A 115343-nucleotide genomic window follows, 5' to 3' on the forward strand; every position below is an offset into this window, starting at 1 on the left:
ACTACCGTGGCCAGCGCCACCTTGCCGGTCTTCGCCAGGGTTTCGCGCAGCAAGGCGTATACCTTGCCGCCACGGCGGTCGGGGGTAAGGTAATACGGCGTGTCGAAGTGCTGCAGCGGGATCTCGCCAGCCTCCACGAAGGAGAAGATATCGATCGTCTGGGTCGCCTCGGGCCGGGCCTTGCGGATTTCCTCCTCGCTGATCACCACATAGCGGCCCTTCTCGAACTCGACGCCCTTGACGATGTTGTCCTTGTCGATTTCCTTGCCAGTGACCTTGTTCACCCGCTTGTAGCCGACCGGCTCCATGCTGCGCTTGTCGAGCCAGTCGAAATCGACCCGCTCGGTGCGCACCGCGGTATTGAGGGCCACGGGGATATGCACGAGACCGAAACTGATGGCGCCTTTCCAGATTGCCCTAGCCATTGAAGGTGCTCCCAGGGTTGCCTGCCAATACCTGAATCGACTGCAACCGGCGGCGAAGGTTTAGCCGCCCCGCCCTACGGCAGCGGGTTGCCGCCGGTCACGCCGAACACCTCGCCGGTGATGTAGCTGGACTCCTGGCTGGCCAGCAACACATACACCGGCGCACACTCGGCGGGTTGCCCCGGTCGCTTCATCGGCGTTTGTGCGCCGAACTCGGGGATTTTCTCCGGCGGTTGGCCGCCACTGGGCTGCAACACGGTCCAGATGGGCCCCGGGGCCACGGCATTGACCCTGATGCCGCGCTCGATCACCTGCTTGGCCAAGGCCTTGGTGAAGGCGACGATCGCGGCCTTGGTGGTGGCATAGTCGAGCAAGGTGGCCGAAGGCTGGTAGGACTGGATCGAGGCGGTGTTGATGATGGTCGCCCCCGCCGGCATCAGCGGCACGGCCGCCTGGCACAGCCAGAACAGCGCGTAGACGTTGGTTTTCAGGGTGTGGTCGAACTGCTCGTGGCTGATCTGGCTGATGTCCTTGCGCGCTTCCTGCTTGCCGGCGACGTTGACCAGGATGTCCAGCCCGCCAAGTTGCTCATGGGCCTGGTCGACCAGCTCCTTGCAGAACTGCTCATCCTTCAGGTCACCGGCAATTGCCACCACCTTGCGGCCTTCGGCTTCAATCAGCTTGATGACTTCGCGGGCATCGGGTTGCTCGATGGGCATGTAGTTGAGGGCAATGTCGGCACCCTCACGGGCAAAGGCGATGGCCACTGCACGGCCGATGCCCGAATCCGCACCGGTGATCAGCGCCTTGCGCCCTGCCAGGCGGCCAAAACCCTTGTAGGTGGTTTCGCCGTGGTCTGGCTCGGGCTGCATGTTGGCATCCAGCCCCGGTGCTGGTTGGCCTTGGGCCGGGAATGGTGGATGCGGGTACTGGGTCAGCGGGTTCTGCATGCTGAACTGGTCGTGGGGTTTGTTAGGCATGGGGGCCTCTCCTCTGGTGTACCGGTGTTGGCCCATTCGCGGGCTTGCCCGCGAAGGCCGTCCTACCGTTTTCGAGGAGAGCCTTCATCGATGGTTTTTTTCGACTGGCCCAAACACCGACCAGCGGTCACACCGGGCTAAACAGCACCCGCCTGAAGGCCTCGGCAGCCAGGTGCACCTGTACCGCCCAGTCCTGCGCCGCATCACTGCCGGCATCATCGGAAATGTACTTCAGGCACACGAACGGGATGCCTTCGCTGCGTGCGATCAGCGCCAGCACGTAGGCTTCCATGTCGACCACGTCATAGGGTGCATCGCCATGGTTGATCTCGAAGCTGTCGCCACTGCCGCAGGTTTCCAGGGCCAGGCCGGGGATTTGCGCCCCATGCTCCAGCACCACCGGGATGTCCGACAAAGGTGTCTGGTAACGGGCGAAGCCCAGTGGGGTCACATCCATGTCGCGCTGCACGAAGCGGGTGCAGCACACCACCTCGCCCTTGCCATGGCGCTGGCTGCCGGCCGAGCCGAGGTTGACGATCAGCCTGGGCCGGCGCGCGGCAATGGCCTTGGTCAGGGCGATGGCGGCATTGACCTTGCCGATGCCGGTGAACACGGTATTGACGTCAGCGAATACATCGCCGGCCTCGGCTTCGAGGGCGAAGACAAACAACGTGTCGTCCAGGGAAATGTCGGGGAATTGCTTGATCAGCATCATGGCGCAGGTGGTTCCGGGTGGCTGCGAAAGGCGCGGCCATTTTCGGTCAACCCCGGCTAATTGCAAGCCCCGGCGGCCACCACGGCTCGTAATGCCTGCGCCCTGCCCAAGCCTGCAGCGCTGGCCTGGGCCAGGCATTGCAGCTGCTGGTCGGCATGGGTGCCATCGCGCAGCAGGCGTTGTGCATGCAGGAAGGCGCGTTCGGCGTCTACAGTGTCGATCGGCAACTGTTCCTGCAACTGGGCCAACCAACCTGCGGACGTGACCGGCTGCTGCTCATGCAGGCCAATGAACTCGCCCTGGCGCCCATGGCGCATGGCGCGCCAGTAGTTTTCCTGGGTGATCCAGCGCTGCTCGCGGCTGCAGGCGGACGAGTCGTGCCGGTACACGATGCTGTGCTCGACCAGGTGACGAAATAGCGCGGCGATGCACAGCGCGTCCTCCAGCCGCGGGCAGCCATCGCAGATGCGCAGTTCGACCGTCGGGAAGCGCCGTGAAGGCCGGATCGCCCACCAGAAGTCGCCATCCGCGGCCAGCGACCCTGTGCGTTGCAGCAATGCACGGTAGCGCTCGTAGGCTGCCCAGTCCGGCAAAGGCTCGGGCAAACCCATGTGCGGCCACTCCCCGCAAATTACCCGCCGGTAGCTCATGTAGCCGGTGCACTGGCCTGCCCACAGCGGGGATGACGTGCTCAGCACCAGCAACAGAGGCAGCCAGCCCAGTACACGGTTGATCAATTGGATGCGGTCGCAACCTGGCGGTACGCCCACGTGAACATGCAGGCCGTTGAGCAGGCTACGCCGCGCCACATGCCGGTAGTCAGCGAACAGTTGCTGGTAATGCGCAGGGGTAGCAGGTTTCTGACGCAGCCAGGCGGCATTGGGGTGGCTTGCCGCGCCGTACAGGCCCATGCCCTCTTCGGCCAGCGCTGTGTTCAGCCGCTGGCGGCTGTGCTGGAAGAACTCGCGTGCCTCGAACAGGTTGGCGAACACCGGCGAGGCCACCTCGATCTGGCTGCGGAACATTTCCTGGGCAAAATGCTGGCCCAGCGCCTTGCGACAACGCCCGAGCACAGCTGGCAAAGGTGTGGCTGGCACCTGCCCCGTGTCCAGGTTCACCAGCAGGTATTCTTCCTCGATGCCGAACGTGCAGGGTCGGGCCATGCTGCCTCAGCTGTTGCGGGTGACTGTGAGCACCACCGCGGCGATGCGCTCGACCTGCTCGTAACCGGGTTCGTTCAGTTGCTCGCCAAACACGTCCGGGTCGATTTCCCGATATACCCAGGACCATTCCGGGCCCGCCAGGCGCAGGCGAATGGCTTCGAGCAAGGCATCACGGCCTTCGACTATCGCCACGCCGGTATACAACAGTAGCGAGCCCCCTGAGCCGAGCCGCTCGCAAGCTTGCTCGACGATACGCAGCGAAAGCTGCGCGCCGAGCGAACCTCCGCCATGCCGATAGGTACGTTGGCAGGCATCCAGCATGTACGGCGGGTTGGCAACGATAAGGTCGAACAGCCCGGTAATGCCGTCGAGCAGGTCACTGGGTTCCACGGAAACATTGCTCAAGCCCGCCAATGCCGCGTTGATCGCGGTGTAACGCAGCGCGAGCGGGTTGATATCCACGGCGCTGACATGGGCATGGGGCGCCGCGCGGGCGATCAGCAAGGCGCCGACACCCGTGCCGCACCCGATATCCACGGCATGCTCGACACGCTTGGGGGTGCGTTGCAGGTGATCGTGAATCACTTGGGCGAAACGGTAACTGTCGGGGCCGAGAAACACTGCGTCGGTTTCCTCGGTGGGGTAAGCAGAGTGCAGCAGCAGCAGGTCGTCGATCGTGGACCAGCGCACGGTGCTGATCAGCAGTTCTCCGTGCTGCTTGAGCACCTGAGCCCGCCGCATCTGGTCCAGCTCATCGGCAGAAACCAATGACGAACGGAACGGACGGTTCCAGCCGAACACATCGCGCACTGTCCTGGCTTGCCCGGCTTGCGGGCGCGCATTCACGCGAGCATGGGTTGCCGGGGTGACGCAGGTGAAGCGGTAGCCGTCGGCGCGCAGGCGCCTGCCCAATTGCAGCATTGCCTGGTCAGCCTGGATTTGTTGTGGATCGAGCAGCATCAGCGGGTTACCTCCTGATTCAGGCCGGTAGCACGCAAGTAGCGCCGGGTGGCCAGCAACCCTTCCGGTGTCGCATGACGGTTACCGGACATCGTGTCGATCAACGTCTGGATATCGGCGTCCGGGGCAGGAGTCGCGAGCGTATCATCCGATTCCACCTGCACCTCCCAGCTGCCAGGCAGCACGCGACGCCCGCGGGCTTGCAAGCCTGCAGCGATCCAGTCGTGCCATAGCTGTTTTTCATACGCCGTGAACACGCCATACATCGGTGCCGAGGGGCCATCGATGAGTCCCCACCAGCGGCTGTTGGCGGGTGCTTCACCACGGCGGATCCAGCCCTGTGCCTGCAAGGCTTGCAGAAACGCGGGCATGGCACCGGGCTCGGCCAGCCATTGGTTGACGGTGCGTTTTTGCAAGCGGCAATGGTCGGAATGCATGAATTGGCCAAAATTGCGCTTGCGCTCCAGTGCCGACAGCAGCTCGGATTCAAGATCGAAGCTGCTGATCAGGCTGGGTGTATCAAGCCCCAGGTCATTCAAGCGGTACCCGCTGCGCACCCGCTGGTAGAACTGGCCAGCGTCGTCGACCGGGCAGAGTTGGCGTAGCACTGGTTGGACAGATGCGCATGCCCGCTGGCTGCGTTGTCGATGGTCACATGAAGCTGGAAATAATGGCCATCGATGCCCACTTCCGCCAGTTCGTAAGTGGTAATCAGCAAATGCAACGGTGGTTGTTCATAGCCCAGGTTGTAGCCGATCAGCTCGGGAAGAAAATCATCGCCATGGCGCCCCAACGCCAACTGCAAGGCACCTTGCAGGTAACGCTGGTCGTCCAGTTCAGTCAGGCCCAGGCAACCCAGCCGGCTCAACAGCCGTTGGTAGATCAGCACATGGTTGCAGCGCGGATCACCGCCACCCAGTTCTTCCAGGTAGGTGCGAATCAGGCCGTGATAGCGCGGATCGCCCCAGTGGCGCAAGGTGCTGTGCAGCCATGCCCCGTCCACTGCCTTGGTGGGCGCCACTTGTTGCAGGAACCACAACGCCTGGGCGCGGTTGGCAAAGTAGCGCCGAGGTGCGCCTTGGCGGCGTTGTTCGAGGTAACTGGCATAGGCTTCGGCCACCTGGCTTGCATGGCCAGCGCTCCAGGCTTCCAGCTGAGCAGGATCGGCAGGCAGGTCATCCGGCAAACGCTGCGCGCGTGCCAATTGTTCGCTCAGCCAGGCTGTACTCGTGGTGTCGTGGCTCACGAGCAGCTTGTGGTAACGCTCCTTCAGGCTTGGCCCATTTGCCGAAGCCGGTATCACCGCGCCGGTCTTGCGGGTCATTACCGTCATGCCGTAGTCCTTGTCCGCGTTTTATTGGCTGGGTTTCTGCCCGGGCATCGGTTCAGGGGCCGGCGCCGGCTGGGTAGCGGGTTTGTCGCCGGGTTGCTGCATCTGCAGTGAAGGTTTGCTTTGGTCGGCATCCTTTGCCGGGTGGTCGTCATCCCGGTCGAAACAGCCACCCAGCAAGCCAAGCGTGCCCACCAGCGCTATCAGAGGGATCAATCGCATGGGGTTCTCCTCATGTGCAGAATCGCAGTGCCCGATCACCCGGGCACTGCGCAGGCTCACTTACGAACGGCCGCCCTTGCGGTCCGATTCGCTGGTACGGCCACCACCGGATTGCTGGCCGCCCTTGCGCCCAGCTTCGGAGGCTTTTTCGCGGTCATTGGCAAAGTTGCCCGGGTTCTTGTTGCCACCCTGGCTGCCTTGCTGGTTGCCGGTGCGGCTGTTCTCTTTGTTGGCCATGGTCTTAAACCTCGTATGACTTGGGAATGCACGGCATTACCCGCCGTACACCTGTTGGGAGTTCGGTCATTTCGGCGGATTCGGTTTAATGCGAAGCGTTCGGACCAGCGGCATTAAATAAGCGGCATCAGCATATTTGGCGCGCCTGTCAGTCGCGCGATGTGCTATCCAGGCGTGCCTGTCGCTTTCCCAGCAAACCTCCGGTCATCGCCCAGCCCAAAGCCATCAGCGTACCGATCAACATCGCCAGTTGCGGGTACTCGCCCATCACATCCAGCCCCCGCTTGACCCAGCCACTGAGCGCGTCACCGCCGCGGTAGACCACGGTGTCGATGAAGTTCTTGGCCTTGTACTTGTCCTCGGCGGGCAGCACGGTGAACAGCATCTCCCGCCCCGGCCGCACCAGCGCGTACTCACCGGCCCGGCGCACCACCATCACCACCACGAACACGGCGAACACCGGGGCCAGTGCCAGCCACAGGAAGCCCGCAGCCATCACCAGCGGCACCGCCACCAGCAGCACACCCACCCCCAGCCGGCGGGCCAGGCGACCGGTGAGGAACACCTGGGTGAGGATGGCCAGGGCCTGTACCACGCTGTCGATCAGCCCGAACACCTGGGTTTGCCGGGTACGGTCGGTGAAGGTTTCGCTGACGATGCGTGCCTGCTCGAAATACAGGAAGGTGCTGACACTGGCGAGCAACACCACGAACAGGGCAATGCCCAGCAGGTAGGGCGAGCGCAGTACGGCAGTGGCACCGGCAAACGGGTTGCCGCCCAGTGGCCGGGAATCCGCCCGCTCGGCTTGCGCCGGTAGAGGGTTGAGCTTTCGCCAGCGTTGCAAGTACAACGTAGCGCCAATGCTGCCCAAAAGAAGCGCTGCGGCCAACACCAGCAAGCCGGCATGGCCCAGCGGCGCTACCAGCAGCGTGCCCAGGATGGGGCCGCTGAGCCCACCCAAGCTGGCCCCGGCCGCCAGCAGGCCGAACAGGCGCTTGCCTTGTGCGGTGGAAAACAGGTCGGCGAGCACGCTCCAGGCCAGCGATATGCTCAGCAGGTTGAACACCGACAGCCAGATGTAAAAGGCCCGCGCCGCCCATGAAGCTTCCGGATTGCGGGCAAACAGCACGGCGAACAGCAGCAGGTTGCTGGCGAAAAAGCCGTAGGTCCAGGGCAGGATGTGTCGGCGCTGCACCTTGGAGGCCAGCCAGCCAAACAGCGGCAGGCACGCCAGGGTGGCGATGAAAGTGCCGGTGAACAGCCATTGCAGGTTGTCCACGCCACCGGCGACGCCCATGGTTTCGCGTACCGGGCGCAGCATGAAATAGCCAGTGAACAACAGGTAGAACAGCAGCAAACCGGCGATCACCGCTGGCCCTTCGCCGGGCTGGATGTTCAGCCCCTGGTCCAGGCGCCGCCGCCAGGCTGCCATGGTGTCAGGCAAACTGCTTGATCAGCGCCTGTTGCTGCGCCTGGGTCAGCAACGGCCCGTGCCCGGCCTTGAGCTGGTCGAGTTGGCGCTCGGGTCGGCTGGTCGCGGGGATGACCGTGGTCACCGCCGGGTGACTGATGGCGAACTTGAGAAACAGCTGCGCCCAGCTGCCGACACCCGCCTCTGCGGCCCAGCCGGGCAAGGCCTGGTCCTTCACCCGGGCGAACAGGCGGCCATCGTCGAACGCCCGGTTGACCAGCACGGCGACGCCCTTGTCCTGGCACAGCGGCAGCAGTTCGCGGGCGGCGTCGGGGGCATTGACCGAGTAGTTGATCTGGATGAAATCCAGCGGCTCGCTGCGCACGATGCGGGCTACCTCGTCCTGGCCACTGTTCAGGTAATGGGTGATGCCGACATAGCGGGTCTTGCCCTGCTGCTTCAATTCGCGGGCATAAGGCAGCTGGGTCTGCCAGTCGCGCAGGTTGTGGATCTGCAGCAAGTCGACCTTGTCGGTGCGCAGGCTCGCGAGGCTGCCGGCCCATTGCGCTTCGGCGTCTGCCCGGCTGTCGGCGGCGATCTTGGTGGCAATGAAGCATTGCCGGTGCCAGCCGCCCTCTTCCAGCAGCTGGCCGAGAATGCTGTCGGCGCCGCCGTAGTTGGGCGAGGTGTCGATAACCCGGCCACCGCCTTCGAAGAAGGCCTGCAGTACAACTTTCAGCTGCTGGTACTGGGCAGAACCGGCTTGCACTTCGAAACTGCCGGAGGTACCAGCACCGATCACCGGCAGCGCTTCACCGGTGCTCGGCACTTGGCGGGTCAGCAAACCCGCCGGGGCAGCGGCGTGCAACCAGGGGCTGGCGGCCAGCAAGCCCAAGGTGGCACCCGCACGTAGGACATCACGACGTGCGTACATGGAAAAGCTCCCGTCATGAAGCGGAAACTTTCAAGGCTAGCCGCTGCCCCCGGCTGCGTCCGGTGTTTCTGTATCTGGATGTTTAGCGATCAGGCTTGCAGCAACAGGCTCAGGTCGACACCCGTCTCGCACATCGGCGGACACCAGTAGTATCCACCGGTCAGTGGCCGGCTGAAGCGGTACAGGCCGTCGATGATGCCGTCCTCCAGACCGCTCATGCGCCGCAGCTGCACCTCGAACGCATCGAAGCTGTGGCCCAGGGCCACGAAGGCCAGGCCAGCGCCCCGTTGGTCTGCCCAGGCCACCGAACGACGGACCATGAACGCTTCTGGTTCGAAGCTTTCCTGGGCCGTGCGCTTGACGTGGGCGGACTCGGGGGCGTCGTCGAGCTCTTCGTTGTCGCTAAGGCGCCGGCCGATGATGTTGTCCTGGTCAGCCTGGGGCAGCGACTTGAAGTACTCCAGGTCGTGCTTCCACAGCTGGAACGCGGCAAAGCTGGAGCCATCAGCGCCAATTGCCGCCTGCACGGCCTCTTCGTCCACCGGGTTTTCGGTGCCGTCCTCATAGCCGGTCAGGTCATGGCCGCCACGGTGCAGGAAGCCATCGACGCTGTCGGCCAGGCGCAGGGCCGGAGCCAATGCCAGCTCAAGGGCCTGGGCCCGCAGCAGCAGGTCACCGCGCTCGTCGCCACGCAGCCACAGCCACAGTGCGTGTTGGGTGCTGGGGTTCTCCACGGCAGCATCCAGCTGGGGGAAGGCGCGCAAGCCAGGTACGTCACGGCCCAGGGCCTTGGCCAGCGGGGCGCCGACACCCAGGATCAACTGTTCGCCATCGACCTGCGGCAGCAAGGCATCCAGGGCGGCAGGCAGGGCCTCGGGCGACTGCAGGGAGAAGAACAGGTGACGGGCGTGGGCCGGCACCGGGGTGGCAAGCAGACCTTGCTGGAACGGCATGACAGGATAATCCTCGGTAAAAACGGGAATGCTACTGCGCCTGCAGGCCTGCTGCAACGCGGCATACAGCCTCGCTGGGCGCTGCGCTCGGTAACAAACGGTTACCAAGGGCTGGCGTTTTGCGATTAGCTATCAATCAGGGCCGACCTACACTCCACCGGATCCTTCGCCCGAGAGACCGCCCATGACCGCCTCACCTTTGCTCACCGCTTTTCTGCCGCTGGCCCTGGGCATCATCATGCTCGGTCTCGGGTTATCGCTGACCCTGGCCGACTTTGCCCGCATAGTGAAGTACCCCAAGCCGGTGGTGGTAGGCCTGGTTTGCCAGATCCTGCTGCTGCCGCTGGTGTGCTTCCTGATCGCCAACGGGTTTGGCCTGGAGTCGGCGCTGGCGGTGGGGCTGATGTTGCTGGCCGCCTCGCCGGGCGGCACCACGGCCAACCTGTTCAGCCACCTGGCCCATGGCGATGTGGCATTGAATATCACCCTGACGGCAGTCAACTCGCTGATCGCGATCCTGACCATGCCACTGCTGGTGAACCTGTCGCTGAGCTGGTTCATGGCATCGGACCAGGCCATACCGCTGCAGTTTGCCAAGGTGATGCAGGTGTTTGCCATCGTCCTGCTGCCGGTGGCGCTGGGCATGCTGGTTCGCCGCTTTGCACCCGCCTTCGCCGCGCGCATGGAGAAGCCGATGAAGCTGGTGGCTGCGTTGTTCCTGGCGTTCACCATCGTCCTGGCGCTGGCCAAGGACTGGCAGACCGTGGTTGCCTACGCGCCGGTGGTGGGCCTGGCCGCGCTGCTGTTCAACCTGCTGAGCCTGAGCGTGGGCTACTGGGTACCGCGCCTGCTGAACATTCCCAAGCGCCAGGCGATTGCGATCGGCATGGAGATCGGCATCCATAACGGCACCTTGGCGATTGCCCTGGCATTGAGCCCTTCGCTGCTGAACAACGCCACCATGGCAGTGCCGGCGGCGCTTTACAGCCTGATCATGTTCTTCACCGCGGCGGCGTTTGGCTGGTGGGTGAGCCGCGGGCATGTGGCGGCGCAGCCCAAGGGTGAAACAGTGAACTGAGGCAAGTTCCCTGTGGGAGCGGGCGCCAGTCCCTGTCACAACTGGCTGCGCTTGTGCCGCAACTGCTGCTTCAACACCTTCAACGGCGGTGCATAGAAGAACCCGAACGACACACTCCCCGTTCTCCCCTTCACCGCATGATGCAACCGGTGTGCGCGGTGCAGGCGCTTGAGGTAGCGGTTGACCGGCCGTGGCTTGCGTGGCCAATGCCGATGAAAGAACCCGTCGTGGGCCACGACATACAGCACGCCGTACCCCGCCACGCCGCCACCCACCCACTGCAAGGGCGCAAAACCACCCTTGCCCAGGGCCACCAGCAGCGTGGCGATCAGCCCCAGGGCCACCAGGTACAGGTCATTGGTTTCGAGCATGCCCAGTTGCGGCTCATGGTGCGAGCGGTGCAGCCACCAGCCCCAGCCATGCATGATGTACTTGTGAGCCAGCGTGCCAACGCCCTCCATGGCCACCAGGGTGCCGAACAGTACGGCGAGATTGAACAGCATGGAACGGTCCGGGGGATGGCAAGGGAAGGCGCAAGGGTACCGATTGGCCGCGTTTTTTTCCATGCAGGCGTGACCGGTTGACGAAAGGTGTAAGCTCGGTGCGCTGCCATTGCAGCCGCAGGTGCTGGTGGCAGACCAGGACGTACAACTTGAAAAGGACTGATTGATGCGCATCCGCCCTACCCTTGAGCGCGATATTCAATGGCTCCCGGACGTCGAGCGCTCGGCGGCCCAGGCTTTTGCCGCCCGGCCGGCGCTGGCATGGCTGGCGCAAGGGGATGTGATGGATTGCGAGGCACATCGGGAATTCGTCGACGCAGGCGGTAGCTGGGTGGTCGAGGACCTGGATGGACGGATTCTGGGGTTTGCCTGTGCCCGGCTCGAGGATCAGGCGCTGCATCTTCATGAAATTTCGGTGCGCCGGGAGGCCCAGGGGCAAGGTGTCGGGCGCAAGCTGTTGCAGCAGGTGGTCGATGCGGCGCGCCATACGGGGGCGCGGGAGCTGACCTTGACCACCTTTGCCGATGTGCCATGGAATGCGCCGTTCTATGCGCAGTTGGGGTTCGAGGTGATCGGTGAGGGGCTGCTGGATGCACGCTTGCAGCAGATTCTGGCCGATGAGCTTGCCCATGGGCTTGAGGGCCGCTGTGCGATGCGCCTTGGCGTGGATAACTAGACCCCGGGGCTGCTTTGCAGCCCATCGCCGGCAAGCCAGCTCCCACAGGTACAGCGACAGCCTAGAGATCAACGCTGTTCCCGTGGGAGCTGGCTTGCCGGCGATGAGGCCGGTACAGGCAACCAAGGGCGTTTATTCATCTACGCCCACCACTGCACGTTCTGCCAGGCAATACCCGTCCCGCCCCCGGCGCTTGGCCTGGTACAGCGCCGCATCCGCTGCCGCCATCAGGCGCTCGGCCGTACACCCCTCCCGCGCCAGGTCACCCACGGCAATCCCCGCACTGCACGACACCCGGCCCAGTGGGCTACCTGCATGCTCCAGCATCTGACGCCGCAACAGCTGTTGCACTTCCTGCACCAGCAGCTCCGCCCCGCGAACATCGGTATCAGGCAGCAGCAGTGTGAACTCCTCGCCCCCATAGCGCACAGCCAGGTCGGCCGGCCGCTTCAGTGCCTGCTGCAGCACCTCGGCAAAGCGCCGCAGGCACTGGTCGCCCGCTGGGTGCCCGTAACGGTCGTTGTAGGCCTTGAAGTAATCCAGGTCGAGCATCACCAGCGCCAGCGAGTAGCCCTGGCGTCGTGCCCGACGCAGCTCCGGCTCGAACACTGCGTCCAGCCGCCTGCGGTTACCCAGGCCGGTCAGGCTGTCGGTCAGTGCCAGGGCCTTGAGGGTCTGGTGTGCCTGGTGCAGCGCCCGCTCGATGACAATACGCTCGCGTAACTGGCGCAACACCACACCACCAAACGCTGCCAGCCCCACCAGCAACAGCAGCAACACTGCCACCGACTTGATCGCATCGTGCCGCCAGGGCGCGACGATCGATTCCCGCGACAAGCCGGCCTCCACCACCAACGGGTAGCTGGCCAGCGCCCGATAGCCATACAGCCGTGGCGTACCGTCCACCACGGCGACCGCCTCAGCCACCCCTTCGCTTGCATGCGGCAGGTGCTTGCGGAAGATCTCGCTGCTGCTAAGGCTGCGGCCAATCACCTGTTCGACGAACGGCCGCCGTACCAGGATAGTGCCGTCGCGCTTGGCCAGTACCAGCGCACCGCGTTCGTCGATCTTGAAGTCGCCGTAGTAGCGTACGAACCAGTCCACCTTGATGGTGCCCAGCAACACCCCGGCGAAGCTGCCATCGGCGTATTGCAGGCGCCGTGAAATGGGGATGATCAGGTCGCCAGTAGAACGGCTGCGCACCACCGAGCCAATGTGAACCCCGCGGTCGGTATGCTCGCGGTGGTAGATGAAGTAGTCGCGGTCGGCATTGTTGGCATTGGGCGGGACTACCGCCTGGTCGGTAACGATCCAGCCACCATCCGGGCCATACACGAACAACCCGTGCAACTGCGGCATGATGCTTTTCTGCTGGACCAGCAAGGTATGCAGGCGCGGCCGGTCGATGTGCTCGAAGCCGTCGCCTTCCAGGCGCTCGGCCAGCGCCGCGGTAATTGCGTCGACCTGGCGGATGGCATCTTCGGCATGCTGCGCCGTGGCCCGGGCCAGGTTGGAGACCATGTTCTCGGCATTGGTGAAGGCGTGCCGGTAGTCGCGCCAGATGCGCCAACCTTCCACCACGACAAAGGCGAGCATCACCACCAGCATGAACGCGAGTACCAGGCGGAACAGCGCCACGGCCCGGCCCTCGCCGGTTATCGCGAAGAGCCCGTCCTCATCCTGCTTCCTGGCTGCGCACATTGAAATCCCTAGCCTTACCGCGTTCGCCGCGTTTCACTATAGTTCAGCACCATCTGGGCGCAGCCGGCCAGGAAAAAGATTAAACCTTTGCTCCCCATTCACCCTCAACCGTACGCGACACTGAGGTCGCGCCACGGTTTAAGGAGTGAAGCATGAGCAGTCTCTTCATCAAGCGTGTCGGTTTTTCCATGGTATTAGGCTTGGCATCGGTGCAGGCAATGGCGGCGAGTTCCGATGACTTCGTCGAAGCGGCTACCGAGGCCGGTATTGCCGAAGTGGTCACCGGCAAGCTGGCCCTGGAAAAAACTCAGAATGCCGAAATCAAGACCTTTGCCCAGCAGATGGTCAGCGACCACACGAAGGCCAATCAGAAACTCGGCGACATCGCTCGCAAGCTCGACATCTCCGTACCCGATGAGGCGGCAATAACCGACAAGGTCAAGAAAATGATCCTGGAATGGCGAGAGGAGTCGTTTGACAAGTCTTACGTCAACAACCAGGTCGACGCTCACGAAAGGGCGGTGGAGTTGTTCAAGAAGGAAGCTGCATCGTCCGACAAGGCTGAATTGAAGGCCTTTGCCAGCGAAACCCTGCCCAAGCTCGAACAGCATCTGGAGCATGCCAAGGCGCTTCAGGCCAAACACGGCAAGTGAGGCCCGCCATGAGTAACGATGCATTGAAAGCCGAAGTGCTGACTCGCCTGTTGCACGCTCACCCCCAAGGGTTGGGCAAGGAAGTGCTGGACAACTACCGGGGCGAGAAAGCCGTGGCCGGCATGCTCAAGACGCTGCAGGAGGCCGGTTTGATCCAGGATGGCAGCGTGGCGGTGAGCAGCGACCACCAGATCAGCGTGAACTACCCCATCAAGCTATCGGCGGCAGGTGTGGAGGCAGCCAGACAAGCCGAAGGCTGAGCGCGCCCTCCCGCCCAACCTTGTCGCACAGGGAACAAGGTTCGAAAGCGTGTCACATTCCCTGTGGGAGCGGGCGTGCCCGCGAAGGGCCCAACGCGTTGTAGGCACCGGCTCCGCCGGTGTTCGCGGCGGTTCGACGCCTCGAAACGCCCGCTCCCACAGGGCCTTTTCGCAGTTACTGCGCCGCGTTGGCGGCAGACAACTGCGACTGACACTGGTGCAGCGCTTCGTCTCGTGCCTTGAGTTGCTCTTCAAGCTGCCGCAACTGGCGAGCCTGTTCCGTGCACAAGTCGCGCCTGGCCTCCAGGTTCTGTGCCTGCACATCCAGCTGCCGACGCATTTCCTCGCTTGCACCCTGCGCCTGGGCCAGGATCGTGCGCAAGCCCTGGATCTGCGCATCGCGCTGCTCCAGCAATTCGTCCTGCGCCCTGCAGGCGCTGGCGGCCTGGCGATGCTCACCCAGCAAGCGCTCGTTGTCGCGGTGCAGGCGGGTCAACTCGTCCTGCTTGACGATCATGCCTTGCTGCAGTTGTCGCACCTCCACCTGCAACTGTTGCAGCTGCGCTTCGTGGCGGCGCTGCTCCTGTTCACGCTGTTCGCGGCTGGCGTTGCGATAGTGTTCCAGCGCATCGCGTGCATGACGGTGCTTGTCTTCCAGTGATTTTACCTGCTCCTCCTTGTCGGCCAGGCGCACCTGCAGCTCGCCCAGCGACTGGTTAAGGCTGGCACTGCGCAGCTGTTCGGCCTGCAGGGTGCTTTGGGTGGAAAGCAGTTTTTCCGATTCGGCGGCCAGTGCGGCTACATCGATCTGATGCTGTTGGTGCGCCGCAGCCAGTGCCTGCTGGGCAATGGCCAGTTGTGCCTCCAGCTGTTCGCGCTGTCGAGTGAAGGCGCTTTCGGCCTGCTCGATCTTCAGGTCGGCCTCGTCCTGCAGCTGGGTTGCCAGTTGCCCGACCATTCGGCTCAGCACGTCACTCAGCGCAATGCCGCCCTCGGAAGCCACGGGTTGCTGGCCGTTCAACTCTTTCAGGTAGCGGTGAATCGTGGTCTTGGAGCCGGTGTTGCCCAGCTCGATACGTATCGCATCGATGCTGGGGTTCTCGCCCCGGGCAATCAGCGCCTGACGTGCCTGCTGCACTACAACCTTGTTTATACCGCCCCGGGCCATGCTTGCTCCTACGATTTTGTACCGTGTTATGTACCATGTAATTACATACCGATTATGGAGACAAGCCATTGCCCGTGCAAACATTTCCTATGGTGGAATAATCACGGCTTATCGCATGTGAATGGTTCTTGGGAGCTGTGCGCGGGGATAAAACAGTACGCCAGACAGCAAAGCGCCCCGCTCGGCTTCAAGCCGGCGGGGCGCTGCAGAATGCTGAAGCAGGGAGCGTCAGCTGTAGTGTTCAACCCTGGCAGGTGTTCTACGCATGAGCACCTTGCCGTTGCGTACCGACACCAGCGCATGCCCCTGGCTGCGCACCATTTCGTAATCGTCCGGCGCAGACAGCAGCAACAGGTTGGCCGGTCGCCCCACTTCGATGCCGTAACGCTCGCCCAGGTTCAGGGTGCGGGCGCTGTTGTCGGTGATCAGGTCCAGGCAACGCTGCAGGTCTTCGTAGCCAAGCATGTGGCAGATGTGCAGGCCGGCCTCGAGAATACGCAGGATGTTGCCATTGCCCAGCGGGTACCAAGGGTCGACGATGGAATCCTGGCCAAAGCACACGTTCATCCCGGCCCGGTCGAGTTCGGCCACGCGGGTGACGCCGCGGCGTTTCGGGTAGTTGTCGAAACGCCCTTGCAGGTGAATGCTCTCGGTCGGGCAAGATACAAAATTGATACCCGACTGCTTGAGCAGGCGGAACAGCTTGTAGCAGTAGGCATTGTCGTACGAGCCCATGGCCACGGTATGGCTGGCTGTCACCCGGGCGCCCATGTCGCGTACCCGCGCCTCTTCGGCCAGCACTTCGAGAAAGCGCGACTGCGGGTCGTCGGTCTCGTCGCAATGCACATCCACCAGGCAGCCGGTACGTTCGGCCAGGTCCATCAGGAACTTGACCGACGACACGCCCTGGTCGCGGGTGTTCTCGAAGTGTGGAATGCCGCCGACCACGTCGGCACCGATGGCCACCGCTTCGGTCATCAGCGCCCGGCCGTTGGCGTACGACTCGATACCCTCCTGGGGGAAGGCGACGATCTGCAGGTCGAGCAGGTGGCGCACTTCGTCACGCACTTCGACCATGGCCTTTAGCGCAGTCAGGGTGGGGTCGGTGACATCGACATGGGTACGCACATGGTGGATGCCATGATCCACCAGCATGCCGATGGTCTTCTTCGCGCGGTTCTTGATGTCGTCGTGGGTGGTGATTGCCTTGCGCTCGGCCCAGCGCTCGATGCCTTCGAACAGGGTCCCGCTCATGTTCCACTGCGGTTCGCCGGCGGTCAGCGTGGCGTCCAGGTGGATGTGCGGTTCGATAAAGGGCGCCACCACCAGGTTCTGCCCGGCATCCAGGTCATCGGCAGCGCGCGCCGCCACCCCTTCGGCCTGGGGCACGATGGCGGCGATGCGTTCGCCGCTGATTTCGATGCGGAACAGGCCAGGCTTGCCGCGCAGGCGTGCGTTGATGATGTTCATGATGCTTCTCCCTGGGCTTTGCGGGTGGCCCTACCAGCATAGTGGCTCAAGCCTTGTGGTATTTGCTACTGGCCCTATCGCCGGCAAGCCAGCTCCCACAGGTACTGCACAGACTTCAGGGCTGTGGTTTACCTGTGGGAGCTGGCTTGCCGGCGATAGGGCCGGCGCAGGCAGCAAATCAGGCTCCGTCCAACCCCATCTGCCAGAAGTCCGCCTCCAGGCTGGACGCCTGGCCGAAGATCTCCACCAGCTCGGTAAACCGTTGCTCGGTCATGCTCCGCGCTGCCAGCTCGTCCAGATGCTTGCGCGCCGCTGTGGCGACACCCTGGTAGCCCTCGCCGGCATACTCGGCGATCCACTCGCGGTACGGGTGATTGCTCAGATCGCCAATCCGCTCGGACAACGCCCGGCCAATCTCGGCATAACCGATCACGCAAGGCGCCAGCGCCACATGCAACTCCAGCAGGTCACCCGCGGCACCGCAGTCCAGCACATAGCGGGTATAGGCAACCGTGGCCTGGTGTTCGGGCGCGGCCTCGATATCAGCCTGGGTCAGGCCCCAGCGCGCGCACAGGCGCAAGTGCAGCTCGGTTTCATCCAGAATCGCCGCCAGCCCGGCCTGCGCGGCGCGGATGTCGGCCGGTCGACGGCTCTTGTAGGCAGCCAGTGCCCAGGCGCGGGCGAACTGGATGAGGAACAGGTAATCCTGTACCAGGTAGGTGCGGAAGGCGGCTTCGCTCAACGTACCCTCGCCCATCTGGCGCACGAATTCGTGGTCGACGTAGCTGCTCCACTGCGGCGTGGCGGCAGCCTTGAGGCGGTCGAAGATATCCATGCTCATTTGTCCTCCGGGTAGACAGCATCGAAGAAGGCCAGCTCCAGCGCCACGGTGCGCTGGTAGAAGTCACCCGCCAGCACGGCGTCCTGCGGGCCGACGCGGTCGAGTTCGGCTTGCAGGAAGGCAACGAAGTCCTGGAATGCCGGGTTGTCGTGCAGGGTGATCCATTCAGCGTGGACGAAGTTGTCCGGCATCGGCTTTGGCGCCTTCAACGCCCAGTCCAGGTACAGGCCTTCGGCGACATTGAGCACCGCCAGCGCGGCCGCATAGGACCGGGTGGCCGCCGCTTCGCGCATGATCGCCTTGAAGCCTGCGGTCGGGACGGTGTCGGCTGGTTCGCTGCGTTGTGCGGGGCTTACCCCCAAGGCCTCGAAGGCGCGCAGGAAGTACGTGTTCTCGTCACTGGAGATCATCCCGGCAAAGCGCCCGAAGCGCAGGCGCGCCTCGAAGGTGTCGGCGGTGGCGATGGCCGCGCCCAGCAGGGTCAGGAAGCTGTCGAGGAAGCGGTGGTCCTGCACCAGGTAGTCGACCATGATCGGGTCCGGCAGGCTGCCGTCGCACAATTGGGTGACGAAGCGGTGGCCAACGGCCGCCGACCAGGTCGGCTCGCTGCGGCGGCGCAGGGACTGGCTGAAGCGTTCGGTCATGTTGCTGTCCTTGATGGGGGGTGACAGCGAGACCGCGGTGGTTGGCATGGACGGGCCTCGCAGTGAGGCCGGCAAAAAGGCAGGTTTCAAAGTCCCATCCCTTCGCCGGCATGATCCGGATCAGGTTCGAAGGGTCACCGCGCTGCAGCATCCAGCGGTTTCTCAGCCCGTTGCCGGGCTCCCCTTGGTGGCGCTCAGGTATACCCCAGGGCGCCGCAGCTGTCACCACCCAATCTGTGGGCAATGGGTGACCCACTAGTGGGGGCCCTCACCCATTTTTGACGCCATGGCATTTAGCGCGCATCAGGCGCCACAAGGATTTATTTAGAAACATATTCCTCGTATTTGGGTTGGCACACCCGTTGCTCCAGCCCCGGAAACGGGCAAAAAGCCATGATGTCGCAAACGAGGCGCAAGGCAATGAAAACACCTGCCGTGATCCACCCTGCCAGGCATGCATTCCAGCTGTCCACCGTCGCTACGCTGATGCTCGGCCTTGGGCTGGTCACGGCAACAGCGGCGCCCATGGACGACAACAGCATGCCCCCGCCGACCGACCCGTCGGCCTACACTGATCAGCCGGCTGACCCGACCCAGGCGTTGCTGGACCTGTACAGCATGCCAGAGGCGAATCGGGGCTCACTCGAACTGACCGATGGCGTGTACGGTGACCGCAACACGGTAAGCGCAAACAACGTGCTACCGCCGGCCCTGCAAACCGGGAAAAAGTACCCCACCAACGGCAAGCCAAGCCCGCTGTTCGGCGCGTTGCCGTTTACCCAGCAATTACTGCTGTTCGAGGAATTCGGCACGGAAAGGCTCGACCCCACGTTGCCGCCGCCCACTCTGACCTTCCCGGTGCCGACCCTGGGCGCGGCACCGGCGCAGGACCCCAACGTGGTGGCCCGCAGCGGCCCCAGCGGTACAGCCCTGGAAGCCTTCCTCAAACAGCCGGGCCTGTACCCCTTCCCGACCCAGTATTCCAACGTGCTCGACCGCAACCCATGGAAGGCGCAGATCGAGATGTTCCTCAACCGCCAACCGGTCGGTTCGCCTGCGGAAGGCCGGCCACCAGGAAAAGGCTGGTCGCACCAGCGCTGGAACGAGTTCTACCCGCAGGCGGGGTTCAAGACCGCCCAGGCCGGTGCGCGCATCAACCTCGGCCTGCGTGACCGCAAGCAACTGCACAACTATGCAGTTGGCGAGTTCGCCCCGGGCGGCCTGTACTACCAGACTTCCGATATCCCGAACACACTGGGCACCACCAAGGGCATCGACACCCGCTTCCACCCGAAGATGCCACTACAGAACCACAAGTCGCTATGGACCTTCGACGGCACCTTCCCGCCCAAGCTGCTGATGGTGCGCTATGGCCAACCGATCCTGATGCGCCATTACAACGCGCTGCCGATCGACCCCTCGGCCAACGCCGGGTTTGGCCTGCACACCCTTTCGACCCATGAGCACAACGGCCACTCCCCGGCCGAGAGCGATGGCTATGCAAACGCCTACTTCTTCCCGGGGCAGTACTACGATTACCGCTGGCCGCTGCAACTGGCAGGCTATGACACCATCAACACCCGTGCCGAAGACCCACGCGCTGCGTTCCCTTGCTCGGCGGGCGAAACCTTGTTCGTCAACGATGCCAACCCCGGCCTGAAAACCTGCCAGAACGGCAGCATCAAGATTCGTGGTGACTGGCGCGAAACCATGAGCACCCACTGGTTCCACGACCACATGATGGATTTCACGGCGCAGAACGTCTACAAGGGCAACGCCGTGATGATGAACTACTACAGCGCCCTGGACCGCGGCAACGAGGCCCTGCAGGATGGCGTCAACCTGCGTTTCCCCAGTGGCTCGGGCATGCCGTGGGGTAACCGCGACTACGACGTCAACCTGGTGATCGCCGACAAGGCCTGGGATGCCAACGGCCAGCTGTGGTTCAACCCGTTCAACACCGATGGCTTCCTCGGCGACCAGATCCTGGTCAACTGGCAGTACCGGCCAACGCTCAAGGTACGCGCGCGCAGCTACCGCTTCCGTATCCTCAACGGCTCGGTGTCGCGCTACTTCAAGTTCGCAGTGGTCCGGGAAATTGCCGGTAACAGCGGCGAGTTCAAAGGCCCCACCGGCTCCAACCTGTCGTATGCGCGGGTACCGTTCCACATGATCGCCAACGACGGCAACATCATGGAACACACCGTGCCGTTCGACGGCACCCTGGACCTCAACGGTGACGGCAACCTGCAGGACAACAACGGCATCCTGCCGCTGCAAGGCATCGCCGAGCGCTACGACATCATCATCAACTTCGCCAAACACGGCATCAAGGTCGGCGACAAGCTGTACCTGGTCAACCTGGAGGAACATCAGAGCGGCAAGGGCCCGGAGGGTGCCATTGCCCTGGCCGATGTGCTGTCGGAAAAATACAAGGCGGTGATCAAGCAGACCAGCAACGGGCCTGAGTGGGACAACGGCGACCCGGCAATCGGCAAGTTCATGCAGTTCGTGGTTCAGCCCTACAGCGGCCAGGACCTGAGCATGGACCCGGTTGCCTATGAACCGGCCAAACCGGGCAAGGCCGAAGGCCTGAAAATGCTGCCGCTGCCGATAGACCGTAATTCGGCCACCGACCAGGCCAAGCTCAAGGATGCCCGCCATCGCGAGTTCATCTTCGGCCGCTCGGACGGTACCGACACCCAACCCTGGACCATCAAGACCGATGGCGGCTTTGGCTACTCCATGGACCCACGTCGCATCAACGCGGCGCCACAGTTGGCCCAGCAGTCTACCGACGGCGGTTTCAGCGGCGACGGCACATTGGAAGTGTGGAAGATCATCAACGGCGGCAATGGCTGGAGCCACCCGGTGCATGTGCACTTCGAGGAAGGCGTGATCCTCAGTCGCGACGGCAAGGCCCCGCCGGAATGGGAAAAATGGGCGCGCAAGGACGTGTATCGCATCGGGCCGGATATCGATTCGTCGGAAGAAGTGGAGGTAGCCCTGCGCTTCCGCGAGTTTGCCGGTACCTACATGGAACATTGCCACAACACCCAGCATGAAGACTCGTCGATGCTGCTGCGCTGGGACCTGGAGCACCCAGGCCAGTTCCAGGTGATGCCGACCCCACTACCGGGTTGGGATGGCGTGGAGTACGTGGCTTCGGTTGGGCTGCCGACCTTCCGCACCGAAGACCATGATAACGACGACCCGACCAACAAACCGCCGGTTGCGGCCAACGACAGCGCGGCTACCACGGCCGGCAAGCAGATCACCTTGAACGTGCTGGCCAACGACACCGACCCGGAAAACAACCTGCCGTTGACCGTAGTCGGCCTCAGCCAGCCGGACTCCGGCCAGGGCACTACCAGTACCGACGGCAGCACGGTCACCTACGTCCCACCGGCCACGGTAACCACAGCGTTCACCGCCAGCTTCAACTACACGGCTCGTGACGCCAAGGGCGCCGAATCGGTGGCCCCGGCCACGGTCAGCATTGCGGTGAGCCCGGCAGCGGCGGTCGACCAGATCCAGGTCACCAGTGCCACGGTGCAGGTGCGCAGCGGCAACCGCTTTACCTGGGATATTTCGGGCACCACCACGGTGGCCACCGGCAACAGCATCACCGTGACTGCGGCAACCACCAGTGGCCCGCTACTGCTGGGTACGGCCACGCTGAGTACCACTACCAGCGGCGCCCGTTGGCGCTTGTCGACCACAACCACCGGCAGCGGCCCGGCCACACCGGCGACCGTGACCGTGAAATCGGCGCTGGGGCAGAGCGTGACGGCGCCGGTCAGCATCAGGTAACCGAAAAGCGGGGGCCGCTGTGCGGCCCATCGCTGGCAAGCCAGCTCCCACCTCGACCGCGTCGGCTCCAAGCCTTGTGCAGTACCTGTGGGAGCTGGCTTGCCGGCGATAGGGCTGCAGGGCAGCCCCAATACCGTTATCAACGAGGACCGCATCATGTCCGGTTCATGGCGTTTCCTGCTGGTGCTCTCGCTGTTCGCAGCCAGTATCCCGTTCTGGCCGTTGCAACCACAGCAACCCGTGGCCGAGGAAGCTGAAACTCCCTGGGGCGCCGATTACTTCCCCAACATCCCGCTGCTCACCCAGGACGGTGAGAAGGTGCATTTCTTCGACGACCTGATCAAGGACAAGGTGGTCGCCATCAACTTCATCTTCACCGGCTGCTCCGACTCCTGCCCGGTGGAAACCGCGCGCCTGCGCCAGGTGCAGAAAATCCTTGGTGACCGGGTCGGCACGGACATCTTCCTTTACTCCATCAGCATCGACCCCTACAACGACACCCCCGCCACCCTCAAGCGTTACGCCGAAAAGTTTGGTATCGGCCCCGGCTGGACGCTGCTCACCGGCGAGCCGGCCGATATCGAACAATTGCGCCGCAGCCTGGGTCTGTACATCGATGGCCTGGAAAACGGCCGCTCCAAGGACCACAACCTGAGCCTGATCATCGGCAACCAGGCCACCGGCCGCTGGATGAAGGCCTCGCCCTTCGAAAACCCGTACATTCTCGCCGACCGCCTGGGCAACAGCCTGCACAACTGGAAACAGGCCAGTGCCATGGCCAATGACTACGCCCAGGCTCCCGAGGTGCGCGCACCCAGCAGTGGCGAGCAACTCTTCCGTACCCGCTGCTCGTCCTGCCACACCCTGGGCAATGCCGAGCCAGGACAACCCGGCATCGGCCCCGACCTGCTCGGCGTGACCCGCCAGCGTGATGCCAACTGGCTGACCCGCTGGCTGAAGGAGCCCGACCAGATGCTGGCCCAGAAAGACCCCCTGGCCATGCTGCTGTACGAACAATATAACCGCGTGGCCATGCCCAACATGCGCCTGGGCGATACCGAAGTCAGCGCGCTGATGAGTTACATGGAGGAAGAAACTGCGCGCCTGCAGACGCCGCTGGCCGATAAGGGAAATCCTTAAAGGCAATTGGCCACCAGTCATTAGGCTGTCATCTTACTGTCGTATTTTTCGACCATCACCCAGGGTCGGGAACTATCAGCAGTGATTCGCCGTTCGCTTTCATCCGCCAGCCTTCTGCGGCTGCTGATCCTGATGCTCTGTGCAGCCACCCTGGCCTTTGTCTGGGGACTGCATGTTTCGCAGAAGGTTGCCGCCCGCCAGGACGCGCTGTCGGCCAAGGCCGCCGAGCACCTGAACCTGGCCAGTATCGTTGGCGAAAGCCTGCGCCAGTTGGTGGATCGCGCCCAGGCCGTGGGCCGGGTCGCCCAGGACGACATGAAGATGCTGAGCCAGGGCAGCGTCAGCCTGGCGCGCATGCTTGCCGAAGACCCGGTATTCAAGCGCATGAGCCTGTACGACCGGCAAGGCCGGCTGTTGTCGGCCAGCCATGCCGACGAGGCCGCCGAGCTACCCGAAGACTGGCTGCGCCAGCTGCAGCGGCACGTTGCCCGCTACGGTTTCAAACCGTTCCTGCCCAGCGTGCAGCCCCCCGGGCAAGCGACCACCGTGCCCAACCGGCACCTGCCCTTCCTGCTACCGCTGACCAACCTGCCGGGTCGCGAAATCGACAATATCCTGGTGGTGCAGCTGGACATCGGCTACCTGGCGGTGCTGCTGCAGCACATCGACCTGGGCGGCAGCGGGCTGGTGCGCCTGCTGCAGGATGACGGCCTGGAGCGGGTGCGCATCGATAGCAGCGGCGTGGTGGCCGGTGACGCACTGCTGCCCGGGCTGCCGGACAGCGGCAGTGAAGCAGGCATGCTGACCCAGTACGCGGCCGGCGCCCCCTACCAGAGCCTGTACCGGCGCCTGCCCGAGCGGGGTTTCAGCGTGGTGGTCAGCCAGCGTCAGGACGAAATCCTCGCGCCTTCGACGCTGGCCTATTCCCGGCAGTTCTGGTTGAACCTGAGCATGACCCTGATGATCCTCGCCAGCCTGCTGTGGACCTTGCGCCTGTTGCGCAAGCGCCAGGAGGCCTTCAGCGCGCTGGAACAGGCGCAGCAGGTCAACCAGCAGTTGATCGACCGCCTCGAGGACGAACATCGGCGCAGCAGCCATGCCGCGGCCACCGACCACCTCAGCGGCCTGCACAACCGCCGCCAGTTCGTCGAGGTGGCCGGCCAGGTGCTGACCCGGCAACGCGGCAAGCGCCGGCTGATGGCGATCCTGTTCATCGACATGGACCGCTTCAAGTCGATCAACGACTCGCTCGGGCACAAGATCGGCGACCTACTGCTGCAGGCCGTTGCCGGGCGTATCCAGCGCCTGCTGGAGCCCGGCGACGAGGCTTCGCGCTTTGGTGGCGACGAGTTCGTGGTGCTGCTGGCCGGCGAGCGCAGCGAGGAGCAGATCAATGCCTGGGTCCGCGTACTGGTGCAGAAGCTGTCGGCCACCTATGCGCTGGACGGCCAGGAGGTCAACACCAGCCCCAGCGTGGGCGTGAGTATCTGCCCGCGCGACGGCCAGGACATCGACAGCCTGATCCGCAGTGCCGATGCCGCGATGTACTCGGCCAAGCAGGCCGGGCGCGCGCAGTACCGTTTCTTCGACCCGTCGCTGAACCTGGCCGACATCCACGCCTTCACCCTCGAACAGGCCTTCGGCAGCGCCCTGGCCGAGCGCCAGTTCGTGCTGCACTACCAGCCACAGATCCGCCTCGACACCCAGCAGGTGCTGGGCTACGAAGCGCTGGTGCGCTGGGACCACCCCGAGTTCGGCCTGCTGTACCCGGACCGGTTCATTGACCTTGCCGAGCGCAGCGGCTTCATTGTCGAGCTGGGCTGGGAGGTGTTGCGCCTGGCCTGCGAGGCCCTGTCGGGTTGGGACGCCCAAGGCCGGAAGACGCGGCTGGCGGTCAATGTATCTGCGCTGCAGCTACGCCAGGCAGACTTCGCTGCACGGCTACTGAGCGAACTGCAGCAGTACGCCATCGCCCCGCAGCGGCTGGAGCTGGAAATCACCGAAACCACCATCCTCGACCCCGAAGGCACGGCGGTGGCGCACCTGCACACCCTTCGCGACGCCGGCCTGGGCATCAGCCTGGACGATTTCGGCCGCGGCTACGCCGGTTTTGCCCACCTGCATTCGCTGCCGCTGAGCAAGCTGAAGATCGACCGCTCGCTGATTGCGCCGCTGTCCAACAGCCACGACGACAGCCCGATCGTGTCGTCCACCATCATCCTTGCCAAACGCCTGGGCCTGGAAGTGGTGGCCGAAGGCGTGGAAACCCGCGAACAAGTGGTGTGCCTGAAGCTTGCCGGCTGCGATATCGCCCAGGGCTACCACTTCAGCCGGCCGCTGTCACCGGCGCAGCTGCGTGACTACCCGCTCTTCAACGGTGTCGAGGACAAGGCCTGCGTGTAATGGAGGCCCTGGCGAATCCGCCAGGATGAATCGATCATACCTGACGCGCCACGTCTGTAGGAGCGGCCTTGTGTCGCGATCGGGCCGCAAAGCGGCCCCAGCAGTATTCGCGTAAACACTAAAATCAGAGGGGCCGCTTCACGGCCCGATCGCGACACAAGGCCGCTCCTACAGGGACCGAGCATGTATTAGGAACCCATTTCGGTTTATCGTGTGCCCATCATCCACTTGCACCCGCACCATGACCGACATCGAGCGCTACCTCCGCGCCGCCACCCGTGACAACACCCGGCGCAGCTACCAGGCCGCCATCGAGCATTTCGAAACCCACTGGGGCGGTTTTCTCCCGGCCACGGCCGAGAGCATCGCCCGCTACCTGGCCGACCACGCCGACCAACATGCCGTCAGCACCCTGCGCCAGCGCCTGGCGGCGCTCAGCCAATGGCACGTCGCCCAAGGTTTCCCCGACCCGACCAAGGCGCCGCTGGTGCGCCAGGTGCTGCGCGGCATCCGCACCTTGCACCCGACACCGCCCAGGCAGGCGGCGCCGCTGTTGCTGCAGCACCTGCAAAGCGCAGTGCAATGCTTCGAAGAAGAAGCCCGTCAGGCCCGCGAACAGCATGACCTGGCCTCCCTGCGCCGGGCGCGTCGCGACGCTGCGCTGCTATTGCTGGGCTTCTGGCGCGGTTTTCGGGGTGATGAACTGGCTCGCCTGCGCGTGGAGCACATCCAGGCCGAGGCCGGCGTCGGCATCACCCTGTTCCTGCCACGCAGCAAGGGCGACCGCGAAGCCCTGGGCGTACAGCATCGCACCCCGGCCCACAAGGCCTTGTGCCCGGTCACGGCCTACCTGCAATGGCTGGAAGTCGCCGGCATCGCCCATGGGCCGGTGTTCCGCAAGCTCGACCGCTGGGGCAACCTCGGCGACACCGCGCTCAACAGCAACAGCCTGGTCGGCCTGCTGCGGCGCATGCTGGAGCGCGCCGGGGTACCGGCGGCGCTGTATACCGGCCACTCGCTGCGCCGTGGCTTTGCCACCTGGGCCACGGCCAACGGTTGGGAGTTGAAGGCGCTGATGAGCTATGTGGGCTGGAAAGACGCAAAGTCGGCGTTGCGATACATCGACGCAGCGCAGCGCTTTGGCGAACTGGCCGTGCTACCGGCCAGCCAGGCGCAAAAGCTTATTCCTTGAAGGTGTGACGGGCGATGCCGCCAATTTCCGGGTTGATGGCATACAGGTCACCAGCGTCGGGGTAATGGTGCAAGTCTTCAGCACTCATGCCCAAGCGCGCGGTGCTGATGAACAAGGTATTCATCCCCTCCCCACCGAAGCAGCAACTGGTGGGGCACGGCACTGGCATCAGCACCTGGTCGGTGAGGTGGCCATGGCGGTCATAGCGTAACAGGCAACTGCCATGGTACTGGCACACCCACAGGCCGCCGTCACGGTCCAGCGCAAGGCCGTCCGGCCGCCCCAGTTCGGCAGGGGTTTCGGCAAACAGAGTGACCGCGCCAAGCCGGCCTTCGGCCAGGTAACTGGCGCGGTAGATCGAGCGCGCCGCCGAGTCCACGAAGTACACCGTATGGCCGTCCCGCGACCAGGCCAGGCCGGTGGGCAACGCCATGTCGTCGTGGATCACCTGATCATTCAACTGCCCGTCAAAGCGGAACAGTGCCCCGGTGTTGCCGCTCAGGGCATCGTCCATCAGCCCGGTCACGAATCGGCCCTGCGGGTCGCAGGCGCCGTCGTTGAAACGGTAGGTCGACCGCGGGTGAACCGACACCGAATGCCGGCGCACCTTGCGCAGCGACACGTCGAAGATGGCCACGCTGGCGTCTTCGGTGAAAATCAGGTTGCCCTGGTCGGTCAGCGCCAGCGCACCAATGCGTGCCGCGGATTCGTACAGGCACTCGGCCTGGCCATCAGGCGTCAGGCGGTTGATTCGCCCGCCGGAGATATCGACAAAGTACAACGCGCCGCTGCCTTCATCCCAGACCAGGCTTTCGCCCAGGTCGGCGCGGGTGCTGGCGACGTTGACTGGCACGTAGCGGCATGCCTTGAGGCGGTTGCGCAACTCGCCCACCTCCGCCAGCGTCATGGAACAGGCCAGTCCCAGGCCCTGTGCGGCATCGGTAAAGACCGCAACGTTATCGTGGAAAGGCTCTGTGACGGGCATTTGCTGGCTACCTTCGATTCTCCTTTCTACGATAACAACAAAAAAATCAATGACCAAGCGCGGGGTTCGGCAGACTGCAGCGGTCGATCAAGTTCGCGTTGCGCAGCGCCACAGCCGCCCGATATCACAAGCCCGCGCCCGCAGCAGCTCAGCAGCATTGGCACAAGCCTGCTCCAGGCTCATCGGCCCGCTGGCCAAGGCAAAGGCAGCGTCGACGCCATGGGCATACAGCTGCTGGTAGCCTTCACCCAAGGTGCCGGCCAGCACCACCACCGGCACCCCATGGCGCTTGGCAACCCGAGCCACCCCCATCGGCGTCTTGCCACGCAAGGTCTGGGCGTCGAAGCGCCCTTCGCCGGTCACTACCAGGTCTGCACCTTGCACCATGGCATCCAGGCCGGCCAGTTCGGCCACCACTTCCACCCCAGGGCGGAACTGCGCGCCCATGAAGGCCCGGGCTGCGAACCCCATGCCACCAGCAGCGCCACAGCCTGGGTAGTCCCGCACATCCTCACCCAGCAGTTGCGCACAATGGTCGGCAAAATGCCCCAGGGCCTGGTCCAGCGCCTGCACCTGCTGTGGGTTGGCGCCCTTCTGCGGGCCGAAGATTGCCGATGCGCCGTTGGCGCCACACAGCGGGTTGTCGACGTCTGCCGCGACTTCGAACTGCACCTCGGCCAGGCGCGGGTCGAGGCCGCTGGCATCGATGCGGGCCAGCTTGGCCAAGGCCAGGCCGCCCTGTTCCAGTGCTTGCCCGTCGGCGTCCAGCAGGCGCAGGCCCAGCGCCCGCAACATGCCGCTACCCGCGTCGTTGGTGGCACTGCCACCGATAGCCAGCACTACCCTTTGCGCGCCCGCGGCCAGGGCGGCGGCAATCAGCTCGCCGGTACCCCAGGTGCTGCTGCGGCAGGCATCGCGGCGGCCAGTGGGCACCAGTTGCAGGCCACTGGCCTGGGCCATTTCGATGATCGCCGTGCGGCTTTGCGGCAGCCAGCCCCAGCCCGCCTCCACGCTTTGCCCCAACGGCCCGCGTACCGTCTGACGACGCAGCTCGCCGTGGCTGGCGGCAAGAATCGCATCCATGGTGCCTTCGCCACCGTCGGCCATCGGGCACTCGACCAGCTCGGCCTCCGGCCAGGCCTCGGCCAGGCCCGCCGCGATGGCGCGAGCGACACCGGCGGCGTCGAGGCTGTCCTTGAACGAGTCGGGGGCAATGACGATCTTCATGGGGTTTCTCCTGTCCTGATGAGCGGCATGCTGACAGGTGGCTGCAAAGGTGGCCTCGGTCAAATGCACAAAATGCCGGGCGGGTTGTTTGGGCAGATGCCTTTCACCTGCCCCGGCCCTATCGCCGGCAAGCCAGCTCCCACAGGTTCAACACAGGCCTGAGAGCAGCATGCATCCAGTGGGAGCTGGCTTGCCGGCGATAGGGCCGGGGCAGGCGGCCCTTCAGTCGGCAGGCAGCAGCTGCAACCCCAGGTACAGGCTAAGCATCCCTTCCATGCGCAGCGGGTCGACCTCGCCCAGCTCGGCAATCCGCTCCAGGCGGTAGCGCAAGCTGTTGCGGTGGATGCCCAGGGCATCGGCACAGGCCTGGCTCTGGCCGTCATGGGCACACCAGGCGCGCAGGGTGGTGAGCAATTGCCCGCTGCTGTCCTTGCTGCGAATACGTTGCAACGGCTCCAGCAATTCATCCAGCGCATCATCGTTGCGATGCCGCCACAACAATGCCGGCAACCGGTAGCGCTGCAGGCTGAGCAAGCGCTCGCCGGGCAGTACCTCGCGCCCATAGGCCAACAGATCGCGCACCCGGCGATAACCCCGGCGCAGTTGCTCCAGGCTTTGCGCGACACTGCCCAGGGCCAGCCGCTCCACGTCCCAGCCATGGCGCTGCAGGCGTTCCAGCAGGCGAGGTTCGTCCAGCGCCACACCTGCCGGGCGACACCACAACAACGACTGGCGGGCCGGGCTTACGCACCAACTGTCCGGGTAGCGGCTCATCAACCATGCCGCCAGGGTTTCGGCGGCTGGCCCCGAGGCCAGCTCGAACAGGCACGGTACCCGCGGCAGCTGGGGCTTGAGGCCCAGTTGCCGGGCCTCGTCGAGCAACCGGGGGGAATCGCCGCTGCCGCCCAGCAGCAGGGCCAGCAAATCGTCACAGCGCTGCCGTCGCCATTGCTGGTCGGCCTGCAAATGGCGCTGGGCCAGCAGCATTTCGGCGGTCATGCGCACCAGCTCGCCATAGGTGCGCACTTGTTGCGGGTCACCGGTCAAGCCGAGTACGCCCATCAATCGGCCATCCAGCATCAGCGGCAGGTTCACCCCAGGCTGCACGCCCTTGAGGCACTTGGCAGCGTCCGTATCCAGTTCGACGATGCGGCCGTTGGCCAGCACCAGTTGCGCACCCTCGTGGCGGGTGTTGATACGCTCAGGTTCGCCACTGCCGAGGATCAACCCCTGGCTGTCCATGACATTGACGTTGCATGGCAGAATGGCCATCGCGCGGTCAACGATATCCTGCGCCAGGTCATGGTCGAGTTCGAACATTGAGCGGTCCTTTGGGTGTCAGGGATTTGGGCTCGGGCACAGCAGCCCGGTGCAAGTGCTGTGCAAAAGCACAAAGACAGGCACGCCGCAGTCCCCGAGACTCGTCAGGGCGAGCGCCGGAACAGGCGACGCGGCGACAACCATAACAACAGAGAACCCGATCATGGCATACAGCCCCGCCCCTGACCAAGGCACGGACACCACCCGCAACGCGCTGTACCGGCGCATCACCCTGCGGCTGATTCCGTTCATTTTCATCTGCTACCTGTTCAACTACCTGGACCGCGTCAACGTCGGCTTTGCCAAGCTGCAGATGCTCGACGCCCTGAAGTTCAGCGAAACGGTGTACGGCCTTGGTGCCGGCATCTTCTTCATCGGCTATGTGCTCTGCGGCCTGCCGAGCAACCTGGCGCTCAACCGCTTCGGCCCGCGGCGCTGGATCGCGCTGATGATGATCGCCTGGGGCAGCCTCTCCACCTGCCTGCTGTTCGTCACCACGCCCACCGAGTTCTACGCCTTGCGCCTGTTGACCGGCGCCGCCGAAGCCGGCTTCTTCCCGGGCGTGGTGCTGTACCTTTCGCGCTGGTTCCCGGCGGCCCGCCGCGGCCGCATCATGGCGCTGTTCATGTCGGCGATCCCGGTATCGGGCCTGCTCGGCGGGCCGTTCTCCGGCTGGATCCTCCAACACTTCGCCGCCGGCCAGCACGGCCTGGCCGGCTGGCAATGGATGTTCCTGATCCAGGGCCTGCCGACTGTTGCCCTGGGTGTACTGGCGGTGTTCCTGCTCAGTGACGGCTACCAGAAAGCCGCCTGGCTGAGCCCGGCCGAACGTCAGCTGATCGCCGCCGACCTGGACGCCGATGCCGCCAGCAAGCCGAGCACCACCGGCGACGGCGTGCTCGCCGTGCTGACCAACCCGCTGATCTGGACCTTCGGCTTTGTCTACTTCTGCATCCAGAGCGGTGTGTATGCGATCAACTTCTGGCTGCCGTCGATCATCAAGAACATGGGCTTCGACAACCCGCTGCTGATCGGCTGGCTCAGCGCCATCCCGTACCTGCTGGCCGGCGTGTTCATGATCCTCTGCGGGCGTTCGGCCGACCTGCGCAACGAGCGCCGCTGGCATCTTGTGGTGCCGATGCTGATGGGCGCCATCGGCCTGCTGATCGCGGTGAACTTCGCCGGCAACCCGGCCATCGCCATCCTCGGCCTGTCGATCGCCACCATGGGCGCGCTCACCGGCCTGCCGATGTTCTGGCCGATGCCCACGGCGCTGCTCAGCGCCGGCGCGGCTGTCGCGGGCCTGGCGATCATCAACTCGGTGGGCCAGATGGCCGGCTTCCTCAGCCCGTACCTGGTCGGTTTCATCAAGGACCAGACCGGCTCGACCGATGCTGCGCTATATTCGCTGGCGGCGTTGATCGTGCTGGGTAGCCTGGTGGCCTTGCGGGTTACCCGGGCTGGTGCGCTGAGTACTGCAAGCGCCAGTTGAACCCATTCGCGGGCTCGCCCGCTCCCACAGGATCACCACAAGCTCGAACGCTGTGGTATCCCTGTGGGAGCGGGCAAGCCCGCGAAGAGGCCAGCCCAGGCCACATAAAATCCACACCCTCCACCGATCGTCAGCTCAACGCATCCCCTCCCCAGCCCAGGCGTCAAATGGTTCCAAAGGTCCCTTTGGAGAACCCCCATGACCCAGCACGCCGTAGCTCGCCTGGCCCAACTCGACGAACACCGCCCCCTGCGCGTCCAGGCCGGCAGCGAGGAGATCATCCTCATCCGCCAGGGCGACCAGGTGCACGCCTACCAGGGCAACTGCCCCCACGAAGGCGCGCCACTCAATGAAGGCGTGGTGTGCGGCGGCCTGCTGGTGTGCCCCTGGCACAAGGCCGCGTTCGCCGTGGACGAGGGCGCGGTCTGCGAGCCGCCGGCCCTGGCCGACCTGCGTCGCTACAAAACCTGGCTCAAGGGCGACGAGGTCTGGGTCGACGACCAACCCCTGCCCAGAACCGAGCCGCCCCGCCACAGCGACGCCCGCTGTTTCGTGGTAGTCGGCGCTGGTGCCGCGGGCAGTGCCGCAGTGTCCACCCTGTTGGCCCATGGCTTTGCCGGCCGCCTGGTCTGGATCGATCAGGAGCGCCAACCAGCCTACGATCGTACTTCCCTGAGCAAATTCGTGATCGCCGGGCAGATGCCGCCCGATGAAGTGCCGGCCCTGCTCGAGCCCGACGCCCTGCGCAAGGGCCAGCTGGAGCGCAAGCATGGCAAGGTGCGCACACTGAACACCCAGAAACGCCAGGTCATCCTGGCCGACGGCCAGCAGATCGACTATGACGCCTGCCTGCTGGCCACCGGCGGCAAGGCGCTGCGGCCCGATATCCCGGGCGTCGACCTGCCTGGGGTATTTACCCTGCGTTCACGGGAGGATGCCGCGCACCTGCTGGATGCTGCCGAGCCCGGCCAGCCGGCAGTGATCGTCGGCGATGGCTTCATCGGCCTGGAAGCCGCGTCGGCCTTGCGCAAGTACGGCGTGCAGGTGCACCTGATCACCCGCCATGAGGTCCCCCTGGCCCGGCAACTGGGCGAGCGCATTGGCCGTAGCATCCGCGAGTTGCACGAACGCAAGGGGGTCACCTTCCACGGCCCTACCGAGGTCGTGCGGATCGAGGGCCAGGGCAAGGTCGAGGCCGTGCTGCTGGCCAACGGTGAGCGGCTACAGACGCCATTGGTGCTGCTGGGTACCGGGGTAAGACCTGCGACCGCGTTCATTCAGGGCGTGCTGCTGACCGAGGACAAGTCGGTGCAAGTGGACGCTGAAATGCGCGCTGCAGATGGCCTGTGGGCCGCGGGGGATATCGCCACCTTCCCCCTCAGCGGGCGCCCGGTGCGTATCGAACACTGGCGGCTGGCCCAGCAACATGGGGTGATCGCCGCGGCCAACATGCTCGGCGAGCAGCGCCGCTACGCCGACGTACCGTTCTTCTGGACCTACCAGCACGGCCGCACCTACGAAGTACTGGGCCACGCGCGGGACTGGAACCGTATCGAGTTCGTCGGCGAGCCGGAAAAAGGCGACTTCATTGCCTTGCAATGCGTGGATGAGCGGGTCGAGGCAGTTATCGCCAAGGGCTATTCCGATGCCATGGCGACGCTGTCGCAACGCCTGAAGCGCCCGTTGACCTTGCAGGAGGCCTTGGCGCTGATCGGCTGAAGCTGCCTTTCATTGCGCCCCGGTTGTGTGTAAAACGGGTAGATCTGCCGACTGCACAAGGACCCAAGCGCATGATCTACCGCCCCCTCGGCCACAGTGGCCTGCAGGTTTCCGCCCTTACCCTGGGCAGCATGATGTTCGGCGAGCAAACCAGCACCGAAGACGCCCTGCGCATCATCGACAAGGCCTGGGACCAGGGCATCAACTTCATCGACACCGCAGACGTTTACAACGCCGGGCGTGCGGAGGAAATCGTCGGCGAAGCGGTGGCCCGTCATCGCCATGACTGGATCGTGGCCAGCAAGGTCGGCTTTGGCCCGGCCGATGGCCTTCCCAACCGCAGCGGCCTGTCGCGCAAGCACATCTTCAATGCCCTCGATGCCACGCTGACGCGCATGGACATGGACTACCTGGACATCTACTACCTGCACCGCGAAGACCACAAGGTGCCGCTGGAGGAAACCGTGCAGGCCATCGGCGACCTGCTGCGCCAAGGCAAGATCCGCTACTGGGGCGTGTCCAACTTCCGCGGCTGGCGCATCGCCGAGGCCTGCCACATTGCTGAGCGCCTGGGCGTGCCCAGGCCGGTGGTGAGCCAGCCGCTGTACAACATCGTCAATCGCCAGGCCGAACCGGAGCAGCTCACCGCTGCGGCCGCCCATGGTCTGGGCGTGGTGCCATTCAGCCCGCTCGCGCGGGGCGTGCTCAGCGGCAAGTATGCGCCGGGGGCGGTACCGGATGCCGGTAGCCGTGCCGGGCGCCAGGACAAGCGCATCATGGAGGTGGAATGGCGGCAGGAGTCGTTGGCCATTGCCCGGCAGATCCAGGCCTATGTGCAAGCCAAGGGCGTGGGTATCGTCGAATTCGCGATTGCCTGGGTACTGAACAATCGGCTGGTCAGTTCGGCGATTGTCGGGCCGCGGACCGAAGAACAGTGGGATACCTATGGCGGGGCGCTGGCGGTGAAGATTACCGCGGAGGATGAAGCGTTCATTGATTCGCTGGTCACGCCGGGGCATGCCTCGACGCCGGGGTTCAATGATGTGGCGCATTATGTGAGTGGGCGGTTGGCCCGTAGCTGATCGCTCTCCTGTTCTGGCCTCTTCGCGGGTAAACCCGCTCCAACAGGATTGCCCATGACTCCAGGGCCTGTGCAACCGCTGTGGGAGCGGGTTCACCCGCGAAGAGGCCGGTAGCTTTAACCCAGCTGCGCCAGGGCCTGCGCGGCATAGGCATGCGAACGCTGCCGCGCCAGCGGGTCGTGGATGCGGCAGTCGATCATCAGTTCATCCGCACCGGTCTGCTCGATCAGCGTGCGCAACCCTTCCCTTACCCGGTCCGGCCCGCCGGCCACGGTGCAGGCCATCACCTGCTCAAGTACCTCGCGTTCATGGTCCGGCAGGCTCTCGACATAGCCCTCCTGCGGCTTGGGCAACAGGCCGACGCGCCCGACGTGCAAGTCCAGCATCCACTTGCGATGGGAGCTGGCCAGATAATCCGCCTCGGCATCGCTGTCGGCGGCGAACAGGTTCATGCCCACCATCACATACGGCTTGGCCAGTTGTGCCGAAGGCTGGAAGTTGGCCCGGTAATGGGCAATGGCCTGCAGCAGGTAGCGCGGGGCAAAGTGCGAGGCGAAGGCATAGGGCAGGCCCAGTTTCGCTGCCAGGTCGGCGCCGAACAGGCTGGAGCCGAGGATCCACACCGGGATGTCATGCTTGCCCGGCACGCCGCGCACGCGGCGCTGGCCGTTGTCGGCCAGGTAGTCACGCAGCTCGGCGATGTCCTGGCTGAAGTCGCGCTCTGGCGCAGCACCACGCAAGGCGCGCACGGTAGGCCCGGAACTGCCCGGCGCACGGCCGAGGCCCAGATCGATGCGGCCAGGGTGCAGGGTGTCGAGCGTACCGAACTGCTCGGCCACCACCAGCGGCGCGTGGTTGGGCAGCATGATGCCACCGGCGCCGACGCGGATATGCCGGGTGGCGTTGGCGATTTCGTTGATGACCAGTGACGTGGCGGCCGAGCCGATGCCCGGCATGTCGTGGTGCTCGGCGATCCAGTAGCGGCTGTAGTGCTGTTGCTCGACATGGCGCGCCAGTTGGCGGGACTCTTCGATCGCGTCGGCGAAGGTCTTGCCTTCGCCGATCATGACCAGGTCCAGTACGGACAGTGCAGTCATGGGGTCTCCACAGGGATTATCAGTGACTGCCAGTTTCCCTGCTGCGCAGCCAGTGATAAACCCGGTTTCAGGCCCGGCATAGGGGCCTGCCATTCCCCAATCAGTCCTCCCAGGGCACGCCCGGTTCCCAGCTGGCTACCAGCAGGTCGATGAAGCCGCGTACCCGTGGCGACAGGTGGCGCTTGCTTGGGTAGACGATGCGAATCGGGTCCGCTGGCGGCCGATAGGCTTGCAGCACCTCCACCAGGGTGCCGGCGCGCAGGTCGTCGCCGGTGATGTAGGTGGGCAGGTGAATCAGCCCGAAACCCGCCCGGGCGCCGGCGAGCATCGCCTCGGAGCTGTCGATGTTCAGCCGCCCGGGGTCTTCGCACAGGTGCAGCCCCGCTTCGGTATGAAAGCGCCACGGCATGACCTTTTCGCCGGCCAGGAAGGCGATCTTGTCATGGCCGTAGAGGTCGCCGGGCACCTGTGGTACGCCGCGTGCGTCCAGGTATGCGGGCGAGGCGCAGGTGACGAACTGCTGCCAGGCCACCGTACGGGTCAAGAGTTGCGAGTCTTCCTTCGGCACACCGATACGCACCGCAACGTCGATACCCTCCTCGACCAGGTCGACGAAACGGTCGGTGAAGCGTATATCCGCGCGCAGCTCGGGCCACTGCTTCAGGTAGCGGTCGAGAATCGGCAGCACATGGCGCTGACCGAACGACAGGGGTGCTGTCAGGCGCAGGGTGCCGGTGGGCTTGCCACGGCGCTGGGCCATAGTGCTTTCCACCTCGTCCAGGTCATCCAGAATCTGCCGCCAGCGTTCATAGGCCACCAGGCCCTCGTCGGTCAGGCTCAGCTTGCGCGTGGTGCGGTTGAGCAAGCGCACGGCCATGCGCGCCTCCAGGCGAGCGATGCTCTTGCCCACCGCCGAGCGCGTCAGGCCCAAGGTGGCGGCGGCGGCGGTAAAACTGCCAGCCTTCGCGGCGCTGACGAAGGCGGTGATGTCGCCGAAGCGGTTGGGTTCCATGGGTGGTTCCTGAGTCTGGTGCGGCTGGTTTAGATAGGTATGGATTTGTGAAATGCAAGCAGGACTGTCGAGAGCGATCAAGCGAAGACCTTGATCACCACTAAATGCACCGGATAGAACAGGTAACCCCAACGCCCCACCGCAGGCACCCGCCAACCCTCCTGACGCAGCAACGACCACCCGAGCGGAATCGCCAAGGCCGCGGCCATCAGCGTCAGCACGGTAAACGGCGCCAACAGATGCTCCTGCAACCAGCTGTTGGTCAGGTTCCCCCCCATGGCCAACAGGCAGGGCAACAACCAGGCCCCCCCTTCCTTGCGCCGGGCCATCAACCAGGCGCCCGGCAGCATTACCCCGGGCAGCCCGTACATCAGCTGTTCGCTGAACAGCCACCCTGCAAGCAGACCGGCAAAGCCAAGCACGCGCGCCGAAATCAACGGATGATGCACACCCCAGGCAACCAGCAACCCCAACACCAGGGTCGGCATCACACTGAACGTTGACGAACCACTGTCCAGCCAACGGTACGCAGGTTCCGACAGCACCGCGAACACCAGCATCAGCCCCAGATAACGCAGGTTGCCGCGGGTATAGAGCGCACCGCACCTGGTGCGCGCCACATTCACCGCAATCGCCAGGCAAAACAGTGGAAACGCCAACCGGCCAACCACGAACAGGCCATCGGCAGCAGGCCACAGGAAACGCAGGTGGTCGGCGACCATGGTCAGCATCGCCGTCCACTTGACCAGGTCCAGCCCGGCTGAACGCACGCCTCAGCGCCCGCGCTCGACTGTGGCAGGCCCCAGGTAGCGATCGGTCCAGGCGGCCAGCGGCAAAGGTGGCTGCTGCTCGACGATCCGTCGCCAGATCAGCACCAGGTCGTCGCCATTGAACGCCGCCCCTGGCCCGGCACCCTCCCACAGCGACGGCACATCGGCAATCCAGTGCCCCTGGCTGTCTCGGTGGGCCATGTTGAAGCGGAACGTGTAGTTACCCGGGATACCCATGCGCAGGTCGCTGACCACCAGCGCATCGCCGATCTGGTCGTAGCGCAGCCAGTCGTCGGTGAACCAGCGCAGGCGCTGGTGCAACGGGTGCCCGGCCAGCGCTTGCGCCAGTTGAAGATTACGCGGCAAACGTTGCATTTCTGGCGGGTGCTGGTCGAACCCGCTGCTGATGCCCTCGTAGTAATCGCCATCCGGGGTCTTGGCCAGCACCCGCCAGACCAGGCTGTTGAACGCTATCGGCACGGCACGCACCTGGCTGACGGCGATGCCTTGACGGTCGAGGGCAGCCTGGAACCGCTGCTCGGCCGCCATGCGTCCGGCCAGGCCGAACCCCAGGTAGGCTGCGCTGAAGAGCAAGGCCAAGGTAATTATCTGCACCGCCTTGCTTGTCAGCCCCTTGATGCTTGCGTAGATCACCGCGGCCAGCAGCGGCACGGTGTAGACCGGGTCGATGATGAACACCGCCGCCCAGCTTTCCGGGGTGGCCTGCAAGGGCCAGAACAACTGCGTGCCGTAGACCGTGAAGGCGTCGAGCAACGGGTGGGTGACCAGCACCAGCCAGAACGCCAGGAACAGCCTGGGCAAGGTATAACCTTTGCCTGGCCAGCATTTGTTGACCAGCCAGGCCAGCAGCAAGGCCAGCCCGGTGAGCACGAACAAGGAATGAGAAAAGCCGCGGTGGTAGGTCATCTGCGACACCGGGTCGGCGTAGCGGATGATCACGTCCAGGTCGGGAAGCGTGCCCAGCGCCGCACCATACAACAGTGAGCGGCGGCCCTGGATGCGGCCGAGCACGGTACCTTGCAAGGCCGCGCCGAGTACGGCCTGGGTGATGGAGTCCAAGGGTGGCATTCCTGAAAGGGAGGTTTCCGGAAGCTAACTTCATCCGGGCCCAATGCGCAATTCCTCTTGAAGGTGCATCTGTAACGGGCTGCCTGCACTGGCCTCATCGCCGGCAAGCCAGCTCCCACCCCGACCGCGTTGAGCTCAAGGTATGCGCTATCCCTGTGGGAGCTGGCTTGCCGGCGATGAGGTCAGTGCAGGCAACATAAGACAGCTGCTCCCACCGGGTTTGCACATGCCTCTATGGATGATTCAGAACAACTGCCAGGTGTACACCAGCGTCAAGCGGTTCTCGTCGATGTCGCTGCGGTAGTTGGACCGGGCCATGGCATTGCGCACCCGGATCCCCAGCCCCTTCAGCACACCGCCCTGCACCGCATAACCGATGTCCAGGTCGCGCTCGCGGTCGCGCCCTTCGTAACCCAGCCCGGTATCGACATTGTTACCGGTTATGTAGCGCACGGTCGCGGTCAGCCCCGGCACGCCCATAGCCGCGAAGTTGTAGTCGTAGCGCACCTGGTACGAGCGTTCGTCGGTGTAGGCGAACTCATAGGTCGGTACTTCGTTACCCAGCGGCGAGATGTTGGCGAACACCCGTGGGAACGGGCTGTCGCCATAAATGCCCTGGTAACCGGCATGGAAGCTGTGCCCGCCATGCCGGGCAGTGAACATCGAGAAGAACGCCTGGTTGTCGATGTTGCCGAGCAACGCATCGCCGTCCTCGCGTGCGGTGAAATACCCCAGGTTGGCACTGAGCACCCAGTTGCCCAGGGGCTTGCTGTGCTTGAGGCCGACAAAGCCCTGTTCGTAAATGTCCTCAAGCTGCCCATACCACAGGCTGACGCTGCTCTGGTTGGCATTGAACGCATAGTCACCGCCCAGGTAGTTGAAGGCGTCGCTTTCTACCTGGCGGATCGGCACATGGCCGAGCATGGCGTTCATCTTGCCGTCGCCGCCTTCGTTGCGCAGGTGGGTGCTTTTCAGGTGCCCGGCCTGCACGGTCAGGCCGTCGATTTCCGCCGAGCTCAGGCTGGCGCCCTGGTAGGTCGGTGGCAACAGGCGGATGTCGCTAAAGGTCAGCACCGGCAGGTTGGGTTGCAGTTCGCCGACGCGCAATTCGGTTTTGGACAGCCGGGCCTTGAAGGTGGGCGCCAGGCGGCTGTATTCGTCGGCGGCGCGGCCGTCGCCGTGCACCGGCAGCAACCCGGTATTGGTGCGGTCTGGGCTGCTGTCGAGCTTGATGCCCAGCAGGCCCAGGGCATCAATGCCAAAGCCGACCGTGCCCGGGGTGTAGCCCGACTTGAAGTCGAGGATGAAGCCCTGGGCCCACTCCTCGGCCTTGGATTGCCGGTTTGCCCCGACGATGTCGGAGAAGTCGCGGCTGAAGTAGTAGTTACGGGCACTCAGGGTGGCCTTCGAATCTTCGAAGAAGCCGCCTTCGGCGGCCAGCAACGGTTGGCTGAGCAAAGTCAGGCCCAGGGCGACGCAAGGGGTGTGGTTCATTCCGAAGCTCTCTTGATCTTGTTTTTATGGGTAAAGCGTTGGAAGCACGGCGGTTCATGGGGTACGGCGCAGCACCTCCCGGGCACGTGGCTGGCGCAGCCTGAGCAACCCATGGCTCAGCAGGCCGAACAGCAAGCCCCAGAACGCTGCCGACAGGCCCAGGAAGGCCACCCCCGAAGCGGTGACCAGGAAGGTGAACAGCCCGGCATCGCGCTCGGTTGGTTCCGCCAGGCTGCGGGCCAGGGCTTCGCTGATGGCGCCATACAGGGCCAGCCCGGCCAGGGCGGCGATCAGGGCGGCGGGGAATGCTGCAAACAGCGACATCAGCGTGGCCCCGGCGATCCCCAGCAGCAGGTACAGCGCACTGCCAGCCACCGCCGCGACATAGCGCCGCCGTGGGTTTTCATGGGCTTCATGGCCAGTGCACAGGCTGGCAGTGACCGCCGCCAGGTTCAGCCCGTGGCAACCGAACGGCGCCAGCGCGGCACCGGCCAGCGCGCTGGCACTAATGATCGGGCTGGCCGGCGTGGGGTAGCCGGCGTTGCGCAGTACTGCCATGCCCGGCATGAACTGCCCGGTAAGGGCCACCAGCACCAGCGGCAGTGCCAGGCTGAATACCGCTGCCAGGCTGAACTGCGGGGTGACCCACTGCGGCGACGCCAGCTCCAGCACCAATGCCTCGCTGCGAAACGCACCGCTGGCCACGGTCACCAGCGTGCCCACGCACAGCACCGCCGCCACGGCGTAGCGCGGCTGCACCCGGCGCATCAGCACGTAGGTGACGAACATCGCCAGTACCAGCAGCGGTTGCACCGGCAAGGCGCGGAACACCTCGATGCCGAAGCTGAACAGGATGCCGGCCTGCATGCCGGCGGCGATGGAGCCCGGCAGGCGCGCGATGATGCGGTCGAAGGCCCCGCTGATGCCGATCAGCAGCAGGAACAGGTTGGCTACAAGGTAGGCGCCAACGGCCTGTTCCAGGCCCAGTTGCGGCAAGGCGGTGACCAGCAGCGCCGAGCCAGGGATCGACCAGGCGATCACCACCGGCACCCGGTAGCGCAGGCTGAGCAGCGCGCCGAGTACGGCACTGCCCATGGACACTGCCCAGACCCAGGAGGACAGTTGCCGATGGGACAGGCCGGCAGCTTCTGCGGCGTGGAAGATGATCACCAAGGGGCCTGCGTAGGAGATCATCGTGGCGATGCAGCCGGCGACGATGGCGGACAGTGAACTGTCCTTGATCAGGGTTTTCATGGCACCTCTCGCATCGGTGATGTATGGCAAGGGCTGCGCCCTTGATCGCCGGCAAGCCAGCTCCCACAGGGATCCCACTGGTTTCAGCCCTGTGGTGATCCTGTGGGAGCTGGCTTGCCGGCGATAAGGCCTCAGGCCTCTTGCAAAGCCCGCGGCCGCCCACTGCGCTGCTCATTGGCACCGCCCCGGGCCTGCTGCAACTGGAAGTCGAATTTCAACTCGGCATGTCGCCCCGCCTCGCCCTCGACGAACACCACCTCGCCCACCAGCCCATCCCGCGTGGCATAGGCAAAGTCATCCCACAGGTACTTGTCTCCGGCCAGGTTGATCTGCGTGGTCAGGTGTCGGTACCCCGGTGCCGAGATAAAGAAGTGCACATGCGCCGGACGCTGGCCGTGACGGCCGAGCAGGTCCAGGCACTCCTGGGTCGGCCCCTGTGGATCGCAGCCATACCCGGACGGCACGATGGAGCGCGCGCGGTAGCGGCCTTCGCCATCGGTGATGATGCGTCGGCGCAGGTTGTACTCGGACTGGCTCTGGTCGAAGAACGAATAGGTGCCACGGGTATTGGCATGCCACAGGTCGACCGTGGCCCCAGGCAACGGCCGCCCTTGTGGGTCGAGCACCTGGCCCTCGAGGTACATCGGCGTGGCCACGCCCTCCTCGCTACCGTCATCCATGCGTACTTCACCTTCGGCGATCGGCGCGCCGGCCACGTACAGCGGGCCTTCGATGGTGCGTGGAGTGCCGCCGACAAGGCCTGCTTGCTGGTCCTTGGCATCCTGCAGCAGGTCGAGGAAGTGCTCGATGCCCAACCCAGCCACCAGCAACCCGGCCTCCCCGCGGCCACCAAGGCGGTTGAGGTAGTCGACGGCATGCCAGAACTCGTCTTCGCTGATGTCCAGGTCTTCGATCAGCCGCGCGGTGTCCTGCAGCACGCGTTGCACGATGCGCTTAAGGCGCGGGCTGCCGGCATCGTTGCCAAAGCCTGCGGCCTCTTCGAAGAACTGCTGTACCTCGGCAGTGTGGGAAATTTTCACGGTCATGGTGGTTTACCTCATGTTGTTTTTCTGGAGTTACGCCTGTGCCGCAACCGCCTGGGCGTGCCGACGGCCGCTGGCCAGGTGCACGGCCATGGCCAGCGCGGCAATTGCGCCAGGGATGGCGAAAGCAATGAAATTGAGCTGCAGGGGCAGGTTGATGCCCATCAGCGCACCACCCAGCAGCGGGCCGACGATGGCACCGTTGCGGCCGATGCCCGAGGCCCAGCCCAGCCCGGTGGAGCGCACCGATAGCCCGTAGAGTTGAGCGGCGCCGGCATACAGCAGGATCTGCGTGCCGATGGTGGTGGCGCCGGCAATGAAGATCAGCAGGTACAGCACCGGCATCGGGCTGTTGACGCCCAGCAGGCTGATCGACAGCGCGGCGGCGATGAAGAACGCCACTTTGACTTTGACCAGGCTGTAACGGTCGCCCAGCCAGCCACCGAGAATCGCCCCGGCCATGCCACCGAAGTTCAGCGCCAGCAGGAACGACAGGCTCGAGCCCAGGCTGTAGCCGGCGTTGGCCATCAGCTTCGGCAGCCAGGAGCTGAGCGCGTAGACCATCAGCAGGCAGCAGAAGAACGCCAGCCACAGCGCCAGGGTGCGAATGGCCAGGCCGTTGCGAAACAGTTCCAGCACCGACGCCCCGCTGCCTTTGCGGTCGGCCGCCTGCAGCGCATCGTCCGCCTTCACGTCGCAATCCGGGTCCAGCCGCTTGAGCAGCTTGCGGGCCTCGTCGGTACGGCCCTGGCGTACCAGGAAACCGATCGATTCAGGGAGGTAGTACAGGATTACCGGCAACAACAGCAGTGGCACCGCTGCGGCGAAGAACATCGATTCCCAGCCGAAACGCGGCAGCATGAAGATGCCGACACCCGCCGAGAGCATGCCGCCCAGCGAGTAGCCACTGAACATGATCGCTACCAACGTACTGCGCAGTCGCTTGGGCGCGTACTCGTTCATCAGTGCCACGGCGTTGGGCATCAGGCCGCCACAGCCCAGGCCGGCAATGAAGCGGTAGATGCCGAACTCGCTCGGGCTGCTGGCAAACCCGTTGAGGATGGTCGCCCCGGAGAACAAGGCAAAACAGATGGCGATGCCCTTCTTGCGCCCGATGCGATCGGCCAGGCTGCCGAACGCCAGGGCGCCGAACATCATGCCGAACAGCGCATAGCTGCCCAGTGCACCGGCCTGCAACGGGGTCAGGCCCCACTCTTTCATGATGACCGGCAGTACCACGCCGTAGATGAACAAGTCATAGCCGTCGAAGATCAGCAGCAGGCCGCACCAGGCCATGACCATCCAGTGGAAGGGGGTAAAGCGCGCATTATCGATGATCGGGTGTACGTCAAGGGTTCGCATGGCATCTGTCGCTCTTGTTTTTGTTGTGAAAGAAAGCTTTTTGCCTAGGGGTGTCGCTCAGCCGAGGTCGCCGCCCCCTACCGGCAAGGTCACGCCGGTGATGTACGAGGCTTCGTCGGAAGCGAGGAACAGGATCGCGCCGACCTGCTCGTCGATGCTGCCGTAGCGGTGCATCAGGCTGCTGTCGAGGGTCTGGTCGACGATCTGCTGGTACCAGTGCTTTTCCTGTTCGGTCTGCTCGGCACTGTTGCGCGGTACGCGCCGGGGTGGCGCTTCGGTGCCGCCGGGAGCAGTGGCGTTGACCCGGATGCCACGGCCGGCGGTTTCAAAGGCCAGGCACGCAGTCAGCGCGTTGACGCCACCCTTGGCTGCGCCGTAGGGCACGCGGTTGACGCCACGGGTGGCGATGGACGAGACGTTGACGATGGCGCCGCTGCCACGCTCGAGCATGTATGGCAGTGCGGCATGGCAGCACCACAGGGTGGGGAACAGCGAACGGCGTACTTCGGCTTCGATCTGGTCCACTTCGTAGTGTTCGAAGGGCTTGGCCCAGATGGTGCCGCCAACGTTGTTGACCAGGATGTCGAGGCGGCCGAACGCTTCAACCGCGTTGGCCATGACCCTGGCGCAGTCACCATATTGTTCCAGGTCGGCGGTGAGGGTGAGCATGCCCTCGCTGGCCAGTTCGTGAACCAGTTCGGAGCGGTCTACCGCTATCACTTGCGCGCCTTCGGCCTTAAGCCGCCAGCACACGCCACGGCCGATGCCCTGGGCGGCACCGGTGACCAGGGCGACCTTGCCTTGGAATCGGTTGTTCATATCCATCTCTCCGGTTCGCCACGGTTCCTGTGGGAGCGGGCATGCCCGCGAATGCGTCCGACCAGACAAAGTTGTTGAACCTGCTGGCCTCTTCGCGGGCACGCCCGCTCCCACAGGGTCGGCGTATTACTTGGAATAAAAGGAATCAGGCCGCCGCCGCGAACTTCTCGTAGTAGAAGTTCGCCGGGGTAATGCCCTGCTCGCGCACGTACTGGCTGACCGCCTCGACCATCGGTGGCGGGCCGCACAGGTACACATCCACATCACCATCGTTGAGGTGGCGCGGTTCGATGTGCTGGGTCACGTAGCCCTTCTGCGGGTACTGGCTGTCCGGGTTGGCCACGCAGGCACTGAAGGTGAAGTTGGGGATGCGCGCCGCCAGCGCCTGCAGGCGGTCGAGTTCGACCAGGTCGAAGTCGTTGGTCACGCCGTAGATCAGGTGCAGCGGGTGCTCGCTACCCTGCTCGGCGATCTTCTCCAGCATCGCCGTGAACGGCGCCAGGCCCGTACCACCGGCCAGCAGCAACAGCGGGCGCTGGATCGGCCGCAGGTAGAAGCTGCCCAGCGGCCCGGCCAGGGTCATGCTGTCGCCGGCCTTGGCCAGGTTGGTCAGGAAACTGCTCATCAACCCACCCGGCACGTTGCGGATCAGGAAGCTGACCTCGCCGTCCTTCTGCAGCGAGCTGAACGAATAGGCTCGGCTCTGCTCGCTGCCCGGCACCTTGAGGTTGACATATTGCCCCGGCAGGAAGGCCAGGCGGCTGAGGGATTCACCCTTGATCGACAGGGCAATGGTGCTGGCCGACAATTGGCGGACATCACTGATGGCGGCCTCGAAACTGGCCTGTTCGGTCTTGCACAGCTGCGACGAGGCCGGGATGCGGATGACGCAGTCGCTCTCGGCGCGCATCTGGCAGGTCAGTACGTAACCTTCGGCGATTTCATCTTCGCTCAGGGCATCTTCGATGAAGTTGTCGCCCAGGTCGTAGCGGCCGGACTCGGCCTTGCACTTGCAGGTACCGCAGGCGCCGTCGCGGCAGTCCAGCGGGATGTTGATGCCCTGGCGGTAGGCGGCGTCGGCCACGGTTTCATGGCCGGCGGCCTCGATGAAGCGGGTAACCCCGTCTTCGAAATTCAGTGCGATCTGGTAGCTCATGTTGCACCTCGCGGGCGAGCCTGGCCACGGCACGTCGCAGGACGCTCCGGGCAGCGCTCGCAAAAACCCTGGATCAGATGTGGTAGATGTCGATGACCTGGCGAACGTAGTCGTTCTTCAGCACCACCTTCTTGGCCTTGATCAGCGGCTGCTCGCCGCGCAGGTCGAGGTTGTAGAAGCTGGTGCCGAAGTAACTGTCGGTGGTCTTGTAGCGGAAGCTCAGGGTGTGCCAGTTGAAGCGCACCTGGCAGCTGCCCTCGCCCTGCTCGACGATCTCGATGTTGCTGATGTTGTGCGAGGTGCGGGTGTCGGGCACGGTTGCACTGGAGCGCTCGGTCTTGATGCGGAACACCCGGTCTTCCAGGCCGCCTCGGTTGCCGTACCAGATCAGCGAGATTTCGCTTTGTGGGTCTTCGGTAAGGGTGTCGTCATCGTCCCAGCTCGGCATCCAGAAGGTGCAATCACTGGCGTACATTTCCAGCCACTGATCCCACTGGGCGTCATCCAGGTAACGCGCTTCGCGGAAAAGGAAGTCGCGCACGGTTGCATACAGGCTCATTGCACGGCCTCCACGGGGATCAGTTGCTGTTCATCCTTCAAGGCCTGGATCATGGTTTCCTGCCAGTACTTGTGCTGCAGCACGAACAGGCCTTCGTCCTCGGTGCGTACGCCCGACAGCAGCGGCTTGAGCTCGATTTCCCGGGCCGCCTCGTCGGCGCCTTCCACCCAGTGTTCAGCGCCGCGGGACATGTCGTTCCAGCCGGTACCGCCGCCGTAGCCGGTCTGGCACGAGCGAAACTCTTCCAGGTCGTCGGGGGTGGCCATGCCGCTGACGTTGAAGAAGTCTTCGTACTGGCGAATGCGCTTGGCGCGGGCATCGGCGCTCTCGCCTTTCGGCGCGATGCAGTAGATGGTGATTTCGGTCTTGTTCACCGAAATCGGCCGGGCGATGCGGATCTGCGAGCTGAACTGGTCCATCAGGTACACGTTCGGGTACAGGCACAGGTTGCGCGAGTTCTCGATCATCCAGTCGGCACGGGCCTGGCCGAAGTCGGCGGCCAGTTGGTTGCGGCGCTCGTAGGCCGGGCGGTCCTCGGGGTTGGCCCAGCGGGTCCACAGCAGCAGGTGGCCGTGGTCGAAGGAGTAGAAGCCACCGCCCTGCTTGGCCCAGGCACCGGCGCTCATGGTCTTGATCTCGTCACCCGCCTCGCGCTGCTTGCGCTGGTTCTGGGTGGCGGCATAGTTCCAGTGCACGGAGCTGACGTGGTAGCCGTCGGCGCCGTTCTCGGCGGTTAGCTTCCAGTTGCCTTCGTAGATGTACGAACTGGCGCCACGCAGCACTTCCAGGCCTTCCGGCGACTGGTCGACGATCATGTCGATGATCTTGGCCGACTCGCCCAGGTGCTCGACCAACGGCTTGACGTCGGCCTTCAGGCTGCCGAACAGGAAGCCACGGTACGACTCGAAGCGTGCCACCTTGGTCAGGTCGTGGGAGCCGTCGCAGTTGAAGCTGTCGGGGTAGCCGGCGTTGCTTGGGTCTTTGACCTTGAGCAGCTTGCCGCTGTTGTTGAAGGTCCAGCCGTGGAACGGGCAGGTGTAGCTGGCGCGGTTGCCGCGCTTGTGCCGGCAGAGCATGGCGCCGCGGTGGCTGCAGGCATTGAGGAAGGCGTTGAGCTTACCGTCCTTGTTGCGCGCGATGAAGATCGGCTGGCGCCCCATGGTCAGGGTGAGGAAGTCGTTTTTCTCGGGGATCTGGCTTTCATGGGCCAGGTAGATCCAGTTGCCCTCGAAGATGTGTTTCATCTCCAGGTCGAACAGGCGTGGGTCGGTGAACATCTCGCGCTTGCAGCGGTAGATGCCCTTTTCACGGTCGTCCTCGAGCAAGGCATTGAGGTAGTCGAATCCCAGGGACATGGCCAGGGTCTCCCTTGTTATTGTTTAGACCTGGTCAGGTTAGGGAGACGGCTGGCGGGGGACTATCCGGATTGTGCAGAGTGTTATCCAGCTTTGCCGGGGTCTCGCACTTGTTGACTCAGCCGTTTGGGGTCATGGAGCCAGCTGTTTACTTGAGGTATCTCCTCAGCTGCTTTCATGCGACTATGGAGCGCGTCAAGAACCACGAATGCTTCAAGATTCTGTTCCCGCTCCGCTATAAGCCAATTGCGGCCACTGCTCCAGTTAACTGGCGTTCTATCAATCAGCCACCCTTTTTTCGCAATACGAGTTGACAACGTTAAGACACTACCCTCCACCAGCAACTTCTGCCCATCAGACCATATAGCCGCGTTCATGATTGGTTCTATTTGATTCCCATAACCACGACCCAGTGCATCAACCGCCTTTACAACATGCTGGCCTACTACACGGGGGGCAGACTTGCCTCCGTTGAAATCTGGATTGATGCTATACCCGCTTTTGGTGCTTCCAGCCTTAGGCCGGATGCTTGGGAGTTTTACTTTTGGAACAACTATATGACCGCTGGGGTCAGTATTATTAACTGGATCACCACCACAATAGGCGTAACAGTTTATTCCTCCAGCACCCATTGGGCTCAAGCTGTCCGGGCTGTTGAACCGCATCAAACCCGGGTTGAGCGCACGATATCCCTCCCCCAACAAGTAGTGCCCTGTTACAGACTCTTTTTTCTGCCCGCTGTAGCGAAGTACAGTTGCGCATTGCTCGTTTCCATCAAATCCATAAACTGTGTACTGCAGCGAACAAGGGGGAAACTGCAAGATAGATCCATGCTCGTCCATGGCGTAGAACGCCGCCTGCCCACCATTGCGCTGTGCCAGTGCCCGGCCAGCGCCCCGCAGCAAAGCCGAAGCCCCTGCGCCGGTATGTTTGACCAGCGCGAGGCCTTCGGGGGAATAGAAATAGAGATCCTTTTGTAACGTCGACATGGTTGCCACCTTTTACCCGAAATAAAGCAAATGGTGGGTCGAGCATTAAATGCGAACAACTAGCAAAAATATCAGGTGGCCGAGCTAGCTGGCCTCATCCTCGTCGCTTGAACGTCTGCGAAGGCAGCTCACCAAACTGCTGCCGATACACCTCGGAAAACCGCCCCAAATGCAGAAATCCGTAATCCAGAGCAAGCTCTGTCACGCTGCGAACCCCACAAGTCGAGTCGCTCAGGCACGCATGCACCCGCTCCAGCTTGCGCTGGCGTACGTAATGCTTGGGTGTGGTACCCAAATGCTGGTCAAACAGCGCATACAACGAACGTAAACTCATGCATGCCTGCTCCGCCAGAACTTCAGCCGACAGCTCCAGCTTCAGGTTGCGCTCAATGTACTCAAGAATGCGCTCAAGCCCCGCTTGCGGTGCGCTCAGGCATTCGCGACGGATATTGGTGCTCATCAGGGTCAACAGCTTGCTGGCGACGATCTGGCTGTAGTGGCCCTGCACCCTGGGCAGCGAATCGCTCACCTCTGCTTCCTGGCAGACCATGCCCAGCAGGTTGACGAACCCGTCCAGCTCGTCCAGCCGGTAATGGTTGCGCAAGAACCGCACCCCGCCATCAGGGCGGTGCCAGCGCTGTTCGTCGCAGATCGAATCCAGTAGCCGGGTCGGTACCTTCAGGATGAACTTCTCGCAGTCTTCCGAGTAGGTCAGGTCAACCGGGTCGTCGGGGTTGATCAACAATAGTTCGCCCGGCACCAGGTGGTGCTCGCGCTTGTGCCCGCGCCACAGGCAGTTGCCATTGAGCAGCACCTGCAGGTGGTAGATGGTTTCCAGTGCCGGCGAGGTAACGCGCACGCTGCCGCCGTAGCTGATGCGGCAAAGGTCCAGCTCAGCGAACTTGCGGTGGCTGAGGCTGGCTTGCGGATGAGTGGTGCGAGACAAACCGATGCAATGCTGGCCTACGTGCTGGTTGACATAATCGGACACAGCATAAGGGTCGGCGTGATGAAACACGCTACTGCGCTCGCTCAGCAGGCGGCTTTCCATAGGCAAGGTTACCCGGATCGTTATTGTTCTGGTTGCCGCATCCTACGGCCCGGCGGGCTGTGGTTGCGGTCGTCACGGTCATTCTACCGAGCCGGTTGCGGGTCGCGGGGGCAGGCGACAACCGGTGGATGGGCACACTTAAGCAAAAAGGCGGGGGTTGGGCAATGCGACCTTGGGAATGGATGGGCGGATAGCGAACAGTAAGGACAGGTCAGTGTTCGTTTATCGAACGGCTCAGGCAACCCGGCAACGCTCACTTCACTGCACCGGCAGGAAGTTCATCAACAACAGGCTTTGCGCATAATTCAACCCAATCCTCCTATACCGCTCATCCAGCAACTCCGCCAGCAAATCCAGCCGTGCCACGATCTTGCCGAACTCCACGGCAAAACTCAGGTTGCTGCCCTCTTCCGAGATTTCGTTGGAGAACAACAGCAGAACACCATTGGCATCTTGCCGCTGGCTCAACATCCAGGTGGCCTTCTCGATATTGCGTGCCGCGTTGTTGACGAACAGCGGGTCGATGGTATCGGTCATGTAGAACTCTGTACGGCCGCCGTGCGCGGTAATCAGCATGCTGCCGATGGCGTAGATGAACGCACCGACCCGGTCACCGCGAAACTCGGGGCTCAGGGCGTAGCTCAAGGCTGCCAGGTCGCGACGGTTGCCTAGTTGTGGCAAGGGCTGGCGTTGCTCGATGGCGATACGGATCTGCCCCTCGGCAGTTGCAGCATCCACGTAGCCGGACAGCTTCCACTGATTGGGGTTGCGCAGGTACAGCTTGTTCATCAGCAGGTACAAGCTCTGCAGGTTATCGCGCATGGACAGCGTGGCCAGGCGATCGACGCTGGTCTGGAACAGCTCGCTGGGTTTGCCGTTGCCGAACTGGTCGAGCACGTCGCGGCCCTGCTGCTGGGTGCAGGCGCACAGGCATGTGAGGGCGCCTGCCATTAGCAGGCGGGGGAAGAATTTTGGCTTGCTTGCAACCATCGGCACCGGGTCGATATTCGGCGGCCGCACCGTGGATCAGTGTGGCCTGGCCATGCATAGAGCCCGGAAATTGGAAAAAGTGCGGTGATCGGGGGTTTTGCATACCTGTGCCGGCCGCTTCGCGGGTAAACCCGCGCCCACAGGATCACCACAAATCTTGAAAACTGCGCAGAACCTGTAGGAGCGGGTTTACCCGCGAAGAGGCCGGCGCAGGCATTACATGAATTACATGGCGTGACGCAACATCTCCACCACCTGCGCATGCAGCGCCGGGTCACCACAGGCCACCACGCACCCGCCATTCTGCGCACTGCTACCATCCCACGCCGTGATCACCCCGCCCGCCCCTTCGATGATCGGCATCAGCGCCTGCACGTCATATGGCTGCAGGCTCGCCTCGACGATCACGTCGACGAACCCGGAAGCCAGCATGCAATAGGCATAGCAATCGCCACCGTAACGCATCAGGCGCGCCTTGCCGGCAACGGCCTCGAACGCAGCCTTGCGCGCGGCGGTATCGAACATGTCCGGCGTGGTGCACATCAACGTGGCCGAGGCCAGGTCGGCACAGGCGCGGGTCTTCAACGGCGCACCGCTGCGCCAGGCGCCTTCCGGCGTTCCGACAAAGCGTTCGCCGGTGAACGGCTGGTTCATCACCCCGACCACCGGGTGCGTGCCGTCGTTCAGGGCAATCAGCGTGCCCCACAGCGGCAGGCCGGTGATGAAGGCGCGGGTGCCGTCGATCGGGTCGAGCACCCAGGTCAGCGGGCTGCTGCCGACTGCCACGCCGGCTTCTTCACCGAGGATGCCGTGGTCGGGATAGCGGGCCTGGATCAGCTCGCGCATGGCGTCCTCGGCTGCCTTGTCGGCCACGGTCACCGGGTCGTACAGGCGCCCACCCTTGTCCTCGACGTCCAGGCTGGCGCGAAAGTATGGCTTGATCGCCACGGCAGCGGCATCGGCCAGCTGCTCGGCAAAGGCGCGGAATTCGCCGATCTGTTCAGCACTCAGGGACATGGGGCGGGCCTCGTGAAAATGATGGGGCCCGCATCATACCCGACACGCCGTTCCGCGCCAGCCTCCGCCAGGCTGCTCATGCGCCCTGCGCGGTCTAGACTGAACAAGACCAGATCACCGGGGGGCTGCCACACGTGGAGGTGTGAGATGAGCCAGTTCAAGCGTCTGTTCGTCATGCTCGGCCCGCAGATGCGCCACACGCCGGCGCTGCAACGCGCTGCGGCGCTGGCGGAATCCAGCGGTGCCTTGCTGGATATCAACGTGTTCGTCGACGATGTCGACACCTTCGGTTTGATGAGCGATAGCCGCGAGCGGGAACGGCTGCTCAGTGACAACCGCCAATGGCTGGCGGACGAAGCCGAGCAACTGGCCAACGCCGGCCTGGATGTATCTACCGAACTGCTGCTGACCCGCGACCCGCTGAACAGTGTGCTGGAACGGGTCGAGCGACTGGGTTGCGACCTGCTGATCAAGGATGTGCAGCACGAACCGGTGCTCAAGCGCCTGCTGGTAACGCCACTGGACTGGCAGTTGCTGAAGGACAGCCCGGTCGCCGTGCACCTGGTCAGCGATATCCGCCTTCCCCTGCCCCGGCAGATTGCCGCCGCGGTGGACCTGAACAGCCATGGCGCAGGCGAGCATCTGGATGAGCAGGTGATCCGCTGCGCCCATGCCCTGGCCCTGCAGTGCAATGCCGAGTTGCACCTGCTGCATGTGTGCGACGCGGCCAAGACACACATTGCCGACTTCGGCGCTGGCACGGTGACCATGCCCGGCTTCGATGTCAGCGTGCGCACCGCGCAGCGGGCGGCGTTCAACCGGCTGGGCGACCACCACCAGATCCCGCTGGAGCGCAGGCACTTTCTGGAAGGGGCCGCGATCAAGGCGATTGCCCAGTTCGTCGGCCACAGCCGGGCGGATGTGATCGTGATGGGCAGCCACCGGCATGATGCCATGCAGACGTTCCTGGGCGGGACGACAGCGCATGTGCTGGAGCATCCGCTGTGCAATGTGTTGGCGATCAAGGCGGTTCGGTGAGTGCTGGTATACCTGCACCGGCCTCTTCGCGGGTGAACCCGCTCTCATAGAACAACACATGACTCATTGGTTCGGCGAGGTTCTGTAGGAGCAGCCTTGTGCTGCGAAGAGGCCGGGGCTGACAAAGCCTGTCTATTGGCTGTACCGGCCTCTTCGCAGCACAAGGCTGCTCCTACAAAGGACGCGTCAGACGAGCGATATTGGTTCTCTGCGCGAAAGCGCAGCCCAAAGGGCTGGGCAATCTCCCACAGGAATTCCACTGACCTCAGGCTTGGTGAACCCCCTGTGGGAGTGGGTTTACCCGCGAAGAAGCCAACACGGATTCTACCCTTGGCATCTGGTACACCAGTGCCACATAAAAATAATGCATTTGATAATGATTCGTAGTAGTTTCTCGGCGCTTGCCCACCCTACCCTCAGCGCCCCACTCCAGGATCGTACCGTCGATGCGTCGCACGTTCGTTTCGCTTTGTGTGCTTCATGCTGTCTCTCCGCTGGCCTTTGCCGAGCCTGAACCGCTCAGCGAACCCACCCAGATCGAACTCCAGGCCCTGAACATCACCAGCAGCGCCGACAGCGAACGTGCCGATGGCCCGGTCGAGGGTTACAAGGCTACCCGCTCGGCCAGCGCCACTCGCACCGACACTGCCCTGCACGAAACCCCGCAATCGGTCAGCGTGGTGCCCAAGGATGTACTGGAAGACACCGGCGCCACGCGTCTGCAGGACGGCCTGGACTACGCCGGCGGCGTCGGCCGCGCCAACAACTTCGGCGGCCAGGGCCTGACCACCTTCACCGTGCGTGGCTTCACCACCGGCGAGTTCTACCGCAACGGTTTCCCGATCAACCGCGGCTACCCCAACGCCCCCGACGCCAACACCGTCGAACGCCTGGAAGTGATCCGTGGCCCGGCCAGCAGCCTGTACGGCCGTGGCGACCCAGGCGGCACCTTCAACGTGGTCAGCAAGCAGCCGCTGCCAGAGTCGAAAGTCACCCTGGGCAGCCAGTTCGATGACCAGGGCATGCACCGCGCTACCCTGGACGCCACCGGGCCGCTGAACCAGGACGGCTCGCTGGCCTACCGCCTGAACCTGCTGGGTGAAGGCGGCGAAAGCTTCCGTGACGATGTGGAAAGCGAGCGCTATGACGTGGCGCCGGTGCTCAGCTGGCAGGTCAACGATAGTACGAAGATCGTCTTCGAGGGCGACTTCATGCGCAACAACCATCCGCTGGACCGTGGCCTGACCCGCCTGCCCGGCCAGCTCGGCACAGCTTCGCGCGACACCAACATCTGGGAAAAAGGCAGCGACAACCTGCTGCACAACGACAACAACATGGCCCAGTTGCGTTTCGAGCACCTGCTCAACGACAACTGGACGCTGGGCGGTGGCATGCAGTGGCTCGACGGCTCGCTCAAGGGCAACGCCGTGGAGGCCAACGCATTGCAGGCTGACGGTCGCACGCTGGGGCGCAACTTCAACCACCGCAAACTGGAGTGGACCGACCGCGACTACCAGCTCAACCTCACCGGCCACTTCGACACCGGCGGCTACGCTCATACACTGCTGACGGGCATCGAGTACGAAGACTACGACTACAACTCGATCATCCAGCGCTCGGCCAGCGGTGCCGATAAGTACCCGATTGACATCTTCGACCCGGTACTGGGCCAGCCACGCCCTGCCCTGACCCGCACCACCACCCATGACAAGGAAAACCTGAAGACCTGGGCGGCATTCATCCAGGACCAGGTGGCCCTGACCGAGCGACTGAAGGCGCTGGCGGGTGTGCGCTTCGAGCGCTTCGAGCACGATTACGACGACAAGCTGCCGACCAACCGCGACTTCAGCAAGGGCGAAAACGGCGTCACCCCACGCTTCGGCCTGATCTACGACCTGACCGATACGGTTGCGGTCTATGCCAACACCGCGCGCTCGTTCAAGCCCAACACCGGCACGCCAAGCGGAGGCGGAGGCTTCGACCCGGAGAAAGGCAAGTCCTACGAACTGGGTGTGAAATGGGAGGCACTCGACCGCCAGCTGAGCATCGACGCGGCGATCTATCACATCGTCAAAGAGAACGTCCTGGCGCGCGACCCGAACGACTCAACCGGTACCTACAGTATTGCGGCCGGTGAAGTGCGCAGCCGTGGCCTGGACATCAACATCGCCGGCAACCTGACGCCAGAGTGGCGCGTGATCGGTGGCTATGCCTACGTGGACGCCGAAGTCACCCAGGATACGACCCTGCCCAAGGGCACGCGCCTGGCCAACATCCCGCGCAACAGTTTCAGCCTGCTGAACACCTACGAGTTCCAGGATGGCCTGGCCAAGGGGCTGGGGTTGGGGGTTGGGGTGAAGTACGTGGATGATCGCGCCGGCCAGACGGCAGCCACGACCTACACCATGGAGCGCTACAGCGTGGTGGACCTGCTGAGCTTCTACAAGGTCAACGAACACGTGCGGTTGAACCTGGATGTGAAGAACGTGTTCAACAAGGGCTATGACGAGGGCGCGTTCAACAACTACGTCTACCCGGGTGCGCCAAGGACAGTGCAAGCTGGGGTTTCGTATACCTTCTGACAGTTAATGGGGCTGCTTTGCAGCCCATCGCCGGCAAGCCAGCTCCCACCTCGACCGCATCGTCCCAGCCATACGCAGTCCCTTTAGGGGCCAGCGCAGATCCAAAGAACTGCGCGGTCCCTGTGGGAGCTGGCTTGCCGGCGATGGGCCGCAAAGCGGCCCCCGGTCTCAGAACCCTTTGCTATAGAACAGCGAGTACGACTCGATGCCGTCGTTAGGCTGCTTGAGCCCCGCGTTGGAGTAGTGCATCGCGCGGATCCCCACCTTCTGCTCCCCCGGCAGTTTCAGACCAAAGCCGATGCGGTCTTCGAAGTTGACCGACGAGCCCAGGCGCTGGTCGCCCACGTCGGTCTTGGAAAACGCCGCCAGGCCAATGCCGGCCTCGATGTACGGGGTATAGGTGAAACCGCTGAACTCGTAGGTGAACACCGGGCTGAACGACAGCGAGTGCGCGCCACTGGCCTCACCGCCTTCCCAATAGGTGTAGGCCGCATCCCAGTACCCGGTCAGATGACCGGTGCTGCTTTCCAGCCATTTCTTGTCCCAGTCGAACGACAGGCCGATACGGTAGGTCATGTCATCTTGGCCAGTGGCGCCAACGGCACCGCTCACCTGCGCTGCCTGGGCCAGATTCGCCCCGGCAAAGGCCAGCACTGCAGCAGCCAGCGAAGCTGCTAGACGGGTTTTCATCAATGACTTCTCCTGATGGTCTATACGACAAGTGGGGGCTTGGGCCCCTCGATCTTATGTGGTGACCGGATGCATCCCGACCGGTCACACGAAGTAATAGTTTTCTGATTATCGACCAGATAAACAGAAAGTTGAAAGTGAATTGCCACCATTGGCTAATACCCTGCGCCAGCATCTGCCATGCCGAACAGCAGCAGTCAGTCGTATTCCGCCTCTTCGTGTTCGCCCAGCAGGCGCCTTTGCCTGGGTGTGGCTTCCTCCAGCACCTGCGGGTTGAAACGCCAGTTCAGGTATGGCGAAAACTTCTGCGCGACCATGCGCCGGCCATAGTGCACTTGCAGCATGTCGCGCTGGCTTGATTGGGTGCAGTTGGCCCCGCCGCTATGCCAGACATCGCTGCGAAACACCAGCGCGTCCCCGGCATTGCACAGCACCGGCTGGGCCTCACGGCCCTGCCAGTGTTGCTCGCCAGCCTGCGGTGGCCGTGCCGCGCGGTGGCTGCCGGGCACAATCCAGGTCGGCCCGATGTGATGGTCGATATCGCTGAGGTACAGCTGCGCAGTCAGGATTTGCGGGGGCTGGGTGAAGTCGCCACGCTCGCTGAGCCAGTCGGGCAACTGCATGGGCAGATGGTCCAGGTGCAGGGCCATGCCGGGGTAGCCCGGGTGGCTGCGCCAGGCGGTCTGGCCGATCACATGGCAGTCGGCGCCCAGTGCCGCTTCGGCCAGGGCAATCAGCGGCGGCAGGTCGAGAAAGGGTAACCACAACGGGTTTCGGTTGAATACGCACTTGTAGTGTTCCAGCAGCCCCTGGTAATCCCAGTGGATGGGCTGCAGGTCATCGATGGCGCAGCGCAGCAAGGCGATACGCAAGGGCTCGAGCACACCGGGGAGCAACACATAGCCCCGCTCGTCCAACATCTCCAGCTGAAGATCCAGGCTCATGGCGATGTGCTCCTTTCAGGCAGGAGCACATCCGTACTCCTGCCCGTTTTTCCATCAACGCCAGTTCAGGTTCACGGTGGTGGGGGTCTTGCCATTCACGGTCACCAATTGCTGCACCGTCTCACCCTGGGCGTTGCCAGTCACTTTGTATTTACCGGGAGGCAACTGCACATACAGCAGCGGCCCGGCATCCGTAAGACTGAGCACGGGCTGGCCCTGTGCATTCTGGATGTCGACGGTGGCACCGCTCTGGAACTTGCCTTCCGGGCCGGTGGAGAGTTCCACGTGCAGGTCATAGCCCGGGGTCTTGCGCAGGGCGTTGGCTTCATCCTGGCCGATGCCGCCTTGCAGGTAGCGGACGCCGTTCTGCTCCTGCTGTTGCAGTTGCACGGCCTGCATGTCGATGGGGGCATTGAGGTCGGCGGCGGCCGCCAGGGTCCATGGCAGCGCCAGGGTGATCAGCAGCGCCGCGCCGAGGGCATAGTGATGGTTACGCATGGTACGACCCTCCTTTCGAGGATGGCTTACCTATTATCTGATCCTTCGGGCGTAACGGCGTTCGTGCTGATGCATGGTCGTCTTGATGAAATTCGCATCGATGGTGTGAATATTGCGCTGGAACATCAGGTTGCGCGCCCCTCCTCAAGCAGTTTCACGAACATGCTCAAACTGCGCGATACCGTGCCCCGGCGCCACACCAGCCAGGTCTTCAGGTAACGGAAATCCTCCGACATCGGCCAGGCACTGACGGTGCTGCAACCGGGCATGTTGTCGAGCATGCTGCGCGGCATCATGGCCAGGCCGGCGCCGGCGCTGACGCAAGCCAGCATGCCGTGGTACGACTCCATTTCGTGGATCTTGCCCGGTACCGCCTGGTCCTGCACGAACCAGTTCTCGAAGTGATGCCGGTATGAGCAGTTGGCGCGGAAGGCGTAGATGCTTTCGCCGTTGACGTCCTGGGCGCGGGTTACCGGGGCGTGGTTGAGCGGCGCGATGACCATCATTTCTTCCTCGAACACCGGCATGCCTTCCAGCGTCGGGTGCAGCACCGGCCCGTCGACGAACGCTGCCACCAGGCGGCCAGACAACACGCCTTCGAGCATGGTCCCGGACGGCCCGGTGGACAGGTCCAGGTCGACCTTGGGGTAGCGCTGGTTGTAGGCCGCCAGCAAGGCCGGGATGCGCACCGCGGCCGTGCTTTCCAGCGACCCCAGGGCGAAGGTGCCCTGCGGGTCTTCACCGGCCACGGTCAACCGCGCCTCATGCACCAGGTCAAGGATGCGCCGGGTGTACTCAAGGAAGTTCCAGCCTGCGGGGGAAAGGCGCAGGCGGCTCTTTTCACGTATGAAAAGCTCCACGCCCAGGTCCTCCTCCAGTTGCTTGATACGCGTGGTCAGGTTCGACGGCACCCGGTGGATATGCTGCGCAGCGGCACTGATGCTGCCCTGCTCAGCCACGGCCTTGAAGATCTCGAGTTGCACCAGGTCCACAGCCATTCTCCAAACGTGAATGTTTCGCTCATTATTATTCAGTTTTCATTAAAGCCATAGCCCACTAGTCTGGCGTCACGGTTCAACAACAACGAGAGTGTCCCGCCATGAGCGCGATCAGCAGCCTGACCCACGCCATCTCCCTCGACCCGTACAGCGGCGAGCAGATCGGCGCCTACCCGTTCGACACCGACGCCGCACTGGAAGCGGCGCTGCAACGCGCCAAGGTTGGCTACCGCCAGTGGCGCCAGGTGTCGCTGGGTCAGCGCAGCGAGTACCTGCTTGCCCTGGCCAGCACCCTCGAAACCAAGGCCGAAGCCTTCGCGCAAATGATCAGCCGCGAAATCGGCAAGCCTGTCGCCCAGGCCCGTGGTGAAGTCAGCAAGTGCGTCGGCCTGTGCCGCTGGTACGCCGAACATGGCCCGGCCATGCTCGCCCCCGAGCCGACCCAGGTCGAGAAAGCCCGCATCGAATACCGCCCGCTGGGCCCGATCCTGGCCGTGATGCCATGGAACTTCCCGGTCTGGCAAGTTCTGCGCGGCGCCGTGCCGGCGATCCTGGCCGGCAACACCTACGTACTCAAGCACGCGCCGAACGTGATGGGCAGCGCCTACCTGCTGGGCGAACTGTTCAAGGATGCCGGCCTGCCGGAAGGCGTGTTCGAAGTGCTGAACGTGACCCCGGACGGCGTCACCCGCGCCATCAACGACCCGCGCATCGCCGCCGTGACCCTGACCGGCAGCGTGCGTGCCGGCATGGCGATTGGTGCACAAGCCGGCGCTGCGCTGAAGAAGTGCGTGCTGGAGCTGGGCGGTTCCGACCCGTTCATCGTGCTGGCCGACGCCGACCTGGATGCCGCCGTGAAAGCTGCCGTGATCGGCCGTTATCAGAACACCGGCCAGGTCTGCGCTGCGGCCAAGCGCCTGATAGTCGAGGAAAGCATCGTTGACCAATTCACCCGCAAGTTCGTCGAGGCTACTCGCGAGCTGAAGGTCGGCAACCCGCTGGAAGAAAGTACCTACATCGGCCCGATGGCCCGTTACGACCTGCGCGACGAGCTGGATGGCCAGGTCCAGGCGACCATCGCCGAAGGCGCCACCCTGCTGCTGGGCGGCCACAAGGTCGATGGCGTGGCCAACTTCTACGCGCCGACCGTGTTCGCCAACGTCACCCCGCAGATGACTGCGTTCAAGCAGGAACTGTTCGGGCCGGTGGCTGCGATCATCAGCGCACGTGATGCGGAGCATGCGGTGGAGCTGGCCAACGACAGCGAATTCGGCCTGGCCTCGACCATCTACACCGCCGACTACGCGCTGGCCGAACGCATGACCGCGGCGCTGGATACCGGCGGCGTGTTCATCAACGGCTATTGCGCTTCCGACCCCCGCGTAGCGTTTGGCGGGGTGAAGAAGAGCGGCTTCGGGCGTGAACTGTCGCACTTTGGTGTGCGTGAGTTCACCAATGCCCAGACTGTGTGGCTGGACCGTAACTGATCCAGCGTAACAGGGGCCGCTTTGCGGCCCATCGCGACACAAGGCCGCTCCTACAGACGATCACGGCGCGATCCTGTGGGGTCGGCCTGTATCGCGGTCCCTTGTAGGAGCGGCCTTGTGTCGCGATGGGCTGCAAAGCAGCCCCAACAATCTCAATCCCGAACCTGGTCCTTGACCCAGTCCAGCATCCCCCCCGGCACGATCAGTTCATGCCGCGCCCGCGAACAGGCGGTATACAACCCCGCCAGCATCCGCGCCCGTTCATTGCGGTTCCCCGCTACCTGCGGCGCTACCATCAGCTCCGGCGACACCATCACCCGGGCGAACTCCATGTTCTTCACATCGCGCACCCGCCCCAGAAACAGCTTGGGCGCCTTGTCCCAACGGTAACGGCTCTTGGCCCTGGCAAAGTGCTCTGGCGTGTAGCCCTTGCGCAGCATGTTGGCCACGGCGACGAACGCCTTGTCATCACCCTTGTCCTGCTCCAGCGCCTGCCAGCTGGCATAGCGGAACAGCATCGGGTGACGCGGCCGGGTGCCATGGCGATACAACTCGATGCAGTCTTCGACGAACAGCTCGAAGTCCTTGCGCGCGCTTTTCAGCAGCACGAACGGCACGCCTTGGTGGGTCAGGCGCTGGAACCAGCCAAACAGGCCCCATTCATCGTCGACGATCAGCGCCGTTGGCTGTTCCGGCACCGTTACCGCATCGAAGAAGCTGACCCGGGTGTAATGCTCGGCGCTGCCGCTGAAGGCTGCCTGGATCGCCGCCGGGTGGGCCTGGATCAGCGGGTTGAGCACGTTGTCCATCGCCGGCCCGGCCCGCAGCGAGTGGTCGATGTAACGCTGGCGGATAAAGCCGCCATGGTGCGCGCTGAGGCCGTTGAGGTTCTGCAGCTCGTCACCCAGGGCAATGATCGACTGCGGGCTGCGGTCGAGCACGGCAAGCATCGGTGCCGACAGCTCGTGGGCCTCGTCGACGATGACATGGGTGTAGCGGCTATCGATCACATGACCGGTCAGCGACAGCAGTTTGACCCGGTGGTAGTCGCGCACCGGCAACTGGATTTCCCGTGCCGACGGGCGAATCAGCTCCTGCCAGTACAGCCGTGCCTTTTCCAGCAAGACTTCCTGGTCCAGTGGCGTGGTCCCCGGCCCGGCCCAGGGCAGGTGGTGCAACTGCAGCTGGGTGTCGGCGCTGTGGCAAAACGTGCGTACCGCGCGGATGCACAAGGCAACCACATCGCGCGCGGCGAGCGGGCCGATGTCGGGGATGGCCAGCCAACGTACCACCTGCGCATCCTGCGGGCGCCACGAAAGCTTGGTGCGATACGGGTCGCGCAGGCGCCAGCCATTGCTGGTGAGGTCGCGGTTGAGCAGCTCGTCGGCCAGCTGGCCGAAGGTCAGCGCGGTGTAGGCGGCGGCGTCCTTGACCCGCGCCTGCAGGGCGCGCAGCTGGCCTTCGGTCAAGGCCAGCAACAGCGTGCGCTGGGGCTCGAGCAGGCGGGCGAACTGGTGAATCAGGAAGGTCTTGCCGGTGCCGGCAAAGCCCTGCACCGCCACCGACTCATCGATACCACAGAGGAATTCGCGCAGCAGGCGGTTCTGTTGGTCGCTGAGCATCAGGTCGCTGGCCAGGGAAGGCAGGTACACCGGGTGCAGCGGGGTTGCCCGCTGGCGGTAGCTGTCGGCGAACTGGAAATTCCACTGGCCCTCGGCGTCCAGCAGCTCGTCGGCCAGGTACTCCACCTCGGTCGACAGCAGCGCGATCCCGTTTTCGCCCAGCATGCCCAGGCCCATGGCGAAGGCTTCGCGATCGAAGTGCTGTGCTACCTGCCCCTGAAAGCGCCCCGGTGCGGCGCTTTCGACCTCGTTGGCAATGCGCACGATTTCGGCAAAGCGGCGTTCCTGCGCATCCGCCGAGGCGGCGGCGGGCTGGCGCGGCAGGTTCTGCACGAACAGCACGGCGGCGGCGGCGAGCACGCTGGCGGTGGTGAAGAAGTCGGTGGTGGGCTCGCTGGCGAGGCGGTCGGCCTGGTCGCTGGGCAAAGGCAGGTAGAACATCGGCACCTCGGGTGAAATCAGGGCGGCACGATAGCAATTTTTGCTGTGGAATGCTGGGTTGTGTATTGCCTGGCCCGGCCTCTTCGCGGGTGAACCCGCTCCCACAGGGACCTCACAATGCCTGGCACTGAGGTAATCCTGTAAGAGCAGCTATACCACCAAGCTACACCACCAAACTCAGCCCCTGCCCCGCTTCAAGGTCTCGCTGGGAAACTCCTTGAACAACTGCCGGTAACTCTCTGAAAACCTTCCCAAATGCCAGAACGACCAACGCATCGCCACCTCGGCCACGGTCACTTCACCGCCATGCAGCAGATCGCGCCGCGCACCGTTCAGCCGGCGCAGGCGCAACCAGTGCGCCGGCGGCATCCCGGTAAACGCCTTGAAGGCTTGCTGCAACTGACGCAAGGAAACCCCGGCAACATCCGCCAGCTCCACCAGATTCAGCGTTTCCTCCGGGCAGTCGGCCGCCCACTCGCTCACCCGCCGCATGATCGCCCGTTCCTCGTCACGCCGGCCCAACGCCACGCCCTGCAGGCGTTGGCAGGCGTTGTCGAGGATGAACAGGCAGTCCTCCAGCAATTGCTCCGCCAGGGCCTGCCCCTGCAGAGGGCAATCCGCCTGGCCCAGGCGGGTCAGTGTCGCACTCAGCCAACTGCCGAACAGCGCATTCTGCCCGCTGCCCAGCGGCACCATGAACAACCCTTCCAGGCGCTGCGGGTCAAGCCCATGGCGCGCCAGGAAGGCCTGGTCGAACACGACCGCCACTTCCTGGTAGTTCTCTGGCGTGATCCAGATGTTCCGGCTCTGCTCGTTCAGCAGGTACAGGCTGTTCTCGCTGCGGTCGAAGCAGAACGCCAGCGAACCGCTCGGCGCGCGGAAAAACTGCTCCACCCGGGTGTTCAGCCGCTCCTCGTACACCTCCACCCCGTCCAGCCCCAGGCAACGCAGCTCACCGCTGAAATGCCCGGGCGACATCTGCCGGTACTGCTGCTGCCAGCCAGGGGTGGCACGTACTTGTTCGGTTACGTCGGTGGTGTGGTAAGCCTGGACTTGCAGGGCATTGGCGGTTGTCACGCTCGGTCCTAGTTGCACTCTTTTGGTGCATTCATTGCCGGAGAAAGTGGATAGATCAGCCTTGCGGGCTGCGACCAAGATAGTCTCCAGCGCGTCACCTGGGAAGCGGGACGCCTTCGAAACCCTGGAACGGTTTACGCTGGCACGCTTGCTCCCACACCAAAACCCAACCAAGAGGTCTGTATGAACGCCCCCTTCGATCAGCTGTCCGCCTGGCTGAAAGAACACCGTATCACCGAAGTCGAATGCGTGATCAGCGACCTGACCGGCATCGCCCGCGGCAAGATCGCACCCACCGCCAAGTTTCTCCACGAGCGTGGCATGCGCCTGCCCGAGAGCGTGCTGCTGCAGACGGTCACCGGCGACTATGTCGACGATGACATCTACTACAACCTGCTCGATGCCGCCGACATCGACATGGTCTGCCGCCCAGACCCGAGTGCCGTGTACCAGATCCCGTGGGCGATCGAGCCGACCGCGATCGTTATCCACGACACCTTCGACAAGCAAGGCAACCCCATCGAACTGTCGCCGCGCAACGTGCTGAAGAAAGTGCTCAAGCTTTATGCAGACAAAGGCTGGCAGCCAATCGTGGCACCGGAGATGGAGTTCTACCTGACCCAGCGCTGCGAAGACCCGGACTTGCCGCTGCAAGTGCCGCTGGGGCGTTCCGGCCGTGCCGAAAGCGGCCGCCAGTCGTTCTCGATCGATGCCGCCAACGAGTTCGATCCGCTGTTCGAAGACGTCTACGACTGGTGCGAGATCCAGGGCCTGGACCTGGACACGCTGATCCATGAAGACGGCCCGGCGCAGATGGAGATCAACTTCCGCCACGGCGACGCCCTGGACCTGGCCGACCAGATCACCGTGTTCAAGCGCACCATGCGTGAAGCCGCGCTCAAGCACAACGTAGCCGCCACCTTCATGGCCAAGCCGATCACCGACGAGCCCGGCAGCGCCATGCACCTGCACCAGAGCGTGGTCGACATCGCCACCGGCAAGCCGATCTTCGCCAATGAAGACGGCAGCATGAGCCAGCTGTTCCTGTACCACATCGGCGGTTTGCAGAAGTACATCCCCAAGCTGCTGCCGATGTTCGCGCCCAACGTCAACTCGTTCCGCCGCTTCCTGCCGGACACCTCGGCACCGGTGAACGTCGAGTGGGGTGAGGAAAACCGTACCGCCGGGCTGCGCGTACCCACCTCAAGCCCCGAGGCAATGCGCGTGGAAAACCGCCTGCCGGGCGCCGACGCCAACCCGTACCTGGCAATCGCCGCCAGCCTTCTGTGCGGCTACCTGGGCATGGTCGAGCGCATCGAGCCCAGCGCACCTGTGCAGGGCCGTGCCTACGAGCGGCGCAACCTGCGCCTGCCGATCACCATCGAGGACGCGCTGCAGCACATGGAAGACTGCGAGACCGTGCAGCAGTACCTGGGCAAGCAATTCGTCCAGGGTTATGTGGCGGTCAAGCGTGCCGAGCACGAGAACTACAAGCGCGTGATCAGCTCCTGGGAGCGTGAATTCCTGATGCTGAGCGTGTAATCACCTTCCAGGGCATGCACTGGACCTGTAGGAGCAGCCTTGTGCTGCGAAGGGGCCAGTGCCGCCACAGCTGATCCTTTGCCCTACCGGCCTGTTCGCAGCACAAGGCTGCTCCTACAAGGTGATGAGTCACCTGTGGGAGCGGCCGCCATAAACCGAACGCCAAGAACAATACCAACGAGGTGTCCCCATGCGTCATCTGCAAGCCCTGATACCCGCCGCATTCACCCTGCTGTTCGCCACCACTACCCAGGCCACTCCCTCGGTCAGCGTGTACAACTGGACCGACTACATCGGTGACACCACCGTGGCCGACTTCCAGGCCAGCAGCGGGATCAAGGTGGTCTATGACGTGTTCGACTCCAACGAAACACTGGAAGGCAAGCTGCTGGCCGGGCGCACCGGCTATGACGTAGTGGTGCCATCCAACCACTTCCTCGCACGCCAGGCACAGGCGGGTGCCTTCCTGCCGCTGGACCGCAGCAAGCTGCCGAACTGGCAGCACCTGGACCCCAAGCTGCTCAAGCAACTTGAACAGAACGACCCAGGCAACCAGTACGCCGTACCCTACCTGTGGGGTACCAACGGCATCGGCTACAACATCGACAAGGTCAAGGCGGCCCTGGGCGTCGACCATATCGATTCATGGGCGGTGCTGTTCGAGCCCGAGAACCTGAAAAAGCTCAAGCAATGCGGCGTGGCGTTCATGGACTCGCCCGATGAACTGTTCCCGGCCGTGCTCAACTACCTGGGCATGGACCCGCGCAGCGAGAAACCGGCCGACTACGCCAAGGCGGAAGCCCGCCTGCTCGAACTGCGCCCCTACATCACCTACTTCCACTCCTCCAAGTACGTTTCCGACCTGGCCAATGGCAATGTCTGCGTGGCCTTCGGCTACTCCGGCGACGTGTTCCAGGCCGCCAACCGCGCCGTGGAAGCGAAGAACGGGTTAAAGATCGCCTACAGCATTCCCAAGGAAGGCAGCAACCTGTGGTTCGACCTGCTGGCCATCCCCAAGGACGCCAACAACCCCGAACAAGCCCTGGCGTTCATCAACTACCTGCTCGACCCCAAGGTGATCGCCAAGGTCAGCGCCACGGTCGGATATGCCAATGCAAACCCCGATGCCCAGGCCTACATGGACGCATCGCTGGTAAACAACCCTGAGATCTACCCACCCCAGGACGTGCTGGACAAGCTGTACATCTCCAGCACGCCGAGCCCGAAAATCATGCGTGTCATGACTCGCTCCTGGAGCAAGATCAAGTCCAACCGCTGAGCCGAGAACGCCCATGTCTTTCACTACCCAACACACCGCTTCGTACTATGCCGCCACGGCACGCGATGCGGCGCCCTACCCCAGCCTGGACGGCGAGCTGAGCGCCGATGTGTGCGTGGTCGGCGGCGGGCTGACCGGGGTCAATACCGCCCTGGAACTGGCCGAGCGCGGCCTCTCGGTGGTGCTGCTGGAGGGCCGACGCATCGGCTGGGGTGCCAGCGGCCGCAATGGCGGCCAGCTGATTCGCGGCATCGGCCATGACGTCAGCGGCTTTGCCCGGCATGTCGGCCAGGACGGTGTGCACTACCTGAAACAGGCCGGCATCGATTCGGTAGCGCTGGTGGCCAGCCGTATCGCCCGGTACGGCATTGCCTGCGACCTGCGCTGGGGCTTCTGCGAACTGGCCAACACCCCTGCGCAGTTCGCCGCCTTCAAGGACGAACAGGACGACCTGGCCGCACTCGGTTATCGCCCTGAAACCCGCTTGGTCAGTGCCGACCAACTGCATGAAATCGTCGCCAGCGACCAATACGCCGGCGGCCTGGTAGACATGGGCTCGGGCCACCTGCACCCGCTTGACCTGGTTCAGGGCGAAGCCCGCGCCGCCCACGGCCTGGGCGTACGCATCTTCGAGCAGAGCCCGGTGCTGCGCATCGAGCACGGCCCCCGCGTGACACTGCACACAGCCCGTGGCAAGGTGCGGGCAAGCAGCCTGGTGCTGGGCTGCAACGCCCACCTCGATGAACTGGAACCACGCCTGAGCGGCAAGGTGCTGCCGGCCGGCAGCTACGTGGTGGCCACCGAGCCATTGCCCGAAGCGCTGGCCAACAGCCTGATCCCGCAGAACATGGCGCTGTGCGACCAGAAAGTCGGCCTGGACTACTACCGCCTCACGGCAGACCGGCGCCTGCTGTTCGGCGGCGCCTGCCACTATTCCGGCCGCGACCCCAAGGACATCGGCGCCTACATGCGGCCCAAGGTGCTGAAGGTGTTTCCGCAACTGGCCAACGTGCGTATCGAATACCAGTGGGGAGGCATGATCGGCATCACCGCCAACCGCTTCCCCCAAGTCGGGCGCCTCAGCCAGCACCCCAATGTTTACTACGCCCAGGGCTATTCCGGGCATGGGCTGAACGTGACGCACTGGACGGCGAAACTGCTGGCCGAAAGCATCGCCCTCGGCCACAGCCAGGGGCTGGACGTGTTCAGCGCCGTGCCGCACCTGACCTTCCCCGGTGGCAAGGCACTACGCTCACCGCTGCTGGCGCTGGGGATGTTGTGGTATCGACTGCGGGAGGTGCTGGGTTGACGTGGCAGCAGGCTTGCCTGCGAATCGGAAGTTAAAGGAAATTTTTCAAAAAATTCCGTAATTCACTGATTTTAAAGGGCTTTCAAAGAACAAAGATAAAGGACTCAACGAAGAGCCTGTAACCATTTGTTTTTAATGATATTCAGCAGCTTCAAAGCCGGTCCCGATGGACGCGTCTCGCCCTGCTCCCATTTGCGCACTGTCGATGCGCTCGTGTGCAAATGCATCGCAAAGACCGGCTGGCTGAAGTTGAGTGCCTCACGCAAACGGCGTATGTCCAGTGCGCTGAAATCTCGTACCGGTGCAGGGCATAGCGCTTCGTAATCCCGAAGCGTGACCTTGCCGATCGCTCCGGCCTCGTGCAGGGCGACAAGGTCCTCGCGTAACGATTCAATCAGTTTGCTGCTCACAACATACCTCCACCCGCCTGCAACGCCCGGCAGAGCAAACCCAGAAAGACTTTGCCCGCGAATCGCAGCACTTCTGCTCCTTAACGGGCATAGTTTTCCAAGGGCGGCAGAAACTGAAAAGCCAGCGAAGTCCCAAGACACCGTTGGAATTTGCGCGCTTGGGAACGTGACCGTAGCCACTTCCCACTACAGATTGAACCAGCCCACTGGCCAACTGCCCCGCACCTGCTAGCGTTGTTCTGGCCGACCTATCATGGATGCATCTTCATCATGAAATCATTGCCCCGCATTACCCTGTTGTGCGCCGCACTGCTTACCATGGCCGCCTGCTCCAGCAATCGCGTGGACCCAAAGGACTACTCCGGCTTCCTCAAGGATTACAGCCGTCTGCAGGAAACCAAGAGCCCGTCGGGTGACCCGGTGATGCGCTGGATCGACCCCAAGGTCAACGTCAACCAGTACAGCCAGGTGTTCATCGAGCCCAGCCAGTTCTACCCCAAGCCGCAGCCGACGCCGGTCATCTCGGCGCAGACGCTGCAGGAAATCACCCGCTACTTCAACGAAGCGCTGCGCCGTGAAATGGGCAGCGTGGTACCACTGGCCAAGGGCCCCGGCCCGGGCGTGATCGTGGTGCGCCCGGCCATCACTGCGGTGTCCACCAGCAACGAGGGCCTCAAGCCCTATGAGGTCATCCCTATCGCGCTGATTTCAGCCGGTGTGAACACCGCCATGGGCGGCCGTGACCAAGAGGTGGATGTCGGCGTGGAAGCTGCGTTCCTCGATGGTGCCAGTCAGAAAGTGCTGGCCCAGGTCGTGCGCAAGGGCACGGGGCAGGATCTGGAGAACAAGACCACGCAGCTGACCCTGAATGACGTCAAGCCGGTGCTGGATGGCTGGGCCAAGGACATGCGTGCGAGTTTCCTGGAAGCGAAGCAGAAAGCCCGCTAAAGCCTCACTGGTCCATGTAGGAGCGGCCTTGTGTCGCGATGGGGCGCGGAGCGGCCCCAGATCCACATATTCAAGCTGAAATCGCTGGGGCTGCTTCGCAGCCCTTTCGCGACACAAGGCCGCTCCTACAGTTGACCGCGTCAGCACTCTACGAAGGCAACGGCAAGGCCGCCACGCGAGGTCTCCTTGTAGTTGGCATGCATGTCCGCCCCGGTATCACGCATGGTGCGGATCACCCGGTCGAGCGAGATGAAGTGCTCGCCATCCCCTCGCAACGCCATCTGCACGGCGTTGATCGCTTTCACCGCAGCAATCGCGTTGCGCTCGATACACGGCACCTGCACCAGGCCGCCGACAGGGTCGCAGGTCAGCCCAAGGTTGTGTTCCAGGGCAATCTCGGCGGCATTTTCCAATTGCGGCGGCGTAGCGCCCAGCACCTGGGCAAGGCCGGCAGCGGCCATCGAACAGGCCGAACCTACCTCGCCCTGGCAACCAACCTCGGCCCCGGAAATCGATGCGTTCTTCTTGCACAGGATGCCAACCGCCGCTGCCGCCAGCAGGAAGTCCACCACGTCCGCGTCACACGCCCCCGGGTTGAACTTCATGTAGTAATGCAGCACCGCCGGGATGATGCCGGCAGCACCATTGGTAGGTGCTGTGACCATGCGCCCGCCGGCGGCATTCTCTTCATTCACCGCAAGGGCGAACAGGTTGACCCATTCCATGGCGCTGAGGGTGGAGCCGATCACGTTGGGCTTGCCCAGCTCCTGCAGGCTGCGATGCAGCCGCGCCGCACGGCGCTTGACGTGCAACCCGCCCGGCAGGATGCCTTCATTGCGCAGGCCATTGTCGACGCATTCACGCATGGCACCCCAGATCCGCAGCAGGCCCTCGCGTACCTCGGCCTCCGAGCGCCAGGCGCATTCGTTGGCCATCATCAGCTGCGCCACACTCAAGCCATGGCCCTTGCACAAAGCCAGCAATTGCGCAGCGCTGTCGAACTCGTACGGCAGCACCACCGCGTTCGCTTCGACCGCTGGCGCATCGATCTCGGCTTGCTCGACGATAAAGCCTCCGCCTACCGAATAGTAGGTCTGGCGCAACAGGCTGCCCTGCCCGTCCATGGCTTCCAGGCTCATGGCATTGGGGTGATACGGCAGGTTCTCGTCAAGCAGCAGCATGTCGCGGCTGTACTCGAACGCCAGTGGGTGGCTGCCATCGAGCATCAGGCAGTGCTCCTGCATCACCTGGCCGATGCGCGACTCGATGGTGGCCGGATCGATGCGGTCCGGCCACTGGCCCATCAGGCCGAGCAGGCAGGCGCGATCGGTGGCATGGCCAACCCCGGTGGCCGACAGCGACCCGTACAACCGCACCTCGACACGGCTTGCCCGGGCCAGCAGCCCCTGTTCGCGCAGGGCCTGGGCAAAGGTAGCCGCCGCCCGCATCGGGCCGACGGTGTGGGAACTGGACGGCCCGATGCCGATTTTGAAAAGGTCGAAAACACTGATAGCCATGCTAATGCCTGACCGTGCCCGGGTATGAAGCCGCAGCGCGGTTATCTGGAGAAATTGAGCGATATTGCGATTTTGCGCGATACTGCCGCGCTGGTTCACGGATGACCAACGAAACTTCCTAAGCAAGGCTTTAGTGGTACTAAACGATGCGACGACAACTCAATGGCCAGACGTTCGTCTGGCTACACGTGTTCGCCTGTGCGGCCCGGCACTTGTCCTTCACCCGCTGTGCCGAAGAGCTGCACATTACCCCGGGCGCCGTCAGCCAACAGATGCGCCAGTTGGAGGAACGCCTGGGCTACCAGCTGTTCCTGCGTCGGGCACGTGGTGTGGAACTGAGCGCCGAAGGGCAACGCTTGGCACAGACGGTGACCGAAGCCTACGGCAGCATCGAAGCCGAACTGCTGCGCCTGGATGCAGGTGAGATCCGCGGCACCTTGCGCCTGCGCTCGATCCCGTCGTTCCTGGCCAAATGGCTCACGCCTCGTCTTCCGCGTTTTCAACAACGCTACCCGGACATCGAGTTGCGTCTGGTGGCCGAAGACAGTGCCCAGGCGTTGACCCCGGGCGATTTCGACCTGGCCATCGACCTGAACGATGGCAGCTACCCCGGCATGCTCTCGACACCACTGCTGGACGAGCAGATCTTCCCCGTATGCTCCCCCACCTTGCTGCGCGGGCGCCCGCCGCTGCACGGGCCGGCGGATCTTGTGCACTACCCGCTGCTGCACGACATTACGGCCTGGCGCGGCAGTTCGGAATATGCCGAATGGGAGTTCTACCTGGAGGGCATCGGCGCCGCCGGCCTGGATGTGCGGCGCGGGCATACCTTCAACCGCAACCACCTGACCATCGAGGCGGCGATTGCAGGCATTGGCGTGGCGATCGCCCGACGCACGCTGCTCAACGACGAACTGGAGCGCGGCGCACTGATCGTGCCGTTCGGGGTGCCTATCGCCAATCACAAGCGCTATGTAGTGCATTACCCACCGGGCGGGCTTAACCAGCCGGGGGCGCGGGCGGTGCATGACTGGCTGGTGGAGGAAGCGCGGGGGTTCAGGGAATTGCACCCGCTGAACAAGGACTAGGCCAACCAATTGCGGCTGCACGAAATCGCTCTCATAGAACAACACATGACTCATTGGTTCGGCGGGGTTCTGTAGGAGCAGCCTTGTGCTGCGAAGAGGCCGGGGCTGACAAAGCCTGTCTATTGACTGTATCGGCCTATTCGCAGCACAAGGCTGCTCCTACAAAGGACGCGCCAAGCGAGCGATATTTGTTCTCCGGCGACAGCGCAGCCACACCTGGGGAGGTCTCAATAAGCCTGCTTGCCGGTAAAGGCGCTAAGTGTGCGCACCAGAATCACGAAATCCAGCCACAGCGACCAGTTGTTGATGTACTCGATGTCCGAGTCCACCCGCTGGATCATCTGTTCGATATCCCTGGTTTCGCCCCTGAACCCACGCACCTGCGCCAGGCCGGTCATGCCAGGCTTGATATTGTGGCGAGCGAAGTAGTCGACGATGTCCTGCGAATACAGAGTGTCATGCTGCAACGCATGCGGCCGCGGCCCTACCAGCGACATCTCCCCGGTCAGCACATTGAACAACTGCGGCAGTTCATCGAGGCTGGTGCGGCGGATAAAGGCGCCGACCCGGGTCAGCCGTGGGTCATCCCTCTGCGCCTGCTTCACCACGCCATCTTCCGGCTGGTGGACATGCATGCTCCTGAACTTCCAGATACGGAACGCTTCCCCCGTCCAGCCGGTGCGCTCCTGACGGAAGAACACCGGGCCGCGGCTATCGAGCTTGATGGCCAGCGCAACGGCCAGCAACACCGGCGATGCCAGCAGCAGGATCAGCGCCGCCAACACCCTGTCCTCGAGGTTCTTCAAGAACAGGCTCATGCCCGTCAGCGGTGTTTCCGACAAGGTCAGCACAGGTATGCCGGCAATTTCCCGCACGCTGTGATTGATCAGGCGCAACGAGAAGATATCCGGTACCCAGTTCACCGCAATGCACTTGTCGAGCAACTTGAGATACACATCGTTGATGACCTCGGAACCGCCCAGCGGGGTCACCAGGTACACCGTGCGAATGCCATGGCGGGCCACGATATCGTCGAGGTCGGCAATAAGCCCGAGCACCGGCATGCGCTGCTTTCCTTCGGCACTTTCGCGCCCCGACTCATCGGCATTGTCGATCAGCACGCAACCCAGCACGCGTTCGCCGAACCAGGGGTTGTTGCTGATTTTCTGATACAGGAAGTTGGCCAAGTCACCGGCGCCAATGATCAGGGCGTTGTCCAGGCGTGCATGGGCGCTAAAGCGCTTTTGCAATTCGCGCACGGCAAAGTGCAGGAACAACTGGGCGATGTAGCCAATGATGAACAACTGCACGACCAGCAGTCGCGAATAGGTTTCGCTCTGTTTGGCCAGGAAGGCCATGACCACCAGGAAGCAAAAGGTTGCCGACCAGGCCTTGAACAGCCGGAAAGCCTTGATGGAAAGCCCGACGTTGGTACGGTAGATCGCATAGTGATCGTAGATGACTGCCAGTGCGCCAACCAGCAACAGCAGCATGATCACGTAATCGGAAGTGATGTAGCCGAACTGGTCGTAGATCAGGTACCAGGCAATACCGATGACTGCAATTCCATCGAGGCCGGCCTGAATGGCGTTACTTACGCTGCTTCTTCTCTGCAGTAAGGAACGACTGCTTCTCGGCTCTAAGACCATTTCAGACCTCATCAATTTGCGCGCAGCAAATGCCTTCCACCAACCAGCAAGGCTTGACAACGGCTCATGCAAAGCCCGTGGAGCAAAATCCTGCAGCCGCAAGCCATTGATCAAACTGTAGCAGCCATCCGCCATCAGCGTGCCCGGAATCACCGTTCGTGCGGATTCTGACGCTCATACGGTGTGCCTGGCCGCCCACCGTCGCGGCGGAACAGCAGGGTACGCACGAGGAACAACGGGTTGCCCACAACATAGCGAATGAACAAACGCTTCGGCTCGCGCAACAGCCGGTATAGCCACTCCCCACCCAACCGCCGCAACCACTCGGGCGCCCGGCTGACCTTGCCGCCGAGAAAATCCAGGATCGCGCCGCCACACACGATCAGGCACGGCCCCCCAGCTGCCGCCAGCCTTGCGGCCACAATCTCCTGCCTGGGCATTCCCATGCCCAGCACGATCAGCTCAGGTTGCAAATCCCTGGCCAGTTGCAGGTAGGTATCGACGCTGGCAAAGCCATCGTGGACCGACACCGGTACCACCCCGAACGTGGCTGTGCTTCGTTGCACGGCCTGGTCCAGGTACGGCTGTCGGGTGCCCCAGAACGCAACCCGCCGCCCACGGTAGGCAGCCAGAAGCCTTGGAATGAAGTCGGTGCCATTCATGTTGAGCCCTGGCTCAAGCCCCAGCCGGCGATACAGGATCGCCAGGCCGGAACCGTCGCGCAGCAGTACGTCGGCCGCTGACAATGCCTGGTGGCAGGCGCCATCACGAACCACCAGGTTCATTGCATGGGCATTGACGAAGCCCAGCACGGTCGCGGCTTTCGGGGCGCTGAGCCTGTCCAGCAGGCGCTGCGCGGCAGTGGCATCCGGCACCACTTCGAGCTTGCCGACAAGGGTGTTCCAGCGTTCCTGCCAATGAGCCATCAGTCTTCATCCCGTTTCGAACGTACCCATTCAACCTGTCGCTTGATCAGGAACCGCAGATACAAGGGGAGCTTCCTTACAGCGTAGAACGGCGCGTACAGCAGCACGGAGAACGGGATCAGTTCGCGACAGAAACTCGCCCAGGCCACTGCGACAGCAAGGCCGAGCAAGGCCAGCGCGCAAAGGGCGATCCACGCAGGTGCCGCCAGGCCGAACAGCAGGTACGCCAGCCAGGCCACCAGGTTAAGGCCGAGCAAGGCCAGCACCAGCAACGCCAGCGGCGGCACCAGCAGGTCCAGGGTCATGGCCAGCAAGCTGCCGTTACGCTGGGTGATTGCCGCCAGCGCACGCTTGGGCACATCGGCCAGCATCAGGCTCAGGTGCCCATGTTCCCAGCGGGTGCGCTGGCTGCCCAGGCCTTGCTGGCTGGCAGGGAACCGGCTGCTGACCACGGCCTCGGGGCAGAACACTGGCGGCTTGCCCTGCTGGCACAGGTCCAGGCCCAGCTTCACATCCTCTACCAGGTGCCCGTTGGCCAGGTCGATCAAGGCCAGGTCACGCCAGCCGAATGCCATGCCGGCGCCCATCAACTGGCATGGCAGGCCCAGCCGCGCCCAACCACGCGGGCGCACCAGGTTCTTGACCCGCCAGGCGAACTCGGCAACCTGCACTGTCAGCCCAGCCCCTGCCGGTGCGTACATCAGGTACAGCGCCTGCACCGGGCGAGCGACTTCTCGGTAGCGCCGCGCCAGGCGCTCGATTGCCCCCTCGCCCACCTGGCAGTCGGCATCCACCACGATCACCACCTCGGGCGGCTGGTTGGTCAGGTGGCGCACGCCGAAGTCCAAGGCGTAGCCCTTGCCGCGCAACCGTGCATCGTGGCGCTCCACCACTTCGGCACCCGCCTCACGCGCCAGTTGCGCGGTGTCGTCAGTGCAGTTGTCCGCCACCACCAGCAAGCGGTCGCCAGGCCGCAACTGCGGAGCAATGCTCGCCAGCGTGGCACCAATTATCGAAGCCTCGTCGTGAGCTGGCACCAGCACTGCCACCTGCGGACGGGCGGTGTTGCCCATCGGCTGCGCGCGTGCAGGCAGGCAGGCCATCAGCACCTGCACCACCAGCAGCAGCACCGGCAACAGGACGATGGCCGCCAGCATACCCAGTAGCCAAGCCAATACACTCATCATGCGGATGCCTTGAAATAGCTGGCCAGCCTGGCCGCCTCGGTATCGATGTCATGCCGTTGCAGGACACGCTGGCGTGCCGCGTCGCCCATGCGCTGCAGCACTTCGGCAGGTTGTGCCAGGCAATCGGCAATGGCCGCTGCCAGCTCGTCCACGGCGCCGGCAGGGAACAACCAGCCGTTTTCGCCCGGCCGCACCAGCTCGGGAATGCCTGCCACATAGGTGGTCAGCACTGGCCTGCGCAAGGCCATCGCCTCCATGATCACCACCGGCAAACCCTCGGCAAAGCTGGGCAGCACCAGCGCACGCGCCGCCAGGATTTCCTCGCGCACCTGTGCGCTGCTGATCCAGCCGGTGATGCGCACCTGCTGCTGCAAGCCATGCCGTGCAATCAACGCCTCGACCTGGCCACGCATTTCACCGTCGCCGGCCAGCACCAGTTCGAAGGCGATCGACCGGGCGGCCAGTACTCGCGCGGCCTCGAGCAGAAGCAGCTGGCCTTTCTGTTCGCACAGGCGGCCGACGCACACCAGGCGCGGCGCCGTGGGCACGCCAACCGGTGCCACCTCATGGAAGCTGCGCTCGAGCCCGCAATGCACCACCTTCACCTTGGCCCAGTGTTCGTGTGCCACCCAGCGAAACAACTGGCTGCGCCCGTACGAGCTGACCGCCGCAACAAATGCGGCACGCCGCACCTTCTCGCCCATGTGCAGGAACTGCGGCTTGTCGAACTCCTCCGGCCCGTGCACGGTAAAGCTGTAGGCCGGCCCGCCCAGCACGTTGGCCAGCATCACCACCTCGGTGGAATTGGTGCCGAAATGTGCATGCACATGACTTGCCTCGCCAGCCTGCAACCATTGCAGTACCTGGCAGGCCTCGGCCAGGTAGACCAAGTGGTAGGGCCAGGCGCGGTCGGCCCGCAAGCCAACGCGCATGGCCAGCTGCAGCGCCCGGAAGAACCGGCGCGGCTGTGCCCGCAGCACTTGCCAGGCCGGTGCCAGCAACCCCTTGATGCCACGCTGCAGCACATAGCGGGTCTTGGCCCGTTCGCTCGCGTCGTCGGCATCCTGCAACTCGGCGTCCCACCCGCGCAGGGCAATACGCTGCACCTCTACCCCCTGGCGCTCCAGCGCCAGGATCTCGCGGCGGATGAAACTGTGGCTGACCTTCGGGTACTGGTTTATGAAGTAAGCAATGCGCATAGAAATCCAGATCAAGACCCGCGTAGTGAACATTCAGACCTGCCGCGGCAGGGCTGGCGATTACTTCAGGCTGTCGACTACCGGCGGCCGGGGCCCCGCCGATGCCATCTCGTCAGATACATCCCCCTGTTCCCCTTGTAGTCCAAGGTTGTGACCGCTGCCTGGCAACACGGCCTGCAAGCGGGCGAAAACATCGTCGAGCAGCACCTGGCGGCGGCGGTACATTGCCCGTTTCTTCGCCGGAATATCCTGTTCCGCCCGCTGTACCGCAGCCAGCGGAAGGGCGAAGAAGTCAGCATGGCTCGATGCAGTAGCACCGTGTTCCAGCCAGATCACATCATAATTGGCCGCCAGGTCGTGGCCTTTGTCGCTGCCAAAATACGCGTGCCGATGGTGGCGGCAGGCATCACGGACGGCATACAGGTGCGCCACGCCAAGGGTCCTGGCCAGGCACTTCAATGCCTCGAGCAACAGGCTGCGCGGGCGCAGCCCTTCGAAGTCCTTGGTCAGGTCGCGGTAGATGGCCAGTGAGGTTTCGCTGTCGATACCCTTGTGGATGCCCTGCACGGCACCAATGAACAGGCACAGTTCGCCCTGGCTGCGGCACAGGCTGAATGCCAGGGATGCCACGCGCAGGTCGCTCTGAAACAGGTTCAATACCAACTCGCCTTCGCGCTTGAACCAGATCGGCCGGTCCAAAACCAGACGACAACCCGGCGAATGGCTGGACAGCTCGCACAGCGTCAGGCTTTCGTCCCGCCCCAGCAGCAACAGCGCCGGAAACTGCCCGGCCAGCACTTCGAAGTGCGAAGCCACCACCTCCAGGCGCTGCGGGGCTTCCCAGCATTTGCTGAGGTAAGGCCACTGCACGACACCGATGCAATCCACCCCTAGCCGCTGCAAGCCTTGCTGGCCCAGCGCCGCCGTCATGCGCTGCAGGAAGGCGTTCAGTTCAGGCCATTGCCTGGCAATCTGCAGCGCCAACCTGCACTTGTTGTTCAGCGCCCGCAACGAGTAGCCCGGTTGCAAGGTAAACACGCTTTTGACGATCGTGCCGAGCATCATGGGCCTCTCTCACTTGTACTCGATCAACGTCGATTTGCCGGCCGCGATGCGGTGGCGCAGGAACTTCAGTTGCCCGAGCATTTCCGGGAACTTGCCCAATACCAGAAACACTGCCTGTAGCCAGTTCTCCCGCACCGACTTGCCACCACGGCGTGCCAGGCGTACGGCCTGCAGCGGGTAGACCGCCAGCAACAGCAGGCCCCAGCCGCCCAGCAGCAGGCAGGCCAGCACGATTACCACGGGGATGCCCAGACCCCACAGCCAAGCCCGGCGCGATTCGCGCAACCAGTGCCGCTCGGGTGGCTGACCATGCAGGTAAGCCCCTTCGGCATAGGCGTGGCCAGCGCGCAGGCTACGCCGCCACCACTGGCTGAAACGGGTCATGGCGGCGTCGTGCAGGGTCATCTCGGCGTCCAGGCGCCAGACTTTCCAGCCCTTTGCCCGCAGGCGCACGCACAGCTCGGGCTCCTCTCCGGCAATCAGCTCGGGGCGAAAGCCGCCGACGGCGGCAAAGGCATCTGCTCGCATCAGGGCATCGCCACCACACGCCTTGGCCTCGCCAATGGGGGTGTCCCACTCCAGGTCACACAACAGGTTGTACACCGACCGCTGGGGGAAGCGCTCGCGTCGGCGGCCACACACCACGGCCACGTCGGGGTGGTCGTCGAGAAACGCCTGCGCCGCGGCCAGCCAGCCGCCATCCACCTCGCAATCGCCATCGACGAACTGCACCCGTTGCAGCGACGGCAACCGCCGTTGCAAGGCGAAAAAGCCTTCGTTGCGCGCGCGTGCGGCAGTGAACGGGGTGTCCATGTCCAGCGCCAATACCTCTACCCCCAGGCTGCGGGCCAGGTGCGGTGAACCATCGGTAGAGCCGGAGTCGACGTACATGATCTTGTCCGTACCCTGTAGCAGCGAACGCAGGCAACGCTCCAGGCGCAGGCCTTCGTTGCGGCCAATCACCACCACTCCGATGCCGCTCGCCATGGGCCTCACTCGACGGGCGCCGTGGCGGCCGGTTGCCTGGCCTTGATGATGGCCGGCACCCCCACCGCCAGCGAATTGTCCGGCACATCCACCAGCACCACGGCGTTGGCACCGATGATCACGTCGTTGCCGATACGGATGCTACCCAGCACCTTGGCCCCGGTGCCGATATCGACGTTGTTGCCGAACACTGGTGCAATCGGCTCATCGACGTTCTTCAGGCCCACCACTACCCCGTTGCGGATGCGGCAGTCATCGCCAAACCGGGCATAGCCGCTGACTACGATGCCGCCAAAATGGTCGATGACGAAGTTGCGGCCGATCACCACCTCGCACGGCAGCTCCACACCTGTGATGATCTGCACGAACTTGAACAGGACCTTGTAGATGAGCGAAAACAGTTTTCGCAGCAGTGCCGGGCGCACCCCATAGCGCCAGCGGCCGAAGCGGTACACCAGCAATACCCAGAAGCCCTGGGCGCCCCAGTCGCCCCCATGGGCACGCAGGTCGGCACGTATATTCTCGAACATGGCTCCACCTACCTTGTCGGTTGGCTGGCGTACCGGGTCTTGAACAACAGAGACCAGGTCGCCCGGCAGTGACGCCAGCAGGCCTGTATTGCGCCCAGACCGCGTCGTTTCAACAGCGCCTTGAGTGCCAGTACCAGGTCGCCCAAGGTGACCAGCAGCATGTGCAGGGCAAGGCCCGCCAGCCCGTGATGCTTGCGGAAGTACAGCAGCTCGCTTTCGATCTGGTATGACGAGATCTGTCGGCTGGCCGCCTCCAGTTCGGCCACCGATCTGGAGCTTTCCCCTCCGATGTGCACCACCGTGGTATGCGGGTAGAACACCACCTTCCAGCCTGCAGCCTTCACCCGCTTGCAGTGGTCGACCTCCTCGTAATAAAGAAAGTAGCGCGGGTCGAACAGGCCCACCTGGTCGAGCACTTCGCGGCGCACCAGGTAGAAGCAGCCAGGCAGCCAGTCGCACTCGCGGACCGAAGCGTGGTCCCAATCCATTTCGTCGACCATTTTCAAGCCCGGGAAAAAGCGCCCCAGCCCGGTACGCCCGACGAACACGTTGAACGGTGTGGGGAAGTAGCGGCAACTGGGCTGCAGGGCGCCGTCGCGTCCCTCCAGGCGGACCCCCAGCACACCGCACTCCGGGTGGGCTTCCATGTAGTCGAGGGTTTTCTGCAGTGAATCGGTGGCGACAAAGGCGTCGGTGTTCAGCAGCAAGGCGTACTTGCCCTTCAGGTGCGCCAGCAACTGGTTGTTAGCCCGGCCGAACCCCACGTTCTGCTTGTTGCTCAGCAGCAGCGCCTGCGGGCATACCTCGGCCATGCGCTGCAGCGAGTCATCGGCGGAGGCATTGTCCACCACCAGGTAGCTGGCCAGCCGTTCGCTGTCGGCCCGACGCAGTGCATCGAACATCGGCTGCAGCAGCCCGGCCGTGTTGAAGTTGACCACCATGACGTCCACAGGTTTGCTAGCCATTGTTGCCGTCCCCGAAGAAATACTGGCGCCTTTGCGCCATCAGCTGCGGCTCCAGTTGCGGGTCGTAGGCACCATTGCGCTGCTTGACCAGGTCGATCCATGGGTAGGCCTCGCAACGTGCCTCAACCCGCTTGATCAACGCCTCGGTGGTGCATATGAACTCTGCAGGGTTGCCACCGAACACCGTGCCCGGCGGCACATCCTTGGTCACCACGGCACCGGCGGCCACGATCGACTCAGGCCCGATGGTGACGCGGGGCATGACGATTGCACCGTGGCCGATGAAGCAGTTGTCCTTGATGTCGATGAAACCGACCGAATCCAGGTGCTTGCCGAAGCGATGTTCGATCAGCAATACCACCCCGTCATGACCGATCAGGGTGCAATCGGACAGCCCCACACTGTTGCCGATGCGAACCAGCGAAGGGTCGAGGAACTTGCAGCCTGTATTGACATAGAAGTTGCTGCCTACCGAGTGGAAGTTGCCCCAGCGGGCAAGGTAGGCCCCCCACTCAAGCCCTGACGGCTTGCAGAACCTCCTGTAGAAGGAGCTTCCTCGCCCCGTTGCATGGACATAGTGCGCCACTGCCTTGCGTATCCATCCCTTCATTCTGCCAGCCTCGCAATCAAAGCCATCTGGACTGTCCCTGAGGCGCATCCGGTCTCGTTCTTGTGGGTGCTGACCGTCGCGCACTCAACCCGTTTACAACATGCATCACCCCACGGCGTCGCTGGCCGCGCTCAGCCTGGCATCGAGGTGGTCGGCCAGGCGTACCGCAAACTGCAGCAGCGGCATGGTCGGATTGCAAGCGCCGCCCGTGGCAAAGATGCTGCTGCCGGCGACATAAAGATTTTCGGTACCGAACACCTTGCAGTTGGTATCGACAACACCAAACTGCGCCGAAGACGCCATGCGCGTGGTACCCATGTGATGGGCATGTGGCGACAACTTCAACGGTATCGAGGTGTCGTAAACGAAGTCATTGAGCCTGATGTAGCCCAGGTCCATGGCAGCCCACTGCTTGGCCAGCTCGCTTCCGATGCACTTGATGGTGTGCCGGTCATCAGCGGTCAGGGCCCAGTTGACATTGACCTTGGCCACGCCCAGTGCGTCCTTCTCCTCCAGCAGCGAAATACGGCTGTGCAGGTTGGGAAACTGCTCGATCATGGTGCTGATGACGCCATCACCGGGGCAGTTGAACTTGGCCACGAAGGCGATCTTGCTGGCTACTCCCATGTCGCAGGCCAGGTTCTCCAGAAAATGCTTCACCTCGGCAGTACGACCATAGGTTTGCACATCAGCCAGCAAGGCGGCCCTGACGTTGCCCTTGCCTGCCTTGTACTCCTCAACGAAAGCATCGGTGGTGTAGTACTCGCGCGGTTCAGGGGCCAGCCTCGAATTGAGGATAAAGGTGCCAAGATCAATGTTCAGATGCTCCATGAAGCACCCGCCGACCAGCCCGTCCTTGCTCACGATCCCCGCCGCCGCCAACGACTCGCTGTTGAGCAGTTGCCGGGCATTCTCGATGGCACCTGTAGCGAGTACGAAGTTTCTTGCAACCAGGCGCTGGCGATTGCACTCGTAATCGGAAAGCACGACTGCAGCCAAGTGACCGGAAGCCTGGTCGAACTCCAGGTTCACGCAATTGCAGTTGATGAATACGTCCAGGCCCTGGGTCTGCTCCAGGGCCGTGGCGTACTTCTGCGCAAAGCGCGTTGGCGGGCTGAGCAGAAAGCGGTCCGGTTCGAAGTCACCGCCGTCGAGGCCATCATTCAACGCGCGAAAGTCCGCCCCTGGCGGCAGGTCGACGATATCCATGGCAGCAGGCAGGTAGCCTGCGATCTCCGAATAAGGAATGGGCCAGCCAGGCAAGTCGCCAATGGGAGGGACTGCGAAGTCCGAGGGGCTGAACGGCCGGCAACGGCCGGCCCAATGGTTGGATGTGCCGCCCAGGTAACGCAGGCGAGCTTCCCCGGCATACAGTTCCAGGCCAGTGGATGCACAGGCGTACAAGGCTTGCGAGTTCGCCGAGTACTCGCGCCCGCCACCTTCGGCAAGCAGGACGCTCCAGCCGGCGGCGGCCAGGCGCAGGCCCAGGGTGATACCGGCCGGGCCGGCGCCGATGATGCAGACATCGTAACTGTCGCGCAGCGCCTTCTGCTGCTGATAGTCCCTGATCATGCGTGCTCGTTCCGGAAGTAACGGGACGGCAGTACCCAGCCGTTGATCACCACGAACCCAGGCCTGCCAGCAGGTTGGCTGGCGACGGCTGGCGTAGCAGCGAACACCACACCACCTACACCAAGCAAGACACAACTTTGGAGAAACCCCCTACGACCCAATTGCGCAGTACAAAACGTAAGTTTCCCCATGATCCAATGACCTGCACCTTAGAAAGTTTCACCCGACAAGCCGAATTACAGCCAGTTGAAAAAGGCTGTCAGCAGCGCCCCGCAAAGCGCCCCGACCAGCAGCATCGGCAGTACCACCAGCTCACGCCTCAGGCTGAACATATCCAGCTTGCGATTCACGTACACGATCAACACAAGGGTTGGCACGGTATGCAGGGCAACCCCCCAGATCGCCCAGTCAACGCCACCGATCGCCAGCAACAGTGGCAACAACCCCCACAACGAGACCAGGCGGATGATGTTATCCATGGCCTGGTACTTGGTCAGGCCCAGGGCAATCCACACCTGATGAGCCAAGGTATAGCGCAATGTGAGGAACGACAGCGAAAGAATGGCCATCATCGGGCCAGCTTCACGGTAGCGATCGTCGTACAGCCAACCGATCAGCAACGGGCTGGCGGTCAGGAAGCCACCACAGATGAACAGCACCAGCAGGTCGACCAGCAGGCGGAAGCGGTAATACAGGGCCTTGAGGCGCTCCTTGTCATCGGCCCGTGCCGCTTCGCTGAAGGCGGGCAGCGCCACCGCGCCGAAAACCTTCATCAGCGCGGTCTGCACGGCACCCAGGATCAACACGGCAATCGAATACACACCCAGTTGTGCCGCCGTCATGCTGGCGCCAAACCACATGCGGTCACCGTACATGGCCAACACGCCAACCATCGACGACAGCAAGATCCAGCGGCCGAACACGATCAGTTCGGTCAGCGCGCTGCGGTCCCACTGCAGGCGGTTGTCATGCCCCTCCAGGGCGGTGTGACCGAGCAGGGTCCAGGCCACGGCAGACACCAGGCCAGCGATCACCAGTGCCCACACCGAATGGGTCAGGTAGCCCAGCACCAGCATCACCACCAGGCCGACCGCCTGCGAGGCCAGGTCCACCAGCACCACGCGCTTCTGTTGGAAAGTCCGTACCGCGACATCTATCTTGGTGGACTGGAAGCCCCAGATCACCGCCGACAGCCCGGTTGCCGCCAGCACCATCGGCAACACCGGTGCGGCATAGGTGGAGTCCGCCGGCCACAGCTCGGCGAGCTGGGCGAACCAGGCCCCCAAGGCCAGCAGCAAGGTCAGGGCGAACAGTACGAAGCCGCGGATGATCTGCACGGTCCATGCAGTATTGAGAAAATCCGGGTCGTCACCGCGATGGCTCTGGATGATGTTCTGCCGCAGGCCGACATCGGACAGTAGATGCAGGAGTACCGAAACGGTGGTGGCGATGACCATCACCCCGAACATTTCCGGCAGCAGCAAGCGGGCCATGATCAGGTTGCCGCCAAGGCGCATCACCTGTGACGCCACTTGTGCAACCAGGTTCCATGACCCGGCCCTCAGGGCCCGCTTGCGCAGGCTCGCGGTGGCAGACACATCAATCGACGGCATGAGAGCAATCTCTGACTGACTGGCTAAAAGGTCACTATAGTTTCAATCAGCCACGACGCTAGCCGTTGCCCACCGATGCAAAGGTGCACATAGCCAATGCCTGAACATTTTCGTGCGTTGATCGTCATCCTTTTTCTGGCGAGCGTGGTCTTCCTGCTGGCGCGGCGGCCTGCCACCGACCTGATTCCGCTGAGCGACTTCAAGCGCCGACGCAACCTGTGGTTCCTGCTTACCCTGCTGGCCTTCTTCTCGCACAGCTTCTGGCTGTACCTGGGTGCTGGCGCCGTCATCCTGTACATCGCCGGGCGCCGCGAACACAACCCCATGGCGCTGTTCTACATGCTGCTGTTCCTGATCCCGCCGGCTTCGGTGCAGGTGCCCGGGTTTGGCGTGGTCAATTACCTGGTCGACCTCAACCATATCCGCCTGCTGGCCTTGTGCGTGCTGTTGCCGGCGGCGCTGGCCCTGCGCCGGCAAGGCGACACCCTGCGCTTCGGCCGCACCTGGCCCGACAGGTTGTTGGCGGCCGGCCTGCTGCTGATGAGCGTGCTGTACCTGCGCGAGACCACCCTGACCGACACCCTGCGCCAGACGCTGTACCTGTTTGTCGACGTGTTACTGCCGTATTACGTGGCCAGCCGTGGCCTGCGCCAGATCAGCGACTTCAAGGACACCCTGCTGGCCTTCGTGCTTGCCTCATTCGTTCTGGCCCTGATCGGCGTGGCCGAGTACGTGCGCCACTGGCTGCTGTACAGTGCCCTGGTCGACGCCATGGGCGTGCCGTGGAGCATGTCCGGCTACCTGAGCCGTGGCGGTTCGCTGCGCGCCAGCGTTACCACCGGGCAGGCGATTGCCCTGGGTTATGTGATGAGCGTGGCCATCGGCCTGTTCCTTTTCGTCCAGGGTTACGTGCGCCGCCCCCTGCAGCGGGCCCTGGGCGCCCTGCTGCTGGCCGCAGGGCTGTTCGCGCCACTGTCACGCGGCCCGTGGATCGGTGCCGTGGTCATCGTGGTGGTGTTCATCGCCCTGGGCAAAGGTGCGGTCAGGCGCCTGGCGCTGCTCGCTGCGGCCGGCATGCTGGCCCTGCCCTTGCTGACCATCGTGCCCGGTGGCGACAAGGTACTGGACATGCTGCCGTTCATCGGCAACCTCGAGAAAGAGAACATCACTTACCGCGAACGGCTGATGGACAACTCGTGGATCGTCATCCAGCGCAACCCGTTGTTCGGCTCGTTCGACTTCCGCAACACCCCGGAAATGCAATCGATGATCCAGGGTGACGGCATCATCGACATCGTCAACACCTATATAAACCTGGCACTGCGGGTCGGGCTGGTCGGGCTGGGCCTGTTCGTGGCGTTCTTCGCTGCCGTACTGCACGGTATCCGCAAGGCCATGCGCAGTTTCCCCGACAAGGACGACGAGCGACGCCAGCTCGGCCGGGCATTGCTGGCGACACTGATCGGCATCCTGGTGATCATCTTCACCGTCAGCAGCATCACCTTCATCCCGGTGGTGTACTGGACTGTCGCCGGACTGGGCGTGGCCTATGTCCAGATGGTTCGCAAGCTGCACAACAGCCAGGCCATCGCGCTGGCCGACCCCGCCCTTCAACCCAGGTGACGCCTATGAACCTGTTCCCCCTGCGCCGCTGGGGTTTTCAAACCCTGCTGCGGGTTTCGGCCATCGCCGGCCTGACCTCACTGCCGCTCACCGGCTGGGCCTCAGCGTGGCAAGTCAGTGTCGATGAACAGAACGGCCTGCCCTTGGTGACCCGCGGTGGTGGGCCAGTGATGAAAGCCAAGTTCGACTTCTGGGCGGCCAACTGGAGCTGGACCGGTTTTTCCACCACGTTCAAGGTAGTTGGCCCCGGCCACTACACGCTGCTGGGCAAGAACAAGGAACTGGACTTCGATCTGGCGGCGGATATCCGCAAGGAGCAGGCGCAAACCCTGGGCTGGGCCTTCGACCTCGAGGCCCACAGCCGCCAGGCCGGAGTAATGGGCGGTGGCATGGTGTTCGAGTTCGACCCTGGGCAAATTGCCGGGGGCATGGGTGCACCGCAGCTGCTGCCCGGCAACCGTGGCTGGTCATGGGGCAAGGCTGACCAGGGCCGACGCATCGAAATGCGCTTCGACCCGCCGCTGGCCAAGGTGTATTTCGAGCGCGGCAACCCGTCCGAACTGCGTGCGTTCATTTACAGCGACCCGATCAACGCTGGTCGGCAGCAGATCAAGGCGGTGCTGAACATCACCGGCGACATCGACCTGGGTCCCACGCCCAGCGAACGCTTCGGCCTGGCCGACCCCGCCGGTTGGCCCGACGACCAACTGGACTGGCGCACCTCGCCCGTGGACCTGTCATTCCTCAACGCCCCGGAAAAGCCTGCCGGCAAGCATGGCTTCGTCAAGGCCGTCCGCGAGCAGCTGATGTTCGAAAACAACACCCCAGTGCGCTTCTGGGGCACCAACCTGTCCGCCTATTCGCTGTTCAAGAGCCCCGACGAAGAAATCCGCCAACAGGCCAAGCGCCTGTCGGCACTGGGGTTCAACCTGGTGCGTTTGCATCACCACGACTCGCCCTGGGTCAGCCCGAACGTGTTCGGCGACGGCACCCTGGTGCGCGATACCCAGCAGCTCAGTGCCGAATCGCTGCGCAAGCTCGATTTGTGGATCAAGGCGCTCAAGGACGAGGGCATCTATATCTGGCTGGACCTGCACGTGCAGCGGGCGCTTACTGCCAATGACAATATCGATGACTTCAAGGAACTGGCCAAGGGTGAGAGCCAGGTCGACCTGAAGGGTTACGCCTATGTGAACCGAAGCATCCAACAGGCGATGAAACGCTTTGCCGAGCAGTACCTGACTCATGTGAATGAATACACCGGCCTGGCTTACAAGGACGACCCCGCCATCGCTGCCGTGCTGCTCACCAATGAGAACGACCTCACCCAGCATTATGGTAACGCCCTGATGCCGAACAAGGACGTGCCGCGCCATAGCGAGCGCTACATGGAAGCGGCCAAAGCCTTCGCCAAACAATATGACCTGCCCACCGACCTCACCTGGCGCGCCTGGGAGCATGGCCCTTCGAAGCTGTTTCTCAACGACCTGGAACAGCGCTTCAACACCGACATGATCACTCACCTGCGCGGCCTCGGCGTGAAAGTGCCGATCGCCACCACCAGTACCTGGGGCGGCAATGGCCTGAGCGCGCTGCCGGCACTGACCACAGGCGATGTCATCGATGCCCATGGCTACGGTGCCAATGGCCAATTGGAGAAGAACCCGTTGACCAGCGACGGCGTGATCGACTGGCTCGCTGCCGCCCAGGTAGTCGGCAAGCCGCTGACCGTCACCGAGTGGAACGCCGAACCCTTCCCGCTGCCCGACCGCCACTCGCTGCCGCTGTACGTGGCCGGCACCGCTGCCCACCAGGGCTGGGACGCCATGATGCAGTACGCTTACAGCCAGCAGGCCTTCAACCCTGGCTGGCGCACGGCGGATAACTGGCACGCGTACAACGACCCGGCGATGATCGCCACCCTGCCCGCTGCCGCCCTGCTCTATCGCCGTGCGGATGTGAAGCCGGCCACTACCCGATACGTGTTCGCGCCGACGCCCGCCACCCTGTACAACCAGGAGATCACTCCGCGCAACTCGCCACTGCTGCGCACGGCCATGGAAAAGGGCCAACTGCAGATCGCCCTGCCACAGACGCCGGAGTTGCCCTGGCTGAAACCCGCCGCCATCCCTGCCGGTGCGCAGGTACTGCAGGACCCGGAGCAGTCCTTGCTACCGGCCGACGCCACGGAAGCGGTCAGCGATACGGGCGAACTCAAGCGCAACTGGCAACAGGGCATCTATACCATCGATACACCGCTGACCCAGGCCGCCACCGGATGGCTGGGAGGTCGCTTGATCAGCCTGGGCGCCATCCAGGTGCAAGCACGAACGCCGTACGCCAGCGTCGTGGTGCAAAGCCTGGACGGCAACCCCCTGGGCCAGTCGCGCGAACTGCTGCTGTCGCTGGGTACCCGGGCCGTGCCCAAGGCCGATGACAAGACACCGTTCAACGTAGAGCCGCTTGCCGGCACCTTGAGCATCAAGGCGCCTGCTGGCCTGAAGCTGTTCGCCCGGGATGCACAGGCCCAGTTGAAACCCTTGCCGATGGCTTACCAGGATGGACGCTACAGCATCACGTTCGACGGCAAGTACATGTCCAACTGGCTGTTCTTGAAATAGGGCATATGGCCATCTACCCTCACAACAGTCCTGTAGCTGAAAAGCGCAGCTGTACAACAGCAGAGTCCAGGAGGCATGGATGAAGTTTCTGGTTGTCGGTGGCGCAGGCTACATTGGCTCGCACATGGTCAAGCACCTGCTCGGTACAGGCCATGAGGTGGTGGTGGCGGACCTCGTCTCGCCCGGCCCCGGCGTCCAGTGGGCGAAACTGGACATCGCCGACGAACCCGCCCTGGATGTGCTGTTCGGTGTTTGCCGCTTCGATGCCGTGTTCCACTTTGCCTCGTTCATCCAGGTGGGCGAGTCGGTCAGCGTGCCCGGCAAGTACTACCAGAACAATGTCGCGGCCACCCTTTCCCTCCTGCAGGCCATGGTGAATGCCGGTATCAGGCACCTGGTGTTTTCTTCCAGCGCAGCCGTCTACGGCAACCCGCAGTACGTGCCGATCGACGAAGCGCATGCCAAGGGGCCGATCAACCCGTATGGGTTGAGCAAATGGATGGTCGAGCAGATTCTCGAGGACTTCGACCGGGCCTATGGCTTGAAGTCGGTATGCCTGCGTTACTTCAACGCAGCGGGCGCAGACCCGGAGGGCCAGCTGGGAGAGCGTCATGAACCCGAAACCCACCTGATCCCGCTGATCCTGCAGGCCGCTTCGGGCCGGCGTGATGCAGTAACGGTGTTTGGCCGCGACTACGACACGCCGGATGGCACCTGCATACGCGACTATGTGCATGTGGCCGACCTGGCGGCGGCTCATGCACTGGCGGTGGATTACCTGCTGGCGGGTGGCGAGCGAACTGCGTTCAACCTGGGCAACGGGCTGGGCTTTTCGGTGCAGCAGGTGATCGATACGGCCCGGGCGGTGACTGGCCGGCAGATCCGCACCCTCGACGCCCCCCGCCGCCCCGGCGACCCGCCCCGATTGGTGGCGGATGCTGGCAAGGCCATGCACATGCTGGGCTGGCGGCCGGAGTTTGCCACGCTGGAGTCGATTGTGCGGCATGCGTGGCAGTGGGAGTTGCAGTACCCCTGGGCTCGCTACCCCACAAGCTGAAAAGAGTGCGCCATACCTGTGGGAGCGGGCGCGCCCGCGAACACCGGCGCAGCCGGTGCCATCCACCGCGTCGCCTGCTTCGCGGGCATGCCCGCTCCCACAGAGACCCCACCAGCTGAAGGAATGCGCTGTACCTGTAGGAGCGGCCTTGTGTCGCGATGGGCTGCGAAGCAGCCCAACAATACCGAGACTCAATAATAGGTTCGAGGCTGCTCGTCAGCTTTGTTCAATACCGTTCCCACCAGGTTCACCCTTGCCAGGTGATGCAGGCAATCCTCGATCTCCTTCCTGTTGTTCATACCGTTGGCCACCACCAGCAGCACACAGTCGAACTTGGGTATCACGGTGATCGCATCGTCAGAACTGAGCAATGGCGGCAAATCGAAAATGCAGATGCGCGACTCGTATCGGTTGCGTAGTTCGCTGATCAGGTTGCTCACTTTGGGCGACGACAGCATTTCGGTGGACAACGGCACCGGCACCCGCGTGGGCAGCACCACGAACCGAGGCAAGGTCGGGTTGACCAGACAGTCCTGCAACTCGGCCTTGTCCGTCAGAAACTCGTTCAACGCCTGGTCCATGGGCAGGCCCAGGCTGCTGCCGACCTTGGGTCGACGCAGGTCGAAGTCCACCAGCAAAGCGGTCTTGGTGGTGTGGTGGGCGATGCTCATGGCCAGGTTGATCGCCAGTACCGTCTTGCCCGCTTCAGGGGTTGGCGAGGTGATGGCCAGGGTTCGCCAGCCATTCTCGTCCATGGTCCTGAGCACCTGCGTGCGCAGCAGGTCGATCGGCCCGTTCATGTTGGAGTTCTTGTTGTAGGCGACGATACGGTGACGCTCCAGGTGCTCCGCGCGCAGCGGCACCACCTTGGTGTTCACGTAATCGAACTGGCCAGGCACTTCCGCCAGTGCCGTACCAGGGGCGGGTGACAAGGCCTGCGGGGTACCCGGGGTAACCTGGTGAAGATTATTGCCAACAGCCTGCTTGGTCCTGTCCATCACTGCTTCCCTATGCAAACCGAGACATGACTTTGAACAACAGCACATCCAGTGGCATGTAGAACACGTGCACCAGCACTACCATGATAGCCGCCAGCGCCAGTGCCGCCACGATCAGCCAGTTTCGCCAACGCTTGCGCCTGGCCACATCGGCCTTGGTATCGATGTATGGCAGCGCCACCAGCACCCGCCTGCCCAGCAGGTTCTCCAGTGCACCGACGCCGCGAATGCGCTGGTTGAACATCTCCAGCAGCATCACCAGCGCACCGCCACCTGCCGGTGCCAGCACCAGGCCCAGCGCAGCGATCTTCTTGCGGTTGGGCTTGATCGGTTTCTCGGGCATCAGTGGTGGCTCAAGCAGTACAAAGCGCTCGGCCTTGTTCTCCTGCTCCAGGCTTTCGGTAATCTTCGCGCCCATTTCCTTGGCGCGGATTTCCTCGTACTTCTTGCGCGCGTTGTCGTGGTCACGCATCAAGGTCACCAGGCCACGCTCGACCTGCGGCGCCTCGAGGATCTCGGCCTCGTAGCCTTCCATCTTGCGGGTCAACTCGCGCTTCTGCTCGGCCAGCGAAGCAATGCGTTCCTGTGCCGCGCTCATCTTGGCGCGCACGCGGGCGACATCGAGGCCGACCGTGGAGGCCGCCGCCGTGCGATTGCCACTGGCTTCGAGCGCCTGGATCCTGCGCTTGACCGCCACCACATCGGGGTGGGCTTCCTTGTAGCGGCTCAGCAGCCGGGCATATTCGGCCTTCAGGCTGGGCAGGTCCTGGGGCTGCTCGGCACCGGCCGCCCTGGGGCCTTCGCCGGCCTTGGTTGCCAGCCCGGCATTGGCCGCGGACAGTTCCAGCTCAAGGTAACGCAGTTCTTCCTGGGCGGCCTTGTAATCACGGTCGACCTCGCGGAACTCCAGCTCCGACCGTGACAGCATGTTCATGCGCAAGGTCTGGTGCTCGGGCAAGGCGTTGGCGTGGGCCTGCTTGAAATCCGCCAGCTGGTTTTCCAGGTTGGCCAGCTCGGCACCCAGCTTGTTCGCCTCCTGGGTGAGGAACTCGGTGGTTTCGTTGGCCCGCTCGGTACGCTGCTTGAGGTTCTCGTTGAGGAACAGCGTCACCAACTCGTCGGCGACTTCCTTGGCCACCTCGGGCTGCTTGTGCTCGAAGGACACATTGAACGCCACGGTCGCTTCACCCCGCCCGCGCACGTATGTGGTAAGGGTTTCGACGACGATGGCGCTGCGCATGTGGTCGATCTTGTCGCTATCGCTGAAACGCTTGTCGGGAAACAGGTTGTACTTGTCGATGATGCGCAGCAGGTTCTCGCGAGTCATCACCCGCTGGCGAATCACTTCGATGCGTTCATCGGCAAAGCTGGTGTTGTTGGTCGACACCAGCTCAGGGGAAATCTGCTGCGACTCCACCAGGATGGTGCCGGTCGATTGGTAGATCGGCGGCACCATCACCGCGACTGCAACGGTCGCGGCCAGGATGACTACGATGCTCACCCCCAATAACAGGGCCCTGTCCTTGATTATGGCAATGTAATCTCTGAGGGAGAGCTCGTAGTCAGACTTCATGGGGCCACCTGCCTGAAGTTCAGATGTCGGGGTACCTGTACGTCAACGTCAAACCCACGATCGTAGCGTTCGCATCGGCTTCGTTATCCTGCTGCCGATCCTTGTACATCAGCGACAGGCGCAGGTCCCAGTACGGCGAAAACTCGCGGCTGGCCCACACGCTGTAAGTCTGCAGGGTGTTGGGGGTCTGCCCTTTGCTGTCTTGCCAGGCAGCGTCCGCGCCCACCCGTGTCAGTTCGGTGACGGCGTAACTCCACACACCGCGCACCTGGTCCAGCTCGGCGAAGCCGCCTTCGGCGCTGGCTACCGTGCTGCGTTCGGCGGTGAAGCTGGCGACGGCGCGCGCACCGGTGTACAGCAGCGCAACCCCACCCTCCCCGCGTCGGCCACCTTCGTCACCGGAAACCTCGGTGACACCCACATGCGCATCGGCGCTGAGGCTTTCGGAAAACTGGTACTTGACCCCGACCGCGGGGCTGTAGCTGTTGGACGCCGTCGCCGTCTGGTCCTCCTCGGGCTCATAACGCCGGGCACCAAAGCGGCTGTACAGATCAGCCCGCTCGCTCCAGGCGTAGGTCCAGGTGAACACGTTGCCCAGTTCTTCGTAACCCGTCAGCGTACTGATGTCATAACGGGCACGGTTGTACGTGGTTTCGTTGCTCAAGGTGCTACGCTCGGTAACCGCCTGGCTCCAGTTGCCGGTCAGCGTATACAGCTTTTGCGTGCCATCGGTGGTGACCACACCGGTATCCAGCACCGTTCCCGACAGCGTCGAACTTTCGTTGTAACGCGCCAGCAGGCCAAACCGCCCGCGCTCGGTCTGACGCTGCCAGCCCAGGCTCACATCAGGGTCCTCACGGTTGTCGACCACCGCCGTGTCGGACGAGCGCAATACATTCAAGCCAAGCCCCAACCTCAGTTCGTCACGGTCGAAGGTACCGATCAGGGTGTAATCCGGCGCGATGATCGTGCGCGTTATTCCCTTTTCACCCGACGACAGCAGCAAGGGGTTGCTGTCATGTTCGACGGATGTCGGTACCACTACCGTAGACTGCCAATTTGCTGCCAAGACCGTGTTCGTAAACGGCAACACCAAGATTGCCGTTGCAATACTAGTTGTTCTGAGAAGAGGCATTAAGTGTTCTTATTAAAGGCAAGATCAAGGGACGACCAGCGTATCGCCAGCCTGAAGTTGGATGTTGGTGGACATATCCCGGCCAGACACCAGGTCTCTATATCGCACGGGCAGGATTTTTTGGGAAGCGCCAGTGCCGCGCACCACTTTGATTTCGCTTTCATCTGCAAACTTGTCCAGGCCGCCGGACATGCTCAGGGCCTGCAACACTGCGGTAGGGCCCGCCATCTGTACCGGCCCGGGCTTGATCACTTTGCCTTGTACATAGACCAGGTTGCCGGCGATGCTCTTGACGACAACGCTGACGTTCGGGTCGGGGAGGAATTTCTCGAGTTTGGCAGCCACTTGTTTTTCAACGGTCGTCACATCCAGCCCGGCAACATCGATGCGACCTGCCAGGGGGAACGTGATACTGCCATCGGGAAGTACGGTGGCTTCCTGGCGCAGGCTATCTTCCTGCCACACCGAAACCATCACCACATCGCCGGGGCTGAGCAGGTAGGTAGCACTGCTCGGGTCGGCCTTACCGGCACCAGACCACACCATCAGCATGCAGAACGCGGCAAACATTGAACGCACCATGAGGGTCCCTCCGGCCGAAAAGGCCCGACAAAGAGCACTGAATGAGAACAGCACACCAACTCTCGCTCCGCTTCGCGGCATACGCCAACCGCGATGACCTCGATCTTTACGAGGCCTTGCCTTGACGCTGTGCAGCCTGGGCTTTGCTGCCTGCAACCGTGGACCTGCACGGGCTACTGGCAATATAGCAACGGCTGGGGAATTGACAAGCGAGGCCCCGGGCCGCTGGCGTCAAGGGTAGAACCCAGGCTGGCGGATTCAGATCTTTCTCCTGTTGGCGACAGCTACAAAGCCAACGACAGCAAATGCAAAGAACCACCCTGCCGTTGATACAGGGACGATACTGCTCTGATTGATATACATATCCGCCGCACGCGCTGCGCCACTTAACAGCGCCAGCAAAGACATCGATTTGATAATCAGAGCCGTGCGCATACGCCCCTCCTGAAGAGGAAAATCAACTGTTTGTTGGCGAGGTGTTCGGGAGTTGTTTCACCGTTGAGATGAGCTTATGAACACAATGACATTGCGTCAACGATTCGACACTATAATAAAATTCAATGGGCGCGGGACAATACAGTCAAAATATCGACGCGCAAATTGAGCATAGGGCGCTGCATGGGTGGCGCCATAGTTTCATCGCTGAGAAAGGCAAGGCCGTGGGGCGGTTTGGCATGTTATTCGTCTGCATGATGCACCACGACCAGCAACTGCGCCGGCAGCGGCCCGACCGACCTTAGCCGGTGTGGTGTCTGGGCATTGAAATGCAGGGCATCGCCTTGCTCCAGCAGTACCCGCTCGCTCATGAAGTCCACTTCCACCTGGCCGGCGTGGACGAACAGGAATTCTTCGCCCAGGTGCTCCTTGAACGTAGGGTCGCTGAACTCGGTCGGCGGCTGGATCAGGAACGGCAGCAGGCTGCGCTGCCCGATCTGGCTGGTGAGGGCCGAGTACCCCGGCCCTGCCCCGTCACCCACCAATGCCTGGCGCTCGCCATGGCGTACCAGGCTGTAGCGGTTCTGGCCGGTCTGCTCTTCGGCGAACAGTTCTTCGACATTGACATTCAGTGCCCGCGCCAGCTTCAGCGCGGCGGCGATCGAGGGGGTGTTCAGGCCACGTTCGACCTTGGACAGGTAGCTCTTGGTCATGCCGGTCTTGTCAGCCAGCAGCTCCAGGGTCATCCCCAGTTTCTTTCGCAGCAGTTTCAATCGGATAGACATGTGACGCGGATTTCCCAGGCGAAGGCAGCCTGGTAATGATACGTGGACTGCTCAGGAAATGCTGGGGCTGCTGCGCTGAGTCTTGTAGGAGCGGCCTTGTGTCGCGATAGGGCTGCAGAGCAGCCCCGGCAATTTGTGCACTATTGCTGAAACCCTGGGGCCGCTTTGCGGCCCTATCGCGACACAAGGCCGCTCCTACAAAAAGCCAGCGCAGGCCCAGGGTTACGGCATCACCGGCGGCAGGTACTGCAACGTCGTACCCAATGCCCACAGCAACACCAGCACCAGCGGCACGTGCACCAGCAACTGCACGAACGAGAAGCCGATCAGGTCGCGTGCCTTGAGCCCCAGTACCCCCAGCAGCGGCAGCATGTAGAACGGGTTGATCAGGTTCGGCAAGGCTTCTGCGGCGTTGTAGATCTGCACTGCCCAGCCCAGGTGGTACTGCAGGTCATTGGCCACCAGCATCACGTACGGGGCCTCGATGATCCACTTGCCACCACCCGATGGGATGAAGAAGCCCAGCACCGCCGAATACACGCCCATCAGCACGGCATAGGTGTCATGAGTGGCGATCTGGGTGAAGAACAGTGAAATGTGGTGGGCCAAAGTCTGCTCGTCGACGCCCTTCACCTGGGTGAGAATGGCAGCGATCGAACCATACAGCGGGAACTGGATCAGCACCCCGGTGGTGGTCGGCACCGCGCGCGCCACCGCATCGAGGAAGCTGCGCGGGCGCCAGTGCAGCAAGGCACCGAGCATGATGAACAACAGGTTGTAGGTGTTAAGCCCGGAAATGGCGGTAATCGCCGGTTTGGTGGCGAACTCCTGGTACAGCCAGCCGGCGGCCAGGGCCACCAGCAACAGGATCAGGATGGGGCTGTGTTCCAGCCACTCGCCCGGGCGGGTGCGCTGGGGTGCCGGTGGCGCGGTGAAGCTGGGGTCGACCCCGCAGTCCTGGGCGCTGCGCGCGCTGTTCGGGCCCGGCGCCGTGGCGTAGGCGATCACCAGCGAGACCACCACCAATGCCGCCAGCATCACGCCGGACTGCCAAAGGAAGATGGTTTCGGTGAACGGGATCACCCCGGTAATCGACAGGATCGACGGTGGCAGGCTGGCCGGGTTGGCCTGCAATTGCGCCGCCGACGAAGACAGGCCCAGCGCCCATACGGCGCCCAGGCCCAGGTAGGCGGCGGCACCGGCGGCGCGGTAGTCCATCTTCAGTTCGGTGCGCCGCGCCAGGGCGCGCACCAGCAGGCCGCCGAACACCAGCGACAGGCCCCAGTTGAGCAGCGATGCCAGCATCGAGATCAGCGCCACCCAGCACACTGCCGAACGGCCATTGCCGGGGATGCGCGCCAGGCGGTCGATCAGCCGCGCCGCGGGCGGCGAGCTGGCCACCACATAGCCGCCGATGACCACGAAGGCCATCTGCATGGTGAAGGGGATCAGGCTCCAGAAGCCATCGCCAAAGGCCTTGGCGGTGTCGGTCGGCTTGGCGCCCATGGCCAGGGCGCCGATGCACACCAGCAGCACTGCCAGGGCGGCAAACACCCAGGAATCGGGGAACCAGCGTTCGGCCCAGTTGGAGCAGCGCAAGGCAAAGCGCGCGGAACGGCTGTCTTGGATTTCAGCGGCCACAGTTCAATTCCTTTTATTGGTTTTATCGGATACATCAGCAAAAACGCAAAACCCCTGTAGGAGCAGCCTTGTGCTGCGAAGCGGCCAGTACAGACAACACATCTCGTGCATGCCTGCGCTGGCCGCTTCGCAGCACAAGGCTGCTCCTACAGGGGGGGCGTGACGCTCGCGATCTTAGAAGGTCATTTCCTTCACATCATCCGGCACGATCAGCTTGCCGGCGGTTTTCTCGATGATTTCCTCGATGCTCACCCCAGGCGCGGTCTCGCGCAGGATGAAGGCGCCGTTTTCGATTTCCAGGTAGGCCAGGTCGGTCAGCACCTTGCGGATGCAGCCAGCACCGGTCAATGGCAGGCTGCACTGCGGCAGCAGCTTGGACTCGCCGTCCTTGGACGCGTGGGTCATGGTGACAATGATGTTCTCGGCACCGGCCACCAGGTCCATGGCGCCGCCCATGCCCTTCACCAGCTTGCCCGGGATCATCCACGAAGCGATGTTGCCTTGCACATCCACTTCGAAAGCGCCGAGCACGGTCAGGTCGACGTGGCCGCCACGGATCATGGCGAACGACTGCGCCGAATCGAAGATCGAGGCACCGCGGCGGGCGGTGACGGTCTGCTTGCCGGCGTTGATCATGTCGGCATCGATGGTGCCTTCGGTGGGGAATTCGCCCATGCCGAGCAGGCCGTTTTCCGATTGCAGCATCACATCCATGTCGGCGGGTACGTAGTTGGCCACCAGGGTCGGAATGCCGATGCCCAGGTTTACGTAGTAGCCGTCCTTCAGTTCACGGGCGACGCGTTGCGCCATCTGTTCGCGGGTCAGTGCCATGGTCAGGATCTCTTTGTTGTTCTGGTGGATGGCGCTCAGGCCTTGACGGTGCGCTTTTCGATACGCTTTTCGAAGGTGCCGACGATGACGCGGTCCACGTAGATGCCCGGGGTGTGGATCTCGCTGGGCAGCAGCACGCCAGGTTCGACGATCTCTTCCACTTCGACCACGGTGATCTTGCCGGCGGTGGCCGCCAGCGGGTTGAAGTTTTGCGCGGTGTTGCGGTACACCACGTTGCCGTAGTGGTCGGCCTTCCAGCCCTTGACGATGGCGAAGTCGCCGGTGATGGATTCTTCGAGGATGTACTTGCGGCCGTTGAATTCGCGCACTTCCTTGCCGTCGGCAACCGGGGTGCCGTAGCCGGTGGCCGTGTAGAAGGCCGGGATGCCGGCGCCACCGGCGCGCATTTTCTCGGCGAGGGTGCCTTGCGGGGTCAGTTCCACTTCCAGCTCGCCGCTCAGCAGCTGGCGTTCGAACTCGGCGTTCTCGCCCACGTAGGAAGCGACCATCTTGCGGATCTGCCGGTCTTCCAGCAGCACGCCCAGGCCAAAGCCGTCGACACCGCAGTTGTTGGAGACCACGGTCAGGCCCTTGACGCCACGGCGCTTGATTTCGCTGATAAGGTTTTCAGGGATACCGCACAGGCCGAAACCACCAGCCAGTACCGTCATGTTGTCGGTCAGGCCTTCGAGGGCCTGTTCATAGGTTGCAACGCGCTTGTCCAGTCCGGCCATGCTGATCCGCCTTTTGTAGTTGTTGAACCGACGAGGCTGTCGGTGAGCGTGTGGGGACATCTTCACCGCAAGCGACTGATTTGTTAATTTTGTTTTCATCATCGATTGATAACTTTTGCAAAACAACCAACAGGCCTGTCATGAACGTCAAGCAACTGCGCGCCTTTGTCGCTGTGGCCAAATACCAGAGCTTCGCCCAGGCCGGTGAACACCTGCATGTCTCGCAACCGGCACTGAGCCTGACCATCAAGGCCCTGGAAGAAAACCTTGGCGGCGCCCTGCTCAGCCGCACCACGCGCAGCGTCAGCCTGACTGCCGAGGGCGAGGTGCTGCTGCCGCTGGCACGGCGCCTGCTGGCCGACTGGGACGACACCGAAGAAATGCTGCGCCAGCGTTTCACCCTGCAACTGGGCCGGGTTTCGGTGGCGGCCATGCCGGCCTTTGCCGGCAACCTGCTGCCCCACTCGCTGAAGGTATTTCGCCAGCGTTACCCGAAGGTCAACGTCACGGTGCACGATGTGATCAACGAACAGGTGCAGGAACTGGTGCGCCATCGCCGCGTCGAACTGGGCATCGGCTTCGAACCGGACAACAACGATGGCCTGGATTTCCACCCGTTGTACATGGACCGTTTCGTCGCCGTGGTGCCCGCCGATTCGCCCTTGGCGCAGCTGCCCCAGGTCAGCTGGGCACAATTGCTGGCCGAAGACTTCGTGGCCCTGCAACGCCCTTCGGCGGTGCGCCTGCTGATGGAGCAGAACGTGGCCGCCCGCCACGGCAAACTGGCGGTGGCTTTCGAGAGCCATCAGTTGTCTACCGTTGGGCGCATGGTCGCCAGTGGGCTGGGGGTCAGTGCCGTGCCGGCACTTTGCATCAATCAGATGCAGGAGCTTGGCGCCCGCTGCGTGCCCTTGGTCGAGCCCACGGTCGAGCGCCGCATCGGTGTGATTGCTCTTAGCGAACACAAGCTTTCCACGGCAGCGCAAGCGCTGCTCGAGGTACTGCTTTCCAATACCCGCATCCCGGAGGTGACATGCGTTACGTGAAACTGGCAGGTTCGAGCGTTCCGGCCATCGGCCAGGGCACCTGGTACATGGGTGAAGATCCGGCTCGCAAGGCGGCCGAGGTGGCGGCCCTGCAACAGGGTATCGAACTTGGGCTGAGCCTGATCGATACCGCCGAGATGTATGCCGAAGGTGGCGCGGAAGAAGTGGTTGGCCAGGCCATTGCCGGGCGCCGCGACCAGGTGTTCCTGGTCAGCAAGGTGTATCCGCACAATGCCAGCCTGCGCGCCATGGCCGCCGCCTGCGAGCGCAGCCTCACCCGCCTGGGCACCGACTGCATCGACCTGTACCTGCTGCACTGGCGCGGCCAGCATCCGTTGGAGGAAACCGTCGAAGCGTTCGAGCGCTTGCGCGAGCAAGGCAAGATCAAGCGCTGGGGTGTTTCCAATTTCGATGTCGACGACCTGCGCGAACTGCACAACCCCGATTGCGCCACCAACCAGGTGCTGTACAACCCGGCCCAGCGTGGCATCGAGTTCGACCTGTTGCCGTGGTGCGAAAAGCGTGCGCTGCCGACCATGGCCTACTGCCCGCTGGCCCAGGCCGGGCGCCTGCTGCAGCACCCGGTGCTGGCGGAAATCGCCGAGCGCCATGGGGCCACGGTGGCCCAGGTCAGCCTGGCGTGGGTGACACGCAATGACGGGGTGATAGCCATCCCCAAGGCCGTGACACCCGAGCATGTGCGGTTGAATGCCGCTGCGGGTGCGCTGACCCTGACCGGCGAAGACCTGCGGGCGATCGACCGGGCGTTGCCGGCACCGACGCGCAAGCAGCGGTTGGCGATGGTGTAGCGACTGACACGAAATCGTTTTTTGTGGGAGCGGGCGTGCCCGCGAACACCGGCAAAGCCGGTGCCATCCACCGCGGGGGCTGCTTCGCGGGCTTGCCCGCTCCCACAAGTACCCGCGCAAAGATGGGGCTTCAGTGAAAGTCCCGGCTGCGTACATCCAGCCCTTGCAACAGCGGGCTCACATCCTCCAGCCGCCGTGCTATCAGGTGGCGCACGCCATTCTCCTGCTCCAGCCGCCCGCTGACCTTGAGCAACTGCGCCCCCACCAGTGCCCGCCGCTGCCGTTCGGCAAGATCCCGCCACACCACCACATTGACCATGCCGTGCTCGTCCTCCAGGGTGACGAAGGTCACGCCGCTGGCGGTCTGTGGCCGCTGGCGGCCCACCACCAGCCCTGCCATGGCAATGTTGTCACCATGCCCGACATCTTGCAGCTCGCGCGAACTGCGACAGCCCAGGGCCCGCAGGCGTGAGCGCAACAAGGTCAGGGGATGCGGCCCAAGCGTGGTACCCAGGGTCTGGTAATCGGCCATCAGGTCCTCTGCCACACTGGGGACGGGCAGTTCGACGGTACGTTCCGGCAAGGCTTCGATATCGGCGAACAAAGGCAGCTGCGGCTGCACCGCCGCCACCTGCCAGCGCGCCTGGTGCCGGTCGCTGGCCAAGGCGCGCAACGCGCCGGCATCGGCCAGGTGGGCGCGGGCACGCGAATCGAGCCCGGCACGCAGGCACAGGTCTTCGACATCGCGCCATGGCCGCTGTGCCCTCGCCTGCTCCAGGCGCCTGGCATCGCCCTCGGCAAGGCCGCGTACCAGGCGCAAGCCCATGCGAATGGCCAGCACCTCTCCAGGCTCAGGCTCGAGCGTGCAGTCCCAGTCACTGTGGCACACATCGACCGGCCTGACCTCGATACCCTGGCGTCGGGCCTCTTGCAGCAACTGGTCGGGGCTGTAGAAACCCATGGGCCAGCTGTTGACCAGCGCGCAGGTGAAAATCGCCGGTTCATGGCACTTGAGCCAGCTGCTGGCGTAGCACAACAAGGCAAAACTGGCCGCGTGCGATTCCGGAAAGCCATAACTGCCAAAGCCCTTGATCTGCTCGAAGATGCGCTCGGCAAACGCCAGGTCATAACCATTGCGCAACATGCCCTGCACCAGCCGCTCGCGGTGCGGTTCCAGACCGCCGTGACGCTTCCAGGCGGCCATGCTGCGGCGCAACTGGTCGGCCTCGCCCGGGGTGTAGTCGGCCGCGACCATCGCCAGCTCCATCACCTGCTCCTGGAACAGCGGCACACCCAGGGTGCGCTCGAACACTGCCTTCAGTTGCGGCGAGGGATAGGTCACCGGTTCCTGCTTCAGGCGCCGGCGCAGGTAAGGGTGGACCATGTCGCCCTGGATCGGCCCGGGGCGGACGATGGCCACCTCGATGACCAGGTCGTAGAACTTTTCCGGCCGAAGCCGCGGCAACATGGCCATTTGCGCGCGCGACTCGATCTGGAATACGCCCATGGTCTCGGCACGGCTGATCATCGCGTAGGTAGCCGGGTCTTCGGCGGGGATGGAAGCCAGGGTCAGGTGCCGGCTACGGTGGCGTTGCAGCAGGTCGAAGCAACGGCGCAAGGCGCTGAGCATGCCCAGCGCCAGCACGTCGACCTTGAGCAGGCCGACCATGTCCAGGTCGTCCTTGTCCCACTGGATCACCGTGCGCTCCGGCATCGCGGCATTCTCCACCGGCACCAGTTCGTCCAAAGGTTGCTGCGAGATGACGAAGCCGCCCGGGTGCTGTGACAGGTGCCGAGGGAAGCCGATCAGTTCGCCGGCCAGCACCAGTACCCGGCGCAGCGAAGGGCTGCCCGCCTCGAAGCCGGCCTCGGCCAGGCGCTGGTCGTCGGGTATGCGATCGCTCCAGCGGCCACAGCATTTGGCCAGGGCGTCCACCTGGTCGGCGGGCAGCCCCAGCACCCGCGCCACATCCCGCACCGCACCGGCGGCATGGTAGGTGTTGACCACCGCAGTGAGCGCCGCCCGGTGTCGGCCGTAGCGGCGGAACACATACTGGATCACCTCCTCGCGCCGGTCGTGCTCGAAGTCCACGTCGATGTCCGGCGGCTCGTTGCGCTCGCGCGACAGGAAGCGCTCGAACAACAGGTGGTGTTGCATGGGGTCGAGCTCGGTGATGCCCAGCACGAAGCACACCACCGAGTTGGCAGCCGAGCCCCGCCCCTGGCACAGAATGCGCTGGCTGCGGGCGAAGGCGACGATGTCGTGCACAGTCAGGAAGTAGCTTTCGTAGCCCAGCTCCTCGATCAGCGCCAGCTCCTTGGCCAGCACATCCCGCACCTTGCTGCTCGGCCCGTTTGGCCAGCGCGACGGCAAACCCTGCTGGCACAATTCGCGCAACCAGCTCGCCGGGCTATGCCCCTGGGGCACCAGTTCGCGTGGGTACTGGTATTTCAATTCGCTCAGTTCGAACTGGCAGCGCGCAGCGATCGCCAGGGTCTCGGCCAGCAGGTCGGCGGGATAGAGTTCGCCCAGTTGCGCCTGGCTGCGCAGGTGCCGCTCGCCATTGGCAAACAGGAAGCGCCCGGCCTCGGCCACCAGGCAATGCTGGCGAATGGCGGTCATGCAATCTTGCAGGGCGCGGCGACCGCGCACGTGCATGTGCACGTCGCCACAGGCCACGGCGCGGATGCCGACCCTGGCCGCCAGGCCGCGCAAGCGTTCAAGGCGCAAGGTATCGTCACTGCCGCGGTGCAGGTGCACGGCCAGCCACAGGCGCTCACCGAACACGCCGTGCAGCCACTGCCCGGGGGTGGCATCGCCGCTGTCATCGGCTACCCATAATGCCAGCAGGCCCTGATGGTGCTGCTGCAGGTCATCGCGAAACAGTTGGTACTCGCCCTTCTGCGCCCGCCGCCGGGCCCGGGTGATCAGCGCGCACAGGTTCTGGTAGCCGGCCAGGTCCTGCACCAGCAGCACCAGCCTGGGGCCGTCCTGCAACTGCACTTCACTGCCCACGATCAGCCGCAGCTGGTGTTCCTTGGCCGCCTGCCAGGCACGGACGATGCCGGCCAGGGTGCATTCGTCGGTGATCGCCAGCGCCTGGTAGCCCTGTTCACGCGCGCGCCGGAACAGTTCGTCGGCGCTCGACGCGCCGCGCTGGAAGCTGAAGTTGGACAGGCAGTGCAGCTCGGCATAACCCGGGGTGTTCATGCGAACCAGCCCTGCAGCCACAACGGGCCGGCCTTGCCCAGGTCGCGGTAGGCCCAGCCGCGCAGGCCGTCGCGGGTTTCGATACGGTAATAGTCGCGGCGCACATCGCCGCCATCCCACCAGCCCGATTCGATGCGCTCGGCATGGCCTTGCAGGCGATAGCCGCCTTCGTCCAGCGCCATGGGGGCCGACAGCAGCCAGCCAGGGCGGCTGCCAGGAACGACCGGCATGCTGCCCTGGGCACCCTGCTCTACCGCTTGCCAGGCGCATTCGGGGCGATGATCGGCTGCCGCGCTCAGGCCCTTGACCGCCTCATCCCCCAGGCGGGCGCGTAGCCGTTCGCGCAATTGTTCCCAAGGTTGCGCCTGTTGCGCACGCGGGTCGAACAATGCCTGGTGTTGCGGCACGAAGGGTGGCAGGTCCTCGGCAACCAGCCGCAGGTTGCGCACCGGTGCGGGAATGCGTAGCGGCTCCAGGCGCCCGCGCGCCAGTTCGAACAGCATCGCGGCATCGCGTTCGGCGGCCAGCAGGCCTACCTTCAGCAAGGTATCCGGCCCTTCGGCATGCTCCAGGTGCAGGCAGAAACGCTGCACGCCACAGTCACGCCCGGCGAGGAACGCGGCAAGGTCGTTGAGCATGCGCCGCAGCGGAAACAGCAGGGCCTGGTGCGATTCGACGTCGAAGTTCAGCTCCAGCCGGGTCTCGAAACGGTCCGGGGGCTGGTAGAAGCCCAGCCCCAGGTTGCGCAGGCCGAGCAGCTGATCAAGGTGCAGCTGCACCTGGGCCGGAAAGCGCCTGGCCAGGCTGTCGCGGGGCAAGGCCAGCACCTGGCTCAACTGGCGCAGGCCCATGCGGGCAAAGGCCTCGGCAGCCTGCGCAGGCAGGCCGATACGCTCGATGGGCATGCCCAGCAGCGCCGCACGGGTGGCATCGGCATCCATCACGGCCAGGCCATCGTGAGCATTGGCGAGCATGCGCGCCGCCACCGGGTTGCTGGCCAGGACGATGCGTTGGCGCAAGCCCAGTTCCGCCAGCTCCTGGCGCAGGCGGGCCTCGAACAGCGGCCAGGGGCCGAACAGCTGCAGGCTGGAGCCCACCTCCAGCAACAGCGCCCGTGGGTAGTGCAGGCTGACCTGGGCACTGAAGCGGTAGGCCCAGGCTGCCAGCAACTGCTGCACCTGGTCGATGCGCTTGGGGTCGGCCTCGACGCAGCTGAAGCCATCGGCCAGCGCACGCGCCGCCGTCAGGGTTTGCCCGGCCCGCAGGCCGAGCGCCGCCGCCGCCGGGTTGACCGCCTGCAGCACACGTCGCTGGGTCGGCCCGCCAAGCAGCACCAGGGGGGTATCGGGGTCGTCACGCTCACGCAGGACCGTGTCCAGCGCCAGCTGCGGAAGCAGGATGCAGGCCCAGAGCATGTTGCATCAGCCCCGCCCCGGGCAGGCGATGGGCAGCGCCGGGGGCATGCCGCCACGGCTTTTCAGCACGCGCCATTGTGCCGGGCGGGTGTCGACGGCAATGCGCAGCGCTGCGGGCGAAGGGTTGTGCGCCGCCTGTTGCGGCCGGCAGGCGAAGGCCAGCGCCTGGCCGGTTTCGGCAGCCACCTGCAAGCGCCGCAGGGCGCGGTCATCGGCACGTTCCGGCCAGCACAGCACCGCCGCGCAACTGCCGGAGCGCAGGCACTGCTCGGCGGCCCACAGGGCATCGGCAGGTTCGGCGTCCACCTGTACCAGCCAGCGCAGGTCCACCCCCGCGGCCTGCCAGGCCGGGGCGTAAGGAATGAATGGCGGTGCCACCAGCACGATTCGGCTGGCTTCAGCGCTCAAGCGGGCCAGGGTCGGCCACAGCAGTTGCAATTCGCCGCAGCCGGGGCTGGCCAGCAACAGTTCGCTGAGCGCAGCCGCCGGCCAGCCACCTTCCGGCAGGCATTGGTCAAGGGCGACATGGCCCGTGGGCTGCAGGCCGAGCGGCCGCGCCTGGGCCTGCCGGCCGCGCCATACCCGGCGCTGGTCGAGCAACCTGTCGAGGTCGACCACCGCGCCCATCAGTCACGCCTCAGCAAGCCGCAGAACACGCCTTCGATGAAGAACTCCTGTTCAGGCCGCACATCGATGGGCGCATAGGCCGGGTTGCGTGGCAACAGCCGGTAATTGCCACCCTGGCGCTGCAGGCGCTTGATGGTCACCTCGCCGTCCAGGCGGGCGACCACGATCTGGCCATCGCGGGCGTCGGCCTGCTGGAGGATGCCGACCAGGTCGCCGTCGAAAATGCCGTCGTCGATCATCGAATCGCCACGCACCTTCAGAAGGTAGTCGGGGGTACGGCGGAACAGGCTGGGGTCGAGCAGCAGTTGCTCGTGAATGTCGAGGTCCGGGCCGATGGGGGCGCCTGCCGCCACCTGGCCCAGCACCGGCACTTCGAGGATTTCCGGGCGGCGCAGCCGTTCGGCCAGGCGTATGCCCCGCGCCTGGTTCGGCGTGACGTCGATGTAGCCGGCCTGGCACAGGGCGGTGATGTGCTTGCGCGCCACGCTGCGCGAGGCAAAACCGAAGCGCGTGGCGATATCGGCCAGGCTCGGCGGCTGGCCGTGGTCGGCGATGCGCTCACGGATGAACTCGAAGATGGCGCGGCGTTTTGGGGTAAGATTGTCCATGGAGCACATTTGTACTCTTTTCGGAGCACGCTGAACAGCCCCCTTCGTCGACGGCTTGGCGGCTGCGATCCGCGAAACTACCGCAATGATGCTGAAGGCTATATGGCTGGTCCCAAACCTGACTGCACATGGCGAATTGAATCAGCAGGGACACTGTGGGAGCCGCGCTTGCCGGCGATGGGGCGCGAAGCGGCCCCGGTTACAGATGCCCGCTGTGGGTCGGTAACAGCCAGTCGGAGCAGACCGTTCACGCCCCATCGCTGCGTCGTTACATAGACCAACGACCAAAATGCTGCTCCAGAAACTCAGTCACCAGCGAGGCGATCTGCAACTGGATCGCCCCCCGAGACCGGGCGTTATCGCCGTCCCGGCAAATGACACCATCCCCTGGAGCATCGTCTTCGAGCAACGCCATCGCGCCTGGTTTGCACGTCGACAAGAAGCTGAAATGGCTGGCGTCCTCGATCTCGACATAACGACTCGTCGCCGAAGGCAGACGCTTGGCAAGGTCAGCAGATTCCAGCTGCGCGGGAAGGTCTTCAGAAGGCGCGCCGGCCGCAATCACCAACGTCGGCACTGGCAAAGCCGCAAGGCTTTCATCGGTCAGGCCACGTGACAGGCCAAGATCCAGGGTAACGATGGCGGTAACACGACTGTCGCGCAAATCGCCACCCAGTCGAGCTTTCGATGCCGGGGCGCTGTCGGCATTGATCTGCTTGTAGACGCTGCAACTCGACAGCTGCGGATGGATGGAACAGTCCTGGGCAAAACGCTTGGGATCAAAGCGGGCGCCGGCAATTTCCAGCGCGGTCCAGCCGCCCAGTGAGTGGCCGACCACTGCAACTTGGCCCTTCGCCACCCGCCCGAACTGATCCGCCTGGGCCATGACCGCATTGATGGCCCGCTGCAAGTCAATGGGACGCCGCCACAACTGTGCCGCGGCTTCAGGGTTGCGATCGCGGGTAGTAGTGCCGGGGTGGTTGACCGCCGCCACGATGTAGCCTTGGTGAGCCAGTGCACTGGCCAGCCACGACTGGTTTCCCCAATTGCCGCGAAAGCCGTGGGAAAACACCACCAATGGATACGTGCCTGCAGTTGGAGGTGCATCGCGCACAGCGAGGTCACCGCTGAAAACCGGGGTATCAGCGATCAACTGTGGTGGCGCAGTGGTCGTACTCGGGTACCAGACGACCAGCTCCAGCGGACGGTCAGTTTGCCTGTCCGATAATGTCGAGGTCTTGAAGCCAATGGTCTTGTAGCCAGCGAATACAGGTATGTCCAGACAGATAAAAAGCAACAAGCCGAGCACTGTTTTCATTGTTTTTCTTCCTTGATAGGTCAGCGTCGATCAGATGCAAACCGGTACGCGGGAAACATATCAGCCCTCGCCGCGACCCACACAATCTTTCCGGCGATGCAGCGCTCCAATAGACCAGATAGTGGAAATATATTTTGCGCACTAAATATTATCGCGCAATATTCAGCCCAGACAGCAAGCAGTCGCTGATCCCACTACCCAAGCTAACGGAGCATGATCATGACCTTCATCAAAGCAATCGCCATCACCACCCTGACCTTCGGCAGCAGCGTCGGCGCCTTCGCCCAGACCGCCTCCCCGTACCAGTACGGCATGAACCTGGACATCGCCCAAGTGATCGCGGTGGAGGCCTCGGGCCACGCCACCGACCACGCCGACACCGCCACCCTCACCTACCGTGACAGCGACGGCAAGGTGCAGAAGATCAGCTACCTGCGCCCAGCCACCTCCGCCAACCAGAACTGATGACAAAGCTTCGAAAGCCGGAGCGTGCCAACGGCCGGTTTCTCGGGTTGGCTTTCCAGCCTTGGCAGTTGCTGACTCGACGCGCAGGCGTCAACCTCGCGTTCGAGCACAGCTCTGCCAAGGCTGCCGTACTCCAGTACACTCAGGAAGTCGCGTAGTTGACGTGACTCCAAAGGCAAAGAATCTCCCTTCTGGCCCGCCCATGATTTTGCACCTGGATACCCAATGCTGACTGCCCTGCTGTTCGACCTCGACGGAACCCTCACCGACACTGACACCTTGCATCTGCAGGCCTTTCGCCAACTGTTGCGCGAGCATGACGGCCGCGAGCTGAGCCAGGCGCAGTTCGATGCCCAGGTCAGCGGCCGCGCCAACGGCGAGCTGTTCGCCGAGCTGTTTGCCGGCGCCAGTGCCGAGCAGTGCCAGGTGCTGGCCGACCGCAAGGAGGCGCTGTTCCGCGACATGTCGCCGGCTCTTGAGCCGATGCCGGGCCTAGTGCGCCTGCTGGAACATGCCCAGGCTCGTGACATCGGCATGTGCGTGGTGACCAATGCACCGCGGCTGAACGCCGAGCACATGTTGAACGCCATGGGCCTGGGCCAGCGTTTCGCGCACGTGCTGGTGGCCGAGGAACTGGCACGGCCCAAGCCGGACCCGCTGCCTTACCTGACCGGGTTGCAGCGGCTGGGTGCCGAGGCCGGGCAGGCACTGGCCTTCGAGGATTCGCTGCCGGGGGTGGCGGCCGCGAGTGGCGCGGGGATCTTTACCGTGGGCGTGGCCACTACGCAGACGCCGGAGCGGTTGCTGGCGGCGGGGGCGAAGCTGGTTGTCCGTGACTTCAACGACCCAGCGTTGTGGACCTTGATCGGATCCATGCAATGAGCATACGGGGCCGCTTCGCGCCCCATCGCCGGCAAGCCAGCTCCCACCTCGACCGCATCGGCCTCAAGCCGTGCGCTGTCCCTGTGGGAGCTGGCTTGCCGGCGATGGGCTGCGAAGCGGCCCCAAAATTTCAAGGCAATATGCATGCCCCAGCCATTGTGCACACCCAGGTCAACCCATGCTGATCGACGAAGAACTGACCCTCAAGAAGCTGGAAACCTTCCTCGCCTTCATGCGCACTGGCAACCTCGGCCGCGCCGCCGCGGAGCTGGCCACCAGTGCCGTCAGCGTGCACCGCGCCATCCACTCGCTGGAAAGCGCACTGCGCTGCCCGCTGTTCAAGCACGAAGGCCGCCAGCTGATCCCGCTGGAAAGCGCCTACGTGCTGGAAAAGAAAGCCCGCCAGCTGATCCAGGACGCCGAGCAGATGGTCCGCCTTACCCGCGAGGCCGCCGGCTTCTACGCCGAGCGCTTCCGCCTGGGCGCGCTCTACTCGCTGACGGTGAAAACCGTGCCCAAGCTGGTCATGGGCCTCAAGCTGCGCCGCAGCGAACTCAACATCGACCTGACCCTGGGCTCCAACGTCGACCTGCTGCAGCGCCTGAAGAACCACGAGCTGGAGGCCATCCTCGTGTCGCTCGACGAAAGCGTCAGCGACCCGGCCTGCGAGCAGTTGCCGCTGTTCTCCGACGACATCTTCCTTGCCGTGCCCATCGATTCACCCTTCGCCGAGCAGGCCGAGGTGGACCTGGCCGACCTGGCCGACTCCACCTTCATCACCCTGACCCAGGGCTTTGCCACCCACCGCGATGGTGCCCGGGTGTTCCAGCAGGCTGGCTTCGAACCCAAGGTGGCCATGCAGGTGAACGATATCTTCACCCTGCTGAGCATGGTCAGCTCGGGCGTGGGCTTTGCCTTGCTGCCTGGGCGGATCGCAGCGGTGTACGAAAACCGGGTCAGGCTGATTGCCCTGAAGCCGCAATATCGCTTGCAGCAGCATATTGGCGTGGTGTTCCTCAAGGCGCGGGAGCGGGAGCCGAACCTGCTGGCGTTGCTGGCGGAGTGCCGGATGTACAGCCTGGAACGTTGAAGGGCTGCGGACACAGCTTCTTTTGTTGTTTGCTGCACTGGCCTCTTCGCGGGCTCGCCCGCTCCCACAGGGATGGTGCATTGCCTGAGACCTGCTCGGTACCTGTGGGAGCGGGCAAGCCCGCGAAGAGGCCAGTACAGGTCCCCGCTAAACCACCAAGGCCCGCTGCACCTCCCCCACCGTTGTAGCCAGGCTGTTCAGGTGCAGGTTCAACACCCGCTCCACCGGCGCCTGGTCCAGCGGCCAGTGCAAGGCAATGCTCCCGGCCAGGCGCCCTTCGGCATGCACCGGCAGGGCAATGGCGCGGATCAGGAACGGCAAGCGCACCGGGTACTCCCAGTGCCCTTCGGTGCGCTGGCCGAACCCCTTGTTCGCTTCCTCCTCGATGTCGCGCAGCACCGTCTCGTCGCCCACCCGCTCATGGGCCGCCAGGCGCTGCACTTCATCGACCGCCAACTCACCCAGGCATGCCCGCCCCATCGCCGAGTGGAACAGGCTGGCATGATGGCCGACGATCTGGCAGGTGTGCGGGTAACGCTTGCGCAATACCTGGGGCACAGCGCTTTCCATCACCTCCAGCCGCTCGCCGTCGAAACACGACAGGTCGGCCACCAGCCCGGTGCGCTCGCTCAATTCCAACAGCATGGGCGCGGCGTGTTCCACCAGGCGCCGCTTGAAACGCAGCTGGCGGTCACCGAACAGGCGCCGCGCGCACAGCCGGTAACGCCTGTCGCTGAGGCCGCGGTAAACCCAGCCTTGCTCCTGCAAGGTGGCGAGCATGCGCGATACCGTGGCCTTGGGCAGCGCCGTCAGGTAATGCAGTTCTTCCAGGCCCAGCGCCTGGTGTTCGCCAAGCAGGTCGACGATGGCCAGCGCCCGTTCCACCGAACGCACGCCGCCACTGTCTGCCGTGATGCCCATGAGTGTGACCTCCCTGTAACTGGATGGTCAGGATAGCCAGCAAGATCCGCGCCTGCCCAGCGGTTTCATGGCGCTTGCAGGCTCCGGGGTGGGCGCCGCGCTACCCAACGGGTGAGCTGTTCATGGGCATGGGCCAGCTGCAACACCGCATGGTCGGCCTGGGCCGGGCCGATGATCTGCAGGCCCATGGGCAACCCAGCAGCGTTGAAACCGACCGGTACGCTGATGCTCGGCAAGCCGGCCAGGGTCGGCCCAATCACCACTTCCATCCAGCGGTGATAGGTGTCCATCGCCCGCCCTCCGACCACCGTTGGCCACGGTTGCCGTGCATCGAATGGGAACACCTGGGCCGATGGCAACAGCAGGTAATCGTAACGCTCGAACAGCTTGCCCAGCACGCGGTACCAGTCGCTGCGGGCCACCGAAGCCTGGTACACCGCCGCCGCGCTCAGTTGCAGGCCACCCTCCACCTCCCACTGCGCCTCGGGCTTGAGCAGCGCGCGCTTGCCCGGGTCGGCATAGGCCGCAGCGAGGTTGCCGTGCACCAGGAAGTGGCGATGGGTCAGCCAGCACTGCCACAAACGCGCCATGTCGAACGCCGGCTGGCAGGCCTCGACCCGGCAGCCCAGTTCGGCGAAGTCTGCCAGGGCCGCTTCGCACAGGCTCAGTACCCCGTCATCCATCGCCAGGTAGCCGTCGTAGTCGCCCAGCCAGCCGACCCGCACACCGCGGAAATCGCGCTGCAACCCGGCGGCAAAATCGTGCCGGCCATCGCCCAGCGACAACGGCGCCCGCACATCGAAGCCCGCCTGGGTCGACAACAACCGCGCCACATCCACCACGCTGCGGCCCATCGGCCCCTCGGTGGCCAGCTGCTGCACGAACAGTTCCGGCGCCGGCCCGTGGGGTACGCGGCCCTGCGACGGGCGCAGGCCATACACGTTGTTGAACGCCGCCGGGTTGCGCAGCGAGCCCATCATGTCGCTGCCGTCGGCGACCGGCAGCAGGCGCATGGCCAGCGCCGCCGCCGCCCCACCGCTGCTGCCCCCGGCCACCTTGCCCGGGTCGTAGGCGTTGGTGGTGGTGCCGAACAGGGTGTTGTAGGTCTGCGAACCAAGGCCGAATTCCGGCACATTGCTCTTGCCCACGATCAGCGCACCACTGGCCCGCACCCGCGCCACACTGATCGCGTCCTGCTCGGGCACCTGCTCGGCGAACAGCGGCGAGCCCAACGTGGTGCGCAGCCCGGCAGTGGCGGCCAGGTCCTTGATCGCCTGGGGCATGCCATGCATCCAGCCGCGCGAATGGCCACGGCCCAGCTCGCGGTCACGCTCATCGGCCTCGGCCAGCAGTGCCTCGGCCGGGCGCAGCGACACCAGCGCATTGACCTGCGGGTTGAAGCGTTCGATATGCGCCAGATAAGCCTGCATCACCTCCCGGCACGATATCTGGCGGGCATGGATGGCCCGGGACAATGCCTCGGCATCGAGGGCAACGATGGGGTCGATGGCTAGCGGCATCACGGTTTCACTCCAAGGTTGAAAGCGGCAGGCTTGCCCGCGCGTGGGGCTTCTTTCAGGCAATAGGTGCCCAGCAGTGTCAGCAGGCAGGCGAACAGCACGTAGAACGACGGCGCCACCGGGGTACCGAGCACCTTGCTCAGCCAGGTGACGATCAACGGGGCGAAGCCGCCGAACACCATCACCGCCACGTTATAGGCCACCGACACACCGGTAGAACGCACCTCGACCGGGAACTGCTCGGCCAGGGCCGTGGGCGCCGGCCCGAAGAAGCCACCGATGGCGGTGCACAGCAGCAGTTGCATCACCAACAGGCGCTCCAGCGACGGCGCGGCAGCCACCCACACATACAACGGGTAGACCATGACGAAGAACGCCAGGGTGAAGGCCATCAGCACCGGGCGCCGCCCCAGCCGGTCAGACAACGCCCCGGACAGCGGGATCACCACGGTCATCAGCCCAACCGCAAGCATCTGCACCAGCAGCACCTGGTCCAGCGGCAGGCCGAGGTTCCTGTGGGCGAAGGTCGGCATGTTCACCAGCACCACGTAGAACGACACCGTCGCGCCACAGGCCAGGCCCATCGATACCAACAGGCTGCGCCGATGCTCACGCAGCACCTGCCACAGGCTGGGAGACTGGCCCTTGGCCTGGCGGCGCGCCTCGATGAATTCCTCGGGCTCTTCCATGTGCTTGCGAATCCACAGCCCCACCGGGCCGATCAGCAGGCCAAGCACGAACGGGATACGCCAGCCCCAGCTGTCCAGCGCCGCTGGCGTGCACAGGTGGGTGACCAAGGCCACCATCGCCGCCCCGGAGAACACCGCCAGGCACTGCCCCACCAGCTGCCACGAGCCATACAGGCCCTTGCGGTGGGCCGGCGCGCTCTCCACCAGAAAGGCCGTGGCGCTGGCGTACTCGCCGCCGGTGGCAAAACCCTGCAGCATGCGCGCCACCACGATCAGCATCGGCGCGGCCATGCCGATGGCCAGGTAGTCGGGGGCAAAGGCGATCATGGCAATGGACACGGTCATCAGCCGGATGATCATCTGCATCGCCGCCTTGCGGCCCTTGCGGTCGGAATACATGCCCAGCAGCACACCGCCCACCGGGCGCATGAAAAAGCCGACGCCGAAGGTGGCCAGGGCCATCAGCAGCGAGGCGTATTCGTCGTCGGAGGGGAAGAACTGCCGGGCGATGATGCTGGCCAGAAAGCCGTACACGATAAAGTCATACCACTCCAGGGCGTTGCCGATGACGGCGGCGACCACTTGCCGGGTACGCGACACGCCGGTGCTCGAAGTCTGCATAGGAAACACTCCACACAATGATTGGGTGATCGCCCAGGCGCGGTCGCGCCCGGGTTCCAGCGGCAGTCGTCAAAAGGACAGGTCAGGCGGGCGCGAGCCAGCGCTCTGCCAGCGCGCCCCAGTAGGCGGCACCGGTCAGCAGGATCTCGTCGTTGAAGTCGTAGGCCGGGTTGTGCACCATCGGCCGCGATACGCCATTGCCGATGAACAGGTAGGCGCCCGGGCAGCGTTGCAGCATCCAGGCGAAGTCTTCGCTGCCCATCAGCTTGCGGGTGTTGCCATCCACAGCCTCGGCACCGAGCAGTTCTACCCCCACCTGCCGGGCGAAGGCGTTTTCCGCGGCGTGGTTGACCAACACCGGGTAGGCCGGGCGGTGTTCGATGGTGGCGCGGCAGCCGAAGCTCTCGGCCTGGCTGACAATTATCGCCCGCACCCGCTCCAGGGTCTGCGCCCGCACCTCGGCGTTCAGCGCGCGCAGGCTCAGGCGCAGCAGTGCCTGCTGCGGGATCACGTTGGCCGCTTCGCCGGCCTGCAAGGCGCCGACGGTAACCACCGCCGCCTCCTGTGCATCGATATTGCGCGCCACCACGGTTTGCAGGGCCATCACCACACTGGCCGCCGCCACCAGCGGGTCGACGGTCAGGTGCGGCATCGAGCCATGGCCGCCAACCCCGTCGAGGGTCACCGTGAGCAGGTCTTGCGAGGCCATCATCGGCCCCTCGCGAAAGCCCAGGTGCCCGGCCGGCAGCCCGGGCATGTTGTGCATGCCGAACAGTGCATCGCAAGGGAAGCGCTCCAGCAGGCCGTCGGCAAGCATCGCCTCGGCGCCACCCTGGCCCTCCTCGGCCGGCTGGAAGATCAGCGTCAGCGTCCCGTCGAACTGCCGGGTCGCCGCCAGGTAGCGTGCGGCGCCAAGCAGCATGGTGGTATGCCCGTCATGGCCGCAGGCGTGCATGCAGCCCTGGTGCTGGCTGCTGTACGCGGCGCCGGTGGCCTCGTGGATGGGCAACGCGTCCATGTCGGCGCGCAGGCCCAGGCGGCGTGGGCTGCTGCCATTGCGCAGTACGCCGACCACGCCGGTCTTGCCGATACCGGTGTGCACTTCATAGCCCCATTCTTCGAGCAGACGGGCGACCAGCGCCGAAGTGCGGCTTTCTTCGAAACCCAGTTCCGGGTGAGCGTGGATATCGTGACGGATTGCGTGCAGGTCGCTGGCCACATCGTTCAGCCAGGCCAGGATGTGCTGATGTCGGGACATGTAGAGTCTCCTCGCGCGGGTGGTTTCCCGTTCTTGTTGTTCGCCTTGAGGTCACGACGGGTGAGGCAGGTCGTGCTTGGCTGACAGATAAGCGCGAGGAGCGATGAAGCACAATCGAATCTGGTTTCGCACGGTGGAACCGAAACGTGGCTTGCCGGGGAGGCAGTCACTTTGGCGGCCCTACCTGCTGGCCGTAACCATCTCATCCAGACGCACGAGAAGGCCGCCAGTGTTCCAGCTGAAGCGCCGCGCCACTTTTGAACCCCCAAGGCATGGGCAATCCCTGTAGGAGCGGGTTTACCCGCGAACACAGGCGAAGCCTGTGCCATCCACCACGGTACTTACCATTCAGCACGCACGCGTGAGCTCTACTCGATAAGCCGAATATCGCTTCAGAAAACCTCGGCTAGCACGGGAAATGCCCAGATTGGTAACTGGCAAGCAACTTTTCACACCATGTCGTCAGGTGACCTTTTGCCAGCGCCTCAGCAAGCAAGCCGATATCGTCAGATATGTAACCTGCAATTTCGGCATCCGCAGTGAGACGAAACATCTCCTTGAAGGCAAACTCTCTAAGCACGGTTACATTAGCTTCGCTATTTGGTTCCTGATAGCTAATCCCTTGCAGCGTTTTAAAATTGCTTATCCAAGCATTGTCAAAAGATGGTCGCTCTCGGCTATCGAGGAGCTCCTCCCAATTTTCGACGCTCGCAGCAAGGGCTTCAAATAAACCCTTGCCATAAATCAGATGTGTGAATGTTATCAGGTCCTTCAATCGATACCCCTTCATCCTGGCAACCGCGCAGCCGGCTGAATCGCCCCATGAGCGATACCTCGCCTGCCAGACGATCTTGGCCAGCCGCCCCAGCAGGTCGCAGGCGTACTCCGGCGTCTACTCAGTCACCCCGAGTTGTATGTTATCCCACCCAACTAAAAACGACTCATATAAAAAATCACGCACAAGTAACCTATCAGCTTTCAATCACCCAATAGCACTGAACCTGACCAGCAATTTATTGCTTTCAACCTTGCGCACCAATACCTCTGAGACAATAGGGTCGATCCAGATCACACCTGCCACAAAGAAAAGGTCCAGCGAACCAGTTTTTGCCTCATCAATACACATCTTCTTTACGCCTCGGACCTTGTAATCAGCAGTCAGCTCACCGGCCTGAATCTTACTCATAACCAAAGACTTACCAGAGTACTCCGAAAGCCCGTAGTCAAAGCATGCGCACCTGTCATTAACGTGAATAAAATAATACTTTTTGACCGCAGGCCTTCCATTAAAGTGTTTTACATCCGCAGGGGAAAATTGCAG

The 115343-nt window shown here is 63.6% G+C and carries 101 protein-coding genes, 2 pseudogenes and 1 riboswitch (2 of these 104 running past the window's edge); of the genes and pseudogenes, 28 read left to right on the top strand and 75 right to left on the bottom strand.

The window, feature by feature from the left end:
* The 11 genes and pseudogenes from ACK56M_RS14870 to ACK56M_RS14920 all read right to left on the bottom strand — a co-directional run.
* On the bottom strand, positions 1–425 hold the 5' portion of the coding sequence (locus ACK56M_RS14870; RefSeq protein WP_015270347.1) for a Ku protein. Its footprint begins 397 nt before the window's first position; the window shows 425 of its 822 coding nt (coding positions 1–425); the start codon lies at positions 423–425; its stop codon lies beyond the left edge, outside the window.
* 74 nt (positions 426–499) lie between these two features.
* The gene (locus tag ACK56M_RS14875) at positions 500–1405 is read right to left on the bottom strand and encodes an SDR family oxidoreductase (protein WP_013972638.1); all 906 of its coding nucleotides are present in this window, start codon (positions 1403–1405) and stop codon (positions 500–502) included.
* A gap of 127 nt (positions 1406–1532) precedes the next feature.
* The gene (locus ACK56M_RS14880) at positions 1533–2120 is read right to left on the bottom strand and encodes a nucleoside phosphorylase-like protein (RefSeq protein WP_015270348.1); all 588 of its coding nucleotides are present in this window, start codon (positions 2118–2120) and stop codon (positions 1533–1535) included.
* Positions 2121–2176: 56 nt separating this feature from the next.
* Positions 2177–3283: a carboxylate-amine ligase gene (locus ACK56M_RS14885; RefSeq protein ID WP_100413629.1), complete on the bottom strand. Its 1107-nt coding sequence runs from the start codon at positions 3281–3283 to the stop codon at positions 2177–2179.
* Positions 3284–3289: 6 nt separating this feature from the next.
* Entirely contained in the window at positions 3290–4243 is a 954-nt protein-coding gene (locus tag ACK56M_RS14890; protein WP_054573286.1) for a methyltransferase, read from the bottom strand.
* Positions 4243–5576, bottom strand: a pseudogene (locus ACK56M_RS14895) (iron-containing redox enzyme family protein). Before ACK56M_RS14895 ends, ACK56M_RS14890 begins: the two are co-directional and overlap by 1 nt.
* Before the next feature lie 21 nt (positions 5577–5597).
* Positions 5598–5795 carry a hypothetical protein gene (locus ACK56M_RS14900; RefSeq protein WP_061302263.1) on the bottom strand — a complete coding sequence of 66 codons (198 nt, stop codon included), beginning with the start codon at positions 5793–5795 and terminating at the stop codon, positions 5598–5600.
* Between the two features lie 60 nt (positions 5796–5855).
* Positions 5856–5975, bottom strand: a pseudogene (locus tag ACK56M_RS14905) (general stress protein); the annotation flags it as partial.
* Positions 5976–6180: 205 nt separating this feature from the next.
* Positions 6181–7464: an NTP/NDP exchange transporter gene (locus ACK56M_RS14910; RefSeq protein ID WP_054573282.1), complete on the bottom strand. Its 1284-nt coding sequence runs from the start codon at positions 7462–7464 to the stop codon at positions 6181–6183.
* 4 nt (positions 7465–7468) lie between these two features.
* Positions 7469–8377 carry an aldo/keto reductase gene (locus ACK56M_RS14915; protein WP_054573281.1) on the bottom strand — a complete coding sequence of 303 codons (909 nt, stop codon included), beginning with the start codon at positions 8375–8377 and terminating at the stop codon, positions 7469–7471.
* A gap of 89 nt (positions 8378–8466) precedes the next feature.
* A complete protein-coding gene (locus ACK56M_RS14920) occupies positions 8467–9330 on the bottom strand; it encodes a Dyp-type peroxidase (RefSeq protein WP_217190366.1) in 864 nt (287 codons plus the stop codon).
* A gap of 184 nt (positions 9331–9514) precedes the next feature.
* Between ACK56M_RS14920 and ACK56M_RS14925 the strand changes: the two genes are divergently transcribed.
* Entirely contained in the window at positions 9515–10408 is an 894-nt protein-coding gene (locus tag ACK56M_RS14925) for a bile acid:sodium symporter family protein (protein WP_054573280.1), read from the top strand.
* Positions 10409–10443: 35 nt separating this feature from the next.
* On the opposite strand, the gene ACK56M_RS14930 is transcribed toward ACK56M_RS14925, so the two are convergent.
* Entirely contained in the window at positions 10444–10911 is a 468-nt protein-coding gene (locus ACK56M_RS14930) for a sterol desaturase family protein (RefSeq protein ID WP_015270356.1), read from the bottom strand.
* Positions 10912–11077: 166 nt separating this feature from the next.
* On the opposite strand from ACK56M_RS14930, the gene ACK56M_RS14935 reads away from it, so the two are divergent.
* The gene (locus tag ACK56M_RS14935) at positions 11078–11587 is read left to right on the top strand and encodes a GNAT family N-acetyltransferase (RefSeq protein WP_054573279.1); all 510 of its coding nucleotides are present in this window, start codon (positions 11078–11080) and stop codon (positions 11585–11587) included.
* A gap of 132 nt (positions 11588–11719) precedes the next feature.
* On the opposite strand, the gene ACK56M_RS14940 is transcribed toward ACK56M_RS14935, so the two are convergent.
* On the bottom strand, positions 11720–13288 hold the full coding sequence (locus ACK56M_RS14940; RefSeq protein WP_100413635.1) for a sensor domain-containing diguanylate cyclase: 1569 nt from the start codon (positions 13286–13288) through the stop codon (positions 11720–11722).
* Positions 13289–13440: 152 nt separating this feature from the next.
* Here ACK56M_RS14940 and ACK56M_RS14945 point away from each other — a divergent pair, with 152 nt between their 5' ends.
* A complete protein-coding gene (locus ACK56M_RS14945) occupies positions 13441–13941 on the top strand; it encodes a DUF4142 domain-containing protein (RefSeq protein ID WP_217190363.1) in 501 nt (166 codons plus the stop codon).
* An 8-nt stretch (positions 13942–13949) separates the two neighbouring features.
* Positions 13950–14201 carry a hypothetical protein gene (locus tag ACK56M_RS14950; RefSeq protein WP_015270359.1) on the top strand — a complete coding sequence of 84 codons (252 nt, stop codon included), beginning with the start codon at positions 13950–13952 and terminating at the stop codon, positions 14199–14201.
* A 175-nt stretch (positions 14202–14376) separates the two neighbouring features.
* On the opposite strand, the gene ACK56M_RS14955 is transcribed toward ACK56M_RS14950, so the two are convergent.
* The 4 genes from ACK56M_RS14955 to ACK56M_RS14970 all read right to left on the bottom strand — a co-directional run bounded on the left by ACK56M_RS14955 (position 14377) and on the right by ACK56M_RS14970 (position 18324).
* On the bottom strand, positions 14377–15369 hold the full coding sequence (locus ACK56M_RS14955) for a DNA-binding protein (RefSeq protein WP_217190362.1): 993 nt from the start codon (positions 15367–15369) through the stop codon (positions 14377–14379).
* 228 nt (positions 15370–15597) lie between these two features.
* Positions 15598–16839, bottom strand: a complete 1242-nt coding sequence (codA, locus tag ACK56M_RS14960; protein WP_102083976.1) for a cytosine deaminase — start codon at positions 16837–16839, stop codon at positions 15598–15600.
* Between the two features lie 178 nt (positions 16840–17017).
* Complete coding sequence (gene tenA / locus ACK56M_RS14965; protein WP_411958759.1) at positions 17018–17680, bottom strand: thiaminase II; 663 nt, start codon at positions 17678–17680, stop codon at positions 17018–17020.
* Positions 17677–18324 carry a TenA family protein gene (locus ACK56M_RS14970; RefSeq protein WP_024087147.1) on the bottom strand — a complete coding sequence of 216 codons (648 nt, stop codon included), beginning with the start codon at positions 18322–18324 and terminating at the stop codon, positions 17677–17679. Before ACK56M_RS14970 ends, tenA begins: the two co-directional genes overlap by 4 nt.
* An 80-nt stretch (positions 18325–18404) precedes the next feature.
* Positions 18405–18519: riboswitch (TPP riboswitch) on the bottom strand.
* 225 nt (positions 18520–18744) lie between these two features.
* On the opposite strand from ACK56M_RS14970, the gene ACK56M_RS14975 reads away from it, so the two are divergent.
* From ACK56M_RS14975 to ACK56M_RS14990, 4 genes are all read left to right on the top strand, one after another.
* A complete protein-coding gene (locus ACK56M_RS14975) occupies positions 18745–22137 on the top strand; it encodes an Ig-like domain-containing protein (protein WP_100413639.1) in 3393 nt (1130 codons plus the stop codon).
* 156 nt (positions 22138–22293) lie between these two features.
* Entirely contained in the window at positions 22294–23277 is a 984-nt protein-coding gene (locus tag ACK56M_RS14980; protein ID WP_100413645.1) for an SCO family protein, read from the top strand.
* 81 nt (positions 23278–23358) lie between these two features.
* On the top strand, positions 23359–25680 hold the full coding sequence (locus ACK56M_RS14985) for a putative bifunctional diguanylate cyclase/phosphodiesterase (RefSeq protein WP_015270366.1): 2322 nt from the start codon (positions 23359–23361) through the stop codon (positions 25678–25680).
* A gap of 241 nt (positions 25681–25921) precedes the next feature.
* A complete protein-coding gene (locus ACK56M_RS14990; protein ID WP_411958760.1) occupies positions 25922–26872 on the top strand; it encodes a site-specific integrase in 951 nt (316 codons plus the stop codon).
* On the opposite strand, the gene ACK56M_RS14995 is transcribed toward ACK56M_RS14990, so the two are convergent.
* The 3 genes from ACK56M_RS14995 to ACK56M_RS15005 form a co-directional block, all read right to left on the bottom strand.
* Entirely contained in the window at positions 26862–27779 is a 918-nt protein-coding gene (locus ACK56M_RS14995; RefSeq protein WP_224765931.1) for an SMP-30/gluconolactonase/LRE family protein, read from the bottom strand. The genes ACK56M_RS14990 and ACK56M_RS14995 overlap by 11 nt on opposite strands.
* A 165-nt stretch (positions 27780–27944) precedes the next feature.
* The gene (locus ACK56M_RS15000; RefSeq protein ID WP_015270369.1) at positions 27945–29084 is read right to left on the bottom strand and encodes a glycerate kinase; all 1140 of its coding nucleotides are present in this window, start codon (positions 29082–29084) and stop codon (positions 27945–27947) included.
* Between the two features lie 222 nt (positions 29085–29306).
* Positions 29307–30404, bottom strand: coding sequence for a sugar diacid recognition domain-containing protein (locus ACK56M_RS15005; protein WP_015270370.1), 1098 nt, complete (start codon positions 30402–30404; stop codon positions 29307–29309).
* A gap of 163 nt (positions 30405–30567) precedes the next feature.
* Here ACK56M_RS15005 and ACK56M_RS15010 point away from each other — a divergent pair, with 163 nt between their 5' ends.
* The 3 genes from ACK56M_RS15010 (at position 30568) to ACK56M_RS15020 (ending at position 34697) form a co-directional block, all read left to right on the top strand.
* Complete coding sequence (locus ACK56M_RS15010; RefSeq protein ID WP_217190360.1) at positions 30568–31896, top strand: MFS transporter; 1329 nt, start codon at positions 30568–30570, stop codon at positions 31894–31896.
* A 198-nt stretch (positions 31897–32094) separates the two neighbouring features.
* Positions 32095–33615: an FAD-dependent oxidoreductase gene (locus tag ACK56M_RS15015; protein ID WP_217190358.1), complete on the top strand. Its 1521-nt coding sequence runs from the start codon at positions 32095–32097 to the stop codon at positions 33613–33615.
* Between the two features lie 71 nt (positions 33616–33686).
* Positions 33687–34697 (top strand): aldo/keto reductase, encoded by a 1011-nt coding sequence (locus tag ACK56M_RS15020; RefSeq protein WP_015270373.1) that lies wholly within the window; start codon positions 33687–33689, stop codon positions 34695–34697.
* Positions 34698–34813: 116 nt separating this feature from the next.
* On the opposite strand, the gene ACK56M_RS15025 is transcribed toward ACK56M_RS15020, so the two are convergent.
* From ACK56M_RS15025 to hisN, 16 genes are all read right to left on the bottom strand, one after another.
* Complete coding sequence (locus tag ACK56M_RS15025) at positions 34814–35794, bottom strand: LLM class flavin-dependent oxidoreductase (protein ID WP_015270374.1); 981 nt, start codon at positions 35792–35794, stop codon at positions 34814–34816.
* Between the two features lie 100 nt (positions 35795–35894).
* The gene (locus ACK56M_RS15030; RefSeq protein WP_015270375.1) at positions 35895–36806 is read right to left on the bottom strand and encodes a LysR family transcriptional regulator; all 912 of its coding nucleotides are present in this window, start codon (positions 36804–36806) and stop codon (positions 35895–35897) included.
* A 77-nt stretch (positions 36807–36883) separates the two neighbouring features.
* The gene (locus tag ACK56M_RS15035) at positions 36884–37576 is read right to left on the bottom strand and encodes a TraX family protein (RefSeq protein WP_411958761.1); all 693 of its coding nucleotides are present in this window, start codon (positions 37574–37576) and stop codon (positions 36884–36886) included.
* A gap of 3 nt (positions 37577–37579) precedes the next feature.
* The gene (locus tag ACK56M_RS15040; protein WP_411958762.1) at positions 37580–38656 is read right to left on the bottom strand and encodes a metal-dependent hydrolase; all 1077 of its coding nucleotides are present in this window, start codon (positions 38654–38656) and stop codon (positions 37580–37582) included.
* A 252-nt stretch (positions 38657–38908) separates the two neighbouring features.
* Positions 38909–40159: an OprD family porin gene (locus ACK56M_RS15045; RefSeq protein ID WP_054573264.1), complete on the bottom strand. Its 1251-nt coding sequence runs from the start codon at positions 40157–40159 to the stop codon at positions 38909–38911.
* Positions 40160–40213: 54 nt separating this feature from the next.
* Positions 40214–41413 (bottom strand): benzoate/H(+) symporter BenE family transporter, encoded by a 1200-nt coding sequence (locus tag ACK56M_RS15050; RefSeq protein WP_015270379.1) that lies wholly within the window; start codon positions 41411–41413, stop codon positions 40214–40216.
* Positions 41414–41544: 131 nt separating this feature from the next.
* Positions 41545–42459 (bottom strand): catechol 1,2-dioxygenase, encoded by a 915-nt coding sequence (gene catA / locus ACK56M_RS15055; RefSeq protein WP_054573262.1) that lies wholly within the window; start codon positions 42457–42459, stop codon positions 41545–41547.
* Between the two features lie 30 nt (positions 42460–42489).
* Entirely contained in the window at positions 42490–43818 is a 1329-nt protein-coding gene (locus ACK56M_RS15060; protein ID WP_054573261.1) for an MFS transporter, read from the bottom strand.
* Between the two features lie 57 nt (positions 43819–43875).
* Positions 43876–44637 carry a 1,6-dihydroxycyclohexa-2,4-diene-1-carboxylate dehydrogenase gene (locus ACK56M_RS15065; RefSeq protein WP_013972676.1) on the bottom strand — a complete coding sequence of 254 codons (762 nt, stop codon included), beginning with the start codon at positions 44635–44637 and terminating at the stop codon, positions 43876–43878.
* A 145-nt stretch (positions 44638–44782) separates the two neighbouring features.
* A complete protein-coding gene (gene benC / locus ACK56M_RS15070) occupies positions 44783–45793 on the bottom strand; it encodes a benzoate 1,2-dioxygenase electron transfer component BenC (RefSeq protein WP_085720232.1) in 1011 nt (336 codons plus the stop codon).
* A gap of 73 nt (positions 45794–45866) precedes the next feature.
* Positions 45867–46352, bottom strand: coding sequence for a benzoate 1,2-dioxygenase small subunit (gene benB, locus ACK56M_RS15075; RefSeq protein WP_015270383.1), 486 nt, complete (start codon positions 46350–46352; stop codon positions 45867–45869).
* The gene (gene benA / locus ACK56M_RS15080; RefSeq protein ID WP_411958763.1) at positions 46349–47707 is read right to left on the bottom strand and encodes a benzoate 1,2-dioxygenase large subunit; all 1359 of its coding nucleotides are present in this window, start codon (positions 47705–47707) and stop codon (positions 46349–46351) included. Before benA ends, benB begins: the two co-directional genes overlap by 4 nt.
* 83 nt (positions 47708–47790) lie before the next feature.
* Complete coding sequence (locus ACK56M_RS15085; protein ID WP_015270385.1) at positions 47791–48696, bottom strand: RHS repeat-associated core domain-containing protein; 906 nt, start codon at positions 48694–48696, stop codon at positions 47791–47793.
* 94 nt (positions 48697–48790) lie between these two features.
* Positions 48791–49747 carry a benABC operon transcriptional activator BenR gene (benR, locus tag ACK56M_RS15090; RefSeq protein WP_015270386.1) on the bottom strand — a complete coding sequence of 319 codons (957 nt, stop codon included), beginning with the start codon at positions 49745–49747 and terminating at the stop codon, positions 48791–48793.
* A 258-nt stretch (positions 49748–50005) separates the two neighbouring features.
* Positions 50006–50737, bottom strand: coding sequence for a hypothetical protein (locus ACK56M_RS15095; protein WP_043936158.1), 732 nt, complete (start codon positions 50735–50737; stop codon positions 50006–50008).
* Between the two features lie 225 nt (positions 50738–50962).
* Positions 50963–51754: a histidinol-phosphatase gene (hisN, locus tag ACK56M_RS15100; RefSeq protein WP_015270388.1), complete on the bottom strand. Its 792-nt coding sequence runs from the start codon at positions 51752–51754 to the stop codon at positions 50963–50965.
* Between the two features lie 147 nt (positions 51755–51901).
* Here hisN and ACK56M_RS15105 point away from each other — a divergent pair, with 147 nt between their 5' ends.
* Both ACK56M_RS15105 and ACK56M_RS15110 read left to right on the top strand, forming a co-directional pair.
* Complete coding sequence (locus tag ACK56M_RS15105; protein ID WP_015270389.1) at positions 51902–52792, top strand: universal stress protein; 891 nt, start codon at positions 51902–51904, stop codon at positions 52790–52792.
* A 446-nt stretch (positions 52793–53238) separates the two neighbouring features.
* Positions 53239–55374, top strand: coding sequence for a TonB-dependent siderophore receptor (locus ACK56M_RS15110; RefSeq protein ID WP_100413657.1), 2136 nt, complete (start codon positions 53239–53241; stop codon positions 55372–55374).
* A gap of 168 nt (positions 55375–55542) precedes the next feature.
* On the opposite strand, the gene ACK56M_RS15115 is transcribed toward ACK56M_RS15110, so the two are convergent.
* From ACK56M_RS15115 to ptrR, 4 genes are all read right to left on the bottom strand, one after another.
* Positions 55543–56064 (bottom strand): acyloxyacyl hydrolase, encoded by a 522-nt coding sequence (locus tag ACK56M_RS15115; protein WP_411958764.1) that lies wholly within the window; start codon positions 56062–56064, stop codon positions 55543–55545.
* 197 nt (positions 56065–56261) lie between these two features.
* On the bottom strand, positions 56262–57008 hold the full coding sequence (locus tag ACK56M_RS15120) for a phytanoyl-CoA dioxygenase family protein (protein WP_015270392.1): 747 nt from the start codon (positions 57006–57008) through the stop codon (positions 56262–56264).
* Between the two features lie 54 nt (positions 57009–57062).
* On the bottom strand, positions 57063–57506 hold the full coding sequence (locus ACK56M_RS15125; RefSeq protein ID WP_061304461.1) for a hypothetical protein: 444 nt from the start codon (positions 57504–57506) through the stop codon (positions 57063–57065).
* Between the two features lie 125 nt (positions 57507–57631).
* Complete coding sequence (gene ptrR, locus ACK56M_RS15130; protein ID WP_013972688.1) at positions 57632–58498, bottom strand: putrescine utilization regulator PtrR; 867 nt, start codon at positions 58496–58498, stop codon at positions 57632–57634.
* A gap of 107 nt (positions 58499–58605) precedes the next feature.
* Between ptrR and ACK56M_RS15135 the strand changes: the two genes are divergently transcribed.
* Complete coding sequence (locus ACK56M_RS15135) at positions 58606–59991, top strand: aldehyde dehydrogenase family protein (RefSeq protein ID WP_100413659.1); 1386 nt, start codon at positions 58606–58608, stop codon at positions 59989–59991.
* Positions 59992–60143: 152 nt separating this feature from the next.
* On the opposite strand, the gene ACK56M_RS15140 is transcribed toward ACK56M_RS15135, so the two are convergent.
* On the bottom strand, positions 60144–62054 hold the full coding sequence (locus ACK56M_RS15140) for an AAA family ATPase (protein ID WP_191472689.1): 1911 nt from the start codon (positions 62052–62054) through the stop codon (positions 60144–60146).
* Between the two features lie 177 nt (positions 62055–62231).
* A complete protein-coding gene (locus ACK56M_RS15145; protein ID WP_015270396.1) occupies positions 62232–63131 on the bottom strand; it encodes a helix-turn-helix domain-containing protein in 900 nt (299 codons plus the stop codon).
* Between the two features lie 183 nt (positions 63132–63314).
* Here ACK56M_RS15145 and ACK56M_RS15150 point away from each other — a divergent pair, with 183 nt between their 5' ends.
* The 3 genes from ACK56M_RS15150 (at position 63315) to ACK56M_RS15160 (ending at position 67261) form a co-directional block, all read left to right on the top strand.
* Entirely contained in the window at positions 63315–64673 is a 1359-nt protein-coding gene (locus ACK56M_RS15150; protein WP_013972693.1) for a glutamine synthetase family protein, read from the top strand.
* A gap of 190 nt (positions 64674–64863) precedes the next feature.
* On the top strand, positions 64864–65952 hold the full coding sequence (locus tag ACK56M_RS15155; RefSeq protein ID WP_015270397.1) for a polyamine ABC transporter substrate-binding protein: 1089 nt from the start codon (positions 64864–64866) through the stop codon (positions 65950–65952).
* Between the two features lie 13 nt (positions 65953–65965).
* On the top strand, positions 65966–67261 hold the full coding sequence (locus tag ACK56M_RS15160; RefSeq protein WP_015270398.1) for an NAD(P)/FAD-dependent oxidoreductase: 1296 nt from the start codon (positions 65966–65968) through the stop codon (positions 67259–67261).
* Between the two features lie 104 nt (positions 67262–67365).
* Here the strand turns inward: ACK56M_RS15160 and ACK56M_RS15165 are convergent, their stop codons facing one another.
* Entirely contained in the window at positions 67366–67671 is a 306-nt protein-coding gene (locus tag ACK56M_RS15165) for a helix-turn-helix domain-containing protein (protein WP_411958765.1), read from the bottom strand.
* Between the two features lie 270 nt (positions 67672–67941).
* Here ACK56M_RS15165 and ACK56M_RS15170 point away from each other — a divergent pair, with 270 nt between their 5' ends.
* Positions 67942–68619: a DUF3313 domain-containing protein gene (locus ACK56M_RS15170; RefSeq protein ID WP_039613626.1), complete on the top strand. Its 678-nt coding sequence runs from the start codon at positions 67942–67944 to the stop codon at positions 68617–68619.
* Between the two features lie 140 nt (positions 68620–68759).
* Here the strand turns inward: ACK56M_RS15170 and ACK56M_RS15175 are convergent, their stop codons facing one another.
* A complete protein-coding gene (locus ACK56M_RS15175; RefSeq protein WP_015270401.1) occupies positions 68760–70136 on the bottom strand; it encodes an L-serine ammonia-lyase in 1377 nt (458 codons plus the stop codon).
* Between the two features lie 146 nt (positions 70137–70282).
* Between ACK56M_RS15175 and ACK56M_RS15180 the strand changes: the two genes are divergently transcribed.
* Positions 70283–71224, top strand: a complete 942-nt coding sequence (locus ACK56M_RS15180; RefSeq protein ID WP_013972698.1) for a LysR substrate-binding domain-containing protein — start codon at positions 70283–70285, stop codon at positions 71222–71224.
* A 227-nt stretch (positions 71225–71451) separates the two neighbouring features.
* On the opposite strand, the gene ACK56M_RS15185 is transcribed toward ACK56M_RS15180, so the two are convergent.
* From ACK56M_RS15185 to ACK56M_RS15235, 11 genes are all read right to left on the bottom strand, one after another.
* Entirely contained in the window at positions 71452–72873 is a 1422-nt protein-coding gene (locus tag ACK56M_RS15185; protein ID WP_015270402.1) for an undecaprenyl-phosphate glucose phosphotransferase, read from the bottom strand.
* Between the two features lie 149 nt (positions 72874–73022).
* Positions 73023–73799, bottom strand: a complete 777-nt coding sequence (locus tag ACK56M_RS15190; protein ID WP_015270403.1) for a WecB/TagA/CpsF family glycosyltransferase — start codon at positions 73797–73799, stop codon at positions 73023–73025.
* A complete protein-coding gene (locus ACK56M_RS15195; protein WP_054573253.1) occupies positions 73799–74986 on the bottom strand; it encodes a glycosyltransferase family 2 protein in 1188 nt (395 codons plus the stop codon). Before ACK56M_RS15195 ends, ACK56M_RS15190 begins: the two co-directional genes overlap by 1 nt.
* Complete coding sequence (locus ACK56M_RS15200) at positions 74983–76185, bottom strand: glycosyltransferase family 4 protein (RefSeq protein WP_346616388.1); 1203 nt, start codon at positions 76183–76185, stop codon at positions 74983–74985. The genes ACK56M_RS15195 and ACK56M_RS15200 overlap by 4 nt, the downstream gene beginning before the upstream one ends.
* A 60-nt stretch (positions 76186–76245) precedes the next feature.
* The gene (locus tag ACK56M_RS15205; protein ID WP_043935637.1) at positions 76246–77250 is read right to left on the bottom strand and encodes a VirK/YbjX family protein; all 1005 of its coding nucleotides are present in this window, start codon (positions 77248–77250) and stop codon (positions 76246–76248) included.
* A 9-nt stretch (positions 77251–77259) separates the two neighbouring features.
* The gene (locus tag ACK56M_RS15210) at positions 77260–78237 is read right to left on the bottom strand and encodes a glycosyltransferase family 2 protein (protein WP_015270407.1); all 978 of its coding nucleotides are present in this window, start codon (positions 78235–78237) and stop codon (positions 77260–77262) included.
* Between the two features lie 5 nt (positions 78238–78242).
* The gene (locus ACK56M_RS15215; protein ID WP_013972705.1) at positions 78243–78767 is read right to left on the bottom strand and encodes a serine O-acetyltransferase; all 525 of its coding nucleotides are present in this window, start codon (positions 78765–78767) and stop codon (positions 78243–78245) included.
* A gap of 8 nt (positions 78768–78775) precedes the next feature.
* Entirely contained in the window at positions 78776–79732 is a 957-nt protein-coding gene (locus ACK56M_RS15220) for a glycosyltransferase family 2 protein (RefSeq protein ID WP_015270408.1), read from the bottom strand.
* On the bottom strand, positions 79725–80342 hold the full coding sequence (locus ACK56M_RS15225; RefSeq protein WP_024087161.1) for an acyltransferase: 618 nt from the start codon (positions 80340–80342) through the stop codon (positions 79725–79727). The genes ACK56M_RS15220 and ACK56M_RS15225 overlap by 8 nt, the downstream gene beginning before the upstream one ends.
* Positions 80343–80447: 105 nt before the next feature.
* The gene (locus ACK56M_RS15230) at positions 80448–81914 is read right to left on the bottom strand and encodes an FAD-dependent oxidoreductase (protein ID WP_015270410.1); all 1467 of its coding nucleotides are present in this window, start codon (positions 81912–81914) and stop codon (positions 80448–80450) included.
* A 236-nt stretch (positions 81915–82150) separates the two neighbouring features.
* A complete protein-coding gene (locus ACK56M_RS15235) occupies positions 82151–83527 on the bottom strand; it encodes an oligosaccharide flippase family protein (protein WP_015270411.1) in 1377 nt (458 codons plus the stop codon).
* A 96-nt stretch (positions 83528–83623) separates the two neighbouring features.
* Here ACK56M_RS15235 and ACK56M_RS15240 point away from each other — a divergent pair, with 96 nt between their 5' ends.
* From ACK56M_RS15240 to galE, 3 genes are all read left to right on the top strand, one after another.
* Positions 83624–85150, top strand: coding sequence for an O-antigen ligase family protein (locus tag ACK56M_RS15240; protein WP_015270412.1), 1527 nt, complete (start codon positions 83624–83626; stop codon positions 85148–85150).
* Between the two features lie 5 nt (positions 85151–85155).
* A complete protein-coding gene (locus ACK56M_RS15245) occupies positions 85156–87771 on the top strand; it encodes a cellulase family glycosylhydrolase (RefSeq protein ID WP_411958766.1) in 2616 nt (871 codons plus the stop codon).
* Between the two features lie 79 nt (positions 87772–87850).
* Positions 87851–88828 (top strand): UDP-glucose 4-epimerase GalE, encoded by a 978-nt coding sequence (gene galE / locus ACK56M_RS15250; RefSeq protein WP_015270414.1) that lies wholly within the window; start codon positions 87851–87853, stop codon positions 88826–88828.
* A 191-nt stretch (positions 88829–89019) separates the two neighbouring features.
* On the opposite strand, the gene ACK56M_RS15255 is transcribed toward galE, so the two are convergent.
* The 9 genes from ACK56M_RS15255 to ACK56M_RS15295 form a co-directional block, all read right to left on the bottom strand.
* Positions 89020–89826 carry a CpsD/CapB family tyrosine-protein kinase gene (locus ACK56M_RS15255; protein WP_013972714.1) on the bottom strand — a complete coding sequence of 269 codons (807 nt, stop codon included), beginning with the start codon at positions 89824–89826 and terminating at the stop codon, positions 89020–89022.
* A gap of 10 nt (positions 89827–89836) precedes the next feature.
* The gene (locus tag ACK56M_RS15260; RefSeq protein ID WP_043935638.1) at positions 89837–91399 is read right to left on the bottom strand and encodes a GumC family protein; all 1563 of its coding nucleotides are present in this window, start codon (positions 91397–91399) and stop codon (positions 89837–89839) included.
* 19 nt (positions 91400–91418) lie between these two features.
* On the bottom strand, positions 91419–92534 hold the full coding sequence (locus ACK56M_RS15265; protein ID WP_100413663.1) for a hypothetical protein: 1116 nt from the start codon (positions 92532–92534) through the stop codon (positions 91419–91421).
* Between the two features lie 24 nt (positions 92535–92558).
* Entirely contained in the window at positions 92559–93116 is a 558-nt protein-coding gene (locus ACK56M_RS15270; RefSeq protein WP_015270418.1) for a polysaccharide biosynthesis/export family protein, read from the bottom strand.
* Positions 93117–93374: 258 nt separating this feature from the next.
* On the bottom strand, positions 93375–93551 hold the full coding sequence (gene eppA / locus ACK56M_RS15275) for an EPS-associated small membrane protein EppA (protein WP_167506598.1): 177 nt from the start codon (positions 93549–93551) through the stop codon (positions 93375–93377).
* 242 nt (positions 93552–93793) lie between these two features.
* Positions 93794–94336: a helix-turn-helix domain-containing protein gene (locus tag ACK56M_RS15280; protein ID WP_100413664.1), complete on the bottom strand. Its 543-nt coding sequence runs from the start codon at positions 94334–94336 to the stop codon at positions 93794–93796.
* A 222-nt stretch (positions 94337–94558) separates the two neighbouring features.
* Positions 94559–95977 carry a short-chain fatty acid transporter gene (locus ACK56M_RS15285; protein WP_013972720.1) on the bottom strand — a complete coding sequence of 473 codons (1419 nt, stop codon included), beginning with the start codon at positions 95975–95977 and terminating at the stop codon, positions 94559–94561.
* A gap of 174 nt (positions 95978–96151) precedes the next feature.
* Positions 96152–96808 (bottom strand): CoA transferase subunit B, encoded by a 657-nt coding sequence (locus ACK56M_RS15290; protein ID WP_015270420.1) that lies wholly within the window; start codon positions 96806–96808, stop codon positions 96152–96154.
* Positions 96809–96843: 35 nt separating this feature from the next.
* Positions 96844–97542: a CoA transferase subunit A gene (locus ACK56M_RS15295; RefSeq protein WP_015270421.1), complete on the bottom strand. Its 699-nt coding sequence runs from the start codon at positions 97540–97542 to the stop codon at positions 96844–96846.
* A gap of 140 nt (positions 97543–97682) precedes the next feature.
* Here ACK56M_RS15295 and ACK56M_RS15300 point away from each other — a divergent pair, with 140 nt between their 5' ends.
* Positions 97683–98588 (top strand): LysR family transcriptional regulator, encoded by a 906-nt coding sequence (locus ACK56M_RS15300; protein WP_013972722.1) that lies wholly within the window; start codon positions 97683–97685, stop codon positions 98586–98588.
* Positions 98576–99397 carry an aldo/keto reductase gene (locus tag ACK56M_RS15305; protein ID WP_015270422.1) on the top strand — a complete coding sequence of 274 codons (822 nt, stop codon included), beginning with the start codon at positions 98576–98578 and terminating at the stop codon, positions 99395–99397. The genes ACK56M_RS15300 and ACK56M_RS15305 overlap by 13 nt, the downstream gene beginning before the upstream one ends.
* Before the next feature lie 130 nt (positions 99398–99527).
* Here the strand turns inward: ACK56M_RS15305 and ACK56M_RS15310 are convergent, their stop codons facing one another.
* From ACK56M_RS15310 to ACK56M_RS15330, 5 genes are all read right to left on the bottom strand, one after another.
* The gene (locus ACK56M_RS15310; RefSeq protein ID WP_054573246.1) at positions 99528–102608 is read right to left on the bottom strand and encodes an error-prone DNA polymerase; all 3081 of its coding nucleotides are present in this window, start codon (positions 102606–102608) and stop codon (positions 99528–99530) included.
* Positions 102605–104023, bottom strand: coding sequence for a Y-family DNA polymerase (locus tag ACK56M_RS15315; protein ID WP_054573245.1), 1419 nt, complete (start codon positions 104021–104023; stop codon positions 102605–102607). Before ACK56M_RS15315 ends, ACK56M_RS15310 begins: the two co-directional genes overlap by 4 nt.
* Positions 104024–104029: 6 nt before the next feature.
* On the bottom strand, positions 104030–104650 hold the full coding sequence (imuA, locus tag ACK56M_RS15320) for a translesion DNA synthesis-associated protein ImuA (RefSeq protein ID WP_015270425.1): 621 nt from the start codon (positions 104648–104650) through the stop codon (positions 104030–104032).
* Entirely contained in the window at positions 104650–105267 is a 618-nt protein-coding gene (gene lexA / locus ACK56M_RS15325) for a transcriptional repressor LexA (protein ID WP_025339260.1), read from the bottom strand. Before lexA ends, imuA begins: the two co-directional genes overlap by 1 nt.
* A 259-nt stretch (positions 105268–105526) precedes the next feature.
* Positions 105527–106576, bottom strand: coding sequence for an alpha/beta hydrolase family protein (locus tag ACK56M_RS15330; RefSeq protein WP_054573244.1), 1050 nt, complete (start codon positions 106574–106576; stop codon positions 105527–105529).
* Positions 106577–106795: 219 nt separating this feature from the next.
* On the opposite strand from ACK56M_RS15330, the gene ACK56M_RS15335 reads away from it, so the two are divergent.
* The 4 genes from ACK56M_RS15335 to ACK56M_RS15350 all read left to right on the top strand — a co-directional run bounded on the left by ACK56M_RS15335 (position 106796) and on the right by ACK56M_RS15350 (position 109013).
* Entirely contained in the window at positions 106796–107041 is a 246-nt protein-coding gene (locus ACK56M_RS15335) for a DUF2790 domain-containing protein (protein ID WP_015270475.1), read from the top strand.
* The gene (locus tag ACK56M_RS15340; RefSeq protein ID WP_160320196.1) at positions 107041–107199 is read left to right on the top strand and encodes a hypothetical protein; all 159 of its coding nucleotides are present in this window, start codon (positions 107041–107043) and stop codon (positions 107197–107199) included. The genes ACK56M_RS15335 and ACK56M_RS15340 overlap by 1 nt, the downstream gene beginning before the upstream one ends.
* Before the next feature lie 67 nt (positions 107200–107266).
* Complete coding sequence (locus tag ACK56M_RS15345; RefSeq protein WP_024087169.1) at positions 107267–107923, top strand: HAD family hydrolase; 657 nt, start codon at positions 107267–107269, stop codon at positions 107921–107923.
* A gap of 178 nt (positions 107924–108101) precedes the next feature.
* Positions 108102–109013 carry a LysR substrate-binding domain-containing protein gene (locus ACK56M_RS15350; protein WP_003260483.1) on the top strand — a complete coding sequence of 304 codons (912 nt, stop codon included), beginning with the start codon at positions 108102–108104 and terminating at the stop codon, positions 109011–109013.
* Positions 109014–109160: 147 nt separating this feature from the next.
* On the opposite strand, the gene ACK56M_RS15355 is transcribed toward ACK56M_RS15350, so the two are convergent.
* From ACK56M_RS15355 to ACK56M_RS15380, 6 genes are all read right to left on the bottom strand, one after another.
* Positions 109161–109934, bottom strand: a complete 774-nt coding sequence (locus tag ACK56M_RS15355; RefSeq protein WP_015270476.1) for an IclR family transcriptional regulator — start codon at positions 109932–109934, stop codon at positions 109161–109163.
* A 65-nt stretch (positions 109935–109999) separates the two neighbouring features.
* Positions 110000–111454 carry an amidase gene (locus ACK56M_RS15360; RefSeq protein ID WP_411959623.1) on the bottom strand — a complete coding sequence of 485 codons (1455 nt, stop codon included), beginning with the start codon at positions 111452–111454 and terminating at the stop codon, positions 110000–110002.
* Entirely contained in the window at positions 111454–112764 is a 1311-nt protein-coding gene (locus ACK56M_RS15365) for a citrate-proton symporter (RefSeq protein WP_411958767.1), read from the bottom strand. Before ACK56M_RS15365 ends, ACK56M_RS15360 begins: the two co-directional genes overlap by 1 nt.
* Positions 112765–112846: 82 nt before the next feature.
* A complete protein-coding gene (locus tag ACK56M_RS15370; protein WP_015270479.1) occupies positions 112847–114022 on the bottom strand; it encodes a M20 aminoacylase family protein in 1176 nt (391 codons plus the stop codon).
* Between the two features lie 406 nt (positions 114023–114428).
* Positions 114429–114797, bottom strand: a complete 369-nt coding sequence (locus ACK56M_RS15375; RefSeq protein WP_015270480.1) for a hypothetical protein — start codon at positions 114795–114797, stop codon at positions 114429–114431.
* Between the two features lie 207 nt (positions 114798–115004).
* Positions 115005–115343, bottom strand: partial view of an imm11 family protein gene (locus ACK56M_RS15380; protein ID WP_137138408.1) — the 3' portion only. The gene runs 246 nt beyond the window's last position; the window shows 339 of its 585 coding nt (coding positions 247–585); its start codon lies beyond the right edge, outside the window; it ends in the stop codon at positions 115005–115007.

This window comes from Pseudomonas sp. s4 (assembly GCF_046764235.1).
Classification (GTDB): Bacteria; Pseudomonadota; Gammaproteobacteria; order Pseudomonadales; family Pseudomonadaceae; genus Aquipseudomonas; species Aquipseudomonas asiatica.

Bases quoted from the DNA above. Each gene is read 5' to 3' on its own strand.
- ACK56M_RS14875 (WP_013972638.1), bottom strand. From the start codon at position 1,405: ATGCCTAACAAACCCCACGACCAGTTCAGCATGCAGAACCCGCTGACC.
- ACK56M_RS14880 (WP_015270348.1), bottom strand. From the start codon at position 2,120: ATGATGCTGATCAAGCAATTCCCCGACATTTCCCTGGACGACACGTTG.
- ACK56M_RS14885 (WP_100413629.1), bottom strand. From the start codon at position 3,283: ATGGCCCGACCCTGCACGTTCGGCATCGAGGAAGAATACCTGCTGGTG.
- ACK56M_RS14890 (WP_054573286.1), bottom strand. From the start codon at position 4,243: ATGCTGCTCGATCCACAACAAATCCAGGCTGACCAGGCAATGCTGCAA.
- ACK56M_RS14900 (WP_061302263.1), bottom strand. From the start codon at position 5,795: ATGCGATTGATCCCTCTGATAGCGCTGGTGGGCACGCTTGGCTTGCTG.
- ACK56M_RS14910 (WP_054573282.1), bottom strand. From the start codon at position 7,464: ATGGCAGCCTGGCGGCGGCGCCTGGACCAGGGGCTGAACATCCAGCCC.
- ACK56M_RS14915 (WP_054573281.1), bottom strand. From the start codon at position 8,377: ATGTACGCACGTCGTGATGTCCTACGTGCGGGTGCCACCTTGGGCTTG.
- ACK56M_RS14920 (WP_217190366.1), bottom strand. From the start codon at position 9,330: ATGCCGTTCCAGCAAGGTCTGCTTGCCACCCCGGTGCCGGCCCACGCC.
- ACK56M_RS14925 (WP_054573280.1), top strand. From the start codon at position 9,515: ATGACCGCCTCACCTTTGCTCACCGCTTTTCTGCCGCTGGCCCTGGGC.
- ACK56M_RS14930 (WP_015270356.1), bottom strand. From the start codon at position 10,911: ATGCTGTTCAATCTCGCCGTACTGTTCGGCACCCTGGTGGCCATGGAG.
- ACK56M_RS14935 (WP_054573279.1), top strand. From the start codon at position 11,078: ATGCGCATCCGCCCTACCCTTGAGCGCGATATTCAATGGCTCCCGGAC.
- ACK56M_RS14940 (WP_100413635.1), bottom strand. From the start codon at position 13,288: ATGTGCGCAGCCAGGAAGCAGGATGAGGACGGGCTCTTCGCGATAACC.
- ACK56M_RS14945 (WP_217190363.1), top strand. From the start codon at position 13,441: ATGAGCAGTCTCTTCATCAAGCGTGTCGGTTTTTCCATGGTATTAGGC.
- ACK56M_RS14950 (WP_015270359.1), top strand. From the start codon at position 13,950: ATGAGTAACGATGCATTGAAAGCCGAAGTGCTGACTCGCCTGTTGCAC.
- ACK56M_RS14955 (WP_217190362.1), bottom strand. From the start codon at position 15,369: ATGGCCCGGGGCGGTATAAACAAGGTTGTAGTGCAGCAGGCACGTCAG.
- codA (WP_102083976.1), bottom strand. From the start codon at position 16,839: ATGAACATCATCAACGCACGCCTGCGCGGCAAGCCTGGCCTGTTCCGC.
- tenA (WP_411958759.1), bottom strand. From the start codon at position 17,680: ATGAGCATGGATATCTTCGACCGCCTCAAGGCTGCCGCCACGCCGCAG.
- ACK56M_RS14970 (WP_024087147.1), bottom strand. From the start codon at position 18,324: ATGACCGAACGCTTCAGCCAGTCCCTGCGCCGCCGCAGCGAGCCGACC.
- ACK56M_RS14975 (WP_100413639.1), top strand. From the start codon at position 18,745: ATGAAAACACCTGCCGTGATCCACCCTGCCAGGCATGCATTCCAGCTG.
- ACK56M_RS14980 (WP_100413645.1), top strand. From the start codon at position 22,294: ATGTCCGGTTCATGGCGTTTCCTGCTGGTGCTCTCGCTGTTCGCAGCC.
- ACK56M_RS14990 (WP_411958760.1), top strand. From the start codon at position 25,922: ATGACCGACATCGAGCGCTACCTCCGCGCCGCCACCCGTGACAACACC.
- ACK56M_RS14995 (WP_224765931.1), bottom strand. From the start codon at position 27,779: ATGACGCTGGCGGAGGTGGGCGAGTTGCGCAACCGCCTCAAGGCATGC.
- ACK56M_RS15000 (WP_015270369.1), bottom strand. From the start codon at position 29,084: ATGAAGATCGTCATTGCCCCCGACTCGTTCAAGGACAGCCTCGACGCC.
- ACK56M_RS15005 (WP_015270370.1), bottom strand. From the start codon at position 30,404: ATGTTCGAACTCGACCATGACCTGGCGCAGGATATCGTTGACCGCGCG.
- ACK56M_RS15010 (WP_217190360.1), top strand. From the start codon at position 30,568: ATGGCATACAGCCCCGCCCCTGACCAAGGCACGGACACCACCCGCAAC.
- ACK56M_RS15015 (WP_217190358.1), top strand. From the start codon at position 32,095: ATGACCCAGCACGCCGTAGCTCGCCTGGCCCAACTCGACGAACACCGC.
- ACK56M_RS15020 (WP_015270373.1), top strand. From the start codon at position 33,687: ATGATCTACCGCCCCCTCGGCCACAGTGGCCTGCAGGTTTCCGCCCTT.
- ACK56M_RS15025 (WP_015270374.1), bottom strand. From the start codon at position 35,794: ATGACTGCACTGTCCGTACTGGACCTGGTCATGATCGGCGAAGGCAAG.
- ACK56M_RS15030 (WP_015270375.1), bottom strand. From the start codon at position 36,806: ATGGAACCCAACCGCTTCGGCGACATCACCGCCTTCGTCAGCGCCGCG.
- ACK56M_RS15045 (WP_054573264.1), bottom strand. From the start codon at position 40,159: ATGAACCACACCCCTTGCGTCGCCCTGGGCCTGACTTTGCTCAGCCAA.
- ACK56M_RS15050 (WP_015270379.1), bottom strand. From the start codon at position 41,413: ATGAAAACCCTGATCAAGGACAGTTCACTGTCCGCCATCGTCGCCGGC.
- catA (WP_054573262.1), bottom strand. From the start codon at position 42,459: ATGACCGTGAAAATTTCCCACACTGCCGAGGTACAGCAGTTCTTCGAA.
- ACK56M_RS15060 (WP_054573261.1), bottom strand. From the start codon at position 43,818: ATGCGAACCCTTGACGTACACCCGATCATCGATAATGCGCGCTTTACC.
- ACK56M_RS15065 (WP_013972676.1), bottom strand. From the start codon at position 44,637: ATGAACAACCGATTCCAAGGCAAGGTCGCCCTGGTCACCGGTGCCGCC.
- benC (WP_085720232.1), bottom strand. From the start codon at position 45,793: ATGAGCTACCAGATCGCACTGAATTTCGAAGACGGGGTTACCCGCTTC.
- benB (WP_015270383.1), bottom strand. From the start codon at position 46,352: ATGAGCCTGTATGCAACCGTGCGCGACTTCCTTTTCCGCGAAGCGCGT.
- benA (WP_411958763.1), bottom strand. From the start codon at position 47,707: ATGTCCCTGGGATTCGACTACCTCAATGCCTTGCTCGAGGACGACCGT.
- ACK56M_RS15085 (WP_015270385.1), bottom strand. From the start codon at position 48,696: ATGTCGACGTTACAAAAGGATCTCTATTTCTATTCCCCCGAAGGCCTC.
- benR (WP_015270386.1), bottom strand. From the start codon at position 49,747: ATGGAAAGCCGCCTGCTGAGCGAGCGCAGTAGCGTGTTTCATCACGCC.
- ACK56M_RS15095 (WP_043936158.1), bottom strand. From the start codon at position 50,737: ATGGTTGCAAGCAAGCCAAAATTCTTCCCCCGCCTGCTAATGGCAGGC.
- hisN (WP_015270388.1), bottom strand. From the start codon at position 51,754: ATGTCCCTGAGTGCTGAACAGATCGGCGAATTCCGCGCCTTTGCCGAG.
- ACK56M_RS15105 (WP_015270389.1), top strand. From the start codon at position 51,902: ATGAGCCAGTTCAAGCGTCTGTTCGTCATGCTCGGCCCGCAGATGCGC.
- ACK56M_RS15110 (WP_100413657.1), top strand. From the start codon at position 53,239: ATGCGTCGCACGTTCGTTTCGCTTTGTGTGCTTCATGCTGTCTCTCCG.
- ACK56M_RS15115 (WP_411958764.1), bottom strand. From the start codon at position 56,064: ATGAAAACCCGTCTAGCAGCTTCGCTGGCTGCTGCAGTGCTGGCCTTT.
- ACK56M_RS15120 (WP_015270392.1), bottom strand. From the start codon at position 57,008: ATGAGCCTGGATCTTCAGCTGGAGATGTTGGACGAGCGGGGCTATGTG.
- ACK56M_RS15125 (WP_061304461.1), bottom strand. From the start codon at position 57,506: ATGCGTAACCATCACTATGCCCTCGGCGCGGCGCTGCTGATCACCCTG.
- ACK56M_RS15135 (WP_100413659.1), top strand. From the start codon at position 58,606: ATGAGCGCGATCAGCAGCCTGACCCACGCCATCTCCCTCGACCCGTAC.
- ACK56M_RS15140 (WP_191472689.1), bottom strand. From the start codon at position 62,054: ATGTTCTACCTGCCTTTGCCCAGCGACCAGGCCGACCGCCTCGCCAGC.
- ACK56M_RS15150 (WP_013972693.1), top strand. From the start codon at position 63,315: ATGAACGCCCCCTTCGATCAGCTGTCCGCCTGGCTGAAAGAACACCGT.
- ACK56M_RS15155 (WP_015270397.1), top strand. From the start codon at position 64,864: ATGCGTCATCTGCAAGCCCTGATACCCGCCGCATTCACCCTGCTGTTC.
- ACK56M_RS15160 (WP_015270398.1), top strand. From the start codon at position 65,966: ATGTCTTTCACTACCCAACACACCGCTTCGTACTATGCCGCCACGGCA.
- ACK56M_RS15170 (WP_039613626.1), top strand. From the start codon at position 67,942: ATGAAATCATTGCCCCGCATTACCCTGTTGTGCGCCGCACTGCTTACC.
- ACK56M_RS15175 (WP_015270401.1), bottom strand. From the start codon at position 70,136: ATGGCTATCAGTGTTTTCGACCTTTTCAAAATCGGCATCGGGCCGTCC.
- ACK56M_RS15180 (WP_013972698.1), top strand. From the start codon at position 70,283: ATGCGACGACAACTCAATGGCCAGACGTTCGTCTGGCTACACGTGTTC.
- ACK56M_RS15185 (WP_015270402.1), bottom strand. From the start codon at position 72,873: ATGGTCTTAGAGCCGAGAAGCAGTCGTTCCTTACTGCAGAGAAGAAGC.
- ACK56M_RS15190 (WP_015270403.1), bottom strand. From the start codon at position 73,799: ATGGCTCATTGGCAGGAACGCTGGAACACCCTTGTCGGCAAGCTCGAA.
- ACK56M_RS15195 (WP_054573253.1), bottom strand. From the start codon at position 74,986: ATGATGAGTGTATTGGCTTGGCTACTGGGTATGCTGGCGGCCATCGTC.
- ACK56M_RS15200 (WP_346616388.1), bottom strand. From the start codon at position 76,185: ATGCGCATTGCTTACTTCATAAACCAGTACCCGAAGGTCAGCCACAGT.
- ACK56M_RS15205 (WP_043935637.1), bottom strand. From the start codon at position 77,250: ATGATGCTCGGCACGATCGTCAAAAGCGTGTTTACCTTGCAACCGGGC.
- ACK56M_RS15210 (WP_015270407.1), bottom strand. From the start codon at position 78,237: ATGGCGAGCGGCATCGGAGTGGTGGTGATTGGCCGCAACGAAGGCCTG.
- ACK56M_RS15215 (WP_013972705.1), bottom strand. From the start codon at position 78,767: ATGTTCGAGAATATACGTGCCGACCTGCGTGCCCATGGGGGCGACTGG.
- ACK56M_RS15220 (WP_015270408.1), bottom strand. From the start codon at position 79,732: ATGGCTAGCAAACCTGTGGACGTCATGGTGGTCAACTTCAACACGGCC.
- ACK56M_RS15225 (WP_024087161.1), bottom strand. From the start codon at position 80,342: ATGAAGGGATGGATACGCAAGGCAGTGGCGCACTATGTCCATGCAACG.
- ACK56M_RS15230 (WP_015270410.1), bottom strand. From the start codon at position 81,914: ATGATCAGGGACTATCAGCAGCAGAAGGCGCTGCGCGACAGTTACGAT.
- ACK56M_RS15235 (WP_015270411.1), bottom strand. From the start codon at position 83,527: ATGCCGTCGATTGATGTGTCTGCCACCGCGAGCCTGCGCAAGCGGGCC.
- ACK56M_RS15240 (WP_015270412.1), top strand. From the start codon at position 83,624: ATGCCTGAACATTTTCGTGCGTTGATCGTCATCCTTTTTCTGGCGAGC.
- ACK56M_RS15245 (WP_411958766.1), top strand. From the start codon at position 85,156: ATGAACCTGTTCCCCCTGCGCCGCTGGGGTTTTCAAACCCTGCTGCGG.
- galE (WP_015270414.1), top strand. From the start codon at position 87,851: ATGAAGTTTCTGGTTGTCGGTGGCGCAGGCTACATTGGCTCGCACATG.
- ACK56M_RS15255 (WP_013972714.1), bottom strand. From the start codon at position 89,826: ATGGACAGGACCAAGCAGGCTGTTGGCAATAATCTTCACCAGGTTACC.
- ACK56M_RS15260 (WP_043935638.1), bottom strand. From the start codon at position 91,399: ATGAAGTCTGACTACGAGCTCTCCCTCAGAGATTACATTGCCATAATC.
- ACK56M_RS15265 (WP_100413663.1), bottom strand. From the start codon at position 92,534: ATGCCTCTTCTCAGAACAACTAGTATTGCAACGGCAATCTTGGTGTTG.
- ACK56M_RS15270 (WP_015270418.1), bottom strand. From the start codon at position 93,116: ATGGTGCGTTCAATGTTTGCCGCGTTCTGCATGCTGATGGTGTGGTCT.
- eppA (WP_167506598.1), bottom strand. From the start codon at position 93,551: ATGCGCACGGCTCTGATTATCAAATCGATGTCTTTGCTGGCGCTGTTA.
- ACK56M_RS15280 (WP_100413664.1), bottom strand. From the start codon at position 94,336: ATGTCTATCCGATTGAAACTGCTGCGAAAGAAACTGGGGATGACCCTG.
- ACK56M_RS15290 (WP_015270420.1), bottom strand. From the start codon at position 96,808: ATGGCACTGACCCGCGAACAGATGGCGCAACGCGTCGCCCGTGAACTG.
- ACK56M_RS15295 (WP_015270421.1), bottom strand. From the start codon at position 97,542: ATGGCCGGACTGGACAAGCGCGTTGCAACCTATGAACAGGCCCTCGAA.
- ACK56M_RS15300 (WP_013972722.1), top strand. From the start codon at position 97,683: ATGAACGTCAAGCAACTGCGCGCCTTTGTCGCTGTGGCCAAATACCAG.
- ACK56M_RS15305 (WP_015270422.1), top strand. From the start codon at position 98,576: ATGCGTTACGTGAAACTGGCAGGTTCGAGCGTTCCGGCCATCGGCCAG.
- ACK56M_RS15310 (WP_054573246.1), bottom strand. From the start codon at position 102,608: ATGAACACCCCGGGTTATGCCGAGCTGCACTGCCTGTCCAACTTCAGC.
- ACK56M_RS15315 (WP_054573245.1), bottom strand. From the start codon at position 104,023: ATGCTCTGGGCCTGCATCCTGCTTCCGCAGCTGGCGCTGGACACGGTC.
- imuA (WP_015270425.1), bottom strand. From the start codon at position 104,650: ATGGGCGCGGTGGTCGACCTCGACAGGTTGCTCGACCAGCGCCGGGTA.
- lexA (WP_025339260.1), bottom strand. From the start codon at position 105,267: ATGTGCTCCATGGACAATCTTACCCCAAAACGCCGCGCCATCTTCGAG.
- ACK56M_RS15330 (WP_054573244.1), bottom strand. From the start codon at position 106,576: ATGAAAACAGTGCTCGGCTTGTTGCTTTTTATCTGTCTGGACATACCT.
- ACK56M_RS15335 (WP_015270475.1), top strand. From the start codon at position 106,796: ATGACCTTCATCAAAGCAATCGCCATCACCACCCTGACCTTCGGCAGC.
- ACK56M_RS15340 (WP_160320196.1), top strand. From the start codon at position 107,041: ATGACAAAGCTTCGAAAGCCGGAGCGTGCCAACGGCCGGTTTCTCGGG.
- ACK56M_RS15345 (WP_024087169.1), top strand. From the start codon at position 107,267: ATGCTGACTGCCCTGCTGTTCGACCTCGACGGAACCCTCACCGACACT.
- ACK56M_RS15350 (WP_003260483.1), top strand. From the start codon at position 108,102: ATGCTGATCGACGAAGAACTGACCCTCAAGAAGCTGGAAACCTTCCTC.
- ACK56M_RS15355 (WP_015270476.1), bottom strand. From the start codon at position 109,934: ATGGGCATCACGGCAGACAGTGGCGGCGTGCGTTCGGTGGAACGGGCG.
- ACK56M_RS15360 (WP_411959623.1), bottom strand. From the start codon at position 111,454: ATGCCGCTAGCCATCGACCCCATCGTTGCCCTCGATGCCGAGGCATTG.
- ACK56M_RS15365 (WP_411958767.1), bottom strand. From the start codon at position 112,764: ATGCAGACTTCGAGCACCGGCGTGTCGCGTACCCGGCAAGTGGTCGCC.
- ACK56M_RS15370 (WP_015270479.1), bottom strand. From the start codon at position 114,022: ATGTCCCGACATCAGCACATCCTGGCCTGGCTGAACGATGTGGCCAGC.